Origin of the sequence: Nostoc sp. DedVER02 (assembly GCF_034530675.2) — a bacterium.
Lineage (GTDB): Bacteria > Cyanobacteriota > Cyanobacteriia > Cyanobacteriales > Nostocaceae > Nostoc.
In genome coordinates, this window is record NZ_JAVRCP020000024.1 from 1 (window position 1) to 102,194 (window position 102,194).

The following is a 102,194-nucleotide window of genomic DNA, read 5'->3' on the forward strand; positions in this document are numbered from 1 at the left end:
TTATCTCGGCGACCTCTTCCCACTTTCGAGTCCTCACCTTGGCATATCTATTGCACTATTTTAGCTGTGTCAGTCCACTACAGCGCTGGATTCACCACAACGCGCTGGCTCCTCTACAATACCTAATTTCGTTCAAAAGCCAAATACTAATCCTATATCAGGTACGAGTAATTACTTAGTGAAAGATAGTATATAATCTCGGTTGCAGGATGAAGTTATTTTCTGAATAATGATCAAATAAACTCTATTTTAATTAAACCAGTGAATTTACTGAAGGCAATTATTGTCTTTACTTCATAAATTTAATAGTTGATTCCTCCAGAGTGACAAAAAATCTTCACCTTTACTTTTAAAGTTAATTTTTATTAAATTAACCTACCAAAAAAGTGATAAAGAATTTTTTCATAGATTGGGCATGGGGCTGTTTAGCAAGCAAGGCTCGCTGTCTTTCGCCATTGCTAATATTGTCAATCCCTATATGCAATAATTTGTCAAAAATAATTCATAAATTTAAAGTTTTCTTTATTACATAATCTTTAATTAGGGTATTTACTTAGAAAAGCATTTGTGATATTTTCATGTTGATTATCATAAATCAAAATATGCAAAGCTATATTTAACAGCCGCCTTTCTGTGTCTTGGTTTGGTGACAAGTATCCATATTGCATATTTGCAATTCTAAATATTAATTTAAAATTTGTATAAATTATGATGCGTTAACCTAGCGATAACTTGTCCTCAAACTATTTTCACTATTGTTTGTTTGGAAAACGCATAACAATCTTAACCGTGTGAGATTTAAGACAGGTCTGCAATTAGACGAATTAACCCTCAGTGATTTTACATATTTAAATACTTTAATTTCAGAAAAGTCTTGCCACTGCTGGCATAAAATCAAACACTGTCGCCGTTAGGAAATATAGATACTCTCTAATATTTTCGATTTAATTACTCACTTTGACTTGTTTTATATGACTTATATTAAGAACACTTTTCTCGAATTTATCACCACCCTAGAAGGGTTTGATCGCTTACCCGATGGAGCGATCGCTAATATATCAGACCAACTGCAAGCGTTTCGCTATCGTATAGGTCAGAAAATTATCGGTAAGGAAAGTCTCCCGGAACGCATCACTATCATTTATGAAGGACAAGTGCGCCTCTTGGGATACGATCCCCAGACGCAAATGCCAATTACTCTAAAATTGTTGCAACCTGGCGAAATTATCGGCGAAATTAGTTTGCTGCGCGATGTCGCTTGTGAAACGGCGATCGCTTCCACCGAAGTAATATGTTTAACCTTGAGTGCATCGGCATATTTTAGTTTTCTCGCTTCATATCCAGCTTTTGCCGAAGCCCGCAAGAACCGCAGTTATTTGATAGAAGTTTTTGATATTCTTAGTTCCTATTGGAACCAACAAGCGATCGCTACCTTAAATCTTAGGGAACTTACAGAAAAAGCCTTACCACAGGCAAAAATTCATTACTTATCACCAGGGAAAACTGCATTCAACCAACTCGATAGCGGAAGCGTCTGGTTTGTAAGTGGCGCTGGTACAGTCACAAATTTATCACCTGGCGATCGCCTAGAACCACACGATGACAGAGACAAGATTCAGGTTGTCGGTCAAAACCCCGCACGGTTGGTTGGGATACATCCGTCAGATTTGATCTTAGAAGATAGCCATGAAATAGTGCTGGCGGTTAATAACACCCAATTAGATACCCAAGATGAAGATGTATTAAATATCCCTTACGCATCAGATGAAATAGTTCCCCAGACAGCCCCCCATACCTCAGAGAGTTCGTCAAAACAAAAATACCCATTTTTTAGCGGTAAGGGAGAATTAAATACAGCCTTCGCCTGCTTTCAAATGATTGCGAAGCACTTAGAAATGCCGTTTCGTCGAGAAGTGGTTCGCCGCATCTTAACTGAGCAAGTCAAACGTCAGGGTGCTATATCGTTTCAAGTTACTGCTTATCTAGCAGAATTAATCGGACTGAAGGCGCAGTTGATAGAAATACCAGTCGCTTCAATTACACGCACTCCGACACCAGCATTAATTCGCTATGGTGAAAATTTTGCAGTTTTATACGCAGCCGATTCAAATACGATGGTTGTAGGTGTCCCATCCAAAGGAATTGTGCGCTGTAAACCGGCACAATTAGTTGAACAATTAGATATCGATCCAACCAACTTTCCGCCTCAAGCTAGAGTATTGCTGCTCACTGCTACCAACCAAACACCCCAAGAACGCTTTAGTCTACGGTGGTTTCTGCCCTATTTGTCAAAGCACCGTCGAGTTTTGATAGAGGTCTTTATCGCTTCCTTTTTCGTGCAGTTGGCAGCGTTGGCAAATCCTCTAGTGGTTCAGTTAATTATCGACAAAGTTATCACTCAAAATAGTATTGGGACTTTACATATTTTGGGGGTTTTACTATTAGTCGTCGGTCTATTTGAAGCAGTACTAACTACCTTACGAACCTACTTATTTGTCGATACCACTAACCGGATCGATATGGGTTTAGGGTCGCAAATTATCGACCACTTGTTACGTTTACCACTACGCTATTTTGAACGCCGACCAGTAGGTGAACTTTCTACTCGCATCAACGAATTAGAAAATATCCGCCAATTCTTGACCGGTACTGCCTTAACGGTGGGGCTAGATGCTCTATTCTCGGTAGTGTATATCGGTGTGATGCTGATTTACAGTTGGCAACTCACCCTAGTAGGCTTAAGCACAATTCCCATTTTTGTGGTCATCACTTTAATTGCTTCTCCCACCATTAGTAGACAGTTACGTGGTAAAGCCGAACGCAACGCCGAAACTCAATCTTATTTAGTGGAGGTGATGTCAGGAATTCAAACCGTAAAAGCGCAAAATATTGAATTGCGATCGCGCTTTTCTTGGCAAGAGCGTTATGCTCGGTTTGTCGCTGCCGGTTTTAAAACCGTTGTAACTTCTACTCTTGCTAACTCCACCAGTAACTTTCTCAACAAACTCAGCAGCTTACTGGTTTTGTGGGTAGGAGCTTATTTAGTACTGCAACAACAATTAACTTTAGGCGAATTAATTGCCTTTAGAATTATATCCGGTTACGTCACCAGCCCAATATTGCGTTTAGCTCAACTCTGGCAAAGCTTCCAAGAAACAGCTTTGTCTTTAGAGCGTTTAAGCGATATTGTCGATACCCCACAAGAAGGAGAAACAGACCGCTACAACATACCCTTACCGACGATTAAGGGAGCAGTGAAATACGAAAATGTTTCCTTTCGATTTGGGACGAGTGGGCCTCTGCAACTTTCCAACGTCAACCTCGAATTTGAGCCAGGTAAATTTATTGGCATCGTCGGACAAAGTGGATCTGGTAAAAGTACGATGATGAAATTGCTGTTGAGACTTTACGAAACTGAGTCCGGCAGAATTTTGATTGATGGTTATGATATTGCCAAAGTTGAACTTTATTCACTGCGACGACAAATTGGCGTAGTTCCCCAAGAAACATTGTTGTTTGATGGTAGCGTTCAGGAAAATATTGCTCTGACGAATCCCGATGCAACAACCGAAGAAATTATCGAAGCGGCTCAGGTTGCTTGCGCCCACGAATTTATCATGAACTTACCCAACGGTTACAACACGCGGGTGGGAGAACGGGGTTCTGCTCTTTCAGGTGGACAACGACAAAGAATTGCGATCGCTCGTTCTGTTTTACAACGACCAAAATTATTAGTTTTAGATGAAGCTACTAGCGCCCTAGATTACCCCACGGAACGGCAAATATGTCTCAATTTAGCCAAAGCCTTTAAGGGTGATACGGTATTTTTTATTACCCATCGACTCAACACCGTCAGTAATGCAGACATGATTGTTGTGATGGATAACAGCAGGGTTATAGAACAAGGTAGCCATCAAGAATTAATGTCTACTAAAGGTCATTATTATTATCTGTATCAGCAACAAGAAGTTAACTTGTAGTTAGTTATTGCTTAAGAAGAGTATCCACCCAGCAAAAAATCTAAAATCCAAAACCCAAAATCGTTATGACTCAACTTAATGGGAATCACCACAACGGCAATCATAAAAATGGACTCAGGCAAGATTCGCCAGTACTTACAAAAGAACAGAAAGCTGCTCAAGAATCTTTAATTAACTCAAGTAGTCAGGAATTTGAGCAAGCAATTGTTTTGCGCCAATCTCCAATTTGGTCGCGGACAATTATGGTTACTCTTATGGCATTAGCCTGCTTTGGAATTGCTTGGGCTTATTTTGCAAAAATTGAGCAAGTAGTGCCAGCAACAGGTCAATTAAAGCCGCAAGGAACAGTCAAAGAAATTCAGGCTCCTGTTAGTGGAGTGGTAAAAACAGTTAATGTTAAAGATGGGCAAGAAGTAAAGCCAGGGGATTTGTTGCTGACTTTTGATTCTATAGCTACTGTTGCTGAATTAAATTCTTTGAATAAAATTCGTGTTGCATTAGTTAAAGAAAATCAGATTTATCGCCGATTGATGAGCGCAAGTACCGCCACAGGATCTGAAGTTTTATATTTACGTGGTAATTTGCCACAAGAAACTGCTTTTCTGCTGAAAAGTCGGGCAGCATTAGTAGCAGAAAATGAATTATTGCGGACTCAGTTAAAAAATTCTGGTCGAGATTCTACTTTAGGAATTGATGAGCAACAACGTCTACAAGTTGCTAAAAAAGAATTAGACTCTCGCTCATCAGCAGCGCGATTGGAAGTAGAAAAAACGAGAAAACAACTAGCTCAAAATAAATATAAGCTGGAAGATAGTAAAGCAAGTTTAGCTATTCAGCAGGGTATTTTAGAGAAGCTGAAAATATTGGCAGAAGAAGGTGGTATTTCTCAACTTCAGTATCTCAACCAGCAACAAGAAGTCCAAAACCGCACGGCGGAAGTAGCTCAACTAGGTGAGGAAGCCAAACGCCTCCAGTTTGATATAGAAAAAGGACAACAAGAATTAAGCAATACGGTGGCTGTTTCTGATAAAAGCGTTTTGGATAAAATAGCTGATAACAAACAGCGCATTGCCACAATCGATAGCCAATTCATGAAAGTGATTCTAGATAATGAACAGCGTTTAGCAGATGTCAATAGTAAAATCTCTCAAACACAGCTAAACGTTAAATATCAAGAACTTCGTGCGCCTGTAGCTGGAACAGTTTTCGATTTACAAGCTAAAAACCCTGGATTTGTAGCGAATCCGACTACAAAAATGCTGCAAATTGTCCCAAAGGAGAACTATATAGCTGAAGTTTTCATCACTAACAAAGATATCGGTTTTGTGCGAAAAGGCATGAAGGTAGATGTGAGAATTGACTCCTTCCCTTACAGCGAATTTGGCGATATTAAAGGGGAAGTCCTTGGGATAGGCTCAGACGCATTACCGCCAGACCAAACACATCAGTTTTATAGATTTCCGGCAAAAATATCATTGGATAAGCAATCATTAGTCATTAAGGGTAAAAATGTCACCTTGCAATCGGGTATGTCCGTCAGTGCCAACATAAAAGTACGTGAAGAACGGACTGTACTTAGTTTATTTACTGAGTTGTTTACCAAGCAAATTGATACTCTTAAAGAGGTGCGTTGAAATAATTCGTAATTCGTAATGACGCTCTTTAAGTGGGCATGATGTGATAGAGCGATCGCATCTGTAGAATAATCTTCTTCAGAGAGCGATCGCTAAACCTCAACCTAGTCGCCCCATATTTACTCTAAGCTAATGCGGCTACCTTCTCTACTAAGCCCTGAAACAGCCTTAAGCCATCGCTATTGCCTAGCATGGTGTCAGATGCCCTTTCTGGGTGTGGCATCATCCCCAAGACATTGCCCTGACGATTGCAAATCCCAGCAATGTTGTTCAGTGAACCGTTGGGATTCTCGCCTTCATAACGAAACACGACTTGCCCGTTATCTTCAATTTCTGCGAGAGTGGCTCCATCAGCGTAGAATCGACCCTCTCCGTGGGCAATGGGCAAAGTAATAACTTCATTATTGGTATAAGCTTGCGTCCATAAGAGATTGGTACGCTCAACTTTTAAGAGGATGCGATCGCAAATAAAATGCAAATCCCGGTTTCTGGTTAACATCCCTGGCAAAAGTTTAGCTTCAGTTAATACCTGAAACCCATTGCAAATACCAATGACAAACTTACCCTTTTGAGCGTGTTCGACAACCTGCTGCATCACGGGTGAAAAACGCGCGATCGCACCGCAACGCAGATAATCCCCGTAACTAAAGCCACCAGGGATAATCACGACATCCAAATCAGCAATGTCTGTTTCCTGATGCCAAACCATGCGAGTTGGTTGTAAGAGCAAATCTCTGGTTACATAAGCAACATCGCGATCGCAATTAGAACCTGGAAAAACAACAACACCAAATTTCATGATTGGGGAATTGGGAATTGGGAATTGAGAATTGGGAATTGGGAATTGGGAATTGGGAATTGGGAATTGGGAGCAAGGGGGAGAATAAAAATTATCTCTTTCCCCTCTACCTCTTTTCACTTTTTCCAATGCCCAATGCCCCATGCCCTAAAATACCCCAGTTTGAGTTTCGACCTCAATTAACTCAAAGCGGTAATTTTCAATTACGGGATTTGCTAGCATTTGATCGCAAATGCGATCGAGGTCTTGACGAGCTTTCTTCTCTTCAGTCGTGGTGATGGTGAGTTCAATGTACTTGCCAATCCGCACCTGGTCAACGTTATCGTATCCCAGTTGCTGAAGACCGGATTGTACAGCCACACCAGCCGGGTCTAAGACTGAAGGACGAAGCGTAACAAAAATTTTGGCTAGATACTTGGTTTGCACGGCTTTTGCTGAATGCTGCGATCGCTATACTATAACTTTCTGTTCCAACTGAGTGAAAATAAGATTACGAAGCGGTTAAAGTTAATTGATCGATTAACCCATCTAACAGCTTCAACTACAGTGGCATATCTAAATAATTGTCTATGAGAGCTATACGCACCCGCAGTCAAGAGCGTATTTTCAACTTACTGAAAACCATCAAAAAAGGTATTTCAGCCCAGGATATTTACGTGGAACTACGTAATACAAATCAGAGTATGGGTTTAGCAACAGTTTACCGCTCTTTAGAAGCCTTAAAACTTGAAGGCATGGTACAAGTGCGGAATTTGGCTAATGGTGAAGCCCTCTATAGTTTAGCGCAGCAAGACAAACATCACCTTACTTGCTTGCAATGCGGTGTCTCAATTCCGATTCATCAATGCCCCGTACATGACTTAGAAAACCAGTTAGAATCTAGCCATAAGTTTAAAGTTTTTTACCACACCCTAGAGTTTTTTGGGTTGTGCAGCGAATGCCAAGTAAATCAAGCTACTGCAACTGGTCAGTAATCATACCAATTCTATGATGACCTGTTCTGGGTTAATTATCATTAGTCATTTGTTATTAGCAAGAGATGAAGAGACAAGAAAGAAATTTGTCACCCTCATCTCCTTTCAAGTTTCTACTGCTTAGGAACATCATGGATTAAATAAAATACAAAGCTTCATCTTGTCTCTAGCTTCCCTTTCCTTTATAAGGAGATGGATTGAGGGTGAGGTAAACCAGAGAAATAAATTGTATGTTATTTAATTCTTATTCCTTAACTAGGGCGGTTATTTTCTAACCCTGGTATTTGCTTAGAAAACAACTCGTTAGAGTCAACTTGACCATTTGAGATCACGGAACGCATACCTTCAAAAGCAGCAGGAATGGTACGCGGATCTATAAATAAGACCTTACTGCTATCGCTTTTACCAATTGTCGCGCCCATATCCAAATAGCCCAAGGCAAACAGAACTTCCACCGCTTTATTGGCATTGGGATTAGTCTGGAGCTTTTGAGCAACAACTTCAGCTGATTCTGCGATCGCCTGCGCCTTCAAAACTTGCTGCTGACGTTCAGCTTGAGCCTTCAAAACGATCGCTTTTTGTTCGGCTTCCGCTTGCAGAATTGTCGATTTTTGACGAGCTTCAGCATCCAATATTTGCGCCTCAGCTTTACCTCTAGCACTATTGACAGCAGCTTCGCGTTCGCCCTCAGAATTTAAAATTGCTGCCCGTTTGCGTCGTTCTGCCGACATTTGTAATTCCATCGATTCTCGCACTGCTTGCGAAGGAATAATATCCCGCAGTTCTACCCGCGTCACTTTCACACCCCAAGGATCTGTAGCAATGTCCAAATCCCTTAACAGCAGTTCATTGATTTGGGAACGCGCAGTAAAGGTTTGATCCAACTCCAATTGCCCCATTTCGGAGCGAATTTGAGTCAACACCATATTCACCATTGCCGACTGGAGATTTTCTACCTTATACCAGGCTTTTTCCATATCCACAATGCGCCAGTAAAACACTGCATCCACCTCAATCCCAACGTTGTCGCGGGTGATGCATTTTTGGGGAGGAATATCTAAGACTTTTTCTCGAATGGTTTCTCTGTAAACGATTTTATCCAAAAAAGGAATTAAAAAATTCATTCCTGGTTCCAGCTTTTTGTTATAGCTACCCAATCTTTCCACCAAAGCTTCATTACCCTGATTAATGACTTTTACCGATCCCGCGACAGCAGAACCACCAAGGGCTAAAAATACTAGTAAAAGAAACTGTTCCATTGTAAATCTCCTGATTTTAAAGTATTAAATTTCAAAGAGAGTGAGATGTGGGAAATAAAGGCAATTCCCAATTCCCAATAACTAAGAATTCAACAAATTTTCTGGTATCACAATCAAAGTAGTACCCTCTCTCCTAACCACATAAACTCTTTGATGGGGTGCTACGGTAAATTTGTCATCGTCACATCGTGCTTGCCAGGAATTTCCCTCATACAACACCCGCCCTGTTTTCCCAGGTAGAATTTCTGTTAAGGTTTCACCTATGACAGCATCCTGAATTTTCGATTTGCGTCGTCGTGGTTGCAAAAACCGACGAGAAAGCACGATTAAGAATGTGGAAAGTAATAACCAAACTACAACTTGCAACCATACATTTCCCAAACCCACTCCAGACAGCAGCGCCACCACGAAAGCACTAATTCCCATCATGAAGGCGACAAACGCCGATGGTAAAAACAGTTCCATTAAACACAGAACTGCTCCTGCCAGAAGCCAGATTAAGGTAAAACTTGGCATAGCGCCATCCTAGACTTTACATTGACGTAAATGCATTTCTACGATTAGATACAGCCAGACGTAAGTTATTTACAGAAAACAAAAGTTGGTACTTTTACCAATAATTTTGATTAATTTCAGTAACTAAATGTAGCTAGCGGTACACGAATCCAGTCTATTCTAGCCTTCGAGTCATTGCCAGCTAAATGTAATCGAAATTCATGAGTTGATTGGTTTTTTAAATTTATACTTTTATGATTTCTACTCAACTGACAATTTATTGTATAAATCCAAACTGTCATAATCCCATTAATCCGATGGGAGATCGTGTTTGTGCTAGTTGTCAAACTCCTTTAGTTCACCGTTATATTTGGGCTACTGGCTCATCGTCTGCCCAAATCCCACCAGGTACAAAGGTAGCAGACAGGTATGAGGTAATTACCCACCAAATTTGGCTGGATACTCAACCAGGACTGCCGCCAGATGTCCCTGAAGAATTACCAAAGGAAGTAATTCCTTATCTACGGTTATTTCAAGAAAGATTACATCTACCCCAGGCTTATGGATTTGCTAGTCATGGTGAAGAAGAGACAAATGATATCCTTTTATTAGAAAATGTGCCGATAGATGAGACAGGAAATATTTATCCAACTATTGTTGAGGCATGGGAACAAGCAACGGCGGTACGACAAGTTTATTGGCTGTGGCAAATTCTCCAACTTTGGAAACCTTTATCAGAATTAGGACTTAGCCGCAGTTTACTGGTAGAAGACAATTTGAGAGTCCAAGGTTGGTGTGTCCGACTGCTGGAACTCTACCAAACACCAAAAGATAAGACGCTGAGTTTACAAAATCTGGGAGAGTGTTGGCAGTTTTGGGTAGCTACTGCAAAGACATCAGTAGCTAAAGGATTACAGAACATAGTCCAGGAAATGTGTGAAACTGAAGTTGAGTTTGATGATATTGCTACTCAAATCAATGGTTTATTGCTAGCATCTGCGGCAGAATTGTCATTACTTTTGAAAGTGGCAGGCTCTACAGATATTGGCCCAATCATGGCGCAAAATGAAGATGCTTGCTACCCAAATACTTTGACTGATTTAGATGAACCTTTATTAAATCGCTTGTCGATTGTTTGCGATGGTATTGGTGGACACGAAGGTGGCGAGGTTGCGAGTAAGTTGGCAGTGCAGTCTGTAAAATTGCAAATTCGCGCCTTACTAGCGGAGGTAACAGAACAAACTGTACTTGTATCACCAGAATTGTTGCAAGAACAATTAGAAGCAAGCTTGCGGGTAGTAAATAATGTGATTTGTGCCCGCAATAACGAACAGAAACGCCAAGGTAAAGAACGGATGGCTACAACCATTGTTATGGCGTTGCAAGTCCCACAACGAGTACACACAAGTACAGGGTGGCAATCAAATAATACTCACGAACTTTACTTGGCGAATGTTGGCGATAGCCGTGCCTATTGGATTACTCGCAACTATTGTCAGCTACTTACAGTAGATGATGATGTAGCAACGCGGGAAGTCCGGCTTGCTAAAAGCTTGTATCGAAAAGCATTGAGAAGAACAGATGCTACTGCCTTAACTCAAGCATTGGGGACAAGAAATTCAGAATCTTTGCGTCTTAAGGTTCAGCGATTTATTGTCGAAGAAGACGGCATATTGCTACTATGTTCTGATGGTTTAAGTGATAATAACAGGGTCGAACAATATTGGCAGGATTATGCAATACCCGTGTTAACAGGTCAGATGACAGTTGAAGATGCTGTCAAAAACTGGATTAACTTAGCAAATGAAAAAAATGGGCGTGATAATACATCAGTTGTTCTCACTTATTGCCGTGTCTCCTCAGAATACTTAGTACCTGTGACTCCGGCGTTGCCAGAAGAGATTATAGAAGCAGAAATACAAGAGGAACAAGAGGAACAAGAGGAACAAGAGGAACAAGAAGAACAAGAAGAACAAGAAGAACAAGAAGAACAAGAAGAATTAATTTCCTTCACAGAAAGTTCGCAACCTTTGCTAGATTTGGATCTAAATTTGGATATAGATTTAGCTATTTCAGAGGAACCGCTCATCAGCCCAGAAATTCCACCAACCTTAATTACAAGACCTAATCGAAGTCAACGTTTAGTAACGCTGGGAGGAGTGTTGGCGTTGCTTGTGGGTAGCTCAAGTTTAGGATTATTTGCTTGGTGGCAAATTAATCCTCAAGGATTCCAACAAGTGTGTCGGCAACTTCCTCAAAAAGTGCAGCAATTGTGTCAGCCAGGGAAATAGCAAAATGGGGAATGGGGAATGGGGAATAATAAGTTATATATAATATTGGTGATTCGTTAGTATCCCATCTCTAACCTGATTAAAATCAAATATCGCTCAGGGATAGGGCTAATGTACGTACTTCGCACTAACATTAGATTATCTAAGGTAAGCAGATTCCTTGTTCTAAAATTTACTTAACGAAGGCGGTAGAAAATGGGTAGACTAAATCCTTATACACTGCAATTGCAAATTACTCGAATGTTTGAGCAAGGGCAATCATTTTTTGCCACAACCAAGGTGCAAGAATGGTTGAAAGAACGCAAACATAATCCAGAAGATTATGATATTTTTTTCCATAAAAAACCTGCGCCTCCTGGTTCAAAAGAAGTGATGGTAGTGGAAATTGAATTACGCCGCAAAGATGGACAACCTGTTGATCCTTGGTTGCAGGAACAAGCAAATCTCCATGCCTGATTTTCAGAATTAGCATTTTTCAATTTTAATTCATATTATCTTAACAAAAATCATGAAACAAATAGCGTTCCCAATTGCGGAACGCTATTTGTTATCTTGGAATTAATTGTAAATACCTTGTAAGATCATGAAAATGAAATATAATCAGCGCTGGGTTTTTGCATTTTGGGTTTACTTTGGAATTTTGATGTCCATTTCTATGGCAGCCTACCTGAGAATTATCCCCGTGGAAATCTCACAATTCCCATATTACGATACAATCTTGCATTTCCTATTGCTAGGAATTGCTGCTTACTTGAGCCATTTGGCATTAAATAAACGTAAGATTCAAATATTCAATATTTTTTTGCCGCTAGCACCATTGATTGTGATATTTTTTTGTATAGTTGATGAAATAATTCAACTGTTTGTACCTTATCGCAGCTTTGATTTAGTTGATTTAGGGGCTGACTTGTGCGGTATTATATTATTTACCTGGTTAGCAGAAAAGCTAAAACTGAACAAATCTGAAAAAACTTAACGTAAAAAGACATATAAACAAATTTTAATTTTATCTTTGTACTCTTTCTGTAGGAGCTTGCCGTAAGTATCTATCTGTGCATCTTCATCAAAATCACCCAATCAGGTGAATCAAGTGGGTGAGGTAGAATAAACACAAACTAACGTATCTTAAGGCTATAAGGAAATGTTGCTTGGCACACCAATTTATAGCTTTAGAAATTAGGAAATGGATGATGACTGTAAACCAAATTATTGGAGATTCACAAAGTAAAACTGCTGCTAACTTCGGTAAACGTTTCTTTGCCTGGATGATGGCTCAAAGTAGCAGCACGTATGATAAAGTTGTGAGCGATGTCTACGACGACCTAAGCCTACGCAAACTTTCTCTTTTTGCAAATCTCCAAGGTACAGTGTTAGAAATCGTCCCAGGAACCGGCCCTACCGTACCCTACTATCCTAAAGATATTTACCAGACAGGAATCCAGCCAAAGCCACATACGCATTCCTATCTTCAAAAACAAGTAGAAAAACTAGGTTTAAACATCGATCTCCGAATTGGCAATGCTGAATGGTTAGATGCTGAAGATAACAGTATAGATACTGTTGTTAGTAATCTAGTTTTGTGTTCAGTGCCGAATATAGACTATACATTACAAGCCGTTTTAAGAGTACTTAAACCCGGTGGACGCTTCTTATTTATTGAAAATATCGCCGTACCTAAAGGGACTTTATTGCGAAAAATACAAAGCAAAATTAATCCTGGTTGGAAAGTTATAGATGATGTTTGTCATCCAGATAGAGAAACTTTGATTGCTTTAGAAAATGCTGGTTTTACTAATATTCATTATGAGCAATTTGAAGCAAAAATGCCGATTATTAGTCCTCATATTATTGGCATAGCGACAAAGTGAAATAAAAATTTATTTCAGAGTTTGTTTCTTAAAATTACTGATAATTTTTTTGAACCATTCTCTAACAAACCTTTTTTATTAAGCTATATAAACATATTGTACTGGCTGGTGCTTCTATATTAGACTAATAAATTGATTATTTATTAGTTATTAATATGCAAAGAAAGGTTGGTTATATTAGCTATTTGGTTATTATTGGAACTTTAATATTATTTATTTCTAGTAGTTTAAGACATCTTTTATTTAAATCTAACGCTCTTGACTTAGCTCTTTTTGACCAATGGGTATATTTGATAAGTCAGAATTTACCCCCAATATCTTCTTTTTTTGGATTTCATGTTGTAGGCGATCATGCAGCTTTTATATTGTATCCAATCAGCCTACTATATAAAATACATCCTAGTGAATACTGGTTATTTTTAGTTCAAGCTCTTGGTTTAGCTTCTGGATGTTTACCTACTTATTTATTAAGCCTACAAGCAGGATTATCTATGCCTTATTCAAGAGCAATAAGTTTGTCTTATTTGCTTTATCCCGCTTTATTTAATAGTAATTTTTTTACTGATTTTCGTCCAGAAAGTATAGCAGTTCCTGCATTATTGTGGGCAATGTGGGCAGCAATAGAGAAATGTACTTATCAATTATTTTTTGCTATTGGTTTAGTTTTAATTTGTAAGGATAGCTTAAGTTTAACCGTAATAGCTTTTGGGATTTGGCTTTTATTAGAACATCGAAAAGCTTATGGTTTAGCTTGTATTCTAATAGGGTTATCTTGGTATATTTTTACTATTGGTTATTTAACACCTTTTTTGAGAGGTGGGCAAGCTGGGGGAGTTGTGTTTTATGCTTCTCTTGGTAGTTCTCCAAAGGAAATAATCATTAATATTTTTAGTAATCCTAATTTAATTTTAGGCAAGTTTTTGTCTCCTGAAGCATTCTTTTATTATTTTCTCCTTTTAGTACCAGTAATTATTGGATTACATTGGAAGCAAATATTATTTTTAATACCTGCTTTACCTATGCTGTTATTAAATATTATTTCTGATTATTCATCACAAAGAGATTTAGCTCATCATTACTCATTACCTATTTTCCCTTTTGTGATTGTATGGTTAATATATTCTATAAAAGAATATCAACAACAGAATAAGAGGTATTGGTTGAAACCTAAAATTTTAATAATTTCTGCGATTATTTCTTTCTTGGCATTAGCTAAGTATGATTTTTTTATAACACGTTATTTATCAAATTTATCTAATATTTCTTCTTTATATAATGCTGTTAGTCTAGTTAAAACTAAGGAAAGTGTTTTGACTACAGCAAATATTGCTCCTCATTTAGCTAAACGTCAAACCATCAAGCTACTTAGTAAAGATCGTCCTTCGGAAAAGTATGATGAGATTTTTAAATACATACTTCTAGATTTAATAAATAATAAATCTGAGTTTATTCCTGATTTAATATATCAACTTAAAAATAGCTCTACATTCAAACTTGTATACGAAACTGATAAAGTTTTTTTGTTTGTAAGGGTGTGATATGTTTTTTATTGTTGCAAGTATCGTTCTTCCATACCGATGTTGCCTTGCAAGCCTCCTGTGTGTACCAACAGCAACGAATCGCCTTTACTAAAAAATCCCTGCTTTAGTAAATCTATCACTCCATAAAACATTTTAGCGGTATATACGTAATCAAGAGGTATGCCATATTCCTCCCTGAATTGTTGGCTAAACAGCAGCAATTCGTTGTTTAACTTTGCATAGCCGCCAAAGTGATAATCGCACACTAATTCCCAAGAAGCGGGATTAGATGGTGTAGGTAAACCAGACGCAAGGTAATTTGTCAATAAACTTTCGATTTCTTGTGCGAGAAATAACCCATTTTTTAGAACGGGAAAAGCGATCGCTCTTTGTCCTTCATACAACGAAAGCGAAATCCCCGCTAGTGTGGTAGCTGTACCGCAAGCTACGCATACACGATTAAATGCGTAGGCGGAGCCAGCTTTAAGCATCGCATCACCAATTATCTCTGTACAGCCGCGCACACCATTTAAATTACTCCCGCCTTCGGGAATGATAAACACCTCACCAAAGCGTTGTTGCAGATATTTCTGTAACGCTGCTGTGTTTCGCTGTCGATACATTTCGCGGTTCAGGTATACAAGCTGCATGCCCTGTTGGACAGCAAAACTCAGCGTCGGATTTAGTGGTAACGTCTCCTCTCCACGAATTACACCAATGGTATGAAAACCGAAAAGATTACCAGCCGCCGCAGTTGCATAGATGTGATTGGAATAAGCGCCACCAAAAGTAAGCAGCGTGGTGAAATGTTTCTCTTTGGCTTCCAAAAGGTTGTATTTTAGCTTGAACCACTTGTTGCCGTTAACCCACGGGTGCATCAAATCCAGCCGTAGCACATACATATCGACACCAGCGTGAAGGGCAATTTCGCTGTTGATTTTTTGTATGGCAGGAGGAAAAAATATTAACGACATACATAAACATTATAACTTAGTATTTACATTTTCTCAAATTCATTATTGATGATAAACATTGAGTAATTCAATGGTAAACCAATCTAAATGATGAATAAAACTTTCTGATGATTAGCTTTAGAAATTGGCATTTTACTAATTGAGTGTTTCAGGTAAATATAAGAAACATCAAGCTCGCTTCATATAACAATCTTTTTGGAGAAAACAAATGGTCGCACTCATACAGCCCACTCAAGTTACTCCCAACCCAGGACGTTTGACAGTTGAAACTGTTGAAATTGCTCCTCAAACAACTGCTATTCGTTGTCTAGACTGGGATAGAGAACGTTTTGATGTCGAGTTTGGTCTACGGAATGGTACGACTTATAATTCTTTCTTAATTCAGGGAGAAAAGGTTGCCTTAGTTGACACATCTCACCGCAAGTTTGAGGAATTATATCTTGAGATAGTGGTGGGATTAATTGATCCAACTAAAATAGATTACTTAATTATTAGCCACACAGAACCAGACCATAGTGGCTTAGTGAAAAATATTTTGCAATTAGCTCCTTCCATTACTATTGTTGCGGCTAAGGTAGCTATTCAATTTTTAGAAAATATGGTTCACCAGCCTTTTAAATCAATGCAGGTGAAAAGTGGAGAACGATTAGATTTAGGCAATGGACACGAATTAGAATTTATCTCTGCACCAAACTTACACTGGCCTGACACAATCTTTACTTACGATCGCAAAACTAGCACTCTTTACACCTGCGATGTGTTTGGGATGCACTACTGTGATGACCACACTTATGATGAAAATCTCACCTTACTTGAGGAAGACTTTCAATATTATTATGATTGTCTGATGGGCCCCAATGCTCGATCTGTTTTGGCAGCTTTAAAGCGAATTGAAAAGTTAGAAATAACAACAGTTGCTACAGGACATGGCCCTTTATTACAAAATAATATCTCCGAATGGCTTGGACGGTATCAAACCTGGAGTTTAGAGCAAGCAAAAACAGAGACTTTAGTAGCTCTATTTTATGTTGAAGATTACGGTTATAGCGAGCAGTTAGTCCGTACCATAGCTCATGGATGCGCGAAAACAGGTGCGGCGGTAGAATTAGTTCCTCTCAATAGTTCTGAGCCTCAAGAAGTTCGAGAATTAGTGGCACAATCTTCTGGTTTAGTAATTGCAATGCCACCTCAATCTTCAGTGATGATTCAAGCTGCATTAAGCACTATTTTAGCTGCTGTCCACAAAAAACAGGCAATTGGTTTATTAGAGTCTGGAGGTGGAGAAGATGAACCAATTTATCCTTTACGTAATAAGTTTCAAGAACTGGGATTAACTGAAGCTTTTCCTCCTATTTTAGTTAAGGAAATTCCTACTCAAGCAACGGAACAACTTTGTGATGAAGCGGGGACAGATTTAGGTCAATGGTTGAACCGCGATCGCACCATCAAACAGATCAAATCTATCAATACTGAGTTAGAGAAAGCTTTAGGGCGGATTAGCACAGGATTATACATCATCACTGCCAAAAAAGGAGAAATTCAGAGTGCGATGTTGGCTTCTTGGGTGACACAAGCAAGTCTTGAGCCTTTAGGAGTTGCGATCGCAGTATCCAAAGACCGAGCAATTGAATCTTTAATGCACGTTGGCGATCGCTTTGTTCTAAATGTTTTAGAAGAGGGCAAATATCAAGGATTAATGAAACATTTCCTCAAACGTTTTGCTCCTGGTGCAGACCGTTTTGCTGGAGTGAAAACATATCCGGCTAAAAATGAATCACCTGTTTTAGCTGAAGCTCTAGCTTACATGGAATGTGAAATCACTAGCCGCATGGATTGTGGAGATCATTGGGTAATTTATAGCACAGTCCAAACTGGAAGAGTTGCCAAGTTAAATGCACTTACCGCCGCTCATCACCGCAAAATTGGCAATCATTACTAAATAGTCATTTGTCATTTGTCATTGGTCATTTGTCATTAAGCTCCCCTGCTCCTCGGTCACTGAGCGTAGCCGTTCGCGCAGCGTCTCGTAGAGAAGTGCTGCTCCCTACCCCACATAGACGCGATGAATCGCGTCTCTACAACCTTACAGAAAACTATGTATAAATCTGTTGATAATACTCCGATTACAATGTATGAAATCAATCGGGGGCGTGTTGTACGAACCTTGGAATTTATTCAAGATGTAATTGTAATTTCTCTGTGTATTGGTTTATTTAGCTTCATGGTGCTTCAGGTGAGAGATATGTTTCTCTCCTTACTTCCACCTCTAGATTTTCATGCTGTTACTGCCGATATTCTCTTTTTACTTATCTTAGTTGAGTTATTTCGACTACTGATTATTTACCTACAGGAACATCGAGTATCTATTGGCGTAGCTGTTGAAGTTTCCATTGTTTCTGCCTTGCGAGAAGTCATTGTTAAAGGTGTTCTAGAAACTAATTGGAGTCAAATTCTAGCGACCTGTGCCTTTTTATTAGTCCTGGGAGTACTATTATTTCTCCGAGTTTGGCTACCCCCGACCTTTGAAGGTATCGACCCAGAACAAGAAGTATCTAAACGCTATAGAAGCCGAGTTAAGTCTGAATTAACACAAACCAATGGTCATTAATAGGAAGCAGGGGAGCGGGGGGCAGGGGGCAAGGGAGAGAATAAACCTCTTCCCCCCCTGCTCCCTGCTCCCTGCCCCTCTGCCTCTTGTACCCAATTCCCAATTCCCAATTAAAAGATTATGTCTGTTGCAACATTAACGCCCAACCATAGTAGAGATGTCCAAGTTGCTGAAATTGGTAAAAATACTCTGATTTTGCGATCGCGGACTTGGGACAGATTAAAATTTGAGGTGGAGTATTCCCGCCAACGGGGAACTACAGCAAATTCTTATCTGATTCAAGCTGATAAAAAGGCTTTAATTGACCCTCCCGGCGAATCTTTTACCGAAATTTACCTTGAGCAACTAGCACAACGTCTAGATTTCATTACCCTAGATTACATTGTTCTCAGTCATGTCAACCCCAACCGCAGAGCAACTTTACAAGCATTGCTCTCTCTGGTTCCTCAAGCTACTCTAATTTGTTCTCGCCCCGCCGCCAATGCTCTCAAAACCGCTTTTCCCGAATTTGAATCACCTATTCAAGCGGTGCGATCGGGGGATACTCTAGATTTAGGACAAGGACATCTTCTATCATTTGTCACCGTACCAACTCCCCGTTGGGTGGATGGGCTTTGTACTTATGATTCAGCAACGAAAATTCTCTACACAGACAAACTTTTCGGCGCTCATATTTGCGAAGATCCTTTATTTGATGAAGATTGGAAAGGATTAGATGCGGAACGTCGTTATTATTTTGAATGTCTCCATGCGCCCCAAGCCAAGCAAGTTGAAGTTGCTTTAGATAAATTGTCGGTTTTGGGAGCCAGATGTTATGCCCCAGGACACGGGCCAGTTGTCCGTTATAGCCTCAGCCGTTTTACTTATGATTACCGTCAATGGTGTCAAGGACAAAAATCTCAAGAATTGAGTGTCGCTTTGCTTTATGCTTCTGCTTATGGAAATACAGCAATTATGGCAAATGCGATCGCACAAGGTTTAATTAAAAATGGCGTAAATGTAGAATCAATCAACTGTGAATTAGCTGATTCTGCCGAGATTAACCGCATTATCGAAACTTGCGATGGTTTGATTATCGGTTCACCCACATTAGGCGGCCATGCACCAACTCAAATTCAAACAGCTTTAGGAATAGTTCTCTCGGTGGCGGCTAAAACTAAGTTAGCAGGAGTGTTTGGTTCTTACGGTTGGAGTGGAGAAGCAATAGATTTAATCGAAAGCAAGCTCAAAGATGCTAATTATCAATTAGGGTTTGAAACAATTCGGGTGCGTTTCAGCCCTACTCCTGAGATTCTTCAGCAGTGTGAAGAAGCAGGTGCTTTTTTTGCTCAAAACTTGAAGAAAACTAAAAAGCTGCGTAGTTCTCGCCAAGTTGTGACAGAAACCCATGTAGATCGTACCGAACAAGCGGTGGGGCGGATCGTTGGTTCTCTGTGTGTTGTGACAACTCGTGATGAAGAAACCCACAAAGGGGTTTTAACTTCTTGGGTATCGCAGGCAACTTTTAACCCCCCAGGAATTATGATTGCGATCGCTAACGAGCAGAATGCAGAGTTAATGCATCATCCTGGCGATAAATTTGTGTTGAATATCCTCAAAGAAGGAAGAAATGTCCGACGTTATTTTTCTCGTCATAGCACTTTAGGCGATAATCCCTTTGCAAATCTTTCCACAAAAACTGCTGATAATGGTTGTTTGATTTTGAATGAGGCGTTAGCCTATTTAGAATGTACAGTGCAAAATCAGCTTGAATGTGGCGATAGATGGTTAATTTATGCCGTCATCGATCGCGGTGAAGTGTTGGAAAATGATGGTGTCACTGCTTTAGAGCATCGGAAATCTGGCAGCTATTATTAACTAATTTGTAATATCAAGTTCGGATAATTAGTTACGATTTCCACAGTCATTGCACCCCACCCCTTAATCCCCTCCCCGCAGGCCTAGGGTGTACACACAAGTCTTTTAGAGTTGCAATCTTATTGTTTTGACTTACAATGCCATTGTTCCGGCTGACAATGGCATTGTTTTGCCTAACAATACGATTGTTTCAGCTAACAATGGCATTGTTTCGGCTGACAATACGATTGTTTTGGCTAACAATGCCATTGTTCCGGCTGACAATGCTATTGTTTTGACGTTTTTTAAGAACTTTACCCGTTGTCAGCTAATCTTTGTGCCAATCCCCTATACCTAATATTGCGATCTAAGATTGCTGAGTATCTTATAAATTGCGATCGCAAATCAATTGTTCGCTCTAATCACCTACTTCTTTGACATCCCTGATTTCATCAAACTAATTCTAAATTTTACGAAAAGTTAGTTTATATACTTTAATGTTATCGGAAAACAGGATTATATAAAAAAATATCATTTAATTGTATTCGCATAGATATAAAAACTTTAAGAATGTTGATTTTTGTAAAAGAAATATCATAGAGTGATACTTATCAAAAGTATAGTATATCTATAAACTTTGAGTAGTTTAAATGATTCAAAAATTATTTTTGCAAAGAATAAACTTCTTACTCATGGCTAACTAATTGTTAAAATTACAATTTCTGCTTTGATGGAAGCTGCAAATACTCTTTGTCGATGTATTGGCTTATTTATTGCTATGTGAATTCTATACAAAGTCATTTGATCCGCTATGAATTCGCATATTTAATCGGCAAACTTATAACGAAAAGAGTATTGAATTATTGAGAGCTTGCTTTAGCAAGTTAATTTTAGCTTGTGGGTAATACATTACTTGCAACAGACAGTGATGTTTTTTTCGTGTGTGAGAAATAAGTGTGAATAACTACCAATTAATATATGCTATAAGAGTAAGTTTGTTGTGCTTACTTACTGCTTTCATTTCGCTGGGTGCATCACCTGCAAATGCTCAACTCCTTGCTGACAATACTGTAAACAATTTTGAAAGCGCAGATAAAGATAACAGGAGTATCTTTTCAACTAATTCTAATTCTCTAGAATCTAATGCGATCGCTCAAGTAACATCTGTATCTCAATTATCTGATGTCAAGACAACAGATTGGGCTTTTCTTGCGCTGCAATCTGTAGTGGAGCGTTACGGTTGCATTGTGGGATATCCTGACAGTACTTATAAAGGGAATCGTGCCTTAAGCCGTTATGAATTTGCTGCTGGATTGAATGCTTGCTTAGATAGAATCAACGAACTGATTGCTACTAGCACTAATGATTTAGTTAAAAAAGAAGATTTAACTACTCTCCAAAAACTCCAAGAAGAATTTGCATCTGAACTTGCAACATTGCGTGGTCGAGTAGATGCCTTAGAAACTCGCACAGCTACCTTAGAGAAGCAACAGTTTTCTACCACAACTAAACTTAATGGCGAAGCGATTTTCTCTTTATCCACAGCTACAGGTGGAGAACCAGGTAGCCAAGATGCTAAATTAGCCTTCAATAATCGCGTCAGGCTCAATCTTACCAGCAGCTTTAACGGCAGTGATTTGTTGATTGTTGGACTCCAAGCTTACAACTTCAGATCGAGCGGTTCGTTTTATGACAGAGGAACCATCCAAGGCCAATTACTGCCGAATTCAAGTCTTCTTGGCGCAGGTTCAACCAAGTTAAGCTTTGAACCTCAATTTCCTGGTTTTAACCCCCAGACACTACAACCTGACGGCGGAGCAAATTCAGTTAGTCTTTACAAGCTAGCTTATGTCTTACCGTTGTCTCAGAAATTCGTTGTTTTTGGTGGCACAAATGCAGAGATTACAGATGTTTTTCCTGCCATCACTCCTTATGCTAGCGATAGTCAAGGTGCAATCTCTCGATTTGCAGGTTATAACGCCGCCGTCAGAATTACAGGCGGAACTTCTGGTACAGGTTTATTAGCGGGTGCTGGTTTCTTGTGGAATCCTTCAAAACAAGTGGGACTCGGAGTTATCTATGGAAGTGGTTCAGCTTCGATACCAGAAGATCGTGGTCTTTTGAACACACCTTTAGGAGGAGGTTTCTTTAATGGTACACAAGCGATCGCTGCACAACTGACTCTTAAACCAATCTCAACTCTTGATATTGGCATCAACTATGCACACAGCTATCACACAATTAACATTCTAGGTACAGGCTTGGGTAGCGCTGATATTGCTTCTATTCGATTTACTCCCAATGCAGCACAACTGGCCAGAGTTGGTGGTGACGCTACACTAGCAACTCTTGATGAGCCAATCAATGTAAATTCTGTTGGTGCAACGGTAACGTGGCGGTTTGCGCCGAAAACATCTTTGTCACTATCAGGTGCGTTGCTTTTTGCTCATCTCTTGAATGTAGATGCTTCTACAACCTTTAGTAGCTGGTCGGCTGGGTTGCATTTTCGAGATATATTCCATGAAGGAAACACCGCCGCCGTCATTTTTGGACAGCCGCTTTACCGACAATCTGTAGCGGGAAGTGCTTCTCGTCCAGAAGACACGACTCCCTACCATCTAGAAACGTTTTATAACTATCGCGTCAGTGACAATATCTCCATTACCCCTGGCGTGTATTTCATCTTCAGTCCCGAAGGCTTTAGTGCTAATGACACAGCAATTGTAGGCGCACTTCGTACTACCTTTGCATTCTAGAACACCAGTTTAGTAGAAGTTGGGATTGGGGACTATGAGCTATTTCGACACAAAGAGGTTTTTCAGGAACTTTACCTGTTGTCAGCTAATCTTTGTGCCAGTCCCCCATACCCAATATTGCGATCTAAGATTGTTGGGTATTCTATAAATTGCGATCGCCACTATACCGATGATCGAAGTTGAACATCTAAGTAAAATATACGGCTCTACTCCAGCGATTACTGATGTTACTTTTAGCGTCGAACCTGGGGAAATTTTAGGGTTGTTAGGGCCTAATGGCGCTGGGAAAACCACAACCATGCGGATTCTGGCTGGTTATTTACCGGCAACAAATGGAAATGCCCGAATTGCTGGTTATGACGTCCATGAAAATTCCCTGGCTGTGCGCCAACGAATTGGTTACTTACCCGAAACACCGCCGTTATATCCAGATATGACGGTGGAGGGATTTTTGCATTTTGTCGCCCAAATTAAGGGAGTTCCAGCAGGCGATCGCCCCAACAAGGTATTAGCCGCTATCAAACGCTGCAACTTAGAAGATAAGCGGCGGGTAATTATTCGCAAACTCTCTAAAGGATACCGCCAACGTGTCGGAATTGCTCAAGCGATCGTCCACGATCCACCAGCAATTATTCTCGATGAACCCACCGTTGGACTCGATCCTCGACAAATCATAGAAGTGCGGAATTTAATTAAAAGTCTTGCTGGTACTCACACAATCATTCTTTCCACGCACATTCTCCCAGAAGTGAGCATGACTTGTAGCCGCGTCGCCATCATCAATCGCGGCAAAGTTGTGGCAACTAATACACCAGAAAGCTTGATGACTCAGTTGACAGGTGGCTCAGGATATGAATTAGAAATAGAAGGAGAAGCTGCCTTAGCCAAACAGGTGTTGCAAAATGTTCCAGGTGTTAGTTTGATAGAATCGATTCCCACCGCTGGAGGACATCAACCGCAGACAAATCGTGCTTACCTGCGAGTGATATCGCAACCGGGAAAAGAACCAGGAAAAGATATTGTTGCCACATTAGTACGTGCAGGCTTTGGTTTACATGAACTGCGGCGAGTCAACGCTACCTTAGAAGATGTATTCTTGCAACTAACCACAGAAGAAAAAAATTTCGAGACTGAGGTAGACTTAGCAGCAGACCAAGAAGGAGAAGCAGCGTAAATGGGTGTAGTGCTGAGTAATATTATTGCCATTTATCGCCGAGAGTTACAGAGTTATTTTGTATCGCCTTTAGCTTATGCGATCGCAGGCATATTTTGGTTTATCGCCGGGTTATTCTTCGTGATGATTTTGCTAGGGCCAGACGGCATTTTGGTAGGAGTCGCGGCAATAGATGCACAAGGGCAACAACTCGGAGTGCCAACACCGCCGATAGATGTCCCCTATGAATTTGTCCGAGCGTTTTTAGATCGTATGGGGTGGCTATTGTTGTTTATCTTGCCGATTCTCTCAATGGGACTCTATGCCGAAGAACGGAAGCGCGGCACTTTAGAACTATTAGCCACGTCACCAATCACCAACTGGGCGGTAGCTGTAGGTAAGTTATTAGGTGTGCTAACATTTTTTACCACGATGGTTGTACCCATGTTAGTGTTGGAAGCGATCGCAATCAGTGGATCGAATCCACCAATGGCATTCTCAATTCCCTTGCTGGGTCATTTTGGATTAATCTTACTAGCAGCAGCAATTTTATCTGTAGGAATGTTTATTTCCTCCTTAACAGACAGTACAATTCTGTCTGCGGTCTTCACATTTGCAGTAATTTTATTATTGTTATTGATTGATTTAATCGCCAGAATTGTCCCTGGGCCAGTAGGTGAAGCTTTAGGTTATCTGTCCTTGCTGAAACATTACAACACCTTAATTCAAGGGATTTTTGATACCAGCGCCTTAATTTTATTCGCCAGTTACATTTTTTTGGGCATCTTTCTCACCGCTCAATCAATTGATGCATTGCGCTTTCAAAGGCAATAGTCATTTGTCATTTGTCATTTGTTATTTGGTATATTGCCAATTGAGTTTAGGTAGGAGTTTAATTTTGGTGCTAGTTTGTTAATGATGGTTTTGATTGTATTTATTTGTTTGCTAGTTAAAATGTTACGAGTGTAAGCCCGTCTTAACCAATGTTGAGTTTCATTCAAAGAACCTCAAGTATCCTTATAAAACGTCTATTTTCTTGAAAACTACCTCTTCCCACACCCTCTGCTATATTGGCACCAATACTATCTGCCGAACGAACAATCTGTTTACCAATCGTATCTTTTGCAAAAAAGTTCCATCCTTCAACAATTTTCCAAATGTCATCTGATAATTGTTCTGACAATTGATACACCTGCTAATTCTTGAAAACGCTTTGTTGCCATTTATTCAGTCAGTTGTCTCGCTAATTTTTATTTATCAATTTTCGTGCATATATTTTTCCTTGTCACTAATTTTTGACATATAACCAATGACCAATGACCAATGACAAATGACAAATTATGAAGATAGTTGCAAAAAAGAAACTGTGGAAATATTTGTTTTGGTTGGGCCCGTTCCTAATTGCTGTCGGCTTAACAGTTGGGTTAGTCTCTGAACAATGGGGACTAATTCCATTAGCATTTCTGATTGCGGGAATTGCAATTAGTGGGTTTGGAATAATATGGCAAAGCTACGAGACTAACTGGTGGAAACGTCGTTCTACCCAAGCTGGGACTAATGCCTTAGTAGCAACTCTAGCAGTGTTGACAATTTTGGGATTGATTAACTTTTTAGGTACTCGCTACCACTTGCGGGCAGACTTAACAGAAAGTCAATTATTTACCCTTGCGCCCCAGTCACGAGAATTGGTTAGTGTTTTACCACAACCAGTTAAGGTGTGGGTATTTGATATTAACCAAAATCCTCAAGACCGAGAATTGCTAGAAAATTATCAACGACAAAGCTCAAAATTTAAATATGAATACATCGACCCCCAAGCTAGACCAGGACTTGCAGAAAAGTTTGGCGTTAAAGATTATGGGGAAGTTTATTTAGAATCTGGAGATAAACGGCAATTAGTACAAACAGTAAATCAAAATGAGCGATTATCAGAAATTAGATTAACTAGTCGCCTGCAACAACTAACAAATTCAACCACAGCCAAAGTTTACTTACTCCAAGGTCATGGCGAACGCCAACTTTCGCCTGGTAAAGATGCAATATCACAAGCTGTTCAGGGATTAGGCGACAAAAATTTCACAACATCACCCTTGAACTTAGGAGAAACTTCTAAAGTTCCTCAAGATGCGTCTGTAGTGATAGTAGCTGGCCCCAAGCGAGGACTATTTGAAGGCGAAGTCAAAGCTTTGCAAGAATATCTTAATCGCGGCGGTAACTTACTGCTAATGATCGATCCGAATACCGATCCCAAACTTAACAGCTTGCTACAAGAGTGGGGTGTTCGTCTAGATAATCGTTTAGCAGTTGATGTCTCTGGCGAAAGCGTCGTGGGACTTGGCCCTGCTGCACCCTTAGTAACAGAATACGGACAACATCCAATTACCAAAGATTTCGGTAACGGTAATTCTTTTTATCCAATTTCTCGACCACTGGAAATTACCTCTGTGCCTGGTGTTCAGGCTACTCCATTGCTACGAACCAAACCCTATCCCAAAAGCTGGGCAGAAAGCGACCTCCAAAGCGAAAAATTAGAGTTTAATGAAGGTAAAGACCTGAAAGGGCCTTTAACCTTGGGCGTTGCTTTAACTAGAAAACAAACAGCTAAATCTGCTTCAACTCCCCAGGCTTCACCCACACCTTCACCCCTACCATCACCAACCACTCAAGGTAAAGCAACTCCTACTCCTTCCGCCTCCCGCAGCACTCCACAAGCTTCACCTTTGCCATCACCAACCACCCAAGGTAAAGCTAGCCCCACTCCTTCCGCCTCCCGCAGCACTCTGCAAGCTTCACCTTTGCCATCACCAACCACCCAAGGTAAAGCTAGCCCTACCACCACATCTGCGGCTACTGCTTCTCCAACTCCTTCATCTCAAACAGCTACCGAATCACGCTTAGTAGTTTTAGGAAATTCCAATTTCGCTACCGATGGTTTGTTTCAACAGCAATTAAATGGAGATGTATTCCTCAACTCAGTTACTTGGCTGAGTCAACAGGATCAGCAACCCCTTTCCATTCGCCCCAAAGAGCCAAAAAACCGTCGGATAACCCTGACAAGCACACAAGGTAATTTTCTAATATTGTTATCTCTTTTAATTTTGCCTTTAATTGGATTTGCGATCGCAGTTATTATCTGGTGGAAACGACGCTAAGAAAAAAGTTAGGAGAGACGCGATTAATCGCGTCTGTACAAGATTTAGGAGTTATAAATACTGACTCTTCACCAATGACAAATGACTAAAAAATGAAATTGCCACGAACGACTTTAATTTTGATACTGCTAATGCTGGGTTTAGGCGCTTTTGTTTACTTCCATGAAATTCGGGGTGCGGCTGTGCGAGAAGAAACCAAGGAGCAAAAGCAGAAAATTTTCTCTTTTGCCGCAGATGATGTTCAATCTCTAACAGTCAAGACAAAAAAACTCACCCTGAATTTAGAACGTAACCCTGAACCGAGTAACCCCAAGTGGGTAATCAAATCTCCCATATCGGGCCCAGCCAATGATGCCATTGTTTCTTATTTAATGGATTTGCTGGTCAAAGGTAATAGCGATCGCACCTTATCAACTCCAGCGAAAGAACTTGGACAATTTGCCCTAGATCAACCCCCAGCAACCATCAATATCACCCTAAAAAATCGACAAAGCCATCAGTTGATTTTGGGTAAATCTAACTTTAACGGACGTTTCTTATATGCTCAAGCTGACCCGGCCGCTAAACCCGATGGAAATATAAATGTGCTGTTGGTATCTACAGATTTTGCAAATGCCGTGAATCGGGATCTATCAGAGTGGCAGCAACCGGTAGATAATAGTCAAAAACTACCTCCGCTTACCATTCCTAAACCGAGCCCGACAAATAGCAAATAATTAATTAAAAATCTGGCGATATTATGACAAATCCGACAGCAACATTGCTGATTTCCTGCCCGGATCAACGGGGACTGGTGGCGAAATTCGCCAATTTCATCTATTCTAACGGTGGTAATATTATTCATGCAGATCAGCATACAGACTTTGCTGCTGGGTTATTTCTCACCCGCATTGAATGGCAGCTAGAGGGGTTTAATTTACCGCGTGAGTTTATTGCCCCGGCTTTTAATTCTATTGCCCAACCTCTTAGTGCTAAGTGGCAAATACGTTTTTCTGATACAGTACCACGCATTGCTATTTGGGTAAGTCGGCAAGACCATTGTCTATTTGATTTAATTTGGCGACAACGCGCTAAAGAATTTGTGGCTGAAATTCCTTTAATTATTAGTAACCATTCTAATTTAAAGGTAGTCGCAGAGCAATTTAATATCGACTTTCAGCACGTTCCTATTACTAAAGATAATAAATCAGAACAAGAAGCTCAACAATTAGAATTACTCCGCCAGTACAAAATAGATTTAGTTGTATTGGCAAAATATATGCAAATTGTTAGTGCAGATTTTATTAGTCAATTTCCACAAATTATTAATATACATCATTCATTTTTACCAGCTTTTATCGGTGCAAATCCCTATCATCGAGCTTTTGAGCGGGGTGTAAAAATTATTGGAGCAACGGCGCATTATGCCACTGCTGATTTAGATGCAGGGCCAATTATTGAACAGGATGTGGTGCGAGTTAGTCACCGTGATGAAGTTGATGATTTAGTGAGAAAAGGCAAAGATTTGGAAAGAGTTGTATTAGCAAGAGCGGTGCGATCGCACTTACAAAATCGTGTATTAGTCTATGGTAATAGGACAGTGGTATTTGAGTAAATGATGCTTAAGTGTATGAAAATCACACCGGATAAAAACAAAGTCCGCCTACGCGGACTTAAAAAAATAGTTATTTCAAGAATTGCCGTAGCTGTTTTAGTTACCTGAAACTACCTCTAACTCATCTTCTGATTTATCTCTAATGTTAAAATAGTGATAAAGATTAGCAACAGTTAAGTCTGATGCTTGTTGCAAATTGGATGTAACTAATGTTTTATAACCATTAACTCCAGCTTGTTGACTAATATAAAATTCATACTCTCGACGTAGTTCAGGCTCGAATATAAATAACAACTGATCCCGAAGCGAATAGAAATGAGATTTTTCGGCTAAACTCTCATATAATAATTGTTCTGGCAGTTCTCCTAAATTGATTGCAGAGTCATGAGTATCTGCATTAGTAGTTAATTGTGAACTATTCAAATCGGCACTACTTAAAAGTTTCAATTCTGATGAAGGAAGCGACCGTATCCAATCGACATGATTTTGCCACGAATTCAATACAGCTAAATCATGATTTTTGATGTGAATAATTTCGGGAAAGAGAAAATCAAGCTCATCATGTGATTCACAGCGATTAATCACATGATGAGCATCTTTACAGATTTTATCTTGGAGTAGAATGAGGCGATCGCTCACTGCTGAAACCTCATTCTGCACTTGATAAGTTGCAACAATCGCCTGTTCAATTGCCCAAGCGCATTCGAGTCTGCGTAATTGACCAGCTGCACAGGTTTCTTCCAGTAGATGGGGATTGCTGTAATCTGCTAAAGCCGCAAATAACATTCCTCTGACATCATCAATTTCAGCATTTCTCCGGCTTAAATCTTGCAACTGCATCGCTGAACGGAAGCGATTCATCGCCTGGATAAACACTCCATACGCCCTTACTAAAGCTGTGCGATGTTGCTCAAATTTGATATCTTGGGCTACTTGTTCGATTATTTGTCTAATTTCTACTCCTTGGTCTTTTAAGGCTTGTTTCAAGTCAATAAAACCGTTTTTGACTTCTAGCCTCATTTGCTCTACTTCTTTTCTTAATTTCATTGTTTGGTGCAGGTTTACTGCTGTCAACGCTACACCTGTAATTGTCCCTACACCAATCAAGGCTGTAGTTGCTTGCAGCACACCCAAGCGAGTCTGTATAGTTTGCAATCCATTTAATACAGATGTAAAGCCTTGATGAGTTTGATACATCTGCATCCCACTTGCAACCAAATTAGGAGCAGCTACTAATGGTGATAAAGGGCTGTTATTGACTACAGCACCTATGGCATTGGCAACAAACTGACCAGTTACTGCATCTCTGGCTATACCTATCGGTACTCCGTTGCTAAAGACTTGTAAATATTTACCAGCCTCAATACCAGCTTGAATTGCAGGCGCAAATTGGAACAGCATATTTTTAGGTTGCTAAAAGCGAATTTTCTTGAGCTTAACTGGTATAAAAAAGTAAAGATAACCGTATTTATTCGGTATATTAATTTTGTCTAAATCTGGGCATACTAAGCCTGAAAAACTCTATCGCCTTATATGATTTATGGATATTTCACTAGTTAGCTCTCAGGCTGTTGAGCTATTGTCGCAGATTACCGGACAAAAACTGACTAAAAAGAATCTCACGCCACCTGTGATATTTATGGCAAATTTAGTCACGGTGCTGCTAGGAGTGATATTTGTAGATGGAACAGTCGCAGAGTCAGAAAAGCAACGTTTGCTAACAACCCTTTATCGATTTAGTAATCCAGAAAGTGATGTGCGTAAGTTGACACATTTGATGATTAAGGGAGTCAAAGATAATCAAGTTTATAAGCAAGTTAATAACTTACTAGCATTGGCGGCTCCACTTTCAGAGTCAGAAAAGCTTTTGTTGATTAGTTTTGGCTATGAAATGTCAGCAGCTGATGGCGAAATTGATTCATGTGAGAAAAAATATTTGGAGATAGTCGCCAAACACTTAGGCATTCTACCGCAACATTTAGCAGTTGTTGAGGCTGGTTTTACTCATCAAGAAAATGTGGAGGCTACTGCTTTAAATGAAGTGCATTTTTTACTAAACCCTGCTTGTTTTCAAGAACTGGACACTATATTTGTTAAGGCTGCAAGTGATATATTAGCCCTTTTACCTGTTAAACCAGAACACAAAATAACTAAACAGCATAGAAATATATCTTATGAAGAATTGAAAAAGTTCCAAGAATATCGCAAACAATTAGACAATTGTTGTTATCAGCTATTTCAAATAATTCAAGACTGTACCAATCGTGGCTTCTTGCCTCACACTTTGATAGAAGAGTTAGGAAAAGTATCTCAAAAAATACAATCCCAGCGCTTTCGGGTATCAGTGCTAGGCGAGTTTAGCCAAGGAAAATCAACCTTACTTAACGCCTTACTAGGTGAAGAAATTCAACCAGTGAGAGAGATTCCTTGTAGTGGTATAGTAACAGTTTTAAAATATGGAACCGAAAAGCGGGTAGTCTGTCGTTATAAAGATGGGCAAGAAGAAGAAATTCCTTGTGAGCAATATCAACTAAAGGCAACAATTTCAGAAGATGCAGCACTTGGATGTCTGAGTGATGAACTAGTACATGATGAGATTGATGAAATTGTTTTTGAGCATCCTGACTTAGAGTTATGCAGTAATGGGGTAGAAATTGTAGATTCTCCAGGATTAAATGAACACCCTGAGCGTACTGCCATTACTCAAAAACTGTTGAAGGATACTGATGCAGTGATATTTCTAACTAATGCTTCACGTTCTCTAACTCAAGTAGAACGCGACTTACTCCAGGATGTGAGAACTCAACTAAATCATGGTAAAGAAAATGAACCTGCTAACAATCTTTTTGTAATAGGAAATTTTATAGATTTAGTGCGTAGTGAAAAAGGGCGTGAGCAAGTGCAACAGAGGATCGAAAGATTTGTACAAGGTGAAAATCCTATAGTTGCAGGTAAAAATCGCGTTCATTTTATTTCTGCTCAAGCTGCGCTAGATGCAATTTTACGGGGAACTGAAGATGACTATTTAAAAGCCTTCCAAAATTTTACCCAGTCTATTGAAAAGTTTTTGACGTTTGATAGTGGAATAGTAAAAATTAAGCACTTTATTAGTCAAATAAATAGAGTCATTGAAAAAGGTTTAGATGGGCTATATAAATCAAGTAGTGCTTTAGATGGAAAAATTCAAATTTCTGAAATAGAAAAGCAGAAAATTTTAGAAAAAATAGGAGAAGCCAGTGGGCGCGATGTCAGAATCCATCTGTTGGCAGATCAATTGATAGGCAAGGTATTTGAGCAAGCTGCTGAATCTTGGGATAACTGGCGTGAAGGATTGGGCGAGCGAATGGTTAACAAAAGTCAACATTGGCACTCTGAGCATAGCCCTGTTTTTAGCCAAGATAAACTCATTAGAGATTATACAAATCAATTTATTAGAGACTTGTCAAATGAAATAGATGAATGGGGAAACAAGAAACTTAAAGATGTAATTTTAGAACAAAATATGAAATATTTAGACACTAGTATTGCTTATGAACTAGATGCCATTCAAGGCGAATTTAACAGCCTAGACCAGAACATACAAACTAATTTTAGCAAACAGCTAAAAATTTCAATTGATGGTATAAATGATGACTTTACTGGAATGGGAGGATTTGGCGGTGGTGTTGGAATAGGTGGTGCTTTAGCTGCTGGATTAATAGTATTTACAGGACTTGGATTTATTGCCGTAATTGTTGCAAGTGTAGCTGCTGCAATTGCTGGTTCATTTGGTTTAGGAATGCTAGATTTTGATGGACTAAAAGACCAGATAAAAGGGAAAATTTTGGAACTAGGATTTCAAAAGTTTGATGAATCAATGGATAAAATATCTGATAAGTTAGATGAAATTGTTGGTTCAGTCTTTAATAGCCGAGTGGAATCAGCCAGTCGAGTAATTGCAGAAGCGATCGCACTTTACGAAAATCTCCTAGAACAGCAGGAAAAAGCTCACAACGAGACTCTGGAACAGCGTGAGGCTGAAAAGACGTGGATTTACCAAAAGCGTGAAGAACTTGAGCAGGTACAAAATGGGCTGGAAATCATTCTCAGTAAATGCACCATTGTTTAATCACATTCTTTTTGTAGCTAATCTCGCCTCATAATAAAGAAAGATTAAGATGCACTCAAAAACCTTTCAATGAGCCAGACTACCTTAAATTTAGTTGCAATATCTATCTTTCTCATGACCCTATCGGTACTGCTGGGGCCATTCTTAAATTTGTCGCCAGCAGTACCAGCACTTGCAACCTTCACCATTTTAGGCATAGCTACATTAGATAGTTTTAGCTTGCAAGGCAAGGGTGGTACTATCTTTTTAGATTGGATTGCTGGTTTTTCAAGCGAACACCGCGATCGCATCGTCCACCACGAAGCAGGACATTTTTTGGTTGCTTACTTGTTAGGTATTCCCGTAACCGGCTACACACTTACCGCTTGGGAAGCATGGAAACAGGGGCAACCTGGACAAGGCGGCGTTAGCTTTGACGATAGCGAATTAGCGTCTCAATTAGAAGTGGGTAAAATCAGTGCCCAAATACTAGACCGCTACTCCACTGTTTGGATGGCAGGTATTGCTGCTGAAACCCTAGTTTTTAATAATGCTGAGGGTGGCGCTGATGATAAAAATAAGCTGATAGGAGTCTTGACAGTTTTAGGCTTTTCTGAATCAGTTTATCAACAGAAACTGCGGTTTCATGCCCTCCAAGCAAAAACCCTACTGCAAGAAAATTGGTCTAGTTATGAAGCTTTAGTTAATGCCATGCGACAACGCGCTTCGGTACAAGATTGTCATGCTGAGTTAGGAGTTAGGAGAGGCAATTGATCCCATCTGTACAGGAGTTAAGAGTTATAAATATTAACTATTCACCAATGCCCAATGCCCAATTCCCAATGCCCACTTTTATGAAGAAACAGCTTTCAAATGTGAAGCATGAGATAGGTAGTTTGAGTGAATAACCCGATTACGCCCAGTATTTTTAGCCTGTAACAGACATTGATCGGCACGATTGAGCAAACTCTCTCCTTGCTCATCATCGTCAGCTTGTAGAGTGGCTGTGCCGAGACTAATGGTGATATTAATTGTTAGTTTATTAGTGAGTGCAAATGGTTCATCACTAACTACGCGATGAAGGCGACGGGCTACTAATAGTGCTTCTTCATCGCTAGTGTTAGCCAAAAGAATCACAAACTCTTCGCCACCATAGCGAAATGCTGTATCTTGACAACGCAGATTGTGGCGCAGACGCTGACATAATACTTGCAAAATGCGATCGCCTACTAAATGCCCGTGAGTATCATTAACTTTTTTGAAATGATCTACATCGAGAATAATTAAACTCAAAGAAGTTCTTTCAGTTCTAGCTCTTTTAATTTGCCTGGGTAAGTCCCATTCTAAAGCACGACGATTGTTTAATTCTGTCAACGAATCGGCTAAGGCGATCGCTGACAACATATCATTTGTCCGAATCAAATCTCGATATTTCTGTGCTTTTCGTAAGCCAACAGTTAATTGAGCAAGTATTAATCCATGATTAGCAGTCAACTCTGCCAAGTTATGGTCTGTTTTGTCATAAATAAGATGCCAAATATAAGCATCGGCTCCTTGTTTTAGGGCCGCAGCACTCATCTCTAATTCTCTGTGCCAACCCTTATTTCTATCATTAAGCTGTTGGGAACGATCCTCGAAAAGAATACAGTATATCCAGGATAGTTTTGTCTGGTCTTTCAACCAACTGCACAGTTCCATACTGCTATCTAGGCTAGCCTGCACAAGTATTATGTCGGGAGGCATTGTTTGAATCCGCGACACTGCTTGATTCAGATTGTCTATAACTTCTACATTAAAAGCAGTCGCATAACGGATCTGATCTGGAAGTGTGGCGATAAAATTATTTTTTCCAAAGACCAGAATAGAAATATTCATTGCTTTATTTTTTATCCTATTTATATTTGAAAAATATTAAGTTTAGCAACTGCTATCTTTGCCTGATACTAAATAATAACTTTTAGGCAGAGTTAGATTTATGGATAAATAATTTTTTTTACATCAATCTACAATAATTTTTCAAGTTTTATCTCCTTTTAAGGCTTTATATTTACTAATACCGTTTCTGAAATATCCACTTCTGACAACTAATGTCTTCTTTACAGAATATTTTTCAAACAGTAGAAACACTGAATAATCTTGACGGGTAGAAAAACCATTTATCTGCTTTCTTAAGTATTGTTTTACTGATGAAAATATCAAAATAAATAGTTCGTAATAACATTCATATTCCATTACAAAAATTATTTCTGTGTAGAAAAATAAATAAATTATAAAGTTTTTTACTTCAACGATTTAATTTAGATTTTCATCGTTGAAGTAAAAGTTTTCTTTTCCATAGGTTACTTCCACCTTTTTCTTTATAAGCTAGGCTTTGATCAAGTTATTAAGGTAGGAGTGTAATCGCAAAGGGAATCTAAATTAAATAGGCAGGAAAGCTCCCTGCTGCTATATGGACAGGAGCTTTATAGTGCTAAGAAAATCTACAATTGCAGAGCAAATTTATCGGGTAAAATATCCCCGATTTAAGTAAGGTGTGAAACTTGAGTTCACAATATGTTGGCAGGCAGAATAAAATGTCTCTGCCTACGCGCTTTATCTGTGTTTACTTACTTAACTCACATTTTTTGGTTAATTGGTTGCAACATCATAAATTTAGAAAACAAAGCTAAATAAAATGCTTAATGTTAAAACCTGCCCCTAATGTGGGTAAATTGGTTCGATTCCGCCTAGAGAAAGGGCCTTAACTCCGACATCCACCTTGGACTCAGGTTCCATGACGTGGATGGATTCGGTAATTATTTCTGCACATCCCTCACAAGCAATATTTGATACTTTCAGTTTTAGTGCCATTTGCTACCCTAGTATGGGAATTTTAAAGTATTTCTTAATAATTAATTTTAAAGATCAAAATGCGAGCGCGCATCCTGTCAGAGCTAGATAATGCTCTAAAACCATCCTAATAACTGCACATAGCTCCCGATGGGCATAATTTGCTGGCGGTAATATGAAACAAAATGCAAGAATATATAAAGCTATTGATGAAAATACACTTACCTAGTACCGCTACGCCCAAGTCTAAAGTTAAAAACACCTATGTCTTCAAATCCCCAGTACCTAAGCGGTAACGAAATTCGCAACATATTCCTCAACTTCTTTGCCCAACGGAGTCACCAAATCCTCCCAAGTGCCTCTCTCGTGCCAGAAGATCCAACCGTACTGCTAACGATCGCGGGGATGCTACCATTTAAGCCGATATTCTTGGGGCAGCGCACACCAGAATTTAAGCGGGCTACGACTTCGCAAAAGTGTATCCGTACCAACGACATTGAAAATGTCGGACGCACTAAACGGCATCATACGTTTTTTGAGATGCTGGGTAATTTCAGCTTTGGTGATTATTTTAAAGAACAAGCGATCGCTTGGGGTTGGGAAATCTCTACACAAGTCTTTGGCTTTTCTCCCCAAAATCTGGTTGTCAGCGTTTTTGAAGATGATGATGAAGCCTTTGCTATCTGGCGCGATCAAATCGGTGTGCCGGTAGCGAGAATTAAACGCTTGGGCGAAGATGATAATTTTTGGGTATCTGGCCCGACTGGCCCTTGTGGCCCTTGTTCAGAAATATATTACGACTTCCACCCAGAACGCGGTGACGAAAATATCGATTTAGAAGACGATTCCCGGTTTATTGAGTTTTACAATCTCGTGTTTATGCAATATAACCGGGATGCATCAGGCAATTTAACGCCACTGCAAAACAAAAACATTGATACTGGCATGGGTTTGGAGAGAATGGCGCAAATTCTCCAGAAAGTGCCCAATAACTACGAAACTGACTTAATTTTCCCAATTATTCAAACAGCCGCTCAAATTGCTGGTATTGACTACCACAGCAGCGATGAGAAAACCAAAGTCTCCTTAAAAGTTATTGGCGATCACGTTCGTTCTGTTGTCCACATGATCGCTGATGAAATTCGCGCTTCCAACGTCGGAAGGGGTTATGTGTTACGGCGATTAATTCGGCGGGTAGTGCGTCATGGGCGATTAATTGGAATTTCTGGCGAATTTACTACCCAAGTTGCCGAAACTGCGATCGCTCTTTCGGAATCAGCTTACCCCAATGTGCGCCAACGAGAAGCAGCAATTAAAGCTGAGTTGCAACGGGAAGAATCGAATTTCCTCAGAACTCTCGATAGAGGTGAAAAACTCCTAGAAGAAATCATCCAAGAGGTGAAACAGCGAGGAAACACTCAAATTAGCGGTGAAAGTGCATTTACTCTTTACGATACCCACGGTTTCCCCTTTGAACTTACTCAAGAAATTGCTGAGGAAAACAACTTAACAGTTGATGTTGATGGATTCCAGAAAGCAATGGAAATCCAACAACAAGGAGGTAGAGGCGCACATGAAACCATCGATTTAACTGTGCAAGGTTCCCTCGATAAATTAGCAGAACACGTTAAAGTTACCGAGTTTTTAGGCTACACCCAACCAACAGCGACGGCAAAAGTCGAAGCGATTTTGGTAGAAGGTGTTTCTCAAGAGGAAGCAGAAGCGGGGACACAGGTACAAATTGTTCTTGACAAAACGCCATTTTATGCTGAGTCTGGGGGACAAATCGGCGATCGCGGTTATATCTCTGGTGATGGGATTGTTGTTCGGGTTGAAGACGTTAAAAAAGAATCTGATTTCTTTGTTCACTTCGGACGCATCGAACGCGGTACACTGCGCGTAGGCGATCGCGTCACAGCCCAAATCGATCCGGCTTGTCGTCGTCGCGCCCAAGCTAACCATACCGCAACGCACCTGTTACAAGCGGCTTTAAAAAAAATCGTTGATGATGGCATATCTCAAGCTGGTTCCTTGGTTTCCTTTGACAGGTTGCGCTTTGACTTCAACTGTCCCCGCGCGTTGACAGCAGAAGAAGTTCAACAAATTGAAGAACAGGTGAACGCTTGGATTGCTGAAGCCCACGCTGCACAAGTGGAAGTATTACCTTTAGCAGAGGCTAAAGCTAAGGGTGCTGTTGCTATGTTCGGTGAAAAATACGGTGACGAAGTGCGGGTAATTGACTTCCCCAATGTATCAATGGAACTGTGCGGTGGAACTCATGTTAGCAATACGGCTGAGATTGGCGTGTTCAAGATTATTTCTGAAGCTGGTGTGGCTTCTGGGGTGCGGCGCATTGAAGCTGTTTCGGGGCCGGCAATACTAGATTATCTCAATCTTCGGGATAAAGTAGTTAAAGATTTGAGCGATCGCTTTAAAGTTAAGCCTGAAGAATTACCAGACAGAATTACAAGTCTGCAAAGCGAACTCAGAACTAGCCAGAAGGAATTGGAAACCTTGAAGGTACAGTTAGCGATCGCTAAATCTGACAGCTTACTGCAAACAGCCGAAACTGTAGGCGATCATAAAATTATCATCGCCCAATTAGAAGATGTCGATCCAGAATCATTAAAAACCGCAGCCGAACGCCTACTGCAAAAAATCGGTAACGGTGCAGTAGTGCTGGGTTCTGTTCCCGAAGCCGATAAAGTGAGCATAGTTGCAGCTTTTAGTCAAGAGGTTAACAAAAAAGGTTTGCAAGCTGGTAAATTTGTCGGTGCGATCGCTAAAATCTGCGGTGGTGGCGGCGGTGGAAGACCGAACTTAGCTCAAGCCGGCGGACGCGATGCGAGTAAATTACCAGATGCATTGGCACAAGCGGAAAGTGATTTAAAATCGGCATTGGGTTAAAACTCTTTGTTACAGCATCTGTCCTAATAGTCTATCAATAAATAATTGATGGATAAATTCCCTATAGAGACGGCTATTTATCGAGTCTCTCTAACTGCCAAAAGACTATTAGGGGCAATTCATGAATCGCCCCTACAAAAAATTAAGGCTTTCACTGCCTTTCTGCGTAAGTCCTGAACATTCCAAAACAGACGCAAAAATCCTCTCTATTTCTCTTCTCTCTGTGTTCTCTGCGCCTCTGTGGTTCGTTAATTTCCTTAAACCATCTCAAATTCTAATTGATCGCTCTTAAAAAAGTCATGAGTGAAATGATCCACCACATTAGTATCAGCTAATTCCAAATTATAAAAATCCACAGCTTCATGGTCAAAATGGGGGCCAGCGTGCCAAGTCCCCTCATGTAGCTTGATAAAACAATTCCCCGGAATCCGAAAAGCAGCAATCTCTTCTAATGCTGGTTCGTTCACATCATTATCAGGAGGACAAACAGCAATTAACCAATCCTTCCCTTCCAAAGAACCTAAACATTGAGTGCATTGCTGATGGCGAGTAATTTTATGAAACTTTCGCCCTCTCTTCTCCAACCGCATAATATAAAATCGTGGAATCCCATTTTGCAGGTTTAACCGGGCATCTTCCGAATCGTAACCTTTACCATCAAGACTTGGGAAAACCACCTGTCCATAACGCTGAAAGTTCTCAGAATTCACCCATTGCGCTTGCAATTGTTGCACTGTCTTTGATGTGCCCATATCAAATCTTTGATAGAGATTACTTAGGTTTATTTTCTCCCAAAATGACCGAATTTTATACATACAGTCATTATGGTGAATTGGGAAAAAATAACCTTAACTAGCTAGATAACTCCTTACTTGCTCCTTTTGTCGTCGCAGAAGACTAAGAGCTTTTTGCTCAATCTGACGTACCCGTTCTCGACTAATACCCATGCGATCGCCAATTTGTGCTAAAGAAAGTTCATAGCCATCAGTCAGACCAAAGCGCAGGGTTAATATTTCTCGCTGTTGCGGAGACAACTTTGCCAACAAATCATGTAAATCTTGGTGGAGAGATTCTTCAACAGCATAGTCTTCAGGAGAAGGGCCATCATCTTCCAGAATATCCTGTAATTCTGTATCTTGTTGTTCGCCAACTCGCGCTTCTAGCGAGAAAGGTTGACGCGCCAAATATAAACACTCTCTAACTTGGCTAGGTGTCAAAGATAATGCATTCGCAATTTCAGCAGTAGTTGGAACCCGACCTAGCTGCTGAGATAATTCTCGCTGTACCCGTTTAATTTTATTCAGTTTCTCAAAAACATGGATCGGTAAGCGAATTGTCCGTCCTTGTTGAGCGATCGCTCGCGTGATTCCTTGACGAATCCACCAGTAAGCGTAAGTAGAAAACTTATAGCCAAGAGCAGGATCAAATTTATCCACCCCTCGCTCTAAGCCCAAAGTCCCTTCTTGAATTAGATCCATAAATTCCAGATTGCGGTGCTGGTATTTCTTAGCCACTGCTACCACCAACCGGAGATTAGCTTGAATCATTTTTTGCTTGGCTTGGTGTCCTTGATTTAGCTGTTGCTCTAGTACCTCAACACCTAACTCCGCCCCATTTGCCCATTCTTGAAGCGTGGGTTCGTGGTTTAATTTAACAGCCAATTCTTCTTTAACAGCTAACAAATTCATCATTAGCTGCACTTGTTGGGCAAAAATAACCTCTTGTTCACGAGTCAACAAATCTACACGCCCGATCTCTTGCAGATAACTACGCACAATATCATCTGTAGATCGAGGTTTTTTATCTGCGGCTAAACTTTTTTTCTTCGTTTTTTGAACTTCGGTAGGTGGAGATGTTAAGTTGCTCATGGTTATTTGCTCCTCTGTAACCTCATCAATTTAGTGGTATCAAGTCTAGATATTAAGACCTATAGCCATTTCACACTGCTAATCAATTAGCAATACTGATGAATTCTGGTCTATGATACATTACAAGTCAATTGTTGGAGATAATAAACCCAAAATCAACCCACCCCATAATACTAACATTATCACCAGTCACAAATCAATTCCCCAGAGTATTATCACTATATCATTTAAAAAAAATCACACCTATTTTTTGTTAAAAGTCGCATATTTTTAGACACAATTATCTTTAGTTAAATTATCTACTTTAGTTATCGAAAAAATGAAATATTTACCAAGGCAACTATTTTATAATCTAAGTTGCTAACAGCCAATACAAATATAATTTAGAACTATTAAATTATCCAAATAAAATTTTAATACCCTGCTTTTACTTCAATATACTTTTAATCAAGTAGAATTAATTCAAGATAAAATATCTATTTTTACCTATATTTTTTATTAGAGAATCAAGTAGGGTACATAGCGAGCAATCGTTGAAGCTCAAAGAAAGGATTTCTCCCAATCAAAAACAGCTTTCTTCACGAGTTCGGTTAAATACTTGTATTCAGGATTAGGATGATGAAAACCCATGTATCTGTGACAATTGTACTTGTGTCATACTGCACGCAGACATCTACATTGAATACAGTATTATTAATTTGATTGCTTGTAAACATTTTTTAACCTACAAATGGTAACAACAGTTACATTAGCATCAAGGATCGTACTTAACTAGACAGTAACAACTGCGATCGCTAAAGCACATACAGATGTGCGTCCATGAAAATAACAAGGTTCAAGAGTTACGTACATTCATTTTCAAAAAGTCGAAAACTTTGCCTTGAATCTATTTGCATCAGCCTCAGTATGGTGTTTTTCTAGTACTTGCGTGTACCCTTGAGCTACTATCTCTTGGACATCTACGATTACACAGCCTACTGGTAGATTTGCTAAACATTCCGGCAAAGCTTTTCTACTTTGGGCTAAAGCAGCCAGCACAAACATTTTTTCCATGTTTTAGCGTAAATTCTCTAGATAAATTACATTAGCAAAAATTAGTTATCTTTAGAAAAAAAATGCCTATATCAAAATTTAGTAACTGTCACACTAATACCAGAATCGAGTTTAGGAACTTTAAGATACTCAATTGGCTCACTACTTTGAGAACTTGGAGTATTTGTTGGCTTCTGACATTCCTTAAAGAAAGCACCGGGATTATTGATGAATTCAAGCGGGTTAATCTTTTGGCATCCTTGCTCCTGTACTAACGAAATTGATTCAGCAGTTTGTTGAGAATTATTAGTCTGTCCCGTAAAATTGCTCCATGTAGTGGTAATTGTCGCTGGTTCCGTCAATAAAACTCCAGCCTGATTGCGATCGTGAAACCGCTCCTTCAGAGTATCGGCTGATGTTATCGGAACATTTTCTTGGTTAGCATAGACACTCTCATGAAAAATGATTGCGCTAATCATAAAGAATAAGGTGATAGAAAATGATTTCATAATTCAATCTTTCAACACTTAATGTCACTTCAAAAACTACAATTTGCTAGATAAGGCAACCAAAAAATAGCAGCGTAGTTTGGGTACTTCAGGTTAACACAAGTTATAAGAAATATAGCTAAACTTAATTAAAAGTATAGCAAACTCAAGCCAGATGGCGACTTTAGTCTGGGAGAAGGCAGTTAAGCAATCCATACTCTAAGCATGTCGGAATTTAATACTCACTTGTTATCTCCTTGCCAAATACCCGTATTTATTAATACCTTTATGTAGTGTTACTTAGAAAAAAACCTGTAAAAATTTATTGTTGATACAAAACAATATGCAGAGAGAAGTTCAAGTGTTGAGTTCCAGCACCAGAATTTCACAAAGAGCGAAGGGAAGGGGATCGTAGCTCAGTTTATCTTTCTTTACATAATTTGGTTTTATTGTCCCAACTTACTTACTAGCCGTTTATCTATCCTGCGTGTTACTATACGCTTACATAGATAGCACAACATATATAGTGTCATAAAGTTTTGGAAGGAGTATTTTGTGTATATTGCCAAATAAAAACAAGCCAATTGCAAGTTTAAGGGTAAACCTAGAATACGGGATATAAACCCAAGAATTGGAACTTTACTGGATTAAAAATTTATACTGCAACCGATATCAGAAAAAATCTTTAACCAGTCTTAGAAAATTAAACTGAGTACAAGCTATTACAACCTTGACACTCAAATCACATAACTTTATAACCTTAGTATTTTCAGTACCTATCATTTCCAAAATTTATCATTATTTAGATAAAAAACTAATTCTTTCTGAAAGCTTTTAAACTTATATAGATATTCATCCAGTCTTTAAAGGTGGCTGCTTTTACTCTAAAAATTATATCTATGAACTAATTAAATTATTTAGACGGCAGGCAGCACAATTGCTATATTCCTTACTCTTAAGGTAGTAATTCCTCTTGCTTTTTCAAGGTTAATGAACGGGTAGCAAATCTACTAGCAAGTTGTATGAATTTTTTGTAAAGTTATGCAATTCAGTGTTCTCACATAATATGATGTTGATTGTTATATTACTAACGAATGTTTGCATCAGTACTAACAAAAAGTTAAAATTTGCAAAAAAAGCAAAGTTAACAAAAAATCGAAAGTGAATAAATCAGAAGAAACTTGTGAGTTATTCTTTTTTACGATCATGATAATATCAAGCAACTTGACTAAAAATTCGGCTGCTCAATTTATATAGGTTAGTCCATTGCTTTTTGAACAACCTTAATCAAAGGACGTTAGTTGACAATTAATGCAACTTAAGTATTGCTATCTCCATTAGATTAAAGTCCTGCTCACCAATAAAATACTGAAAAATAGAAATATTTTCTGTAAGTAAATAAACTTTTTTATTGAATCTGTATATATTATGGCAATGGAATCTTTACCACAATTTGAAGAAGTAAATATTCAGAAATACTTAGAAGTTGTTCAACGGCGTTGGCTACCTCTAGTCGGAATCTTTAGTATCGCTGTTACTCTTGGATGCTTGTATGCATTTTCGCTAAAACCCTTCTACAAAGCAGAAGGGAGTTTGATGATTAAAACAAATCGATCTTCCTCACTAACAGGCTTACCCGAAGATATAGGACGACTGGAAGCTTTGAATATCAATGACAATCCTCTGGAAACTCAAGTGAGAGTTATTGGCTCAAATCCAGTGATTGACAAAACAATTAAATCCCTCAACCTCAAAGATAATAAAGGTAAATCGCTATCGATTCGTGACTTGGCAAGCCAACTAAAAATAGAAGGAATTAAAGGCACTGATGTTGTACAAATTTCTTATAAAGGTAGTAATCCTGAATTAGCTGCTAAAATCGTCAATGAAGTTATCAAAAATTATATCGATTTAAATATCCAGGCTAATCAGGATGAAGCACGGACAGCCAAAGGGGTTCTCGTAACAGAAGTACCCAAAGCCGAGGAAGTTGTCAGAAGAGCCGAATCAAAACTGCGGGTATTTAAAGAACAGAATAAAGTTGTTGTTTTGGGACAAGAAGCAGCCGCAGCAGTTGATACAATATCTAAGCTAGGAAACCAAATTTCTCAAGCTCAAGCTCAACTAGATGATGTCAAAGGTCGTTTAGAACAGTTAGGTAGTGAAGCTCAGTTAGATTCACGTCAAGGTGTAATCGCATCTGACTTGAGCCAAGCACCTGGAGTTCAGAAAGTGCTTATCCAACTTCAAGAAACAGAAAGTCAACTAGCAATAGAACGGACTCGTTTTTCCCCTGAACACCCTACAATTACTAACTTAGAAGATAAAGTTGTAGCTCTTAAGAATTTACTAAAAGAGCGGACAGGACAAGTCGCTGGGAAAGCACCAGTATCAGAAGGAAGTTTACAGATTGGACAACTACGCCAAAACTTAATTGCAGATATTACTCGCGCTCAAGCAGAACGTGTTGGTCTAGAAAGACAAATATCTACCCTTCTGCGACAGCAAGATGCTTACATCAAACGAGCAAATAATTTACCAAGACTAGAACAGACTCAACGAGAGCTAGAACGGAAACTGCAAGCGGCTCAAACAACTTACGAAACACTCTTAAAGAAACGCCAAGAAATTGATATTGTACAGAACCAAAAAATTCCTAATGCTCGTGTCATTTCTTTAGCTTTAGTCCCTGATAAAGCAGAAGGGCCTCGCAAAATCCTGTTTCTTGTTGGTGGAGGAGCAGTTGGTCTTTTCTTGGGTATCATTGTTGCCTTTAGCTTAGACTTGATAGACCGTTCAGTGAAGACAGTTAAAGAGGCTAAAGAAGTCTTGAGATACACTGTTTTAGGAGTGATTCCTGCACAAAGTAAAAATAGTAAAACTCATTCTTCCATAGGAGGAATTGATAGACCTATTCCCAAAATTATTGGCAGAGATATTCCTTATTTTCCTCTTGGTAACGCCTACCAAATACTCCAAGTAAACTTAAAATTTCTCTGTTCTGATAAACCGCTCAAAAGCATTGTAATCACAAGTTCCGTTGCCAAAGAAGGAAAGTCTGACGTATCTGCAAATTTAGCTGTGACTATGGCTCAAGCGGGTCGTCGAGTCTTGTTGGTGGATGCAGATATGCGTAATCCCATACAGCATCATATCTGGGGACTCAACAATACAGTTGGACTAAGTAATGTAGTCGTTGGGCAAGTTTCTTTAGATACGGTTACTCAAGAAGTGATGCCTAATCTAGAAGTTTTAACATCTGGAGTTTTGCCCCCCAATCCAGTAGCACTACTAGATTCTCAACGGATGGCAACATTGATAAGTAACTTTGGCAGGGATTACGATCTAGTTATTTTTGATACGCCACCTTTGTCAGGAATAGCAGATGCCGCTGTTTTAAGCACACTAACTGACGGTATCCTATTGGTCGTTCGTCCTGGAGTCGTTGATTTGAACAGTGCCAATTCAGCTAAAGAATTTTTAAATCAGTCAGGTCAAAAGGTATTAGGGATAGTTATTAATGGTGTAAATATTAAAAATGAGTCTCATAATTATTTACCTGAAAGCAAAAAGCCACAAATTGAACAAGATTTAGTATCTAGCAGTTTAACAAAATTTTCCAAAGATCGTTAATCGTAATAAATGGCAAAGTTGAATTTTTATTCTGGAGGCATTTTGATTTTATATGGATAAAAACAAAATAAGAACATCTTGTTTAATTAATAACTACAATTACGCTGAATTTATTTCAGAGGCAATTGATAGTGCTTTAAATCAAACGGTTAAATTTGATGAAATTATTGTTGTTGATGACGCATCCACAGATAACTCTGCGGAACTTATCGCTAAATTTACTCAAGCAGATAATATTAAATGTATCTTCAAAGAAAAAAATCAAGGACAATTATCATCCTTTAACGAAGGTTTTTTAGCCGCCACTGGAGAAATTTTATTTTTTTTAGATGCTGATGATATTTACGAACCTCAATATTTAGAAACTGCCCTAAGTTTTTATAAGAGACGTAGTGAATGTGACTTCCTCTTTTGTGCATATAAGAAATTTGGGGCAATAGAAGGAATATTTCAAACTGATAGAGTTGATGTAGATTTGGGTTATTCAGTAATCAGAACTTTATGCAATGGTGAATGGATTGGTTCAATAACTTCAACATTGTCAATGCGTCGAGAAATAATCAGTAAATTTTTACCTATTCCAAATACAGAAGATTGGCGTGTAAGGGCTGATGACTGTCTGGTATGGGGAGCCTCTTTGGTAGGGGCTAAAAAGTTTTATATGTCTAGTCCTTTAGTGATGTACAGAATACATCAAAATAATCATTATCATAATAAGAAATTTTTAGATATAGACAAAAACTATGAATACAAAAGATTTTTGAAACGAAATTCTTTATTTAATTACATCATTCAAAAGAATTATTTTAGTTTACCATTATTGTTGGCATTTAAATCTCTTGATGAGCTAAAAACAATACCATGCCCAAAAGTTCCAGATTTTATTTCATATTTAAAAATAATATTTTTATTCGAACGTAGTTTTTATTGGAAAACAAAGGGCATTATTTTATTATTTAACTACTTTTTAAAAACTTTTATAGCTGGCAAACTAAAAAATGTTAGCTAATGATTTTAGAAAATCTGGACTAAATTAATCAAAATAGATTAGTTTAGTAAACTAGCAAAAAATTGCATATTGATGGAGAGTTTCACATGGTTAAGAAAGGATAATGCTAAGTAAATTAAATTTTAAAAGCTTATCACAATTAAAATCTCGTTCTGGGCTGCGGGCAATTATTGCCAATACAGGTTGGTTGTTTGCTGACCGTATTCTTCGTATGGGTGCAAGCTTGGTAGTAGGAGTATGGGTAGCACGCTATTTAGGAGTACAGCAGTATGGTCTTTTTAACTATGTTTTAGCCTTTGTTAGCTTATTTAGTCCGATTTTTACTCTCGGACTAGACGACGTAGTAATTCGCCATATTGTCCGTCAATCATCAAACAAAGAGGAAATTTTAGGAACCACTTTTTGGTTAAAGTTTCTAGGTGGAATTGCTTCTGTCTTATTAGCGGTTGGTAGTATGTTCTTCTTAGGTGAGCATGAAACACTGAAAATATGGCTAGTTGCAATTTTAGGAATGGCAGGAATTTTCAGGGCGGCTGATACCATAGAACTGTGGTTTCAATCACAGGTGCAATCGAAATACAGTGTAATCGCTAAGAATATAGCCTTTCTGCTCAATACTATTATCAAAATAGGACTAATTTTAACAAAAGCACCATTGTTAGCTTTTGCTTGGGTAACATTAGCAGAATTTGTCATGAGCGCAATCGGCTTGCTGATTGTTTACCAAATCAGAGGAGCTTCGATATTGTTATGGCGTTGGAGTTTTAATGCTGCTAAAACTCTTTTAAAAGAGAGTTTACCTCTCATTTTTTCGGGGTTCGCCATCATGATTTTTATGAGAATCGATCAGGTAATGTTAGGTCAAATGATCGGAGATAGCGAAGTTGGAATTTATTCTGCTGCTGTCAGAGTTTCTGAAATTTGGTATTTTATTCCGGCCGCCATTGTCTCTTCAGTAGCTCCTTCAATTTACGCAGCTAAGGAAAAATCAGAAAGTCTTTATTATCAGCGTATAGGACAATTACTACGTCTCCTGACATGTATATCTTTTGCAATTGCTCTGCCAATGACATTTTTATCTGACAAGATAATTATGCTGATGTTTGGAAGTGGATATGCAGAAGCAGGCCCAATATTAGCAGTTCATATTTGGACTTCTTTGTTTGTATTTATGGGTCTTGCGACATCACCGTGGTTTATCGCTGAAAGTTTGAACCATGTTTCTTTAGGAAAAACTTTATTTGGGGCAATACTAAATATTATTCTTAATTTCTTGTTTATTCCTAAATATGGAGGTTTTGGGGCTGCGATCGCAACCATAATATCTCAAGCTTCTGCTGCTTTTATATGCAATGCATTTGATAAAAGAACACAAAAAATATTTAACATTCAGGTGCGATCGCTACTTCTTTTTTATAAAGTTTAATTGTTATCTTTAACCTTTGTCTCCCAATGAAATTAGCCAAATTAATCAAAAATGCAAACACCAGTAACTCTTATTATTTTTAATCGGTTACAAAAAACAGAGAAAGTTTTTCAAGCTATTCGCCAAGCCAAGCCAAAAAAACTTTTTGTCATTGCAGATGGCCCCCGTAGCCACCGTGAAGGTGAGGCGGAAAAATGCGAAGAAACTAGGGCAATTATTGAAAAAGTTGATTGGGGATGTGAAGTTATTAAGAACTATTCTGATATCAACTTAGGTTGCGCGAAACGAGTATCTAGTGGCTTAGATTGGGTATTTAATAATGTTGAAGAGACAATTATCTTAGAAGATGATTGTATTCCTCACCCGACTTTTTTCAGATTTAGTGAAGAATTACTGGAAAAATATAGACATGATACTAGAATCGCTACGATATCTGCCCAAAATGTTCAATTTGGACGAAAACGCACAAATTACAGTTATTATTTTTCTCGCTATAACCACTGTTGGGGTTGGGCAAGTTGGAGGCGTGCTTGGCAACATTACGATTTGACTATCAAACTCTGGAAGGAAGTAGAAGCAGAAAACCTTTTACATGATATTCTTATCGATCCGAAAGCAGTAAACTATTGGCGACGAGTATTTCGGTCTGTTTATAACAATCCTACAGGTATAACCTGGGATTATCAATGGACATTTGCTTGCTGGATGCAGGGTAGTTTAAGCATTATTCCCAATGTTAATTTAATTTCTAATGTTGGTGTTGGTGCAGACGCGACTCATTTTAATTCTAAGCAAGAATTTTCATTTATTAACATGTCGATGGAAGCAATGGAATTTCCCTTAAAGCATCCACCATTTATTGTGAGAAATATAGAAGCAGATATTTTTACACAAAAAACCGTTTATAAAGCAACTGCATTAGATATTTTTAAAGAAGAATTGAAGAAAAAATTAAATTACTCAGCATTGAAAAAATAGTAACTAATCTAGGAAATTCATGACCAATGAAATGTCAGAAACTAAGGTAAAGTTAACAGAAAAAATATTAACTATCTTACTATTACTCATTACTGTAGGGGCATTGACCATACATCCTGCACAAGATATCTCTATATCTACTCTTGGAGGTGATAAGCTAGATACTATATTCAATATAGTTTCATATTTAATTCTATTTTATTTTCTACTTTTATACTGGAAAGGCTTTCTTTATGTAATTACTAGAAGCCCATTACAGTTTCTTTTATTAACAATAGTTGCATTTTCTATTTTGTGGTCAGGAGACTTAGGTTCAAGTCTTACTTATATGAGAGGTTTAATCAGACTATATTTTCTGGCAATCTATTTGGCAATGCGTTATTCTCTCCGCGAACAAATGAGACTAATCGCTTGGGCCCTTGGTGCATCTGCATTATTATCAATGCTATTTTCTGCATTTATACCTGGTTATATTCACAAATCGCCTGAATTAGTAGATATGTGGAGCGGAATCTATGGTCATAAAAATGAATTAGGATACATGATGGCTTGGAGTGCAGGAGTTTTTTTGCACCTTGCTCTTAGTAGCAATCGATATCGTTGGTTGATGTGGGGAATCTGTGGGATATCTGTATCTCTAATTATCCTTTCGCGTTCAACAACATCTTTAACAATTCTATTAACAATGATCTTACTTTTACCGATTTATAAATCTTTTCAAAAAACTAATTATAAATTACAAGTTATTATGATTACTTCAGCATTAATGTTACTAATTGTTGGTGTAACAATACTTGTTAACAATGCTGATACTGTCGTTGGTACTTCTGGGAAAGACCTTACCTTTAATGGACGTTCCGATCTCTGGGAGCTAGTGATGTCCAAGATTTGGGAAAGACCCTGGCTAGGTTATGGATTTTCTGGGTTTTGGACTAGTACTGATGCATCTAATTTAAGAGCTACTTATGATTGGGCAAGTAATGCCCACAATGGTTTTTTAGAACTATTGTTAGAATTAGGGTTTTTAGGTTTTTTGACTTTCGCGGCAGGGTTTATCCGGTTCTTTATAATGGCATTTACTCGAATTATTTCTATTGCTAAAAAACCTGAAGATTATTGGCCAATGCAGATGCTAATTATCATTGTAATAGTTAATTTTTCAGAAGCTAGGTTATTAACTCCCAGTTGGAATTGGTTAATGTATGTCACTACTTCGTTATCTTTGACTCTGGAATATCAACGAAATCATAAGAATATTTTAGTTAGTAATTACGCAGTGAAAGATAATGAAAGTTTTACATCTTAGTACTCAGGATATTGGTGGAGGTGCTGCAAGGGCTGCATATCGCTTGCACACAGGTTTGCAAGATATAGGGCTACAGTCACAAATGCTAGTTCAAGAAAAATCTAGTAATGATAAAACAGTAATTGCCCCGAAGCTTAGGCTATTTCAAGGCATTGCTAAAGCTAAAATCACATTTGAAAGCCTACCATTAAAGCTTTATCCTCAAAAGAAACCTACTCCATTTTTTATTCAATGGTTGCCAGATAGAGTTATCCCTAAAGTTGCCCAGATTAATCCAGATATAATCAACTTGCATTGGATTAGCGCAGCTTTCATACAAATAGAAACGTTACCTAAATTGAAGCGTCCTTTAGTTTGGACTCTCCATGATATGTGGGGTTTTACTGGAGGATGCCACGTTATTGGAGAATGCGATCGCTACAAAATATCTTGTGGAGCTTGCCCCCAACTCAACAGTAGTAATGAATGGGATTTATCCCGTTGGGTATGGCGGCGCAAAGTAAAAGCTTGGAAAAATCTTAACTTAACTCTGGTTTCCCCAAGTTCTTGGTTAGCAGAGTGCGCTCGTTCTAGTTCTTTGTTCCAGAATTTGCGAATCGAGGTGATTCCTCACGGATTAGATACCCAAAAATATCGACCTATTAATCAACATTTTGCACGAGAAACACTGAAGTTACCTCAAGATAAGAAGCTAATTCTCTTTGGAGCAATAGAAGCAACAAGCGATCGCAATAAAGGATTTCATTTGTTGCAGCCAGCTTTACAAGGATTGAGCAAATCTGGGGGTAACAAGGATTTTGAAGTAGTGATCTTTGGGGCATCTCAACCTGAAAATCCGCCTGATTTAGGATTCAAAACATACTATTTAGGGCATTTATATGATGATATCTCTTTAGCAACTGTTTACTCAGCAGCTGATGTGATGCTTGTACCGTCTCTGCAAGAATCTTTTGGACAAACAGCTTCTGAATCTCTTGCTTGCGGTACTCCAGTCGTTGCATTTAATTCTACTGGTTTAAAAGATATTGTCGATCATCAGGAAAACGGCTATTTAGCTAACCCTTATGAAGTTGACGATTTCGCCAAAGGAATTGCCTGGGTACTTGAAAATGAGCAGAGGTTAGAAAAATTGTCATTCTATGCTCGCAAAAAAGCAGAACAAGAATTTACTCTGGAACTCCAAGCACGTCGCTATTCAGCTTTGTTCCAGGAAATATTGATGATAACAAAGAAATCTTCATTTAGTAACTAACTTAGTAAATCAATACTTCATAATATGTCAATTCCTATAGCTTTTATAATTTGTACAGAACCTGGGCGTTTAGAGGCTCAATCTTTAATGCTTGCAGAAAGTATTCGTAAGTTCTGTGGAGAATTGAAAGATACACCTATATATAGTTTTCATCCTAGAGTGGGTGAACCTATATCAAAGCAAACCCAAAAAGCTTTTGAAGCGTTGCAGGTAAATCATCAACAACTTCCGATAAATCAAGAATTCCATGAATATTATTTAGCAAATAAGCCCCTAACTTGTGCCTATGCAGAACAAAATATTGATGCAGAAATATTAGTTTTTCTGGACAGTGACAAATGCTTTTTCTCTGAACCAAAAGAATTTTTATTACCCGCAAATTGTAACGCTCGGTTACGTCCTGAGTATGGTCAAGGAATTGGTTCTACAGGTTTGCGAGACTCTCAAGAATGGTACTGGCAAAAATTATATGAAGTGTTGGGGGTAAAGCGTGAGGTATTTGTTGAAACACCAATCGGTAAGAAAAAAATTAGAGCTTATTGGAATTCGGGTTTGGTTGTTGTGAGAAGGAGTGCAGGTATATTTACAGCTTGGAAAGAGAATTTTGAAAAAGTAATGCGTCTTGATATCACTCCTCCTCAAGGTATTTATTTTGTTGAGCAGTCTGTTTTATCTGTAACTTTATGTGCATTGGAAGAAAATATCGAACATCTTCCTTCTAATTATAGTTATCCATTGCCTTTACATAACCGCTTATCACCAGAACTACAAATCAAACATTGGAATGATATTATATCAATTCATTATTTTAACTTATTCTTTTATAACGATTGGAATGCACAAATCAAAAAATTAAAGAAGCTTAATATAGATTCCGATAAATATCGATGGTTATGTCAAGAGGTTGTCAGACTCCAAATGCCTCGCGTATCAGTTTTGCATCGATATATGTTGGTAGTTAGAAGAATGGAACAAAAATTACGAAATTTTAATTTAGATATTAATTTAAGTGGTTGGATAGAAAAAATGGCTAAACTTTAAACGTAATCAAAATAGCTGCATTGATATTTTCCAAATAAATTACATAAGGTAAATATGATGAAAAAAGCAAATATAGCTGTAGTTATGACCTGTCATAACAGGCGTAATATAACTCTCGCTTGTTTACACACTTTATATGAGCAAAAAACTAATTGTGATGTCTACCTAACTGATGATGGTAGTTCGGATGGAACTGCACAAGCCGTCAAAGCAGAATATCCAGAGGTACATATTCTTCAGGGTAATGGCAACTTATTTTGGGTGGGAGGGATGCATCTCGCCTTTGGTGAGGCGATAAAAAATCAATATGACTATTATCTGTGGTTGAATGATGACACATTTCTAGAAGCTAATGCTATCAGTAAATTATTGCAGATTCATCAAAATTTATCTGAGCAAGGTTATCCAGACTCAATTGTAGTTGGTTCAACTAAAGATCCAATGACAGGAAAAGCAACTTATGGAGGTGCAGTAAAATCTAAAAAATGGTACTCCAACAAATTTGAGTTTTTAGAACCAAGTTCGATTATCCAACAATGTGATGCTATGTATGGTAACTGTGTGTTAATTCCTAAAACTGTTGCTGCAAAGGTTGGCAATATTGATACAGCTTTTATTCACAGTTTAGGAGATTTAGATTACGCCCTCAGAGCGCGTAAATTAGGTTGTCAAATATGGGTAGCCCCTGGATATATTGGTACTTGTACTAAAAATTCCATTCGTAATAGTTGGGTAGATACCAATTTAACTATATTGCAGCGCTTGAAAAAAGTACTGCAAATTAAAGGATTTCCATTAAAACCCTGGACTGTATTTTGTATGAGGCACTCTGGGCCATTATGGATATTTTACTGGTTTTTACCCTACATTAGAGCAATTATTGGTTACAAAAACTTGGCAATTTCTCCTACATTCTCTGATGATATCAGCCAAACTAACTCGGAAATATAATTTTGCTAATAGGATTTTTAACGAATAATATTTAGATAATTTATAACTATCTAAGCAAGTTAAAAAACTTTTAAAAAGTTCAATTTATTAAATGTTGAAATAATCAAACATGTTATGGGAAAACGCTTACTAATTGTCTCAACTCTGGATTCAAGACAACCATTTGGTGCATTTACTAGACCTTTTTATCTAGGACAATATCTTACTAAAGATTTTGATGTTTTTCAGATAGGATTAGATTGCTCATCTGTTAACTATGCTCCTTCTATTTCGGTTGGATCGAGAAGCCTAAAGTCATATATTCAAACTATAGAAAAGTGTGTCGATGAGTTTTGTCCAGATATCGTTTATGCTCAAGAAACTTTACCTGGATTAGCTGCTTTAATTTCACTTAAGCTTAGGAAACATAAAAATTCCTTTCTTGTATTAGATTTTCATACATTTTCAGCGTATGAATACTGGATGCGTTTGTTTTCTGTTGCCAATCCTTTCAAAGAGTTTGTACAATGTATTAAGACATATATTGCTCAGGGAATTTTAATATTTTCTGGTAGTCCAATTATTGCAGCAGGTGACTCTATTCCCAAACTAATTTCCCAGTGGTACGGTAAAACTCCACAGGAAATTTATAGTATTGGGAATGGAGTTACTGAAGACTTACTAAATACTGAATTGTTGTTGAGCAAAGACCCATATCAAGCATTTAGACCAGCAAAGATTGTGGTTCTTATTGCTCCTAAAACATTTCAGTTTCCAAGTAATGATATGTCTGTATCAATGACTGTTGAGGTTGCAAAATACCTGGAAAGTCATCAGGAAAAAATACATTTTGTTGTTATAGGTAGGGATGGTAGCGATATTTCAGAACCAATACCTTCTAATATTTATTTTTTAGGGTTTTTACCAAAAAGAGAGGATTTTGTTGACCATGTTAAATATGCGGATATTGCTTTGCTACCATTCTCAAAACAAGCAGTAGCAGGTGGCGCTCGTAATAAAGCTTTGGATTATTTTGCTAGTAAAAAGTTAGTTGTATCAACACCAGAAGGCTTGCGAGGTTTAGAAGAGTTTCGACATTTGGAACATCTTCTAGTTACAGGATATTCTACTGAAGAAGTTGCTAATACAGTTTTGGATGCAGCCTCAAATTTTGATAAATATCAATCACTTGTAGATACAGCATATACTTTAATTACAGAAAAATATTCTTGGAATGCAAGAGCCCATAATATCGCCGAAATTCTGATGAAAGTAAGTCATTCGTAGTTAAGTTTTTAAACTTAAGTTTTCTGAATATTTAAATTTTAAAATTATTTAAATATTGTTAGGAATTGATTTTTAAATAATCACTTTTGTTGTGACATTAACTCTCATAATTCTACAAATAAAAATCTTAAGTCATGAAAAAACGATTTTCTTATAAACTTCTTGGTGTTAAAGTTGATGCACTCTCTATCCCAGAGCTAAATTCATTAATTGAAGAATCTGTTGAAAAACAACAGAAGTGGATTATTGCAAATCACAACTTGCATAGTCTTTACCTCTTTCATAATGACCCTGAAATGCAAGCTTTTTATGCCCAGGCTGAATATATCCATATTGATGGCATGCCTTTATTGTTTATTGGAAAATTGTTAGGTTTTCCTCTAAAACGAGAACAAAGAGTAACCTATGCTGATTGGATATGGCCTCTGATGGCGGAAGCAGCTAATAAAGGCTGGCGTGTATTCTATTTAGGTTCAAAACCTGGAATTGCTGAACAAGGAGCAAGTATTTTGCGCGAGAAGTTTCCTGGTTTAGAGATTGCTTGCGCTCATGGCTACATTGATATGGATAAAGATAGTCAAGAAAATCTTGCTACTCTAGCTGCGATTAATGCTTACAAACCCCATGTATTAATGGTAGGAATGGGTATGCCACGCCAAGAGCATTGGATTTCTGAAAATCTAGAATATATTGATGCCAACACTATTTTGACTAGCGGAGCTTGTATGGACTATGTAGCAGGAGCAATACCCACTCCTCCTCGTTGGATGGGAAGGGTGGGTTTGGAGTGGTTGTATCGCTTGCTGTCTGAACCGAAAAGACTTTGGAGACGCTATTTACTTGAGCCTTGGTTTGTAGCCACTTTATTTTTACGGGAAATTTGGAGTATACCAAGTCAACAAAAAAAAAATAAAATGCTGTTATTTCTCAGTACAAGATTTCACAAGTTTGTTGGGTGATTGAGTTTTGCAAAGCCTTCCCAGTAAGTAACTCAATTCGTCATGAATTTATGAAATACTGTATTAAGGCTTGATCAGAAATTACTCAAAACTTCTTATTCTGCGTTCACAAATTCCAAATACCCATTACTAAGTTCTTTCACCGCCAAATTATAAAATTGCTTACCGTGTTCTGGCGTTGCTAAAGCTGGATTTGAACCCATGCGTCCATCGGGGTAATGTACTCGAAAGTCAGCTGCACTATAAATTCTATGTCCGCTTGCAACTTCTGGTGAAAGGGGTGCTTGTTTAATCGCCTCTGGATAAACGTACTGGGTGAGAGCTACTTCACTTGGGGTTGCATGAGAACCTTCTTGATTTCCATATAATTCTTTAGCCAGCTTATATACAGAACTGCACATAAACCAGTTTGCTACTTGACATTGCACTTGTTGGGCATTAGGAATCTGCAAATCTTCTAAATGCGCGTAAGTTTCTGAGAATGCGGCTTTGAGGGTAGCAATGTTACCGCCGTGTCCATTGATAAAGTAAAACTTGGTAAAACCAGCTTTGGCTAAACAAGTTACATAATCTCGTACTACTTGAATTAAAGTGCTGGGACGAAAACTGATTGTACCAGGAAAAGCAGTATGATGCAGTGCCATCCCCACATTGATTGTAGGGCCAACGATCGCTTGAGTCGCATCACCCACACCACGAGCGATCGCTTCTGCACAAATGGCATCAGTACCAATTAACCCTGTTGGCCCATGTTGTTCTGTGGAACCAATAGGGAAAATAATACCCCGTGACTGCTGTAAATAAGCTTCGACTTCTTGCCAAGTACTTAAGTGCAGTAACATTTTTGATGAATTTCCTCAATAAAATTGTGGTGGGATATAAATTCTCCCTAACATGATTATGAACTCCTTTGCTTTTCAGTGGTGGCGATCGCCATAAAATCAAGCTGGAGTGTTGAAGAGAAACGAATCGCAGAGGCGCAGAGAGCGCAGAGAGAAGATTAAGATGTGGGTTGTAGGGTGGCTTGAAGTTTGAGTAAGCGCTCGCTCGCTGCTTTTAATGTCTCAGGTGTTTTGCTAAAGCAAAATCTGATTAATGAATGGCCTTTTTCTGGTTGGCTGAAAAAGCTGGAACCTGGAACTACAGCAACACCAATATTTTTAATTAGATGGTAAGTGAATTCAACGTCTGTTTTATAGCCAAATTTGGAAATATCTGCAAGAACATAATAGGCTCCTTTGGGAAGGAAGTAGGGAATGCCGACTTTATCGAGAATCTGTAAGATGCTGTCTCGCTTCTGGTGATAAAGTTTGGCTAGTTCTTCATAATAGGATGGTGGTAGTTGCATGGCGGCAACTCCGGCTCGTTGCAATGGTGCAGGTGCGCCAACAGTGAGAAAATCATGGACTTTGCGAATGGCTCCTGTTAATTCGGGGTTTGCTAAAATGTAGCCGACTCGCCATCCGGTGACACTATAAGTTTTGGATAGTCCGTTAATGGTAACAGTGCGTTCTTCCATACCAGGAAGGGTCGCTAGGGCAATATGTTGAGTGTCATCATAGAGAATATGTTCGTAGATTTCATCTGTGAAAGCTAATACATCCCACTTTTGACAAAGTTCAGCAATTAGAGTGAGTTCTTCACGGGTGAAAACTTTGCCGGTGGGGTTGTGGGGGGTGTTGATAATAATAGCTTTGGTATTGGCATTGAAAGCTTGACGCAACTGTGCTTCATCAAATGTCCAATGGGGAGGATACAGTGTCACGTATCGGGGGGTAGCACCAGCTAAAATCGCATCGGGGCCGTAATTTTCGTAATATGGCTCAAATACAATTACTTCGTCACCGGGATCGACTGTCGCCAGCATTACAGATGCCATTGCTTCCGTGGAACCGCAGGTGACAGTGATTTGAGTTTCAGGATCGATATCTAAACCGAGATACCAACGAACTTTGTTAGCGATCGCCTGACGAAATGGGCGATCGCCCCAAGTGATGGCATACTGGTTGACATCTGCCTCTATTGCTTCATTTGCTGCCTGTTTCAACTCCAAGGGACAGGGAAAATCAGGGAATCCTTGAGCTAAATTTACTGCACCATATTGCAATGCCACCCGCGTCATTTCCCGAATCACCGACTCGCTAAACTGATCTGCCTTTGCTGATATTTTTTTACGCCCAATTTCACTCACCCCTATACCTCCGTTGATTTCCATTGCGGTTATGCAGGAATTTTTCTAACTACGATAAATCCATAATACCGATAGTTTTATCGTAGTATACTCAAATTCGAGATTCAGAGGGAATGCAACCTTATAATCTATATACTTAATTATTGATATTAATAGTCAATTACTGAAGTACCAATCCAGAATCATCATGAAATCTTTGCACCGTCCCGATCTCTATAGCTGGTCTAATTTCAATCCGGCAAGAAATATTGATTTCAATGGGATTGCCTGGATTCGCCCAGATGGAAACATCTTGATTGATCCAGTAGCCCTATCAAACCATGATTGGAATCATTTGAAATCCCTCGGTGGTGTGGTTTGGATTGTGCTGACGAATTCTGAGCATGTCAGGGCAAGTAAAGAAATTGCCGATCAAACTTATGCTAAGATAGCTGGCCCTATGGCAGAAAAAGATACTTTTCCGATAGCTTGCGATCGCTGGCTGTCTGATGGTGAAGAGTTCGTACCTGGGTTAAAAGTAATTGAACTCCAAGGCTCGAAAACTCCCGGTGAATTGGCTCTGTTACTGGAGGAGACAACTTTGATTACAGGGGATTTAGTCAGGGCACGCAAAGCCGGTAGTTTAACTATACTGCCGGATGACAAACTGCTGAATCGAGAGGAGGCTGTTGCTTCTGTTTGCAGATTGGCAGAACTGAGTCAAGTAGAAGCAGTGCTGGTAGGGGATGGTTGGCCGGTTTTTCGTGATGGACGCGATCGCTTAAAGGAACTTGTGGCGACGCTGTAAATAGTTGGGGGCGATGCCTATGTTCAGGGCTAGCCCTACACTCAATTTTTACTGACTGGTGATATCATCGCAGAGGTAGCGATCGTTTTTCATATTAGGGTTATTTTTCAGATAACCAGATGCCAACTTACAGGCACGCTTGAGTAAATCATCTAAATTATCATTAAGATATATTTTTCCCTCATTGCTATTAAGCTCAATTGTCTTATTGGTATTAAGGTTAAATCGATCGCCTAAGAAAGAACTGATGGGATAGAGTAAGTAAGGATCTTTCGTAAACCAACTATTCAGAAAATATAGACCTGTATTAGAATCAGAACCAACAGCCAGCATTCTGTTGTAATTATCAAAACTTAAGGTATAACTACTATAATCAGTCTTTAATGGTTCAACTTTTCCATTATCTAAATTCCACAATTTAGCCGAAGATCCACTAACAAAGGCAATCTTTTTATCATCAGCTTGGAAGCGTATATTTGTAATTTTATCAGGATCAGAAATGGTTGGTTTTTGTAATTTACCATCAAGATTCCAGAGTCTTATAATTTTGTCATCACTAGCGGAAGCAATAATTTTTCCATCATGAGTGAAACTCACGCTATTGACTTTATCACTCTGTTTTATAATCGGTTTAAGCAATTTACCATTTCTATTCCAAAACCTTACTGTTTTGTCGTCACTAGCAGAAGCGATGATTTTTTTATTAGGGCTGAATACAACACTATTAACCCAATCAGTATGACCCGATAAGGTTGCTAGCGGCTTGCCTTTTAAATTCCAGAGTTTTAAACTATCATCTTTACTAACGAAAGCAACTGTTTTTTTATTAAAATTAAACCTAATCAAAGAATCTATATTATTACATAAAACATTGACATGACCTTTAATAGATTTTAACTCTTGAAAATTGGCATTATCTTCAATACTCCAAAACTTCATAATATACTTAGAACGATAAATATCATTCGACAAATAAGTTTTGCAGCTAGTAGCACCAATGATTTTTCCATCAGCACTAAAGCTAACCTTATCAATGCTAATATCATCATTTGGTTTATTACCAAATCCTGAAAGTGGTTTGATAAAATTACCGTTGCTGTTATAGATATTCACAGTGTTATCAGCACTGGCAGAAGCAATGTATTTGTTATCAGAACTAAACGCAACATCATTAACACCTTTAATGTGCTTTTGTAAAGTCAGAGGTTCATAGTTGGATTTTTTAAGCAAAAGCTGGTTTATATCCCAAATCTTTATAGTATTATCAGCACTGCTAGTTACAATTTTTGTACCATCAGGGCTAAAATCTACTTTCGTGATTGTGTCATTATGTCCTTTGAGTGTTGGGCGTGGTTCTCCCTCAACAGTCCATAGGTTGACAGTATAATTCTTGTTAATAGAAGTAATGTACTTGCCATTAGGACTAAATTTAGCGCTGATCATGATATAGTTCTCAAGAGATTGAGGTGGTTGGCTATTGCTGATATCCCAAATTTTTATCTCACCACTATTAGCGCTAACTGACATGATCTTTTTGTCATTTGGACTAAACTCTACGCTTTGTACCTTGGAATTATGCCCAATCAATGGCTTAAGGGGAGTACCATCACTTTTATAGAGTTTGACTAAATTGTCATCGCCGAGAGCAAGCATCTTGCTATCATGACTAAATATAACACTTGTGACTTTATCACTATCTACTTTTAAGGCTTGAATTAAACTGCGATCGCGGCTATTCCAAAGTTGCACTTTATTGTCATGACTGATAGTAGCTATTATCTGACTATTAGGGCTAAAGCTCACATTGGTAACTTGTTTTGTGTCTCCCTTTAAATGTCCTATAAATTTTCCGTCACTACTGCGCCAGAGTCTAACAAAATTATCTGCACTGGCACCAGCAACCAAATTACCATCAGGGCTAAAGTCAATGGTTGTGATCTTATTGGTGCTACCTTTTAAAGTAATTTCCTTGTTGGTATCTAGTTTCCAGAGCTTTAAGATATCGTCAGAGCTTCCAGTTGCAAGGGTTTGATTATCTGGACTAAAGCTAAGAATTGAACTATCTCCTGGGATAGTTTTGATGTGAGTGCCATTACGGTTTTGAAGTTCTATACTATTGTCAGAACTACCAAGAGGGACTGTTTGACCATCAAAACTAAACTCTATTTTCCTATTTGTATCTTCATATCTATCGGTTCTCTGGAATGAGGATAATTTATTGTTCTCAATATCCCAAATTTTCACAACTCCATCTTTACTAGCTGATGCAAGTAGCTTGTTATCAGGACTAAAGCTTGTATAAGTAATACTATCATCATGTTTAAAATTATTGTAAATAGAACATTGAGCTTGAAACATTCTAGTTCTGTATAAACTTTTCTTATCTTCACTCTCCTGGAATATGACCGATTGGTTATCAAAACTATTATTTATAAAATCTCCCAATCCAAATGAATTCTTACAACCATTCTCAACACTTTTGATGAGGTGTGGTTTATCACCAGTAGACCAAACTCTTAGATTTCCCTGTTTATTAAACAAGCTAATAGCGTCACCATTGTTATTGAAATTCATGGTAAATGTGCCAGAATCATAAATCTCAATAGGCTTATTTTCAATTTTTTTTGGTGTAAGTTTCCAAAGTTTAACAGTGTCATACCGTCCCCCTGTAGCAACTGTCTTGTTGTCAGGACTAAAACTTACAATTATGTTTTTGTCATTAAATCTTTGTGGTAAATTTAAGAGTTTACCATCTTGCCAACTCCAAATTTTAACTGTTTTATTCTTAGTGGTAGTGGCTAGTAGTTTATCGTTAGGGCTAAATGTAATAAAGCCTAGACCATCTTTATCAATTTTCAAAATTTTTATTGGTTTAAATTCAGCAGTACTCCAGTTTTTACCTTCAGGAATATTCCAGATTTTTGCATTACCATCTTGGCTGACGGTAGCTAACATTTTTCCATCCGAGTTGAAGCTAATAGATGTTACACTTTTTTTGTGAGCTGACCAGCTTCTTTCTTGACCATCAGAAATATTCAATATTTTGACTTTGCCATCTTCACTTGCCGTAGCTAACATTTTGCTATCTTGGCTAAAACTAAGGACTGTAATTGCTTTATTATCGTACCCTTCTACACGGTTGATTTCTTTAATTTTCTGAATTGCATTACCCAGATTTGAAATAACCTTTAGCCGAGTTTCAGGTATCACCCCTATTGATAAAAACTTCAGTTTTTTACCTACTTTAATAGCTGATACTAGCTCTTCAAGCCCTATGTCATCTTTTGAAGAAATATCTGATGTCAGGGAAGTGTTGATGTAAGCTGCTGTAACTCCTACTGCGATTACACTTATTGCACTTATTAATCCTATTAATGTAACAGTTTGTTTGCGTGCAGTTCTTAGCTGTTGTGTCAAAACCTGATTGAGTTTGGCTTCGGTGAGTTTTCGTTGTTCTTTTTCTTTCTCCAATTCAGCAATTAATCGGGCTGATTGTTGTTCACGAACAAATGGTACTAGATAGTCATGAACCAATTGATATCTGTCAGCCGGAAATCCTGGCACTTGAAATACTAAGCCTGATTTCACTAGGATTTTCAAAATTAAATCTAATCTTGCAGGCTCTAATGCTAAATCTGCTTCTAATTCAGCACGATTTTTCAGAGGACGAGTATTATTTTCATCAGTTAACAAATACAAAACTAGCTTGGCGAACTGTTCGTTATTGTTACCACAATCTTTAACTACTTCTTCTAAGAAGCGCCCTACCAATTTTTCTTTAGGGCCTTGTTCTTGGTACTGAATCAAAGTTGTAATTTTCTCAGTTTGCAGTTGCGCTCCTACAACTTGTAATTCAATGGGGCGAATTTCGTTGAAATCTCTAGCTAAATCTCGTACTAGCTCATCAATTAGCGGTGGCTCTAGGTAAAACTGAGAACTTTCAGTTAAGCTTTGAATTACAGAGCGAGCATCTTCCGGCGAAAAGTTCCCTAAGTAATAAAGAATTTTTTTATCTAATATGTTGTTATCAATTGCATCCAAATGGGTTAAGCGATTACACTCTAGTAAATAATGGAGATAATCTTCTCTAAGAGACAGAATAATTTTTACATAAGGAATATTAAGACAATCTCGGATAAATTCAAAAAACGGTCTCCTTTTATCTTGGTCTTTATAAGCAAAAAAGAACTCTTCAAACTGGTCAAAAATCAGAACAGTTAACAAACCTTTCTCTATATTTTTATTCAACTCTTCTACAAAACCTGCCATTGAGTCTAAAAACAGAGGAAAGCTTAAGCCTCTAACTTCTTCTAGTGATTCTACTAAGCGACTTCCTAAAAGTTTTGTCCAATCTGTATAAACTTGCAAAAGAACAGGCACAACATCACGAGCATCTATGGCTCTTTGTTTTAAAGCTGGTAATAATCCTGCCTGAACCAGGGAACTTTTACCTACTCCTGATTGACCATAAATGACCGTCAATTTGTGGTCATCACGACTGATTCTTTCAATCAATCGATTCACATCTTGCATTCTTCCAGAAGCAGCAATCTCTTGGGTTACTGCTGCTTTTGGATCGGCCACTGCAAGTCCAGGATTAATAACTTGGAGTTTAGATTGTAAGCGTCCTGCACCTACAAAAGCTCGTAATCCATACTGTTGCTCAATTGAACGTTGCTCTAGTTTAACTTGGAATGCTTCTAAATAATTACCTTGGTCAAAGTAGAGCGATCGCAGTTTCGCCAAAATGCGAATATATAGCAGTGGATCGTGTTGAGGATTACTTTCAGAATGAGCGGTTTCTAAATTAGCGATCGCCTCTGGAACCTGATTAATATTTTGTTGAGCTTCTGCTAATAAAAGTAAGTATAAATTTTTATAAAATTTGTGTTCCCACTCACAATTAATTATTTCTTCTGAGGAAATATTGGCATTCGTTTGTAATGCTAGTTCTGCATATTCTTTAGCCTCTTCCCATTGAGATTTTTTCAGCAATACCTCAGCCATGAATCCATAACTGTAGGCAAGTCTGATTGGTTCAGGGTAAGTTTGGTGTAGCTCAATAGCTACTAACGCAACTTTTTCTAACTCATCGTACGCTTCTAATCTGGTTAAAACTTCACCCCAAGCGTTAATAAATTTTGCTGCTAAATCTGGGTATTTTTGCTGCCTAAAACCCTCAACACATTTTTGAAAGTAATCTTTAGCTTTTAGGCAAGCTTCGTAATATTCAGAACGATGCAAAATCGCATACTGTTCCCACCAAAAACCAAGATGCCAAAGTAAACATCCGTAACGTTTCAAATCATCAGATGATAGATTTTGGTTATTTTTGACTTTCTTTTCCCAAACAGCTATACTTTGATCATAATAATTTTTCGCTTCAGATTTATGTCCATTAGCATCTGCTTCCCGACCTAGCAAAAATTGTAAGCTTGCCTCTAGTTCAGGCTCTAATTTTTCTATAGATATTTGTAAATCTCTAACAGCAGAATCAATTTCCCCTAAATGGAGAATACCAAGGTCAAGATTTAAGTAAGCATTATCCACAAACTTTCCAGCACCGACATTAATAATTGCTGCAAATAGGGAATTAACAATTTGGTGCAGATTGTTGATTAACTGATTCGTAGCAATTTTAAACTTAATTGAGTTACCTGTCCAACTCTTAAAGTCAGGCATTAATTGAATCAATTTTTGGAAGGTTTGATCATTTACCCAAATAACTATGGGAAACTGGAAATTCTTACGAAACTCCTCTCTTACCTGATTTGTAGAAATTAAAAGTTGGTCAATTGCATCTACTAATTCCAAATCAAATATCATCAAAGCTTGAGGTAGTTGATTTCCCAGGTTAGCTTCAATTGTTGTATAAAGTGTTTTGATAGATTTTGACAGATGTAGCTCTCGAATCTCAACTTGACATTCTTGCTTGATCTGCTGCACCATCTGGTCTCGCAAACTGCAATAGTTACAACGTGCCAAAATTAACGCAAAGTGTCCCTGAGAATTCGTAATTGAGCGGATTAGTTTTTTCAGGGAGCGTTCATTGTAGACAGCTACATCTTCAGGTTGATAAGAGTCACTCATAGTTTAAATTTCTTCGATTCTGCGATCGCTGGGTTAATATCAAACCAGCGTCCATCAACATCCCGGTATTCAAATAAAAACATACTTCGTAAAAGAGTTTGGTATTCGTCCTCTCCTTTGACATTATCCCTCTGTTGCAAAACCTGTAGCAGTAGCGCCCACTCGCTATCACTAATTGCTGATACCAAATCATCCCGATACTCGCGGATGACCATTTCCAGACAGTTCCGCCCAATAGGGGGATCACCTTCTTGCAAGCAACTGTAAAGTAAAACTAACAGATTTCGCACATGTCCACCACTAACTCGGCAAAGACGATCTAAGGTTTCATCTGAATCAAAAACTTCATTAATATGACTCAAACGTTGCGTTTCTCCTAGCCAGGGAAACGCCCGTGCTAAAACCATTTGTTGTAGTAGCTTCATACCTTCTAGGTTGTAGGTTCCCTCACGATTCTTGACTGTCACCATTGGTAATACTACAGGTTTGATCCCGAAACGATTAGTAAGAGTGCTTAATTCATTGGAGAAAATTAACACTAGAGGAATGGTATAAACCAAATGACAATTGAGTTTTTTTAACTGCTCACCCCGATCAATGAATAGATATTCTGGTTGAGAACGACCAGAGGCTTTAGGAGAGATATCGACGCGATCAAGATTATCAATAATTACCACTAATCCTTGATAACCTTGTAGCTTCAATTGCTCTTTAGCACGCTCTAGTACCTGTTGATTAATAGCTTCTAATATGCCACTAGTCCGAGGTTCTAGGTATTGGCGCAACTGGCTCCGCAGCCTGGGACTATCTTTAGTCTTGGCAGTGACTTTACCAATTCCCAAAGGTAATGAAAATTCAAATTCTGGAACTACTGGTGTTTGTAAAAAATCCGCAATTTCATTAAACAAATCGACAAAATAGCTTGGTCTAAGTTTGATTTTAACCTTTTCTAAACTGGCGCTAACTTGACGAGTTATTGCTAACAAAATATCGCTGACATCCACATCTGCCATATCTAAATCAGCACTGGACTCAAAGTAGACTACATGAAAGCCTTGCTTTTCTAATTCATCTTTGAGTCGAAATAGTTCTGTAGATTTACCACAGCCAATATGTCCAGTGAATAATTGGCAGGTTGACTCATCTGGTTGATTAGCAATCGTCCGCCGTAAACGTTGAATTACATTGCCTCCACGCACTGGCGAGAAGTCAATATAGTACTGTTGGTCTTCTTTATTCTCAATTTTTAAAGTCTTACTGGGATTACAGGCATTAAAAAACTTAATAGGGTCTAAAGCCATTACGGTTTCCTCTTACTACTTAAAAAATAAAAGTATAAAATATTACTTAATGGTATTAACTAGAGTTTCAGTATATACTAATACATGCAGATAAAAAATCTTTGTAAAGTAGAATCTCACTTAACTTAAGCAAAAGTTGCTACTAAAAAGATAGTTGTCCTATCTTTAGCAATACAGGCGATCGCTTAAAGGAACTTGTAGCAACGCTTTAAATGGTTGGGTAGTACAGCTAGCTGTGCTACCCTACAGGAAATTGCGGTTCAGATAAATGAAAAAGGCTGTAATAAAAATTGTAATGTGAATATTACAAACTGGTGCAATTTAAAACAGCTAATAACAGCGCCTGAATTTGACTCTGTTTAATTAATTATCAGCAGCAAAGCGCGATTCTCCTGTGGAAAGGCTGCGTGATCGCGTGCAGAATATTGACAGTGTTGCCTAAAATTATGGATAATTCCCCAGTGGTCGCTCAAGCAGATGCATCCTTACCAAATTACACTCAGGAAAATATACATCTAGTGGAGTCAAACAAAAAGATCGGAACTGATTTTGACTCTCGCATGATGCTGCGGTGTTTGGAACTTGCTCGCCGCGCTTTAGGACGGACTTCGCCAAATCCGTTAGTGGGAGCGGTGATTGTCAAGGATGGCGAAATTGTCGGCGAAGGGTTTCATCCTCGTGCAGGTGAGCCTCATGCAGAAGTGTTTGCTTTAAAAGCAGCAGGCGATCGTTCTCGTGGTGCAACAATCTATGTGTCACTTGAACCTTGTAATCACTACGGGCGAACTCCCCCTTGTTCAGAAGGATTGATCCAAGCTGGAGTAGCAAAAGTGGTAGTGGGTATGGTTGATCCCAATCCACTGGTAGCTGGAGGTGGTATTGCTCGTTTACGGGCGGCGGGGATCGAAGTGTTGGTAGGAGTAGAAGAATCAGCTTGTCGTCAGCTAAATGAAGCTTTTGTGCATCGCATTCTCTACAAGCGACCTTTAGGAATTTTAAAATATGCCATGACTTTAGACGGCAAAATTGCTACTACCTCTGGTCATAGCGCCTGGGTGACAAGCCAAGAGGCCCGCAGTGAAGTACATCAACTGCGGGCGGGTTGCGATGCAATAATTGTCGGGGGTAATACAGTGCGACAAGATAATCCTTATTTAACTAGTCATCATCTGGAGGCACATAATCCCCTGCGGGTGGTGATGAGTCGCAATCTCAACTTACCGGAAAGTGCCCATCTGTGGCAAACTGCGGATGCTCCTACTTTGGTGTTGACACAGAAGGGTGCTAACCCCGATTTTCAAGGACTGTTGCGAAAACTTGGGGTGGAAGTCGTGGAATTAACATCACTTACACCAGATCAGGCAATGGTGTATTTGTATGAGCAGGGTTTTTGTAGCGTGTTGTGGGAATGTGGCGGTACTTTAGCTGCTAGTGCGATCGCTCAAGGAGCAGTGCAAAAAGTTTTGGCATTTATTGCCCCAAAAATCATTGGTGGTAGCATTGCTCCCACACCTGTGGGCGATTTAGGTTTTACTACCATGACTGAGGCATTGTCTCTAGAACAGGTTCGTTGGCGTGTAGTTGGTTCTGACTGCTTAGTGGAAGGTTATTTCCCGAAAAAGCCAATAGTCAATAGTAATAACACTTGACTATCAATCAGTTTATAGTGATTTCTATATCATGAACACTGACGTTCATGAGCAATATCACGTATAAGGGCTAGCCGAGATTGAATGTAGTGGCACAGATAATCAGTTTCGTTAGGATCTAACAAAACTTGTGTTTCGGTTTGTTTCACTAACCACTGCACCAAGCTAGTATCATCCAGTTGTAAGAGGAGCTTGGCTTGGGCGGTTTCAACCACTGACCAAAGCTGACGCATGATTGTAGGAGTCATCAGACCTCGATTGAATAATGAGCTATTAGCTGTCTTTAGATTACACAATTCCGATCGCAATTTACGACATGAATGTAGAAGCTGAGACAAGTATTATTAAAAACTTAATAATGCTATTTATAACTTTATGAAGATTAAGAATTTGAAACTCAGTTTTGAAAGTCTAATTTATATTTGGGAATTTGGTATAGCAAATACAGATTTTTCTGTGTATTGAGTCTACATCCTTAATTAAGCTCTTAGCTCGACTTTATTCCAAATTAAGAACTCTGCTTTCTTTATCTGGCAAAAATTCTGGTTTTTTTGCAAATACTTTTTCCATGCCTCCTATTCCCCCTCAAGTCTAAAAACTAAAACTAGGGTACTGCGATGTTTTCAGCGTCGAGTTTTGGGTTTCTTAAAAATAGATAAAGTCGAGCTTAAAGGTTGTTTGAAAAGTTGAAAAATGTATAATTTGTCATTCTGAATGGAACGAATGATCTAGAGTTTGAGCAATTACTGGGAGATCCTTCACTAGCTGCGCTACATTCAGTATGACTTTTCAAACATCCTCTAATTCCTTATATCCCACATATCTTGGTAAATTGGATGGATTTCACGCACTAATTTCCATAAACGACGTCTTGCTCGGTAGGCATACCAAACTAAAATGACTAAAGTCTGCCAACTCATCAATATACAAATATTTTGAGTTCCTAGTGCAATAGCGATAACTAGAAACCCAAATAAAAAGACACGAAGCATTTCATGGGGTAGTCCTTCTAACCACTTACTTTTAGTATAACGATAAACAAAATAGGGTATCCAGACACTAACCACTTGTGCTACAAACAACATTGACCCAATAATATTGGTTTTTGTCACTACAAGAAAACCAAATGACTTGTAAGTTTGCAATACAAAGTAAAGCCAAGTTCTTGTCTGCTTATCAATATAGTTGTAAACAAAGAAACTTAGGCGTACAACCAGGAGTAAACCTATCCATAATGCCATTTTAACTAAAGCTGTTTTTAAATCTAGGGTGCTAACAATGGAAGCCAAAGTAACATCACTTGAGACAACTTTAGCCAATTCCAAAATAATTAGCCCAGGGACAGCAAAAATTACAGCCCAAATCCAAGCCTGCCATACATTGATTCGGTTCTTGTACTGTTGGTAAGTTGCTGATAGGACTGGTTTTTTCTCAAACCGTTCAGCAACTATGTCATTTTCTACATAGCCTAGTTCATAGATGCACCAGAAAGAAAGTAATACAAAAAACATACCAGTGGCATGAATAAGAGGGAGCATCCACTTTTGGCAGAAACACTCAAATAGCAAGTAAACCATTCAGATAAGCACAACGAACAGAAAGGATTTGGTTGACACTCCCAACATTCCACTGTGCGCCAGAAATTTTCATCCTAGCTCCAATCTGTTTAATAGCAGACTCGACTGCACCAGAACCAATAGAACAAAGTTGTTCAGCTTGGTAATAAGTATAGTTGACAATACGGGAGCAATGTTTTTCGAGATAAGCGATGAAGTTCTTAGCTTGTTTGCCTCGGCAATTATGAAATAAAGCCTTGGCTTCTTCAACTTGACCCTGCCATAAAAGAGTTTCAGCTGCTTTGAGTCGCTTTAAAGAACCACCCACTTTGTAAAGATTTTCCTTGAGATGATACCAATCTAAAATTTCCCAACGCTCAAAATTCTCACTTTTACCAAACTCTTTGACGAGATTCCATACACCATCATGACCATCTCCTAAGCAGACTAACGGGTTAACTAGACGCTGGCTATTGATATAATCAATTAATGATTGGTTGTCATCAAAAAACGCACCATAGTAAATCCCTTGCAGACGAACGGTTTTATAGTCTCGCCAGTGACAGCCTGCTTTCGGTTTACCCCTAAGTCGGACTTTTCCTCCATCTACGCTAACTTCTGAAACTGATTGTTTAGCAAGTGGTAGTTGAAAATCTTGTGACATGACTAGTTGTTGTTGTGTTGAGTGACCAACTTTTACTCCTGTCAATGCCTCAATCTCGATTTCTGCTTTTTGGTAGGATTCGTTAGCTGATAACCTCAAACAGCACTTTTGAAGTAATGGACAAAAGCTTCCTTCTTGGCTTTAAACCTAGTCTAATAAGCTGTTTGGCTTTTAATTTCAGTTCCCCTACTAGGCTTTTTATTTTCCTGGTTTTACCTACTTTTGTTCCAGTTTTTTGTTCGATAAAAAAAGGGCTATTTCTGGGCTGACTAATTCTAATACTTGACTGCGAACTGTTTTTTCTATGCCTTCGAGGTCTGCCAGCTTACTTTTATCTGCTTCTTCATACAGCAGTGTTGACAATTCTTGTAAGCAGGCTTTGATCCGTTCTTGTTTCTCTTGGTTCATTGTCAGCGATCGCACAGGGTTCTTTCCCTTTACATTTTCCCATAAATGGTAAATCTTCCAAAACTGGATGCTCCCCATGTGTTCAACTTCAAAACAGATCAGGAAAAGCGAAACAAGACATCATATTAGAGAAATGCTATAGAAATTCTCGCCCACTCCTAACTTCTGCACATGCTTTGGGTTTTGGAATATATAGAAATGAAGGATTAATCCAAATGTTTGATGATGCAGGATTATGGAGAGATATTGGTTACGAAGTAGAAGAAGGAAACTTAGATGAAGGAAAGCCTGTAAAGCTTAGTAGAACTAGCGATACTAGTCCAATATTCCTTGAATCTCACTCAACTATTGATGACTTAATTATATTTAAGTCATTTAATAATAGCCACGAACAAAATGAATGGTTAGTCAATGAAATAGAGAAGAACATTAGAGAAGATGAATTAAAGTATGATGACATAATGATTATTCATTCTAACCCGTTTACAACTAAAGATGCCGTTGGAAGCTCTAGGGCTTTACTCTTTGAAAGAAAGATTAATTCTAACCTAGCTGGAGTAACGAATTCCCGTGATGAATTTTTTAGTGAAGAAGCAGTCACTTTCACGGGTATCTATAGAGCAAAGGGAAATGAAGCTGCGATGATATATGTTATAAATGCCCATTAATGCTTTTCTGGTACAGAGCTTTCTCAAAAAAGAAATATCTTGTTTACTGCCATGACAAGAAGTAAAGCTTGGTTAAGAGTATTAGGCTATGGTGAAAATATGAGGGGTTTGGTGAAAGAATTTGAAGAAGTTAGAAAAAGAAACTTTGTTCTTGAATTTACCTATCCTACAGAAAAAGAACGAATAAGAATGAATGTTATCAATAGAGATATGAGTCCTAAAGAGCGTGAGCGTAGAAGTCAGAACCAAAGAAATTTAAAAGATATTGTTGAAGATTTAGACAATGGTGTTATACACAAAGAAGATTTGCCACAAGAACTAATAGAAAAATTGAAAAATTACCTACTTTGAAATGACTAGTCATCAAGAAATTTATAAAGAAATTAATACCATAACTCAAAAACTAATAGAAGTTAGTTTGTGTGACCAACAAAATTTTCCGTCATCTACATCTATTGGTAAAGATAGTTATGAGATTGCATATTCTGGTATGCAGGATCTCTCAATAGCACTGAAAAATATTGATTACAAGGACATATATCATGAACTAAACAGAGGTAAAAACTACAACTTCAAAATGATTGATGGTGCGTTAATACAACTTTTGTATACTTATAAAAAGTCCGAGCTAATTTCACATAGGCTTGCTTTTTTACCATCACCATTTTTAGAAGTTTTCCAGAATGAGCCTACAATTTATGAAGAAGACGAAATATATGCAGATATAATAGCAAAAAATATATTACCAGTACCAATTAGGTTCGATTATGATCCAGACAATCATAAAGAATTAGATCACCCCAAATGCCATCTAACCTTGGGACAATTTAAAAATTGTAGAATACCTGTTTGTTCCCCAATCGCACCGAGTACTTTCATATCCTTTATTATTCGTAGTTTTTACAATACTGCTTTTAGAAAATTTACAGATGATCTTACTTTTTCAAGCAACCTTTTCGACAAAACGATAGCTGATGCAGAGAAGAAAGTATTGCACATAGCTATTTATTAATTTTTTTATATAATGCTTCTTGCTTGACCTACTTGTACACTCTTTTAGAGTTGATATCTGAAGTGGGCGATCGCTTTTCTTGACCAGGCTTCTGACGCTTTGCCATTGTTGCAAAAGGCAGGAAGCAGTAAAAACATTCACCTTGTACCCAATCTGCGGGAATCGGGAAAGGAGTTTCGCAGTTAGTACATTTGCTTAACAGACGTAATTCATGGCGATCGCACTCATGCTCGATCAACAAGAGACACTTCCTTGTGATCGCTGTCATCTGGCTCATATTCTAAAAGCTCCCCAGGTTGACAATCCAATACCTTACAAATGCCGTTTAATCTTTCTGGGGTTAATCGTGGCATTTCGTCAACCTTACGCAATCTGTACACCGAATTTTCAGTTATTCCTAACGCCTCAGCTAAATCCTTATTCCTCACTCGCTTTCGCGCCATCACTTCATTTAATTTCCAGCGAATCACTTTATCCATAGGCATATCACTACATCCCCAGTTTAGTAGCTGTTAGATGTAGATTTCTCTACTTGTCAGTATCTAAATCTACAAGTAGATTTATAACACTCTAGATTTTATAAATCTACACTTGACGTGAATCTACACGTCACGTAGATTAATTGATAGACAAAACAAAAGCGATCGCCCTCCGGGAAGAGACTGCGATCGCCTTTTGTAAAACCCCATCAGTGAGGTTATTCACATGATTACACAAGAGGCATTTGATGACCAAACTCTGACGCAATTAGAGTTTGCTGACTATGCTATTAAATTTCCAGTAGATTCGGTTATTGTCACCTCTACCTCAATATTAACGCCTAGCTACTTTCAGCAACAGCATCAGCCTACAAATCAGCATTCCCTGGCTGACTAATCAGGGAATGAGAAAGTATTAACTCGCGGCTAAATTGCCCCAACTCACATAAGGTAATTTTGCAGCTGTTGCCCGAACTTGGTCAGCATTTGCTACTAACTGACCACAAGCGTCCCAAGTCCCAGAAATGAATGTGCTTCTAGTACCTTCACCGATCGCAACTGAGGCGGTGTAATCACCAATTTGCACTTGCAAGGTTTCCAGATTCACTGTTACACCTGCCTGGGGATTGGCACTAACTAAGTCTTGCAGTTGTTTAACAATAACAGCATCGGCTGTCACACAAGGTATGCCCATTGCCACACAGTTACCAAAAAAGATTTCTGCGAAGCTTTCACCGATTAAAGCTTGGATTCCCCATTTTGCGATCGCTTGGGGTGCATGTTCCCTTGATGAACCACAGCCAAAATTTCTATTGACTATTAAAATATTCGCCCCTTGATATTGCGGTTGGTCAAAGGGATGTTCACCTTTAAGTGCTGTCCGGTCATCAATAAACGCGCCTTCACCTAACCCATCAAAGGTAACGGCTTTCAAATATCGCGCGGGAATAATGCGATCGGTATCTATATCATTGCCCACTAAAGGTATACCGCGCCCTGAAACTGTTTTAACTTCACTAACCATAAACTTTATTTACCTATCATTATCAATGACAGCCTGTTAATTTCTACAAATGACAAATGACAAATGACAAAAAATTACAACAACTCACGCACATCAGAGACTTCGCCTTTAATCGCAGCAGTAGCGACCATCGCCGGACTCATTAACAATGTCCGGCCCGAGGATGAACCCTGTCTTCCTTTAAAGTTGCGGTTAGAAGAAGAGGCGCTGATTTGTCTTCCTTGTAGCTTATCAGGGTTCATGGCTAGGCACATAGAACATCCGGGTTCACGCCATTCAAATCCGGCTTCTTGGAAAATTTTATCCAGTCCTTCAGCTTCTGCCTCTTCCTTCACCCTTTCAGAACCAGGGACAACAAAAGCTTTGATTCCTTCTGCAACATGGCGACCTTTGGCGATTTTTGCAGCTTCCCGTAAATCACTAATTCTGCCGTTGGTGCAACTACCAATAAAGCAGACATCTATTTTAGTACCTTTGATAGGTTGACCAGGATACAAATCCATGTATCGATAAGCTTCTTCGGCAATAAATCGGTCTTCTTCAAGCAGTTCTTCCGGCTGAGGCACTGACTGATTGACACCGATACCTTGACCGGGAGTAATCCCCCAGGTAACAGTAGGAGGAATTTCGGCAGCGTCAAATACGACTACATCATCATATTGGGCATCAGCATCGCTCTTGATTGAATCCCACCAAGCTACTGCTTTATCCCAATCTGCACCAATGGGAGCAAAATCTCTACCTTTAAGGTAATCGTAGGTGACTTGATCGGGATTAATATAGCCGCATCTAGCACCGCCTTCGATCGCCATATTGCAGACAGTCATCCTCTCTTCCATGTTCATTTGCTCAAATGTCGTACCTGCAAATTCGTAACCATAGCCCACACCGCCTTTTACGCCGAGTGTGCGGATGATATGCAGGATGACATCTTTGGCATAAACTCCTGGGTTCAAACTGCCGTTAACTTCAATTTTTTTGACTTTCAGTTTGGACAAGGCGAGAGTTTGAGCAGCGAGAACATCTCTAACTTGACTAGTACCAATGCCAAATGCGATCGCACCAAATGCCCCATGACTCGAAGTGTGGCTATCTCCACAAGCGATCGTCATTCCTGGCTGAGTCAGCCCAAGTTCTGGAGCAATGACGTGAACAATACCCTGACTACCAGAACCAATGTTATAAAAAGTAATGTTATTTTCTCGACAATTTTGCTCAAGCGCTTGAATCATTTCCTCTGCCAAACCATCAGCAAAGGGACGCGCCTGATTTTCTGTCGGCACAATATGATCGACTGTAGCAACGGTACGCTCTGGAAATAATACTTTTAGTCCCCTCTCGCGTAACATAGCAAAAGCTTGGGGACTGGTGACTTCATGAACTAAGTGAAGCCCGATAAATAGTTGCGTCAGCCCTGAGGGAAGTGTACCAACGGTGTGTAAGTCCCAAACTTTATCAAACAGGGTACCTTTGCTCATACGTCAATCAATATTTAAAGAGTCCGGTCTTAAATAGTATCAAAAAAGAGTCTAAGTTTTTCTACGCCTTTCATATTAGTTATATCTTTACACCCTTATTTCTCTGTGCCCTCAGCGCCTCTGCGGTTTTATTCTTCCTCAAAAAACCACAAAGGCGTTGAAAATTCCTAAAATATCTCATGTTACCAATAATATCTGTACAAAGTCGTGTTTATTTACAGGGGCATTCATGCAGCAGATGTCACAGCAAGAGTTTTTCCTGATGTGACACAAGAAGAACTTTAATAACTTTTCATTGCCCGTTGGATATCACGCTGATCTTGCCGTCGTTTCAAGTCTTCTCGCTTATCGTGGAGCTTTTTACCTTTGCCAAGGGCTATACTCACTTTTACCCAGCCGCGTTTGAGATACATTTTCAAAGGGATTAAAGTTAAACCCTGCTGTTCAACTTTGCCAATTAGCTTGCGGAGTTCTTGGCGATGCAACAATAGCTTGCGTGTACGCCGTGGTTCGTGATTAAAATATTGTCCACTAGCGTTGTAAGGTGAGATATGAATATTGATCAACCATGCTTCGCCATTGCGAAGTAAAGCATAGCCATCTTGGAGATTGACTTTACCCGCACGAATCGACTTCACCTCGGTTCCTGTCAACTCAATTCCGGCTTCGTAAGTTTCCAGAATTTCATACAAATAACGGGCTTGACGGTTGTCAGCAATAACTTTGTAACCTTCGTTCTTGTCGCTCATTGATAATTTTGTGTGCTTTAAATGTACCTAAAAATTATTTGGATTTCCTTGGGAATTATAGGGTGTATCTTAGAACCGCTATAAATGCTGAACTGTATATCACTAATTTAGCTTTTCTAATTTCACAATTAAGAGTTTCTGTCAATTTTAAATTACCCAATATCGATTACATCTAAGTTAAGATAGAAACCGCCAAGTTTGACCAAGCCTGATTTTGTATAGTTTTACAAATAATTGGTATGATGCTAATGATCGTTAGTGATTGACTAAGTATTTATTACAAGAGAAAAAAGAGTATTTATACTTAGTCCTATTTTGGTTAATTATTGATTAACTTAATATTAATTTATACTATGGGAAGAATTTACTTTGCCTGATTAACGAGTTGTTACAAATTAAAAAGCTCTCTATGCCTGCCAAGCAGAGGATATCAAAGCTGAGTTACATTTTGTTAGCCTTCCAAAAGCTTTAAGATTTCCTTTATAAATCAACCCTAAAGTCAGTTATTAGCTGGTAATCCTGTCATAGTATGAAACATAAGAACACTATTATTACCAGTGTTTACTAATGAAGCACACAGAAGCAAATTTCTGAGTAAAAAAATGCTAGGGGTGTATTGTCCATGCCCTTGACGATCCTTGTTGTGGATGATGATTTGGGCACTCGTCTGTCTGTTAGCGACTATCTTGAACTGTCTGGCTACAGTGTGATCACGGCTAATGACGGTCAAGAGGCTTTGGTTATGGTCGATAACTATCATCCTGATTTGATTGTTACGGATATAATCATGCCACAGATGAATGGCTACGAACTGGTGCGTCGGGTGCGTCAACAACCAATGTTTCGATTATTGCCTGTAATTTTATTAACAGCCCGAACTAAGACCCAGGAAAGAATCCTGGGCTACCAGTCGGGGTGCGATTTATACTTACCCAAACCCTTTGAACTGGAAGAATTAGCAGCAGCAATCCGCAATCTTTTGGAGCGATCGCAAATTATTCAATCAGAGTCTCGCTTTTCTCATAAAGAGAATTTGGGCATTTCCGCCTTGACAAAAGCGGCGGATGCCCATAATTCTCTGTCCACTCAAATTCCAAAATCTCATCTGCACTCATCTTTAACTCATAGAGAACAAGAAGTCTTAGAGTTATTGACTCATGGTTTGTCTAATGCCGATATGGGTCATCAGCTACACCTGAGTCCTCGTACAGTGGAAAAGTATGTTAGCAGTTTATTGAGAAAAACTTTAACCAGCAACCGAGCCGAATTAGTGCGTTTTGCTATGAAGCATGGTTTAGTGGAATAAGAGTTAGGAGTTAAGAGTGAGGAGTGAGGAATTAAAACTTCTAACTCCCAACTCCCAACTCCCAACTCCTAACTCCTAACTTTTGCAAGCAGACCTTCACAAGCATCAATCAGTAAATCAATAACCTGATTAAATCCGTCTTGACCACCGTAATAAGGATCTGGAACTTCCTTCAGGGTGTGTCGAGAGCAAAACTCGCACATCAAACGCACTTTATGCTGATATTGCTCAGTGCGATCGAGAGCAAGGATATTCTCATAATTTTCTCGATCCATCGCCAAAATTAAATCAAAGTCTTGAAAGTCTGACTTTTGAAACTGGCGTGCTTGACCACGCAGTTTAATTCCCAACTTTGTAGCAGCCGCAGCACTCATGCGTCTGTCAGGTGCGCTTCCAACGTGATAACTAGATGTACCAGCAGAATCACAAATGATGTCATCGCTCAAGCCAGCTTGCTCAATTAGATGATTCATGATGTTTTCTGCCGATGGCGATCGGCAGATATTACCTAAGCAGACAAATAGCAACTTGTAAGGCATAGATATTTTTTGTCCTTTGTCAATAGTCATTTGTCCTTTGAGCAATGACCAATGACCAATGACTAATGACCAATGACTAAAATCCAGGTAACTCTAACCCACTGGTTAGTTCTTCCATACGTTCCCGCATTGTTGCTGTGGACTTGTTATAGGCTTCTTTCATTGCTACTGTCACAAGATCGGAAAGTACTTCTGCACCTTCCCCTAAAGCATCTGGAGAAATTTCCACCCGCTTTGGTTCTTGGTTTCCACTGACAATCACCTTCACCAGGCCACCACCAGATTCTCCTAAAATCTCCATTTGCTCCAACTCTTCTTGGAGTCGCTTTGCACCTTCTTGAACTTGCTGCGCTTTCTTAAAAGCATCGGCTAGTTCCTTCATTTTTCCTAAGCCAAAGCCGAATCCTTGTCCTTTACCTGTCATAATTATTTGTACGCTTGTGCGTTGAATAACAAATCAAATTCAATTATAGATGCGGTAAGTAATTTGCCTGTTTTTTTACCAATAATTAATGCATCCTGGAATTGGGAATTGGGCATTGGGAATTGGGAATTGGGAATTGGGCATTGGTTATTAATTCTTCGTTACAGCATCATCTTCCCCATTCCCCATTCCCCATTCCCCATTCTCTATCCGCAAGCACCTTGAAACTCTCCAAGCATTTTGACTTCTGGCTCTAAATTAATAGACCAGCGTTCTTTTACCTTATGTTGAATGTGGCGAATGAGACAGAAGATATCACTAGCTTTTGCTCCACCTCTGTTAACGATGAAATTAGCATGGAGTAGTGCTACTTGCGCTCCCCCAATTTGGTAGCCTTTTAGTCCAGTTTGTTCAATCAACCAACCAGCACTGTAAGGTTTGGGATTACGGAACACGCTTCCACAACTGGGGAAGTTATATGGTTGGGTGCTTAGACGATGTTTTTTGTGTTCTTTGGTGATTGCTACAACTTTTGCTGGATCTGCACCTGGCGCGAGTTGTAAGGTAGCTTGGGTGACTATGCGATCGCCACCTTGTAATAATGAAGTCCGGTAGTTATAACCTAACTGTTCCGGGGTAAGAGTTTCCAGCGTCCCATCGGGTGAAAGTACCTCGGCACTAACTAACATATCTGCGATACAGCTATTGTGTGCCCCTGCATTCATCACCACAGCACCTCCAGCTGTTCCAGGGATGCCAACAGCCCACTCTAACCCTTGCCATCCTAATTCTGCTGCTGCCCATGCCAAACTAGGAATTGATTCTCCAGCAGCAACGGTTAATTGACCGGTTTGAGGGTCAAAGTTGCTGAAGCGGAGATGACGAGTCGCAATGACTAAGCCTGATATACCCCCATCACTCACCAGCAAGTTAGAACCTGCTCCTAGTGTTGTCACTTTTAAATTATGTTCTTTTGCGTATTTAAGACTGGCTTGCAGTGCTTCCAAGTTTCGGGGGGCGACATACAAATCAGCTGCTCCTCCAACTCTATAAGAAGTAAAGGCTGACAAGCAAGCCTGGGGCTTGATTGCACAATCAGTATTTGGTAAATAAATTACTTCACTATCCACCGAATTAGTTGTTTGATGTTTCTTTGTATTTAAAGCAGAAACTGTGCAGACGTTTCCAACTGCCTGGGAAATGGTCATTTTTACTTTGTATGGGTAAAATTTTTACATTAATTTACCGCTAAAATACGGTAATAGAGTTCATACATGGAACCATTACTAGACGGGCGCTTTGCTCAGAAATGAAACTTCGCAAAGCTTCCACTTAAGATGTGGCTTTAGCAGGTTCGCAAAGTGCGGTAATTATTTCAGGAATCACCTGATTCAAGTTTCCAGCCCCTAAAAACAGCGCCAAGTCTCCTGGGCGTAATGTTTTTAGCAAGTACTCATATACTGAGGGTAAAGTTGGTTGATAAACTACAGAAGAATGCTGTTTAGCAATTTTTGCCGCTAAATCTTCACCAGTAATTTGCCCTAAATTGGGTTCGCCTGCACTGTAAATATCAGTCAGCACAACCAAATCAGCATGGGTAAAGGACTCGGCAAATTCTTCTAAAAAGGTAAGTGTCCGGCTATAGCGATGGGGTTGGAAGATAGCAACCACTCTTTGCCCTGGTCTTGCCTGTAAACGGGCTGCGGCGAGAGTAACGCGAATCTCACTAGGATGATGAGCATAGTCATCAATAAAGGTAATACCATCAACTTCACCCCGGAGTTCAAAGCGTCGTCTTGCTCCTTCAAAGGTGGCGATACCTTTAGCGATCGCTCCAAATTCTAAGCCTAAGACGCGACCAACAGCAACTGCCGCCAGAGCATTGCTGAGATTGTGCCGACTAAGCAGGCGCAATTTCAACACACCTAAAGCTTTACCTTTTTCCCAAACTAGAGCCGTGGTGCCATCAGCACGGTAATCAATATTAGTAACGGTATAGTCAGCGTTGGTATCGGAGTGTAAGCTGTAGCTCAGGGTAGGTTGCAAGCGATCGCGCACTGTTGCACAGTCAATACTACCGATTAAAGTTTTACAACCCCTAGCAAATGTCTGGAAGGTGTCAATGACTTCTTCTAACGTATCGTAATGGTCAGGATGATCGAGTTCAATATTAGTGATGATGCCAATTTCTGGAGCGTGTTTTACCAAAGAACCATCAGATTCATCTGCTTCAGCTACCAAATATTGGCTTTGTCCCAATCTAGCATTGCCTTCCCAAGCATTGACTTCGCCACCTACCAAAATCGTTGGGTCTAGACCTGCTTCCAGAAGCATATAGCCAATCATGCTACTAGTTGTAGTTTTGCCGTGTGTTCCTGCTACTGCAATACTGTGGTAATCGGCAATTAAGGCTGCTAGTACATCTGAGCGATGTAAAACTGGACAACCTAATTCTAACGCTGCTTTATATTCTAAATTATTCGTGTTAATTGCTGTTGAACAAATGACTTGAGGTAGTTTTGACTTAGTATCAGTAAGTAATTCTTCTTGTGAATTTAATACTTGAGGGCGAAAGAATTCGAGATTACTTGCCTCTTGTCTACCAAAAATATGAGCGCCGATAGATTCCAATTTATGCGTAATGTGGTTGGGACGAAGATCCGAACCTGATACTGGAAATTGACGCTTGGCGAGAACGTATGCCAGAGCAGACATACCTATGCCGCCGATGCCAATAAAATGAAATGGTCTACCACTAAAATCTACAGAATTAGTCATTTCTTGCTCCTTTTACACCACACCACACCATAATCACAAATGACACGCGTATCATAACAGGAATTTGATTTTTACCGTAACTACTCCTATATAGTGTTTATCTTTAATGCCCAGATGATGTTTCTGGCCTGGTTTTCTTTGTTCAAAATGATTTTACCTTGGTTGGAGGTTTTTACTATTTCTGAACTGTTGTTAAGATTATTCTGAAAATTTTGGCTACATCGGGAAAGAAATTCTTGTAATGTCAAATACATATTTTTGGCTACCTTACTGGAATTGGCTACATAATACATTGTTTAGTGAAACTGATTTTAAATTGCATCAAGTATAGGCACGAATTGACTACAATAGTACATTGGCAATGAAACTATTTTTTAATTGCATAAAACCCACGCATAACTGGATGCAGCAACTCGCAATTTTTGGTGGCACATTCGATCCAATTCACTGGGGACACCTGCTCGTAGCTGAAACAGCAATGCAAGAAGTATCCCTTGAAAAGGTAATTTGGGTGCCATCCCTAAATCCTCCTCATAAAGAAGCAGCCTTGTTTGAGCATCGCGTCAAAATGCTGCAATTAGCCATAGAAGATAACCCAGCATTTACTGTCTCACTAGTGGAGGCAAATCGCTCTGGGACTTCTTATGCCATTAACACCCTGGTTGACTTATCTGCTTCTTATCCAAATACTCGCTGGTACTGGATTGTGGGCTTGGATACTTTCCAAACCTTACCCCGTTGGTACCGTGGACACGAACTAGCACAAATGTGTGATTGGTTAATCGCACCCCGACTGCTAGGTGGTGAGACTATAACTCAAAGTAAATTAATCTGCAAGCAAGTGGAGCAACGACTGAGGGAGCAGTCACTTACCATTCACTGGCAATTCTTGAATATACCAATAGTCGGAGTTTCGTCAAGTCTAATTCGCAAATTGTGCCGCGAACGGCAGTCAATTCGTTATTTAGTCCCGGAAACGGTCAGATCATATATCACTAACAACAATTTCTACTCGAACAAATCTGAATAAATTATGTGTTTTTTTATTGATCTAACACTTTATCGTTATAAGTGCCCCCCCCCTTTGCGATATGATTGGGGTCAACGATATCAACATATAAGCATAAATACAGAGGGCAAGACATTGTGATTAGAGTTGCAATCAACGGTTTCGGGCGGATTGGACGTAACTTTGCGCGTTGCTGGGTGGGTAGAGAGAATAGCAAAATTGAGCTTGTCGCTATTAATGACACTTCAGACCCTAGAACCAATGCTCACCTGCTGAAGTATGACTCGATGCTAGGCAAGATCAAAGGTGCTGAGATTAGTGCCGATGATAACTCTATCATCGTGAACGGTAAGACCATTAAGTGCGTATCCGATCGCAACCCAGAAAACTTGCCCTGGAGAGATTGGGGAATTGACCTAATTATCGAAGCAACGGGGGTGTTTACTAGCAAAGAAGGAGCGCTGAAGCATGTAAATGCTGGAGCTAAGAAAGTTCTGATTACCGCTCCTGGTAAAAACGAGGATGGGACTTTTGTGGTTGGTGTGAATCATCACGATTATGACCACAACAAACACAACATTATCAGTAACGCTAGCTGTACTACCAACTGCTTGGCACCAATAGCCAAGGTGTTGAACGATAAGTTCGGCATTATTAAAGGTACGATGACCACCACCCATAGCTATACAGGCGATCAGCGCTTGCTAGACGCTTCCCACCGGGATTTGCGACGGGCGAGGGCCGCAGCGATAAACATTGTACCCACCTCCACTGGTGCAGCAAAAGCAGTAGCGCTGGTTATCCCAGACCTGAAAGGCAAGCTTAATGGCGTTGCCTTACGCGTACCAACCCCGAACGTCTCAATGGTAGATTTCGTAGTTCAGGTTGAGAAGCGTACTATTACTGAAGAAGTTAACCAAGCTCTCAAAGATGCTGCTGAAGGCCCACTTAAAGGCATTTTGGACTATAGCCAATTAGAACTGGTATCTTCCGATTATCAAGGTAGTGATGCTTCTTCGATTGTTGATTCCAGCTTGACTTTGGTTATGGGTAATGACTTAGTAAAAGTTATGGCGTGGTATGACAATGAGTGGGGTTACAGCCAACGAGTTTTAGATTTAGCAGAATTGGTAGCTGAGAAGTGGCAGTAATTTGTCATTGGTCATTGGCCATTTGTCATTAGTTATTGGTCATTAGAAAAAAGACAAATGACAAAGGACAAAGCACAAATGACAAAGCACTATTGACCAAAATGTTGAAATCCCTGACTGAGACTTAGAACTTGGTCAGGGAATTTTTTTTGTTCGTCGTGCAATAGTACTGTTGATCCTGATGTAATGCTGCCGACGATCGCAGCACCTTGACCAAGATGTTGTACTAAGGCTAATGCTGGCTCTTGTGGTAAGCAAAGCACTAATTCAAAATCTTCGCCACCGTATAGAGCATAAGCTAATGCCTGCTCTGGTGTCAGCCAATTGTCAAAAGCTGTCGGCATGGAAATTTGTCTGCGTTCTAAGACAGCGCCAACGCCACTAGCGCGACAAATTTGAATAATCGCATCTGCCAAACCATCGCTGCTATCCATACCAGTAATGGGCATGGGGTATTGGGGATCTAAGATTTTTTGGAGGATTAGTAAGACATCTAATCGTGGCTGTGGGCGCTGGTGGGCGCGGATTAGAGCCGTGCGTTCTGTGTCTTTGAGGTTTTGTCCTAATTCGGGGTGTAAGAGCAGTTCTAAGCCAGCGTGGGAGGCTCCATGAATACCTGTAACAACGATCGCATCTCCCACTACAGCAGCAGAACGGCGGATAATTTGACTGGGGTGAACTTGACCAAAAGCGGTAATTGCCAAAGTCGTCACAGGCGATCGCACTACATCACCCCCGACAATTGAGGTATTGTATTTTTGCAGGCATTCTGTCATTCCCTGGTACAGTCGCTCAACCCAACTCAGCCTAACTTCACCGGGTAGTCCCAAACCGACGGTAATTCCCAATGGGGAAGCGCCCATTGCTGCTAAATCTGATAAATTGGCAGCAGCAGCCCGCCATCCAGCATCTTCTGGGGAAGTGGTGACATCGCTAAAATGCACGCCATCAATCAGCACATCTGTAGTTACTACCAAAGATTGCCCTGGTGTAGTCACCAGAACTGCTGCATCATCTCCAATAATTTCTGGAGGACAGAAACGCTGTAATCTTTCTAAAAGACCTTGTTCACCAATGTCTTTTACTTGTAGGGAAGATAAATCACTGTTCACAATCGGTTTTCCGTGTTGCAAAATTACGAAGAAAACTGATGATTTAATTTACTGTTTAAGATAAGGGTATCGTCTAGGAGTCAGTTGGAATGGTAACAACACCAGTAACCAGCATCACATTTGAGGAGTACTTAACTTATGATGATGGCAACGGTTTTCATTACGAACTGCTGGATGGCAAGCTAGAGTTAATGAACCCACCTACTATTGAACATTTCCTGATTGCCAAATTTATTGAGCAATTACTAGATGCAGAAATCAAACGTTGTAGCTCACCTTGGCTGTGTTTTCGAGAAAGTGGTGTGAGAACGGGGAGAAATAAATCTAGGTTGACTGATTTGTGTGTGGTGACGCTTGAGCAAGCCAGGGAATTGTCGAATGCCTCAGCAGTATTTCAGTCACCGCCGTTACTAATTGTCGAGGTGGTCAGTCCAGAGTCGGTGAAACGGGATTATCGTCATAAGCGTTCTGAATATGCGGCTTTAGAGGTTCCTGAATATTGGATTGTAGACCCGTTGGAAGCAAAAATTTCGGTGTTATTACTTGAAGATGGATTTTACGAAGAAACAGTTTTTACCGACACCCAGGAAATTGGATCGCGAACTTTTCCAGAATTAGCGATTACAGTTGATCAAGTATTCACCGCCGGGAATCTAAATCAGGGGAGTTAGGAGAGACGCGATTAATCGCGTCTGTACAAGAATTATTCTCCCCCTGCTTCCTGCTCTCTTCTTATGCTGCTTGCGGCTCAACCAGATTTTCTATTCCTTGAACGACTTTTGCCGATTCAATTTTGTCACCCGCTTTCAGTTTATCCAAAACTTCCTTGCCTTCAGTGAGATAGCCAAAAACGGCATAACGACCATCTAATAGGTTGCGTCCTGCGGGGGTGAGTTCTGGTTCAAACAGAAAGAAGAAGAATTGCGAAGAACCACCATTTACTTCACTTTCCGGACGAGCCATCACAACTGCACCAAAAGCAGAAAAAGGTAGAACTGGCATATCGATGTAACGACCAGCTTCTTCTAGTGTAATGCCATAGGTAGGTGCTTTATCACCCTGAACTAATACTTCTAAGGGAATAGCGCGATATTTACCCGTCTTGGGATCGATGAAGCCTACATCTTTCCCTTCGGGATCTCCAGTTTGCAGAAAGTAAGATTCTTCAGAACGGGTAAACTCTAAGCCATTATAAAAACCCCTCTGCACTAAATCTACAAAATTACCAGCAGTAATAGGGGCGCTATAACCATCTACTACGACAGTCAAATCGCCTTTGTTAGTTTTGAATTCTACAGTGGCGCGACCTTTAAGTTGTGGCAGGTTGCTGTATTCAGTAGGCACTTCAAAGGGGAATTCTTTCACCATTGACTCTTCTATCTGAGCCACAAGATTTAAAAGTTTGCCTCTCTCTTGCAGAATTTGTTCTTTATCTTTGTTCTTCGCCAATTCTTCTAATTTACCCACCCCAGATTTCAATTCGGTAATCCAAGCTTCAGCTTGGGGTTGGCGTTCTGTGGGAACGCTTGTTAAGATTTGGGAGGGTTTATCGAGAATTCGGGATGCTTGGCTGATGTCCTTGGAAATAGCACCCCACCGCCGATTTGCCCGCAGTTGGGCAGAGATGTCCTCTAAACTGGCTTGTAGTTGCCGTACAGGTTTGTTATCTATCGGGAGTGCATACCGCAACAAAGCCTTGCCATCGGTGATTGCGTTGCCGGCTGGCAGCGCGGCACTACTGAAGGGAGTCCACCCAGCTGTAGTTATGCCTAAAAATATTGTTACCAGCAGTATTGCCATTAGGCTGTTCTTCAGCCAGGATTTTAATAAGTTAAGCATGGGATAACTCAAATGCAGCATTAGATTGTTGACTGGACGTAACCCATCAATAATCTTCCCACAGTAAGAGTGCTGAGTGCTGAGTGTTGAGTGTTGAGTGAAAATTAAATGTAAAGAGCCAGATTAGCAGATGGAAGCTAAGAAAGAATAGGGAGTAGGAAGTAGGCAAACAAGAGGGACAAAAAGAATAACCCATGCCCAATACCCAATGCCCAATGCCCAATGCCCAATGACTAATGACTAAATAATGACTAATTACCTCGCTTGAAGGGTACAATAAATGCCGATTGTCTTCCAAAATTTGAAAGTTTCATGATCTCTAGTAACGACTTTCGACCCGGTGTTTCAATTGTATTGGATGGGTCTGTATGGCGAGTGCTTGAATTCCTACACGTCAAGCCAGGTAAAGGTTCTGCTTTTGTCCGAACTAAGTTAAAAAATGTCCAGAGTGGGAGCGTAATGGAAAAAACGTTCCGAGCGGGGGAAACTGTGCCCCAAGCTACTCTAGAAAAAAGCACGATGCAGCATACCTATAAAGAGGGCGATGAGTTTGTCTTTATGGATATGGAAACCTACGAAGAAGGCAGATTGACTCGCGCACAAATTGGCGATCGCGTCAAATACCTGAAGGAAGGTATGGAAGCTGAAGTTATTAAGTGGGGCGACCAGGTGCTAGGAGTAGAATTGCCTAAATCTGTAGTTCTGGAAATTGTACAAACAGACCCAGGTTTAAAAGGTGACACTGCTACCGGTGGCTCAAAACCAGCAACTTTGGAAACCGGTGCAATTGTGATGGTTCCTTTGTTTATTTCTCAAGGAGAACGCATCAAAGTTGATACCCAAGAAGATAAGTATATCAGCAGGGAATAACTTTCATCTCTAACAAAGATGCAAGTCCCGATTCAAATCCTTAGATAAGGATTAAATCCCTGCCACACTTAAGATGCTAATTTACGGATAGGTCGAGGTAATAAAAACTGTGCCATTGGACTTTAATGAAATCCGCCAACTACTGGCAACGATCGCACAAACAGATATTGCAGAAGTCACGCTCAAAAGCGATGATTTTGAACTAACAGTCCGTAAGGCTGTGAGCGTCAGCAATCAGATGTTGTCGGTAGGTCAAGCGACCTTCGGCGGTGTGGTAGGTTCTGGCTCGACATCGGGTTCATCTGGAGGAAACCAGGTGAACGCGAGTCAGCTAACGGAGATGTCCACATCTCGAGTGTTCGAGAATACTGGTACTAGCACACAATTGCAGTTGTCAGTAAACCCTCCCTCAATCATTGACCAGAGATTAGTGGAAGTACCTTCCCCAATGGTGGGAACGTTTTATCGCGCTCCTGCGCCTGGGGAAGCAGCATTTGTGGAAGTTGGCGATCGCATCCGCAAGGGTCAAACAGTCTGTATCATTGAGGCCATGAAGCTGATGAATGAAATCGAAGCCGAAGTCTCTGGACAGGTAATGGAAATTCTTCTCCAAAATGGTGACGCTGTAGAATATGGTCAACCTTTGATGCGAATTAACCCCGATTAAGTATTAATCTATATATGAAGTGAGTAATTGTTAAAACTTCAGTCCTTGCGGGTTAATCCTGATGAAACAAACGTTGCCTTTACCGCCAGAAGTGGTGCAACAAGTAGCTGAATACTTCAGCCTGTTAAGTGAGCCGATGCGCTTGCGGCTGCTCCACTTATTAAGGGATGAAGAAAAATGCGTGCAAGAATTGGTAGAGGCAACACAGACTTCTCAGGCAAATGTGTCAAAACATCTGAAGGTAATGTGGCAAGCAGGTATCCTTAGCCGCCGCAGTGAAGGAACTTGCGCCTATTACCGGGTGGAAGATGAAATGATTTTTGATTTGTGTAATCGGGTTTGCGATCGCCTTGCCACAAGGTTAGAAGAACAAGCCCGTAATTTTCGTGTATTAAATACTAAACGTTAGGTCAGTTGTCATTTGTCCTTTGTCATTTGTAAAAAACCAATGACCAATGACTAATGACTAAAGTTGATAATTTTTCTGAAAGCTTTCACGAGTTAGTGGCTGTTGTAACTCTAAGCCTTCACCACCTAAAACATCCAACGGTTTGCCGTTCACGTCAATGTATACCTTGGCTTTGGGATTTAAGCTTGTCGCAGTATAAACAACTTGTCCTACGCGGCCCATCATTGATGTGCTACCACCACCACTGGTAAAATCTTCAGATAAATTAACGTGAACTTCGTCATTTTCTGACTTTAGTCCCAATAATTTAGTTCCTTTGGGGATAGTTGTCGAACCTGTTGCTTCTGCTGGTGGGCCTGCTAACAAACTTTGGAAAGCTGCTTCTAAAGGCTGGTTGGGTAGTATGGAAGCGACTTTAACAGGCTGGGGAACCAAAGCAACACTTTTGTCATTCGGTTTTAGCCAATAAACATTAGGGGTTTGCTCATTAGCTGGCTGCCTAATTGATGGCTGTGCTGGCTGTTCGATGCGTCCAGAGGGGTTTGACGGTGTGGGAGGATTGCTGGAGTGTGTAGTAAACCAAGCCACGCCGCCACCCACCGCTACAACCACTGCTGAGACGGCTGCAATTGCGCCTGAAGAAATACGATTAGATCCTTGTTGGTCTTTCATGTTCAAAACCTTCCTGAATGAGGGCTGATATGGTAATTATGTGAGGAGCAGCCTGCTTAAGGACGATACTTATAACTGAAGAGTTTCCCACCACCTGGAGGAGACTTTACGCCTCAAAAGGCGATTATTTTTAATTTTGCAAGTCCCTCTTTTAATTTTAGAATTTATATTTCTAATCCGTCACCTACCAAATTATGTAAATTTCATTCTTTGTGGAGATGATTAAATTTTCAACGCAGAGGAAGGCAAAGGTTTACGCAGAGGAACGCGAAGTAAAGTATTTATTCTTCTGCGTAAATCTTATTGTTTAATTTTTTACTTGAATTGCGGCGCTAATCCATTGTTGAAGTGTAGTGGTAACTTCATCAATGACTATTTCTTGAGATTTACGGGTGGCTCTTTCTACAACTTCGACTTTGCCATTGGCGATCGCTCGTCCGGTTACAATTCTGTAAGGGATGCCTATCAAGTCAGCATCTTTAAATTTTACTCCAGCCCTTTCGTCGCGGTCATCTAGTAGGGTTTCAATTCCGGCTTGATTGAGTTCTGTGTAAAGTTTTTGGGCGATTTCGATTTGTTGAGCATCCTTAATGTTGGGAATTGTGACGATCGCGTGATAAGGTGCGATCGCAACTGGCCAAATAATCCCATCTTTATCGTAAGATTGCTCTACGGCAGCTTGAGCTAACCGCGATACACCCACACCAAAACAACCCATAACTAGCGGCTTTTCTTCACCCTGCTCATTGGTATAAGTTGCACCCATCGCTTGAGAATATTTAGTGCCTAATTGGAATATATGACCGGCTTCAATTCCACGGGCGCTTTGTAAGGTTTGTTCTGGATTATGGATGGCGCGATCGCCTGGTCTTGCTTTACGAATATCTACTACTCGCTCTGGTAGTTTAAATTGCTCACCCCAATTAGCACCAACTACGTGATAACCAGCTTCATTTGCGCCTGTAACAAAGTTTTTTAAATCAACGGCTGTTTGATCCACAAAGCGCAAAAACTTGGGATGAATCTGTTTATTGGCAGTAATATACTCGTCTCCAATATCTGGCGCGATGTAGCCTAAAGGTAGAGATTTCGCTGTCCATGTTTGCTGGGCTTCTACATTTGGTACATTCAAACTAATAATAGTTTTAGCACCATACTCAGAAGCTAATTTGGTCAATTCATTTTGCAATTTGACTTCATTAACTTCCTGATCGCCTCGGATGCTTACCAGAACTAACACCGTTATACCGTTATCATAAACTGTCTGATAAAGAACATTTTTCACCAATTGAGTGGGAGAACAGTTGAGGAGTTGACAAACCTTTTCAATCGTTTCTGTTCCAGGTGTATCCCGTTTTTCGTAGGTTGTAAACCGTGAGGTTTCCGCATCAATTGGTAAAGAAATAGCCTTTTCTACGTTAGCGGCGTATTTACCATCCTCAGTGTAAAGAACTTCATCTTCACCAGCTTCCGCTAAAATCATAAATTCTGTGGAACCAGAACCACCAATTGCACCAGAATCAGCTTCCACTGCCCGAAAAGCTAAACCAGAACGCCGCAACATATTGCTGTAGGCTTTATACATATCCTGGTAAGTTTCTTTGAGGCTGGCTTCATCAGCATGAAAGGAGTAGCCGTCTTTCATGATAAATTCTCGTCCGCGCATCAAACCAAAGCGGGGGCGAATTTCGTCGCGGAACTTGGTTTGAATTTGGTAGAGATGTAGGGGTAGTTGGCGATACGAGCGAATCATATCACGAGCGATCGCTGTAATGACTTCCTCATGAGTTGGGCCTAATCCTAATTGTTGCTCGCGGCGGTCAATTAGGGAAAACATAATTCCCTCAGCTTTGGTGTAAGTATCCCAGCGTCCTGATTCCTTCCATAATTCAGCAGGTTGTAATTGTGGTAGGAGACATTCTTGTGCGCCTGTAGCGTTCATTTCTTCCCGCACAATTTGGGAAACTTTTTGCAGTACCCGCCACATTAAAGGCAAATAAGCATAAAGACCGCTACCGATGCGACGAATGTAGCCTGCACGGAGTAATAATTTATGGCTAGGAATCTCAGCATCAGCCGGATCATCCCGCAGTGTAACGAATAACATTTGTGAAAGTCGCATCGTTTATTCCCTTTCCAGAATCTCTAATTTGTTTATAAACTACTTGGCGATTAGAAATCGCAGCCATACAAACTCTCGTTTGCCTGCGTTGACTAAGAAGGTATTCTAGTTTTTGGTGCGCCCAGAGCAAGCGCGATCGGCATCATACAGCCGTTAAGACATAGCATGATATAATTTCTGCAACTATTTAACTAGGTTGCGGCATTCTTCCCCCACCATAATTTTTCTATTTAGCACCCAATCTCTAATCCCCAGTCCCCAGTTCCCTTTAATCTAGGTCTAGGTTATGAGTCATTTGACATTAAAACTAGACACCGTTCACCTGAGTGACGAACAATTTTATCACTTATGTCAAAATAACCGGGAATTGAAATTTGAACGCACTGCCCAGGGAGAATTAATCATCATTTCCCCCGTTGGAGGCGAAAGCGGCAATCGAGAAGCAGATTTAATTATTGATTTGGGAATCTGGAATCGGCAAACTGGCCTTGGTTACACTTTCAGTTCTTCTACTATATTCAAATTACCCAATGGTGCTGACCGTTCCCAAGATGCCGCTTGGATTCAACGAGAACGTTGGGAAGCACTTACACCTGAACAAAGACGCAAATTTCCCCCCATTGCACCTGATTTTGTCATTGAATTAAGGTCAGCAACAGATGATTTGGAAATGTTGCGTTCCAAAATGCAGGAATATATGGATGCAGGGGTGCAATTGGCATGGTTAATTAACCCCCAACAGCAGCAAATAGAAATTTATCGCCAAAAACAAGATACGGAAATGCAAATTCTACCCGCACAATTATCGGGTGAAAATGTATTGCCAAAATTTAGCTTGAGTCTTTCTTGCTATTAAGATTTGCAAGTGCTGCTAAACCTCCCTCCACTATCTACCTAAATTTTCAATTGCAGGAGAAAATACTCTATAAGTCTGCCTAAGTACTTTTCACATCACAATCGCATTGTTACCCGAAACAATGGCATTGTCGCCCGAAACAATGGCATTGTCAGCCAAAACAATCGCATTGTCAGCCAAAACAATGGCATTGTCAGCCAAAACAATCGCATTGTCAGCCAAAACAATGGCATTGTCAGCCAAAACAATGGCATTGTCACCCGAAACAATGGCATTGTCACTCGAAACAATCGCATTGCAACTCTAAAAGACTTGTGTGTATACCGTAGCCTAAAAGGAGAGATATAGAGAAAGGTTTTCCGATACCGTTAGGACTTACGCAAAAATCGCCAAAAAGATTAATTTATCGTTCGTGTAACGTTTCGTAGAGAAGAAACCGTAGAGTGTGCGTAAGTTTTAGGGGTGAAAAGTCAGTATTAAATAACCTGCTAAGACTAAGAAGGTATCTTAGTTTTCCAACCTTTGTGATGTGCTGTGCTTGGCACAATAAGGCAGATTTTAACGTTACTTCATTACTCAGGGCATATTACAGCCATTAGGATATCTTAAAAGAAATAATCATCAGGCGATTATAATCAGGGCATCTTTAGGAGAAACTACCTTGGCAGATGTAATTTATCAAGCACAAGCACCCTTAGAATTTATTCCTCCAGCGTTTAACCCCTTATTTCTACGAGTTGTCCATCTGTTGCTACCCAGTTGGATAAACTGGCAAACATCTATAACCCAAATTGAAGCAGACAACGTAGAGGTTCTGGTGGATCTCTATCGCCAGTTTCAGGAGGGTAAGATCCGTTTTATGCTGGCATTTCGCCATCCGAAAACAGACGATCCATTTTGTTTGACTTACTTGTTGTCTCAACTTGTACCAAAGATAGCGCGATCGCAGAACACAACACTACAACTTCCGATTCACGCTCATTTTATCTACGATCGCGGTATTCCTCTCTGGGCAGGTTCCCACGTTGGCTGGATTGCTTCTCGTTTAGGTGGGACTCCGATTCAGCGAGGTAAGGCTGACTGGACGGGGTTACGTTCGGCGCGTGACTTGTTTGCCAATGGGAAATTTCCGATGGCGGCTGCGCCAGAGGGTGCAACCAATGGTTTATCGGAGAATATCAGTCCCCTGGAACCCGGTATTGCCCAGTTAGGCTTTTGGTGTGCTGAAGACTTGCACAAAGCTGAACGCCCCGAACAGGTTTTAATTGTACCAGTTGGGATTAAATATAGTTACGTTGATGCTCCTTGGGGTGCGATCGCAAATCTTTTAAGTGAATTGGAAGCGGCTAGTGGTTTACCTGTGAATTCGTCAGAAAATGCTTCTATAGAATCGCTTTATCCCCGATTATTAACCTTGGCAGAACATTTACTGTCGCTGATGGAAAAATTTTACACCCGGTTTTATCATCTAAAACTGGCAGATATCAAAACAGTAGTAGGAGAAATTGAAGATAGAAATGAAGCGTTAGCAGTTCGTTTGCAAGCTTTATTGAATGCGGCGCTATTAATATCAGAACAGTATTTTGATTTGCAGTCAAAAGGTACTTTGAGCGACCGATGTCGGCGCGTAGAACAAGCTGGGTGGAATTATATATTTAGAGAAGATTTTAAGGATGTAAAAGGAGTATCTGCTGTCGAGAAAGCTTTAGGCGATCGCGTAGCCGAAGAAGCGAATGCGCGGATGTGGCACATGCGTTTAGTAGAAAGTTTTGTGGCGGTTTCTGGTAATTATATTCGTGAAAAACCGACGGTAGAAAGGTTTGCTGAGACGACTTTAATTTTATGGCAAATGATTGCTAAAATCAAAGGCGATAAAGGTGTACAGCGTCCACAATTGGGTAAGCAAAAGGTAAAAATAACTATTGGCAAACCCATATCTATTTCTGAGCGTTTCCCAGCGTATAAAGAAAATCGTTTATCTGCTAGACAAGCTGTTGCTGATGTAACTAATGATTTGCAACACGCATTAGAAGGATTGATTTAATTTCTAAAGAGATTCGCAAAACTTAAGCCTTTTAATGAAACATTAAATCGAACAATAATCTTTAGTAGTCTGAATAGGCTACTACGATAAAATATGCTTTAAACAGCAAACCTCAACTGCTGTTCAATAAAATCTTATAACCAAGAATTAATCAGACAATTCACCAAAACGTTCCCGGTAACGCTGCAAAAGTTGTTCAGCTAATTCTTTTTGCTGTCGTTCCTGTTCTGCACGAATACTTGCTTGTTCTGCACGAATGCTTGCTTGTTCTGCAAGTTCTTCTGGAGTGGGAAATCTATTACCTTGTTCATCAAACCAGTATAGCCACTCACGCTGCCATCCTTCATGGATACCTATACCTCTAGCAATTCCTAAGCCTATTTCTGGCATCCATGCAGGCTCACCAATTAGGCGCACATATTCTCCATTTTCTAAGCGATAAACTTCAAAAGCTTGATGTTTGTCACGCTGATAATAATCAGGGTTGTAAATAACATAATACAAGATACCTAATTGAGTATAAGCAGCCATTTTTTTATCGTATTCTCCCCCATAGGTTTGGGAAACAACTTCCAATACCAATGTAGGAGAAACGTTGTTTTCTTCTAACAAAACATAGCTTAAACGTCCCTTGGGATCATTTTTGCGCCGTGGGACTCCTATGCTTAGGAAACCATCAGGAATTATCGGAGTTCGGCGAATTTGACCTGTGCGGTCATAAATGCCCATATCAACACCAAAAAACCAGTCCCATCGGTCTTGCCAAATTAAGGCCAAGATTGCTTTTAATAAGTTAGGAATCAGGTTTTGTAGTTCATTATCCACAGGGGTATCGTCGGAGCAAGGTAACTCTTCTGAGGAAGGAAGATACTCAGGTGTGTTGTAGTCTAGCATGACAATTTATAGTCAAAATCTATGAATTAACGTCCGCTGAGTTCACATTAAGAGGATACCAGTATCAGCGGAAAAGAGCAATTATGACTGATAATAGCGTGTACACACGCTATAATCGAAATTGACATAAATATCTTATTAATTCATTTTGAACAATATTACTATATCTAATATTGATGATGACATCAAATCTCGTTTACAAAAACGAGCCGAAAAAAATGGTCGTTCTCTCGAAGAAGAAGCTAGAGAAATTCTTCGTCTGGCTCTAGCAGAAAATCAGGAACATCCCTTAAATTTAGCTACTATGCTTGAGCAGCGTTTTGCTGAGTTGGGAGACTTTGAATTACCAGAAATTCCTAGAGAACCTATTCGGAGGCTATCAACATTGGAAGAATGATTATTTTCGATACAAACGTTTTATCAGAATTAATGAAGCCTAAAAAGTCTGAAATAGTTCGTGTTCTTACTTTTGATCAAGCTGCTGCTGTAGCTTTTGCTAATATTGCATCTCAAAGACGACACAACGGTACTCCTATTTCCCAAGCCGATGCTCAAATTGCAGCTATTTGTTATACCCATGCAGCAACCATAGCAACACGAAACTTTTCTGACTTTGAAGGGTGTGGTATTTCTATTATTAATCCTTGGGAAGTCTCCAGCAGATAGAAGCTATACCCTTATACCCACAGTGGCTTGTCATTAGACATCACCTCTCATATATTAACCTGGAAATACTTTAGATAAATCCAAAACTAAATCAGGAAAATATGGCAGACTAACTGATTCATTTTGCAAAAAAATTAACTTGCGGCGATAACCATATTTACCTTGTAAATCTTTATAAGGTTCGCTGTAAGATTCTAGGTAGTTATCTACTAAATTAAATATCCAATAGTCGGAAATACCAGCTTCTGCATAAACCGATAATTTTACATCTTGGTCATATTTCAAAGTTGAATTAGAAATTTCAATTACCAACAATACATCAGACGGGCTAGGATGAGCTTCTAAATAGTCATCAGGACGATTTCGCACAATGACTAGATCGGGTTCTGGTTCGCTGTCATCAGGTATAATAATTGGTTCTTGTCCTCGAAGAATCGCTTTTTCTACAACCAGCTTGAACAACTCCCGATATAAGCGGGTGCTGCAAACAGAGTGCGGTGTACCTTTTGCTGCCATCTGGATTATTTCACCCTTAATTAGCTCAACTCGGTCATTCTCCTCAAAGAAGCCGAGTTCAGCTAGACGGTGATATTCAGCTATAGTAAAGCGTTTAGCAGTAGTAAGGCTCATAACAACTACCAGAATGCAGAGTTATTTTTATCTTAATATAGCTGTAACTGATTAATGTTATGTGGTGGAGGATGCTGAGGTGTCTAGGTCTTCTTTATCAGCTTCTGTAACTGTTTCTATACTTACACCCTTCCAGGGAAAGTCGAAATAGCTATTTTGAATCTTTTTTAGCTCATAAATCGATTCTAAAAAAAAGCTTTTGATAGCAAATAAATGGTCTTCTGTAGATAAAAAATATTGTAAACTTTTACGATAAAATATACTTGACCATTCTTGAGACTTATATAAATTAGAATGACCCCATATAATGGGTTGCTCATTAATAACTTTTCGCATAGATTCAATAATTTGCTGTCTGTTTACAAAACTAGGTGATACTTCCAACACTATACCCAGGGATGGATAGTCAGTTAAAATCTCTGGATTTAAATTAAAGTATCCAAGACCGCACCAAATATTCCAGCCAGAAAAGTGGGTATAGATAATATATCTACTTTTTTCTCTAAATTGAGTCAAACTCGTTGTTTGTCTCCTGGTCACACTTCCAAAATTTTCAGCAAATTTATCTTTAATTTCATCACTCAGAGTTGCTTCCATGAGATTGAGAGTTTTGTTAAAATTCACCATTGTCAATAAGTCAACTGATGAAAATTGATTTATGTGAGACATTCCATTTTTTCTCATAAAAATTAATATTTCTTGGGCTAATATATCAGTCGCATGTTGTTGTAAGCAGACATAAAATTGATGCCACCTCAATTGATAAAAACTTATCTTTGGCTCTAAATTAAATGCTGGAGTTTTGATTTTTTTTGGATCATAATCACGGGTAATATAAATTAAAATTCGATGTCTAATATTTGGTAATTTACTCAAAATATCAGCATATTTTTCTAACGCATTTTTGCCATCACGAGAACCAATTTTTGATTCAATAAAGATAACATCTGTATTTAAACCAGTTGAAAGTTCAACTACAATGTCCAATCTACTATCTTCAGTATGCCTTTCAAGTCCTTTATGTTTTTGTTGGGTTGAAATATTGATGCTGGAATAATTTTCATCACTAATGATTGAGTGATGTTTTAGCCAACAAAGTAAAATATCATTATTCAGAGACAAAAAATAAGCAACAATTTCAGTAAAAAAATCTTCACGTGGCTTGCTTCCTGAATGTAGGTTGAGTAAATTGCTAAACAAAGACATGGATTTTTAGCTATTTAAGATATTGGTGGAAAGTCCGCCTACACGGATTCTAGGAATTTGAAACCCAGGTCGTTTGGCAAAGTCTCGTATAGCCGCGAATTCTATTCGCCTGGGGAGGCTATTACTAGCAGTGCAGCAGTTATAACTTAGCCGATCGCAGTTTGACAAGATTACTGCATGATACTTACAACAAATAGGGGTAAAAATTTTACCCCTACAAAGTTGTGTATTTTTTTAAGAATAGCTAGAGAAGGTTACTACTATTGAGTTAAGTGACTTTCTAGCAAAGATGCGATCGCGTCAGGATGAATATTCTTGTATTTCTTTTTACCAAGGTGTAAAACACAGTTGGGAGCGCTGTTACAGCATTTTTGGCAACTGGTATGTTCAATACTAACTTTGTCTAACAAACCGCGATCGCACAAAGTTTTTTCTAACTCTGATAATAACCCTTTACCACCACGTTTGAGACAACCGCCCTTTTGACATACCATAATCCTCGGTTTTGTTTCAGGCGGTAAACATTGATTTTGACACCCATTAATTGGTGTCACCTGATAAGCTTTAATTTTAATTTCACTTGTACGCGAATCTATCTTACTATAACCACAGATGCGAACTTGCTGACCAGGAACTAAGGATGAACTTAAAGAACGGCGCAACTCTTTAGACAATTTAATTTCCACATTTCCAGATGGAATTGCCAATTGCAAGTATTTATATTTTCCTGATTCACCACCAACAAAACCTAGTAACTGTCCCTCAAGATTCAATTCTGATAACGTCAAATGTTTGTCACCCATGATTGATAAAAAGTTAGTAACTAGTCATTTGTCATTTGTCATTTGTCATTAGTTAAGAGTTAGAAGTTAAAATTCATTACTCCTAACTTCTAACTCCTAACTGCCATTACGCGAGGCGTTTAGCTTCTACTGTTTGAGGTAAATTTGCTGTGTCTGGCAAATCACGAAATTCTAATTCCCAACCATTTGCTAAGGTGAGAACTTTGCCATCATTTCCATCGGTTTGTTTGACTACTTCTTCTTCAAGGTCTTTTTTAGCAACGTAGACTACTAAAGTACCGGCATCATTCATGCGTAGCATTACTTTCATGAGATTCCTCAACAGATTCTAGTTCTTTTTTCTTACAGCCGACGACGAATCCTGTTTCCAAGAAATGCACAGCATATATATAGGAAGTCTGCAAATATGTTCCTATACTGGCTATGTAGCCGATATCTCCTTTGTTGACTAAAACTTGCCCGACTTCTTTACCAGGAAAAGTACCATCGTTCTTGAGCAGTTTCCGAACTCTGACTTTTTCACCAATTTCAAAAGCAGGTGGCAAGTTTAGCTCTAATTCATCGCGTTGCATGAGAGTACCTCTGTTCTCTGACCAAATTCAATAGTTCTTCTGTCGTCAGGCTGCGTTTTTTCTGTACCGATTGATGGCGCACTGCGTCTAAAACAGATTGGGTTTCTTGGGAGTTCAAGAAAATTCCATGCTGTTCTAGCAAGTTTGAAACCAAATGCCGTCCAGAATGTTTACCTAATACTAAACGCCGTTCCCAACCCACCTCTTCGGGGGCAAATGGTTCGTAGGTAATGGGATTCTGTAATACCCCGTGAGCATGGATGCCAGATTCGTGAGCAAAGGTATTTTCGCCAACGATCGCTTTCCAAGGTGGTACGCTAGCTCCTGATGCGGCTGCAACTAGTTGAGATAGTTCCAGCAAGCCGGGTGTGTCAATGCCTAAATCAACGCCATAGATGCGTTTGATCGCCATGACAACTTCTTCTAAAGCTGCATTTCCCGCCCTTTCACCCAATCCGTTGACTGTGGTATTCACTGATAAGGCTCCGGCTTTGATACCCGCAAGGGCGTTGGCTGTTGCCAGACCAAAATCATTGTGGGTGTGGATTTCTAGAGGAATCATCAAAGCTGAAACCAGCCGTTTAACCTTGTTGTAGGTGGTGAAAGGGTCGAGAACTCCTACGGTGTCGCAGAAGCGGAACCGGGATGCACCCCATTCTTGGGCATAAAGCGCTACATCTAAAAGGAAGTTTTCGTCAGCCCTGGAAGAATCTTCTCCGCCGACTGCTACCCAAAGACCTTGATCAACGGCGAAGCTGATACAGTCTTTGAGTTTTTGCAAACTTACTCGCCATTGGCCGTGGAATTTAGCGGCGATTTGAATACCAGAGACGGGAATGGCGATATGCACCCGGTTCAGTCCGCAAGCAATAGAAGCCTTAATATCTGAGATGACAGCGCGGTTCCAGCCGAGGAGCTTTGCTTGTAAACCCAAATCAGAAATTGCGGCGATCGCCCGGGTTTCTTCGTCACCCATTGCTGGTATACCCACTTCTAATTCAGGAATACCAATAGAATCGAGAAACTTAGCGATCGCAACCTTTTCTTCTAGGGTAAAAGCAACACCTGCCGCTTGTTCACCATCACGTAGTGTAGTGTCATTAATTATGATTTGATTCATTGCAAATATCCCTCTCTTGGAAGTATTCTTAATATCCTTTCTCTCTACAATCCCCAGCGATGGCAAATGCTAAAAATATCACAATTCATAATGTAGGATACATGATCCTTAATTATTGACTTATTAGCAGCATCGCATCTGTATGACAGGGAACTAAAACAATGTATAAATTACAAATCGTTTTTACCGATGTCAGTTGAAACCTCTTCGAGTAGCAATGAACTAATATAACTATTAGCAAACCCTGAACAAAGTAAAACACAGAAACCGGCAATTAAGGATGTAATCATCTTAGTAACCTCAGATTTTTTAGAGCATTGGTGTGTACTTTCGGCAGGTAATGGGACTGGAAGCTACAGGATACAAATTCGCTAACTGTGTTCTGCTAGCCAGTCAAAAATCTTTCCTAACTGTTCCAAATCAACTAAACCATACTGCCAGAGGAGCATCGGTAGTGGCCCATTTTCTAATTCACGGTGTCGCAGAGCTACAGCAATATCGGCATTTGAAAGTTCAAGTTCGTTGTGCAAAAAAGTGAGGAGTCTTATATCTCTATTCCGAGTCGCCATAAATGGTTGAACTTTCAATTTCTAATTTGGGAAAAACTTAAAAATTAGAAATTCCAATTTATATTTAGGAATTTCGCCTTTTTAATTGTTGCTATTTGTCAGGGAAGTTTTAGATTTAATAGAACAAATAAAATCTAAATTCCATCTAATCCATCTCAGTCTGCAATAAATTCTGCAAGCATACAGTAGCTTCAAACTCTAAACCTATTTGAGCTTTGTGCATCTATGAACAAAAAGGATAAAGTGCAGCAATTTCGTCATGAATTCAAGATTAATAGACGCGATTAATCGCTGTAATGCCAGCAACGCTCTAGCCACTCTAATAATTCTTGACGAGAACCAAGAAGTTGCATAACTGTACTGCGAATTAGAATCGCTTCTAGCAGATTGTTCACTTGCACTCGTAAAGAACCATCGGGGGAACAGCAGCTCTGAATTTTTAACTCTTGCAGTCGGTGATAGATTCGCCAGCGATCGCTCAGAGGAATCTGCAAAATATGATTTGTCATTTGTCCTTTGTCCTTTGTCATTTGTCAGTTGTCTTTTGTCCTTTGCTAATGACTGATGACTAATGACTCTTAACGCCTAAAGCTTGCAGTTGTTTTTCGAGTTCTTCAACGCGCGAGAGCAAAGAACGAATCACGGTTGCTTCCATATCGGGGAGCTTTCCATGTTCTAAAGGAGAAAGGCTGGCGTTTTCATTTCGGGAAATAATTCGGCCGGGAATTCCTACAACAGTGCAATCGCTGGGGATATTCCGTAAGACAATGGAACCTGCACCAATGCGGACGCGATCGCCAATTTGCAGATTACCCAAAACTTTTGCACCCGCCCCGATCACTGCATTTTTGCCTACCGTGGGATGACGCTTACCAGTTTCTTTACCAGTTCCGCCAAGGGTAACGCCCTGGTAAATCAGTGTAAAGTCGCCCACGATCGCAGTTTCGCCAATCACTACACCCATTCCGTGGTCGATAAACACGCCCTGGCCAATCTCTGCACCTGGGTGAATTTCAATTCCCGTCAAAAATCTCCCCAAGTGGGAAATGAAACGGGGGATAAAACCCACTCCTCGACCATGTAACCAGTGAGCAAGACGATGCAAACAGAGTGCGTGCAATCCAGGGTAGCAAAACACCACCTCTAGCCAATTCCGTGCTGCGGGATCGCGCTCAAAAATAATGCGAAAATCACTCAATAATGGCTCAAAAAAAACGCCAGAGAGTAAATTTTTCAGCATGGATCTATGTGCAGAATCCTGCATTTTGGTACTGGGGGGATCGCTAATACTGTCTAAAGACTGTTGCATCGGTAATGTCTATCTGGTAAAAGATTCATCTGCTATTTTTATGCTTATATCAGGTGACTTCTAACTCGATAGCAAACCCAATGCTGATTGGATTTATTGGATTGATTACAGTTGTACTCAAACGCCAAAATCCCGACTTAACATAACGTTAAAATTTGTCTGGGGTTAGGGGCGCTAGTATTTAACGATAGGGGTACTAGTATTTTTAGGACGAGGGTTAAGAATTTCTGTTCACGCTACAAGAAACTTTACCCGTAAGCCTTTGCTAAGATTTCGTCAAGATATTTTGCAATATATTAAGTTGTACTCAGATGCACTCAAACATGATTTAGATGAAGCTACAAATGCATTTTTTGTATATGCTACTACTATTAGTATCCTATTATTTGGTTGGGCGAAAGACGGGTTTCTTTATTTTCTTTTAGGATTTGCTGTCTGTATGCAGATATACGTTTCAAAATATAGTTATCGCTCATCGTGACTGTTTCCTTATTATATAGATGTGTGGGAATAGCGATCGCCAAAATTTTTATAAATCTCGTTTCCAGATTTAAATTTCGTTGCAGGTAGGTTAAGGTAAGAGACGCGATAAATCGCCGTCTCTACAAAGGACTGATTATTGTAGAGACGGCGATTTATCGCGTCT

The 102,194-nt window shown here is 39.4% G+C and carries 91 protein-coding genes and 1 pseudogene; 48 read left to right on the forward strand and 44 right to left on the reverse strand.

Going from position 1 to position 102,194, the window contains the following annotated elements; translation table 11 throughout:
- Positions 1 to 971 precede the first annotated feature (971 nt).
- Positions 972 to 3,980: a peptidase domain-containing ABC transporter gene (locus tag RMZ41_RS21680; RefSeq protein WP_322641267.1), complete on the forward strand. Its 3,009-nt coding sequence runs from the start codon at positions 972 to 974 to the stop codon at positions 3,978 to 3,980.
- A gap of 65 nt (positions 3,981 to 4,045) precedes the next feature.
- Positions 4,046 to 5,614, forward strand: coding sequence for an HlyD family efflux transporter periplasmic adaptor subunit (locus RMZ41_RS21685; RefSeq protein ID WP_322641268.1), 1,569 nt, complete (start codon positions 4,046 to 4,048; stop codon positions 5,612 to 5,614).
- Between the two features lie 124 nt (positions 5,615 to 5,738).
- On the opposite strand, the gene purQ is transcribed toward RMZ41_RS21685, so the two are convergent.
- Together purQ and purS are read right to left on the reverse strand one after the other, a co-directional pair.
- The gene (purQ, locus tag RMZ41_RS21690; protein WP_322641269.1) at positions 5,739 to 6,413 is read right to left on the reverse strand and encodes a phosphoribosylformylglycinamidine synthase subunit PurQ; all 675 of its coding nucleotides are present in this window, start codon (positions 6,411 to 6,413) and stop codon (positions 5,739 to 5,741) included.
- 147 nt (positions 6,414 to 6,560) lie between these two features.
- Positions 6,561 to 6,839, reverse strand: a complete 279-nt coding sequence (gene purS / locus RMZ41_RS21695; protein ID WP_322641270.1) for a phosphoribosylformylglycinamidine synthase subunit PurS — start codon at positions 6,837 to 6,839, stop codon at positions 6,561 to 6,563.
- A gap of 143 nt (positions 6,840 to 6,982) precedes the next feature.
- Here purS and RMZ41_RS21700 point away from each other — a divergent pair, with 143 nt between their 5' ends.
- Entirely contained in the window at positions 6,983 to 7,387 is a 405-nt protein-coding gene (locus RMZ41_RS21700) for a Fur family transcriptional regulator (protein ID WP_322641271.1), read from the forward strand.
- Between the two features lie 251 nt (positions 7,388 to 7,638).
- Here the strand turns inward: RMZ41_RS21700 and RMZ41_RS21705 are convergent, their stop codons facing one another.
- Both RMZ41_RS21705 and RMZ41_RS21710 read right to left on the reverse strand, forming a co-directional pair.
- Positions 7,639 to 8,646: an SPFH domain-containing protein gene (locus RMZ41_RS21705; protein WP_322641272.1), complete on the reverse strand. Its 1,008-nt coding sequence runs from the start codon at positions 8,644 to 8,646 to the stop codon at positions 7,639 to 7,641.
- 81 nt (positions 8,647 to 8,727) lie between these two features.
- Positions 8,728 to 9,162, reverse strand: coding sequence for an NfeD family protein (locus RMZ41_RS21710; protein ID WP_322641273.1), 435 nt, complete (start codon positions 9,160 to 9,162; stop codon positions 8,728 to 8,730).
- Positions 9,163 to 9,395: 233 nt separating this feature from the next.
- On the opposite strand from RMZ41_RS21710, the gene RMZ41_RS21715 reads away from it, so the two are divergent.
- The 5 genes from RMZ41_RS21715 to RMZ41_RS21735 all read left to right on the forward strand — a co-directional run bounded on the left by RMZ41_RS21715 (position 9,396) and on the right by RMZ41_RS21735 (position 14,838).
- The gene (locus RMZ41_RS21715) at positions 9,396 to 11,432 is read left to right on the forward strand and encodes a protein phosphatase 2C domain-containing protein (RefSeq protein WP_322734425.1); all 2,037 of its coding nucleotides are present in this window, start codon (positions 9,396 to 9,398) and stop codon (positions 11,430 to 11,432) included.
- 195 nt (positions 11,433 to 11,627) lie between these two features.
- Positions 11,628 to 11,888 carry a hypothetical protein gene (locus RMZ41_RS21720; protein WP_322641275.1) on the forward strand — a complete coding sequence of 87 codons (261 nt, stop codon included), beginning with the start codon at positions 11,628 to 11,630 and terminating at the stop codon, positions 11,886 to 11,888.
- A gap of 133 nt (positions 11,889 to 12,021) precedes the next feature.
- Complete coding sequence (locus RMZ41_RS21725) at positions 12,022 to 12,408, forward strand: VanZ family protein (protein WP_322641276.1); 387 nt, start codon at positions 12,022 to 12,024, stop codon at positions 12,406 to 12,408.
- 172 nt (positions 12,409 to 12,580) lie between these two features.
- Positions 12,581 to 13,300 carry a class I SAM-dependent methyltransferase gene (locus RMZ41_RS21730; RefSeq protein WP_322641277.1) on the forward strand — a complete coding sequence of 240 codons (720 nt, stop codon included), beginning with the start codon at positions 12,581 to 12,583 and terminating at the stop codon, positions 13,298 to 13,300.
- Positions 13,301 to 13,455: 155 nt separating this feature from the next.
- The gene (locus RMZ41_RS21735) at positions 13,456 to 14,838 is read left to right on the forward strand and encodes a DUF2079 domain-containing protein (protein ID WP_322641278.1); all 1,383 of its coding nucleotides are present in this window, start codon (positions 13,456 to 13,458) and stop codon (positions 14,836 to 14,838) included.
- 8 nt (positions 14,839 to 14,846) lie between these two features.
- On the opposite strand, the gene RMZ41_RS21740 is transcribed toward RMZ41_RS21735, so the two are convergent.
- Positions 14,847 to 15,794, reverse strand: coding sequence for a 1-aminocyclopropane-1-carboxylate deaminase/D-cysteine desulfhydrase (locus tag RMZ41_RS21740; protein ID WP_322641279.1), 948 nt, complete (start codon positions 15,792 to 15,794; stop codon positions 14,847 to 14,849).
- 208 nt (positions 15,795 to 16,002) lie between these two features.
- Between RMZ41_RS21740 and RMZ41_RS21745 the strand changes: the two genes are divergently transcribed.
- The 7 genes from RMZ41_RS21745 to RMZ41_RS21775 all read left to right on the forward strand — a co-directional run bounded on the left by RMZ41_RS21745 (position 16,003) and on the right by RMZ41_RS21775 (position 24,981).
- On the forward strand, positions 16,003 to 17,733 hold the full coding sequence (locus RMZ41_RS21745) for a diflavin flavoprotein (RefSeq protein WP_322641280.1): 1,731 nt from the start codon (positions 16,003 to 16,005) through the stop codon (positions 17,731 to 17,733).
- A 156-nt stretch (positions 17,734 to 17,889) separates the two neighbouring features.
- Positions 17,890 to 18,402: a phosphate-starvation-inducible PsiE family protein gene (locus tag RMZ41_RS21750; RefSeq protein ID WP_322641357.1), complete on the forward strand. Its 513-nt coding sequence runs from the start codon at positions 17,890 to 17,892 to the stop codon at positions 18,400 to 18,402.
- 120 nt (positions 18,403 to 18,522) lie between these two features.
- Positions 18,523 to 20,259, forward strand: a complete 1,737-nt coding sequence (locus RMZ41_RS21755) for a diflavin flavoprotein (RefSeq protein WP_322641281.1) — start codon at positions 18,523 to 18,525, stop codon at positions 20,257 to 20,259.
- Positions 20,260 to 20,386: 127 nt separating this feature from the next.
- Positions 20,387 to 20,596, forward strand: coding sequence for a hypothetical protein (locus RMZ41_RS21760; protein WP_322641282.1), 210 nt, complete (start codon positions 20,387 to 20,389; stop codon positions 20,594 to 20,596).
- 598 nt (positions 20,597 to 21,194) lie between these two features.
- Positions 21,195 to 22,994, forward strand: a complete 1,800-nt coding sequence (locus RMZ41_RS21765; RefSeq protein WP_322641283.1) for an iron uptake porin — start codon at positions 21,195 to 21,197, stop codon at positions 22,992 to 22,994.
- Positions 22,995 to 23,163: 169 nt separating this feature from the next.
- A complete protein-coding gene (locus tag RMZ41_RS21770; protein WP_322641284.1) occupies positions 23,164 to 24,168 on the forward strand; it encodes an ABC transporter ATP-binding protein in 1,005 nt (334 codons plus the stop codon).
- The gene (locus RMZ41_RS21775; RefSeq protein ID WP_322641285.1) at positions 24,169 to 24,981 is read left to right on the forward strand and encodes an ABC transporter permease; all 813 of its coding nucleotides are present in this window, start codon (positions 24,169 to 24,171) and stop codon (positions 24,979 to 24,981) included.
- 14 nt (positions 24,982 to 24,995) lie between these two features.
- On the opposite strand, the gene RMZ41_RS21780 is transcribed toward RMZ41_RS21775, so the two are convergent.
- Positions 24,996 to 25,148, reverse strand: a complete 153-nt coding sequence (locus RMZ41_RS21780; protein ID WP_322641286.1) for a hypothetical protein — start codon at positions 25,146 to 25,148, stop codon at positions 24,996 to 24,998.
- Entirely contained in the window at positions 25,145 to 25,330 is a 186-nt protein-coding gene (locus tag RMZ41_RS21785; protein WP_322641287.1) for a four helix bundle protein, read from the reverse strand. Before RMZ41_RS21785 ends, RMZ41_RS21780 begins: the two co-directional genes overlap by 4 nt.
- A gap of 157 nt (positions 25,331 to 25,487) precedes the next feature.
- Between RMZ41_RS21785 and RMZ41_RS21790 the strand changes: the two genes are divergently transcribed.
- The 3 genes from RMZ41_RS21790 (at position 25,488) to purU (ending at position 28,893) form a co-directional block, all read left to right on the forward strand.
- Positions 25,488 to 27,299, forward strand: coding sequence for a GldG family protein (locus RMZ41_RS21790; RefSeq protein WP_322641288.1), 1,812 nt, complete (start codon positions 25,488 to 25,490; stop codon positions 27,297 to 27,299).
- 92 nt (positions 27,300 to 27,391) lie between these two features.
- Complete coding sequence (locus RMZ41_RS21795; RefSeq protein ID WP_322641289.1) at positions 27,392 to 28,015, forward strand: DUF4340 domain-containing protein; 624 nt, start codon at positions 27,392 to 27,394, stop codon at positions 28,013 to 28,015.
- 23 nt (positions 28,016 to 28,038) lie between these two features.
- Positions 28,039 to 28,893: a formyltetrahydrofolate deformylase gene (gene purU / locus RMZ41_RS21800; RefSeq protein WP_322641290.1), complete on the forward strand. Its 855-nt coding sequence runs from the start codon at positions 28,039 to 28,041 to the stop codon at positions 28,891 to 28,893.
- Between the two features lie 96 nt (positions 28,894 to 28,989).
- Here purU and RMZ41_RS21805 read toward each other — a convergent pair whose 3' ends face one another.
- Entirely contained in the window at positions 28,990 to 30,294 is a 1,305-nt protein-coding gene (locus RMZ41_RS21805; RefSeq protein WP_322641291.1) for a hypothetical protein, read from the reverse strand.
- A gap of 139 nt (positions 30,295 to 30,433) precedes the next feature.
- Between RMZ41_RS21805 and RMZ41_RS21810 the strand changes: the two genes are divergently transcribed.
- Both RMZ41_RS21810 and RMZ41_RS21815 read left to right on the forward strand, forming a co-directional pair.
- The gene (locus tag RMZ41_RS21810) at positions 30,434 to 33,001 is read left to right on the forward strand and encodes a dynamin family protein (RefSeq protein ID WP_322641292.1); all 2,568 of its coding nucleotides are present in this window, start codon (positions 30,434 to 30,436) and stop codon (positions 32,999 to 33,001) included.
- A 69-nt stretch (positions 33,002 to 33,070) separates the two neighbouring features.
- On the forward strand, positions 33,071 to 33,754 hold the full coding sequence (locus RMZ41_RS21815) for an ATP-dependent Zn protease (RefSeq protein WP_322641293.1): 684 nt from the start codon (positions 33,071 to 33,073) through the stop codon (positions 33,752 to 33,754).
- Positions 33,755 to 33,832: 78 nt separating this feature from the next.
- Here RMZ41_RS21815 and RMZ41_RS21820 read toward each other — a convergent pair whose 3' ends face one another.
- Entirely contained in the window at positions 33,833 to 34,855 is a 1,023-nt protein-coding gene (locus RMZ41_RS21820) for a diguanylate cyclase (RefSeq protein ID WP_322641294.1), read from the reverse strand.
- A 1,218-nt stretch (positions 34,856 to 36,073) separates the two neighbouring features.
- Between RMZ41_RS21820 and alaS the strand changes: the two genes are divergently transcribed.
- Complete coding sequence (alaS, locus tag RMZ41_RS21825) at positions 36,074 to 38,716, forward strand: alanine--tRNA ligase (RefSeq protein WP_322641295.1); 2,643 nt, start codon at positions 36,074 to 36,076, stop codon at positions 38,714 to 38,716.
- 257 nt (positions 38,717 to 38,973) lie between these two features.
- Here the strand turns inward: alaS and RMZ41_RS21830 are convergent, their stop codons facing one another.
- From RMZ41_RS21830 to RMZ41_RS21845, 4 genes are all read right to left on the reverse strand, one after another.
- Entirely contained in the window at positions 38,974 to 39,468 is a 495-nt protein-coding gene (locus tag RMZ41_RS21830; RefSeq protein ID WP_322641296.1) for an ureidoglycolate lyase, read from the reverse strand.
- Between the two features lie 96 nt (positions 39,469 to 39,564).
- Complete coding sequence (locus RMZ41_RS21835) at positions 39,565 to 40,584, reverse strand: RNA polymerase sigma factor, RpoD/SigA family (protein WP_322641297.1); 1,020 nt, start codon at positions 40,582 to 40,584, stop codon at positions 39,565 to 39,567.
- Between the two features lie 858 nt (positions 40,585 to 41,442).
- A complete protein-coding gene (locus RMZ41_RS21840; protein ID WP_322641298.1) occupies positions 41,443 to 41,637 on the reverse strand; it encodes a hypothetical protein in 195 nt (64 codons plus the stop codon).
- A gap of 71 nt (positions 41,638 to 41,708) precedes the next feature.
- A complete protein-coding gene (locus RMZ41_RS21845; RefSeq protein ID WP_322641299.1) occupies positions 41,709 to 42,125 on the reverse strand; it encodes a hypothetical protein in 417 nt (138 codons plus the stop codon).
- 1,407 nt (positions 42,126 to 43,532) lie between these two features.
- Between RMZ41_RS21845 and RMZ41_RS21850 the strand changes: the two genes are divergently transcribed.
- The 10 genes from RMZ41_RS21850 to RMZ41_RS21895 all read left to right on the forward strand — a co-directional run bounded on the left by RMZ41_RS21850 (position 43,533) and on the right by RMZ41_RS21895 (position 55,925).
- Positions 43,533 to 45,737 carry a polysaccharide biosynthesis tyrosine autokinase gene (locus tag RMZ41_RS21850; protein WP_322641300.1) on the forward strand — a complete coding sequence of 735 codons (2,205 nt, stop codon included), beginning with the start codon at positions 43,533 to 43,535 and terminating at the stop codon, positions 45,735 to 45,737.
- A gap of 52 nt (positions 45,738 to 45,789) precedes the next feature.
- Entirely contained in the window at positions 45,790 to 46,746 is a 957-nt protein-coding gene (locus RMZ41_RS21855) for a glycosyltransferase family A protein (protein ID WP_322641301.1), read from the forward strand.
- A gap of 103 nt (positions 46,747 to 46,849) precedes the next feature.
- A complete protein-coding gene (locus tag RMZ41_RS21860) occupies positions 46,850 to 48,172 on the forward strand; it encodes a flippase (RefSeq protein WP_322641302.1) in 1,323 nt (440 codons plus the stop codon).
- 51 nt (positions 48,173 to 48,223) lie between these two features.
- Positions 48,224 to 49,150 carry a glycosyltransferase family 2 protein gene (locus RMZ41_RS21865; protein WP_322641303.1) on the forward strand — a complete coding sequence of 309 codons (927 nt, stop codon included), beginning with the start codon at positions 48,224 to 48,226 and terminating at the stop codon, positions 49,148 to 49,150.
- 19 nt (positions 49,151 to 49,169) lie between these two features.
- Complete coding sequence (locus RMZ41_RS21870) at positions 49,170 to 50,456, forward strand: O-antigen ligase (protein WP_322641304.1); 1,287 nt, start codon at positions 49,170 to 49,172, stop codon at positions 50,454 to 50,456.
- Positions 50,437 to 51,708: a glycosyltransferase family 4 protein gene (locus RMZ41_RS21875; protein ID WP_322641305.1), complete on the forward strand. Its 1,272-nt coding sequence runs from the start codon at positions 50,437 to 50,439 to the stop codon at positions 51,706 to 51,708. The genes RMZ41_RS21870 and RMZ41_RS21875 overlap by 20 nt, the downstream gene beginning before the upstream one ends.
- A gap of 24 nt (positions 51,709 to 51,732) precedes the next feature.
- Positions 51,733 to 52,749, forward strand: coding sequence for a hypothetical protein (locus RMZ41_RS21880; RefSeq protein ID WP_322641306.1), 1,017 nt, complete (start codon positions 51,733 to 51,735; stop codon positions 52,747 to 52,749).
- A 57-nt stretch (positions 52,750 to 52,806) separates the two neighbouring features.
- The gene (locus RMZ41_RS21885) at positions 52,807 to 53,700 is read left to right on the forward strand and encodes a glycosyltransferase family 2 protein (RefSeq protein WP_322641358.1); all 894 of its coding nucleotides are present in this window, start codon (positions 52,807 to 52,809) and stop codon (positions 53,698 to 53,700) included.
- A gap of 114 nt (positions 53,701 to 53,814) precedes the next feature.
- Complete coding sequence (locus RMZ41_RS21890) at positions 53,815 to 54,966, forward strand: glycosyltransferase family 4 protein (protein WP_322641307.1); 1,152 nt, start codon at positions 53,815 to 53,817, stop codon at positions 54,964 to 54,966.
- A gap of 134 nt (positions 54,967 to 55,100) precedes the next feature.
- Positions 55,101 to 55,925, forward strand: coding sequence for a WecB/TagA/CpsF family glycosyltransferase (locus tag RMZ41_RS21895; protein WP_322641308.1), 825 nt, complete (start codon positions 55,101 to 55,103; stop codon positions 55,923 to 55,925).
- A 95-nt stretch (positions 55,926 to 56,020) separates the two neighbouring features.
- Here RMZ41_RS21895 and RMZ41_RS21900 read toward each other — a convergent pair whose 3' ends face one another.
- Together RMZ41_RS21900 and RMZ41_RS21905 are read right to left on the reverse strand one after the other, a co-directional pair.
- Entirely contained in the window at positions 56,021 to 56,767 is a 747-nt protein-coding gene (locus tag RMZ41_RS21900) for a creatininase family protein (RefSeq protein ID WP_322641309.1), read from the reverse strand.
- A gap of 158 nt (positions 56,768 to 56,925) precedes the next feature.
- Complete coding sequence (locus RMZ41_RS21905) at positions 56,926 to 58,140, reverse strand: pyridoxal phosphate-dependent aminotransferase (protein WP_322641310.1); 1,215 nt, start codon at positions 58,138 to 58,140, stop codon at positions 56,926 to 56,928.
- Positions 58,141 to 58,303: 163 nt separating this feature from the next.
- On the opposite strand from RMZ41_RS21905, the gene RMZ41_RS21910 reads away from it, so the two are divergent.
- The gene (locus tag RMZ41_RS21910) at positions 58,304 to 58,903 is read left to right on the forward strand and encodes an MBL fold metallo-hydrolase (RefSeq protein ID WP_322641311.1); all 600 of its coding nucleotides are present in this window, start codon (positions 58,304 to 58,306) and stop codon (positions 58,901 to 58,903) included.
- Positions 58,904 to 58,951: 48 nt separating this feature from the next.
- On the opposite strand, the gene RMZ41_RS21915 is transcribed toward RMZ41_RS21910, so the two are convergent.
- Complete coding sequence (locus tag RMZ41_RS21915; protein WP_322641312.1) at positions 58,952 to 64,993, reverse strand: hypothetical protein; 6,042 nt, start codon at positions 64,991 to 64,993, stop codon at positions 58,952 to 58,954.
- Positions 64,990 to 66,294: an AAA family ATPase gene (locus RMZ41_RS21920; RefSeq protein ID WP_322641313.1), complete on the reverse strand. Its 1,305-nt coding sequence runs from the start codon at positions 66,292 to 66,294 to the stop codon at positions 64,990 to 64,992. The genes RMZ41_RS21915 and RMZ41_RS21920 overlap by 4 nt, the downstream gene beginning before the upstream one ends.
- 446 nt (positions 66,295 to 66,740) lie before the next feature.
- Between RMZ41_RS21920 and ribD the strand changes: the two genes are divergently transcribed.
- Positions 66,741 to 67,943: a bifunctional diaminohydroxyphosphoribosylaminopyrimidine deaminase/5-amino-6-(5-phosphoribosylamino)uracil reductase RibD gene (ribD, locus tag RMZ41_RS21925; RefSeq protein WP_322641314.1), complete on the forward strand. Its 1,203-nt coding sequence runs from the start codon at positions 66,741 to 66,743 to the stop codon at positions 67,941 to 67,943.
- A gap of 29 nt (positions 67,944 to 67,972) precedes the next feature.
- Here the strand turns inward: ribD and RMZ41_RS21930 are convergent, their stop codons facing one another.
- The 3 genes and pseudogenes from RMZ41_RS21930 to RMZ41_RS21940 all read right to left on the reverse strand — a co-directional run bounded on the left by RMZ41_RS21930 (position 67,973) and on the right by RMZ41_RS21940 (position 70,571).
- Positions 67,973 to 68,191 carry a hypothetical protein gene (locus RMZ41_RS21930; protein WP_322641315.1) on the reverse strand — a complete coding sequence of 73 codons (219 nt, stop codon included), beginning with the start codon at positions 68,189 to 68,191 and terminating at the stop codon, positions 67,973 to 67,975.
- Positions 68,192 to 68,743: 552 nt separating this feature from the next.
- Positions 68,744 to 69,481, reverse strand: coding sequence for a hypothetical protein (locus tag RMZ41_RS21935; protein WP_322641316.1), 738 nt, complete (start codon positions 69,479 to 69,481; stop codon positions 68,744 to 68,746).
- Positions 69,482 to 69,500: 19 nt separating this feature from the next.
- A pseudogene (locus RMZ41_RS21940) lies at positions 69,501 to 70,571 on the reverse strand (ISKra4 family transposase).
- Between the two features lie 215 nt (positions 70,572 to 70,786).
- Here RMZ41_RS21940 and RMZ41_RS21945 point away from each other — a divergent pair.
- Genes RMZ41_RS21945 through RMZ41_RS21955 form a run of 3 tightly spaced genes read left to right on the forward strand, consistent with a single transcriptional unit; the run spans position 70,787 to position 72,251 of the window.
- On the forward strand, positions 70,787 to 71,239 hold the full coding sequence (locus RMZ41_RS21945) for a hypothetical protein (RefSeq protein ID WP_322641317.1): 453 nt from the start codon (positions 70,787 to 70,789) through the stop codon (positions 71,237 to 71,239).
- A gap of 39 nt (positions 71,240 to 71,278) precedes the next feature.
- Positions 71,279 to 71,590, forward strand: a complete 312-nt coding sequence (locus tag RMZ41_RS21950) for a hypothetical protein (protein ID WP_409875745.1) — start codon at positions 71,279 to 71,281, stop codon at positions 71,588 to 71,590.
- A 1-nt stretch (position 71,591) separates the two neighbouring features.
- A complete protein-coding gene (locus RMZ41_RS21955; protein WP_322641319.1) occupies positions 71,592 to 72,251 on the forward strand; it encodes a DUF2290 domain-containing protein in 660 nt (219 codons plus the stop codon).
- Positions 72,252 to 72,279: 28 nt separating this feature from the next.
- On the opposite strand, the gene RMZ41_RS21960 is transcribed toward RMZ41_RS21955, so the two are convergent.
- On the reverse strand, positions 72,280 to 72,492 hold the full coding sequence (locus RMZ41_RS21960) for a hypothetical protein (protein ID WP_322641320.1): 213 nt from the start codon (positions 72,490 to 72,492) through the stop codon (positions 72,280 to 72,282).
- Entirely contained in the window at positions 72,476 to 72,736 is a 261-nt protein-coding gene (locus tag RMZ41_RS21965) for a helix-turn-helix transcriptional regulator (RefSeq protein ID WP_322641321.1), read from the reverse strand. Before RMZ41_RS21965 ends, RMZ41_RS21960 begins: the two co-directional genes overlap by 17 nt.
- Positions 72,737 to 72,956: 220 nt before the next feature.
- On the opposite strand from RMZ41_RS21965, the gene RMZ41_RS21970 reads away from it, so the two are divergent.
- The gene (locus RMZ41_RS21970; protein ID WP_322641322.1) at positions 72,957 to 73,127 is read left to right on the forward strand and encodes a hypothetical protein; all 171 of its coding nucleotides are present in this window, start codon (positions 72,957 to 72,959) and stop codon (positions 73,125 to 73,127) included.
- Positions 73,128 to 73,145: 18 nt separating this feature from the next.
- Here RMZ41_RS21970 and leuD read toward each other — a convergent pair whose 3' ends face one another.
- From leuD to smpB, 3 genes are all read right to left on the reverse strand, one after another.
- On the reverse strand, positions 73,146 to 73,754 hold the full coding sequence (leuD, locus tag RMZ41_RS21975; protein WP_322641323.1) for a 3-isopropylmalate dehydratase small subunit: 609 nt from the start codon (positions 73,752 to 73,754) through the stop codon (positions 73,146 to 73,148).
- Positions 73,755 to 73,828: 74 nt separating this feature from the next.
- Positions 73,829 to 75,232, reverse strand: coding sequence for a 3-isopropylmalate dehydratase large subunit (leuC, locus tag RMZ41_RS21980; RefSeq protein WP_322641324.1), 1,404 nt, complete (start codon positions 75,230 to 75,232; stop codon positions 73,829 to 73,831).
- A 281-nt stretch (positions 75,233 to 75,513) separates the two neighbouring features.
- Positions 75,514 to 75,981, reverse strand: coding sequence for an SsrA-binding protein SmpB (smpB, locus tag RMZ41_RS21985; protein ID WP_012407256.1), 468 nt, complete (start codon positions 75,979 to 75,981; stop codon positions 75,514 to 75,516).
- A 622-nt stretch (positions 75,982 to 76,603) separates the two neighbouring features.
- Here smpB and RMZ41_RS21990 point away from each other — a divergent pair.
- Positions 76,604 to 77,287 carry a response regulator transcription factor gene (locus RMZ41_RS21990; protein WP_322641325.1) on the forward strand — a complete coding sequence of 228 codons (684 nt, stop codon included), beginning with the start codon at positions 76,604 to 76,606 and terminating at the stop codon, positions 77,285 to 77,287.
- A 68-nt stretch (positions 77,288 to 77,355) separates the two neighbouring features.
- Here the strand turns inward: RMZ41_RS21990 and RMZ41_RS21995 are convergent, their stop codons facing one another.
- The 4 genes from RMZ41_RS21995 to murC all read right to left on the reverse strand — a co-directional run bounded on the left by RMZ41_RS21995 (position 77,356) and on the right by murC (position 81,028).
- Complete coding sequence (locus RMZ41_RS21995) at positions 77,356 to 77,826, reverse strand: low molecular weight protein-tyrosine-phosphatase (RefSeq protein WP_322641359.1); 471 nt, start codon at positions 77,824 to 77,826, stop codon at positions 77,356 to 77,358.
- A 76-nt stretch (positions 77,827 to 77,902) separates the two neighbouring features.
- Positions 77,903 to 78,250, reverse strand: coding sequence for a YbaB/EbfC family nucleoid-associated protein (locus RMZ41_RS22000; protein ID WP_100900466.1), 348 nt, complete (start codon positions 78,248 to 78,250; stop codon positions 77,903 to 77,905).
- A gap of 206 nt (positions 78,251 to 78,456) precedes the next feature.
- Positions 78,457 to 79,458, reverse strand: a complete 1,002-nt coding sequence (gene murB, locus RMZ41_RS22005) for a UDP-N-acetylmuramate dehydrogenase (protein WP_322641326.1) — start codon at positions 79,456 to 79,458, stop codon at positions 78,457 to 78,459.
- A 124-nt stretch (positions 79,459 to 79,582) separates the two neighbouring features.
- Complete coding sequence (murC, locus tag RMZ41_RS22010; protein ID WP_322641327.1) at positions 79,583 to 81,028, reverse strand: UDP-N-acetylmuramate--L-alanine ligase; 1,446 nt, start codon at positions 81,026 to 81,028, stop codon at positions 79,583 to 79,585.
- A gap of 403 nt (positions 81,029 to 81,431) precedes the next feature.
- On the opposite strand from murC, the gene nadD reads away from it, so the two are divergent.
- On the forward strand, positions 81,432 to 82,058 hold the full coding sequence (nadD, locus tag RMZ41_RS22015; protein WP_322641328.1) for a nicotinate (nicotinamide) nucleotide adenylyltransferase: 627 nt from the start codon (positions 81,432 to 81,434) through the stop codon (positions 82,056 to 82,058).
- 116 nt (positions 82,059 to 82,174) lie between these two features.
- A complete protein-coding gene (locus tag RMZ41_RS22020) occupies positions 82,175 to 83,188 on the forward strand; it encodes a type I glyceraldehyde-3-phosphate dehydrogenase (RefSeq protein ID WP_322641329.1) in 1,014 nt (337 codons plus the stop codon).
- Positions 83,189 to 83,277: 89 nt separating this feature from the next.
- Here the strand turns inward: RMZ41_RS22020 and thiL are convergent, their stop codons facing one another.
- Positions 83,278 to 84,300, reverse strand: a complete 1,023-nt coding sequence (thiL, locus tag RMZ41_RS22025; protein WP_322641330.1) for a thiamine-phosphate kinase — start codon at positions 84,298 to 84,300, stop codon at positions 83,278 to 83,280.
- A gap of 89 nt (positions 84,301 to 84,389) precedes the next feature.
- Between thiL and RMZ41_RS22030 the strand changes: the two genes are divergently transcribed.
- A complete protein-coding gene (locus tag RMZ41_RS22030; RefSeq protein ID WP_322641331.1) occupies positions 84,390 to 84,971 on the forward strand; it encodes a Uma2 family endonuclease in 582 nt (193 codons plus the stop codon).
- Positions 84,972 to 85,032: 61 nt separating this feature from the next.
- On the opposite strand, the gene RMZ41_RS22035 is transcribed toward RMZ41_RS22030, so the two are convergent.
- Positions 85,033 to 86,139, reverse strand: a complete 1,107-nt coding sequence (locus tag RMZ41_RS22035; protein WP_322641332.1) for a peptidylprolyl isomerase — start codon at positions 86,137 to 86,139, stop codon at positions 85,033 to 85,035.
- 312 nt (positions 86,140 to 86,451) lie between these two features.
- Here RMZ41_RS22035 and efp point away from each other — a divergent pair, with 312 nt between their 5' ends.
- From efp to RMZ41_RS22050, 3 genes are all read left to right on the forward strand, one after another.
- The gene (gene efp, locus RMZ41_RS22040; protein WP_114083704.1) at positions 86,452 to 87,009 is read left to right on the forward strand and encodes an elongation factor P; all 558 of its coding nucleotides are present in this window, start codon (positions 86,452 to 86,454) and stop codon (positions 87,007 to 87,009) included.
- A 109-nt stretch (positions 87,010 to 87,118) separates the two neighbouring features.
- Positions 87,119 to 87,676, forward strand: a complete 558-nt coding sequence (accB, locus tag RMZ41_RS22045) for an acetyl-CoA carboxylase biotin carboxyl carrier protein (protein ID WP_322641333.1) — start codon at positions 87,119 to 87,121, stop codon at positions 87,674 to 87,676.
- A gap of 61 nt (positions 87,677 to 87,737) precedes the next feature.
- Positions 87,738 to 88,085 (forward strand): ArsR/SmtB family transcription factor, encoded by a 348-nt coding sequence (locus RMZ41_RS22050; protein ID WP_193946708.1) that lies wholly within the window; start codon positions 87,738 to 87,740, stop codon positions 88,083 to 88,085.
- A 57-nt stretch (positions 88,086 to 88,142) separates the two neighbouring features.
- Here RMZ41_RS22050 and RMZ41_RS22055 read toward each other — a convergent pair whose 3' ends face one another.
- Both RMZ41_RS22055 and RMZ41_RS22060 read right to left on the reverse strand, forming a co-directional pair.
- A complete protein-coding gene (locus tag RMZ41_RS22055; RefSeq protein ID WP_322641334.1) occupies positions 88,143 to 88,757 on the reverse strand; it encodes a GerMN domain-containing protein in 615 nt (204 codons plus the stop codon).
- A gap of 307 nt (positions 88,758 to 89,064) precedes the next feature.
- Complete coding sequence (locus tag RMZ41_RS22060) at positions 89,065 to 90,879, reverse strand: proline--tRNA ligase (RefSeq protein WP_322641335.1); 1,815 nt, start codon at positions 90,877 to 90,879, stop codon at positions 89,065 to 89,067.
- A gap of 286 nt (positions 90,880 to 91,165) precedes the next feature.
- Between RMZ41_RS22060 and RMZ41_RS22065 the strand changes: the two genes are divergently transcribed.
- Positions 91,166 to 91,735 (forward strand): Uma2 family endonuclease, encoded by a 570-nt coding sequence (locus tag RMZ41_RS22065; RefSeq protein WP_322641336.1) that lies wholly within the window; start codon positions 91,166 to 91,168, stop codon positions 91,733 to 91,735.
- Between the two features lie 90 nt (positions 91,736 to 91,825).
- On the opposite strand, the gene RMZ41_RS22070 is transcribed toward RMZ41_RS22065, so the two are convergent.
- Positions 91,826 to 91,978 (reverse strand): hypothetical protein, encoded by a 153-nt coding sequence (locus tag RMZ41_RS22070; RefSeq protein WP_409875755.1) that lies wholly within the window; start codon positions 91,976 to 91,978, stop codon positions 91,826 to 91,828.
- 418 nt (positions 91,979 to 92,396) lie between these two features.
- On the opposite strand from RMZ41_RS22070, the gene RMZ41_RS22075 reads away from it, so the two are divergent.
- Positions 92,397 to 93,779: a 1-acyl-sn-glycerol-3-phosphate acyltransferase gene (locus RMZ41_RS22075; protein ID WP_322641338.1), complete on the forward strand. Its 1,383-nt coding sequence runs from the start codon at positions 92,397 to 92,399 to the stop codon at positions 93,777 to 93,779.
- Positions 93,780 to 93,926: 147 nt separating this feature from the next.
- Here RMZ41_RS22075 and RMZ41_RS22080 read toward each other — a convergent pair whose 3' ends face one another.
- Complete coding sequence (locus tag RMZ41_RS22080; protein ID WP_322641339.1) at positions 93,927 to 94,673, reverse strand: Uma2 family endonuclease; 747 nt, start codon at positions 94,671 to 94,673, stop codon at positions 93,927 to 93,929.
- 148 nt (positions 94,674 to 94,821) lie between these two features.
- Here RMZ41_RS22080 and RMZ41_RS22085 point away from each other — a divergent pair, with 148 nt between their 5' ends.
- Together RMZ41_RS22085 and RMZ41_RS22090 are read left to right on the forward strand one after the other, a co-directional pair.
- Entirely contained in the window at positions 94,822 to 95,070 is a 249-nt protein-coding gene (locus RMZ41_RS22085) for a FitA-like ribbon-helix-helix domain-containing protein (protein ID WP_322641340.1), read from the forward strand.
- Positions 95,067 to 95,339, forward strand: a complete 273-nt coding sequence (locus RMZ41_RS22090) for a type II toxin-antitoxin system VapC family toxin (protein WP_322641341.1) — start codon at positions 95,067 to 95,069, stop codon at positions 95,337 to 95,339. Before RMZ41_RS22085 ends, RMZ41_RS22090 begins: the two co-directional genes overlap by 4 nt.
- Before the next feature lie 54 nt (positions 95,340 to 95,393).
- Here the strand turns inward: RMZ41_RS22090 and RMZ41_RS22095 are convergent, their stop codons facing one another.
- The 9 genes from RMZ41_RS22095 to cysE form a co-directional block, all read right to left on the reverse strand.
- On the reverse strand, positions 95,394 to 95,969 hold the full coding sequence (locus RMZ41_RS22095; protein WP_322641342.1) for a Uma2 family endonuclease: 576 nt from the start codon (positions 95,967 to 95,969) through the stop codon (positions 95,394 to 95,396).
- A 57-nt stretch (positions 95,970 to 96,026) separates the two neighbouring features.
- Positions 96,027 to 97,175 (reverse strand): PD-(D/E)XK nuclease family protein, encoded by a 1,149-nt coding sequence (locus RMZ41_RS22100; protein WP_322641343.1) that lies wholly within the window; start codon positions 97,173 to 97,175, stop codon positions 96,027 to 96,029.
- A 260-nt stretch (positions 97,176 to 97,435) separates the two neighbouring features.
- Positions 97,436 to 97,978, reverse strand: a complete 543-nt coding sequence (locus tag RMZ41_RS22105; RefSeq protein ID WP_322641344.1) for a (2Fe-2S) ferredoxin domain-containing protein — start codon at positions 97,976 to 97,978, stop codon at positions 97,436 to 97,438.
- A 106-nt stretch (positions 97,979 to 98,084) separates the two neighbouring features.
- On the reverse strand, positions 98,085 to 98,288 hold the full coding sequence (nifT, locus tag RMZ41_RS22110; protein ID WP_100900485.1) for a putative nitrogen fixation protein NifT: 204 nt from the start codon (positions 98,286 to 98,288) through the stop codon (positions 98,085 to 98,087).
- Positions 98,263 to 98,550, reverse strand: coding sequence for a nitrogen fixation protein NifZ (locus tag RMZ41_RS22115; RefSeq protein ID WP_012407236.1), 288 nt, complete (start codon positions 98,548 to 98,550; stop codon positions 98,263 to 98,265). Before RMZ41_RS22115 ends, nifT begins: the two co-directional genes overlap by 26 nt.
- Entirely contained in the window at positions 98,537 to 99,670 is a 1,134-nt protein-coding gene (gene nifV, locus RMZ41_RS22120; RefSeq protein ID WP_322641345.1) for a homocitrate synthase, read from the reverse strand. Before nifV ends, RMZ41_RS22115 begins: the two co-directional genes overlap by 14 nt.
- 371 nt (positions 99,671 to 100,041) lie before the next feature.
- Positions 100,042 to 100,239: a DUF2949 domain-containing protein gene (locus tag RMZ41_RS22125; RefSeq protein ID WP_174710338.1), complete on the reverse strand. Its 198-nt coding sequence runs from the start codon at positions 100,237 to 100,239 to the stop codon at positions 100,042 to 100,044.
- A 284-nt stretch (positions 100,240 to 100,523) separates the two neighbouring features.
- On the reverse strand, positions 100,524 to 100,769 hold the full coding sequence (locus RMZ41_RS22130; protein WP_322641346.1) for an Asr1405/Asl0597 family protein: 246 nt from the start codon (positions 100,767 to 100,769) through the stop codon (positions 100,524 to 100,526).
- Between the two features lie 38 nt (positions 100,770 to 100,807).
- Entirely contained in the window at positions 100,808 to 101,548 is a 741-nt protein-coding gene (gene cysE, locus RMZ41_RS22135) for a serine O-acetyltransferase (protein ID WP_322641347.1), read from the reverse strand.
- Positions 101,549 to 102,194 lie beyond the last annotated feature (646 nt).

Excerpts from the sequence above, each read along its gene's own strand:
- RMZ41_RS21680 (WP_322641267.1), top strand. The coding sequence starts at position 972 with ATGACTTATATTAAGAACACTTTTCTCGAATTTATCACCACCCTAGAA.
- RMZ41_RS21685 (WP_322641268.1), top strand. The coding sequence starts at position 4,046 with ATGACTCAACTTAATGGGAATCACCACAACGGCAATCATAAAAATGGA.
- purQ (WP_322641269.1), bottom strand. The coding sequence starts at position 6,413 with ATGAAATTTGGTGTTGTTGTTTTTCCAGGTTCTAATTGCGATCGCGAT.
- RMZ41_RS21700 (WP_322641271.1), top strand. The coding sequence starts at position 6,983 with ATGAGAGCTATACGCACCCGCAGTCAAGAGCGTATTTTCAACTTACTG.
- RMZ41_RS21705 (WP_322641272.1), bottom strand. The coding sequence starts at position 8,646 with ATGGAACAGTTTCTTTTACTAGTATTTTTAGCCCTTGGTGGTTCTGCT.
- RMZ41_RS21710 (WP_322641273.1), bottom strand. The coding sequence starts at position 9,162 with ATGCCAAGTTTTACCTTAATCTGGCTTCTGGCAGGAGCAGTTCTGTGT.
- RMZ41_RS21715 (WP_322734425.1), top strand. The coding sequence starts at position 9,396 with ATGATTTCTACTCAACTGACAATTTATTGTATAAATCCAAACTGTCAT.
- RMZ41_RS21720 (WP_322641275.1), top strand. The coding sequence starts at position 11,628 with ATGGGTAGACTAAATCCTTATACACTGCAATTGCAAATTACTCGAATG.
- RMZ41_RS21725 (WP_322641276.1), top strand. The coding sequence starts at position 12,022 with ATGAAATATAATCAGCGCTGGGTTTTTGCATTTTGGGTTTACTTTGGA.
- RMZ41_RS21735 (WP_322641278.1), top strand. The coding sequence starts at position 13,456 with ATGCAAAGAAAGGTTGGTTATATTAGCTATTTGGTTATTATTGGAACT.
- RMZ41_RS21740 (WP_322641279.1), bottom strand. The coding sequence starts at position 15,794 with ATGTCGTTAATATTTTTTCCTCCTGCCATACAAAAAATCAACAGCGAA.
- RMZ41_RS21745 (WP_322641280.1), top strand. The coding sequence starts at position 16,003 with ATGGTCGCACTCATACAGCCCACTCAAGTTACTCCCAACCCAGGACGT.
- RMZ41_RS21750 (WP_322641357.1), top strand. The coding sequence starts at position 17,890 with ATGTATAAATCTGTTGATAATACTCCGATTACAATGTATGAAATCAAT.
- RMZ41_RS21755 (WP_322641281.1), top strand. The coding sequence starts at position 18,523 with ATGTCTGTTGCAACATTAACGCCCAACCATAGTAGAGATGTCCAAGTT.
- RMZ41_RS21770 (WP_322641284.1), top strand. The coding sequence starts at position 23,164 with ATGATCGAAGTTGAACATCTAAGTAAAATATACGGCTCTACTCCAGCG.
- RMZ41_RS21775 (WP_322641285.1), top strand. The coding sequence starts at position 24,169 with ATGGGTGTAGTGCTGAGTAATATTATTGCCATTTATCGCCGAGAGTTA.
- RMZ41_RS21790 (WP_322641288.1), top strand. The coding sequence starts at position 25,488 with ATGAAGATAGTTGCAAAAAAGAAACTGTGGAAATATTTGTTTTGGTTG.
- RMZ41_RS21795 (WP_322641289.1), top strand. The coding sequence starts at position 27,392 with ATGAAATTGCCACGAACGACTTTAATTTTGATACTGCTAATGCTGGGT.
- purU (WP_322641290.1), top strand. The coding sequence starts at position 28,039 with ATGACAAATCCGACAGCAACATTGCTGATTTCCTGCCCGGATCAACGG.
- RMZ41_RS21805 (WP_322641291.1), bottom strand. The coding sequence starts at position 30,294 with ATGCTGTTCCAATTTGCGCCTGCAATTCAAGCTGGTATTGAGGCTGGT.
- RMZ41_RS21810 (WP_322641292.1), top strand. The coding sequence starts at position 30,434 with ATGGATATTTCACTAGTTAGCTCTCAGGCTGTTGAGCTATTGTCGCAG.
- RMZ41_RS21815 (WP_322641293.1), top strand. The coding sequence starts at position 33,071 with ATGAGCCAGACTACCTTAAATTTAGTTGCAATATCTATCTTTCTCATG.
- RMZ41_RS21820 (WP_322641294.1), bottom strand. The coding sequence starts at position 34,855 with ATGAATATTTCTATTCTGGTCTTTGGAAAAAATAATTTTATCGCCACA.
- alaS (WP_322641295.1), top strand. The coding sequence starts at position 36,074 with ATGTCTTCAAATCCCCAGTACCTAAGCGGTAACGAAATTCGCAACATA.
- RMZ41_RS21830 (WP_322641296.1), bottom strand. The coding sequence starts at position 39,468 with ATGGGCACATCAAAGACAGTGCAACAATTGCAAGCGCAATGGGTGAAT.
- RMZ41_RS21835 (WP_322641297.1), bottom strand. The coding sequence starts at position 40,584 with ATGAGCAACTTAACATCTCCACCTACCGAAGTTCAAAAAACGAAGAAA.
- RMZ41_RS21840 (WP_322641298.1), bottom strand. The coding sequence starts at position 41,637 with ATGGAAAAAATGTTTGTGCTGGCTGCTTTAGCCCAAAGTAGAAAAGCT.
- RMZ41_RS21845 (WP_322641299.1), bottom strand. The coding sequence starts at position 42,125 with ATGAAATCATTTTCTATCACCTTATTCTTTATGATTAGCGCAATCATT.
- RMZ41_RS21850 (WP_322641300.1), top strand. The coding sequence starts at position 43,533 with ATGGCAATGGAATCTTTACCACAATTTGAAGAAGTAAATATTCAGAAA.
- RMZ41_RS21855 (WP_322641301.1), top strand. The coding sequence starts at position 45,790 with ATGGATAAAAACAAAATAAGAACATCTTGTTTAATTAATAACTACAAT.
- RMZ41_RS21860 (WP_322641302.1), top strand. The coding sequence starts at position 46,850 with ATGCTAAGTAAATTAAATTTTAAAAGCTTATCACAATTAAAATCTCGT.
- RMZ41_RS21865 (WP_322641303.1), top strand. The coding sequence starts at position 48,224 with ATGCAAACACCAGTAACTCTTATTATTTTTAATCGGTTACAAAAAACA.
- RMZ41_RS21870 (WP_322641304.1), top strand. The coding sequence starts at position 49,170 with ATGACCAATGAAATGTCAGAAACTAAGGTAAAGTTAACAGAAAAAATA.
- RMZ41_RS21875 (WP_322641305.1), top strand. The coding sequence starts at position 50,437 with ATGAAAGTTTTACATCTTAGTACTCAGGATATTGGTGGAGGTGCTGCA.
- RMZ41_RS21880 (WP_322641306.1), top strand. The coding sequence starts at position 51,733 with ATGTCAATTCCTATAGCTTTTATAATTTGTACAGAACCTGGGCGTTTA.
- RMZ41_RS21885 (WP_322641358.1), top strand. The coding sequence starts at position 52,807 with ATGAAAAAAGCAAATATAGCTGTAGTTATGACCTGTCATAACAGGCGT.
- RMZ41_RS21890 (WP_322641307.1), top strand. The coding sequence starts at position 53,815 with ATGGGAAAACGCTTACTAATTGTCTCAACTCTGGATTCAAGACAACCA.
- RMZ41_RS21895 (WP_322641308.1), top strand. The coding sequence starts at position 55,101 with ATGAAAAAACGATTTTCTTATAAACTTCTTGGTGTTAAAGTTGATGCA.
- RMZ41_RS21900 (WP_322641309.1), bottom strand. The coding sequence starts at position 56,767 with ATGTTACTGCACTTAAGTACTTGGCAAGAAGTCGAAGCTTATTTACAG.
- RMZ41_RS21905 (WP_322641310.1), bottom strand. The coding sequence starts at position 58,140 with ATGGAAATCAACGGAGGTATAGGGGTGAGTGAAATTGGGCGTAAAAAA.
- RMZ41_RS21910 (WP_322641311.1), top strand. The coding sequence starts at position 58,304 with ATGAAATCTTTGCACCGTCCCGATCTCTATAGCTGGTCTAATTTCAAT.
- RMZ41_RS21915 (WP_322641312.1), bottom strand. The coding sequence starts at position 64,993 with ATGAGTGACTCTTATCAACCTGAAGATGTAGCTGTCTACAATGAACGC.
- RMZ41_RS21920 (WP_322641313.1), bottom strand. The coding sequence starts at position 66,294 with ATGGCTTTAGACCCTATTAAGTTTTTTAATGCCTGTAATCCCAGTAAG.
- ribD (WP_322641314.1), top strand. The coding sequence starts at position 66,741 with ATGGATAATTCCCCAGTGGTCGCTCAAGCAGATGCATCCTTACCAAAT.
- RMZ41_RS21930 (WP_322641315.1), bottom strand. The coding sequence starts at position 68,191 with ATGACTCCTACAATCATGCGTCAGCTTTGGTCAGTGGTTGAAACCGCC.
- RMZ41_RS21935 (WP_322641316.1), bottom strand. The coding sequence starts at position 69,481 with ATGCTCCCTCTTATTCATGCCACTGGTATGTTTTTTGTATTACTTTCT.
- RMZ41_RS21945 (WP_322641317.1), top strand. The coding sequence starts at position 70,787 with ATGTTTGATGATGCAGGATTATGGAGAGATATTGGTTACGAAGTAGAA.
- RMZ41_RS21955 (WP_322641319.1), top strand. The coding sequence starts at position 71,592 with ATGACTAGTCATCAAGAAATTTATAAAGAAATTAATACCATAACTCAA.
- RMZ41_RS21965 (WP_322641321.1), bottom strand. The coding sequence starts at position 72,736 with ATGCCTATGGATAAAGTGATTCGCTGGAAATTAAATGAAGTGATGGCG.
- RMZ41_RS21970 (WP_322641322.1), top strand. The coding sequence starts at position 72,957 with ATGATTACACAAGAGGCATTTGATGACCAAACTCTGACGCAATTAGAG.
- leuD (WP_322641323.1), bottom strand. The coding sequence starts at position 73,754 with ATGGTTAGTGAAGTTAAAACAGTTTCAGGGCGCGGTATACCTTTAGTG.
- leuC (WP_322641324.1), bottom strand. The coding sequence starts at position 75,232 with ATGAGCAAAGGTACCCTGTTTGATAAAGTTTGGGACTTACACACCGTT.
- smpB (WP_012407256.1), bottom strand. The coding sequence starts at position 75,981 with ATGAGCGACAAGAACGAAGGTTACAAAGTTATTGCTGACAACCGTCAA.
- RMZ41_RS21990 (WP_322641325.1), top strand. The coding sequence starts at position 76,604 with ATGCCCTTGACGATCCTTGTTGTGGATGATGATTTGGGCACTCGTCTG.
- RMZ41_RS21995 (WP_322641359.1), bottom strand. The coding sequence starts at position 77,826 with ATGCCTTACAAGTTGCTATTTGTCTGCTTAGGTAATATCTGCCGATCG.
- RMZ41_RS22000 (WP_100900466.1), bottom strand. The coding sequence starts at position 78,250 with ATGACAGGTAAAGGACAAGGATTCGGCTTTGGCTTAGGAAAAATGAAG.
- murB (WP_322641326.1), bottom strand. The coding sequence starts at position 79,458 with ATGACCATTTCCCAGGCAGTTGGAAACGTCTGCACAGTTTCTGCTTTA.
- murC (WP_322641327.1), bottom strand. The coding sequence starts at position 81,028 with ATGACTAATTCTGTAGATTTTAGTGGTAGACCATTTCATTTTATTGGC.
- nadD (WP_322641328.1), top strand. The coding sequence starts at position 81,432 with ATGCAGCAACTCGCAATTTTTGGTGGCACATTCGATCCAATTCACTGG.
- RMZ41_RS22030 (WP_322641331.1), top strand. The coding sequence starts at position 84,390 with ATGGTAACAACACCAGTAACCAGCATCACATTTGAGGAGTACTTAACT.
- RMZ41_RS22035 (WP_322641332.1), bottom strand. The coding sequence starts at position 86,139 with ATGCTTAACTTATTAAAATCCTGGCTGAAGAACAGCCTAATGGCAATA.
- efp (WP_114083704.1), top strand. The coding sequence starts at position 86,452 with ATGATCTCTAGTAACGACTTTCGACCCGGTGTTTCAATTGTATTGGAT.
- RMZ41_RS22050 (WP_193946708.1), top strand. The coding sequence starts at position 87,738 with ATGAAACAAACGTTGCCTTTACCGCCAGAAGTGGTGCAACAAGTAGCT.
- RMZ41_RS22055 (WP_322641334.1), bottom strand. The coding sequence starts at position 88,757 with ATGAAAGACCAACAAGGATCTAATCGTATTTCTTCAGGCGCAATTGCA.
- RMZ41_RS22060 (WP_322641335.1), bottom strand. The coding sequence starts at position 90,879 with ATGCGACTTTCACAAATGTTATTCGTTACACTGCGGGATGATCCGGCT.
- RMZ41_RS22065 (WP_322641336.1), top strand. The coding sequence starts at position 91,166 with ATGAGTCATTTGACATTAAAACTAGACACCGTTCACCTGAGTGACGAA.
- RMZ41_RS22080 (WP_322641339.1), bottom strand. The coding sequence starts at position 94,673 with ATGCTAGACTACAACACACCTGAGTATCTTCCTTCCTCAGAAGAGTTA.
- RMZ41_RS22090 (WP_322641341.1), top strand. The coding sequence starts at position 95,067 with ATGATTATTTTCGATACAAACGTTTTATCAGAATTAATGAAGCCTAAA.
- RMZ41_RS22095 (WP_322641342.1), bottom strand. The coding sequence starts at position 95,969 with ATGAGCCTTACTACTGCTAAACGCTTTACTATAGCTGAATATCACCGT.
- RMZ41_RS22100 (WP_322641343.1), bottom strand. The coding sequence starts at position 97,175 with ATGTCTTTGTTTAGCAATTTACTCAACCTACATTCAGGAAGCAAGCCA.
- RMZ41_RS22105 (WP_322641344.1), bottom strand. The coding sequence starts at position 97,978 with ATGGGTGACAAACATTTGACGTTATCAGAATTGAATCTTGAGGGACAG.
- nifT (WP_100900485.1), bottom strand. The coding sequence starts at position 98,288 with ATGAAAGTAATGCTACGCATGAATGATGCCGGTACTTTAGTAGTCTAC.
- RMZ41_RS22115 (WP_012407236.1), bottom strand. The coding sequence starts at position 98,550 with ATGCAACGCGATGAATTAGAGCTAAACTTGCCACCTGCTTTTGAAATT.
- nifV (WP_322641345.1), bottom strand. The coding sequence starts at position 99,670 with ATGAATCAAATCATAATTAATGACACTACACTACGTGATGGTGAACAA.
- RMZ41_RS22125 (WP_174710338.1), bottom strand. The coding sequence starts at position 100,239 with ATGGCGACTCGGAATAGAGATATAAGACTCCTCACTTTTTTGCACAAC.
- RMZ41_RS22130 (WP_322641346.1), bottom strand. The coding sequence starts at position 100,769 with ATGACAAAGGACAAAGGACAAATGACAAATCATATTTTGCAGATTCCT.
- cysE (WP_322641347.1), bottom strand. The coding sequence starts at position 101,548 with ATGCAACAGTCTTTAGACAGTATTAGCGATCCCCCCAGTACCAAAATG.